This is a genomic window from Pseudomonas sp. EA_65y_Pfl2_P74, assembly GCF_963970575.1.
GTDB classification, from domain to species: Bacteria; Pseudomonadota; Gammaproteobacteria; order Pseudomonadales; family Pseudomonadaceae; genus Aquipseudomonas; species Aquipseudomonas baetica_A.
Genome location: NZ_CAXAOQ010000011.1, coordinates 1 through 115343 on the forward strand (window position 1 = coordinate 1; position 115343 = coordinate 115343).

At 57.9% G+C, this 115343-nt stretch carries 103 protein-coding genes, 2 tRNA genes, 1 pseudogene and 1 riboswitch (1 of these 107 running past the window's edge); of the genes and pseudogenes, 58 read left to right on the top strand and 48 right to left on the bottom strand.

What is annotated here, in order from left to right; genetic code table 11:
* On the top strand, window positions 1-186 hold a 186-nt coding region (locus tag AACY18_RS10765), incomplete at its 5' end, for a hypothetical protein (protein ID WP_339464840.1).
* A 113-nt stretch (window positions 187-299) separates the two neighbouring features.
* On the opposite strand, the gene AACY18_RS10770 is transcribed toward AACY18_RS10765, so the two are convergent.
* The 16 genes from AACY18_RS10770 to AACY18_RS10845 form a co-directional block, all read right to left on the bottom strand.
* Window positions 300-2141 (bottom strand): hypothetical protein, encoded by a 1842-nt coding sequence (locus AACY18_RS10770; RefSeq protein WP_339464841.1) that lies wholly within the window; start codon window positions 2139-2141, stop codon window positions 300-302.
* A 3-nt stretch (window positions 2142-2144) separates the two neighbouring features.
* Complete coding sequence (locus AACY18_RS10775; RefSeq protein ID WP_339464842.1) at window positions 2145-2549, bottom strand: hypothetical protein; 405 nt, start codon at window positions 2547-2549, stop codon at window positions 2145-2147.
* A 543-nt stretch (window positions 2550-3092) separates the two neighbouring features.
* Window positions 3093-6446 carry a hypothetical protein gene (locus AACY18_RS10780; RefSeq protein WP_339464844.1) on the bottom strand — a complete coding sequence of 1118 codons (3354 nt, stop codon included), beginning with the start codon at window positions 6444-6446 and terminating at the stop codon, window positions 3093-3095.
* Window positions 6443-7822, bottom strand: coding sequence for a tyrosine-type recombinase/integrase (locus AACY18_RS10785; protein WP_339464846.1), 1380 nt, complete (start codon window positions 7820-7822; stop codon window positions 6443-6445). Before AACY18_RS10785 ends, AACY18_RS10780 begins: the two co-directional genes overlap by 4 nt.
* Window positions 7823-8508: 686 nt before the next feature.
* A tRNA-Gly gene (locus AACY18_RS10790) sits at window positions 8509-8582 on the bottom strand.
* A gap of 254 nt (window positions 8583-8836) precedes the next feature.
* Window positions 8837-9721: an alpha/beta fold hydrolase gene (locus AACY18_RS10795; protein ID WP_339430718.1), complete on the bottom strand. Its 885-nt coding sequence runs from the start codon at window positions 9719-9721 to the stop codon at window positions 8837-8839.
* Between the two features lie 317 nt (window positions 9722-10038).
* The gene (locus tag AACY18_RS10800) at window positions 10039-10731 is read right to left on the bottom strand and encodes a pseudouridine synthase (protein ID WP_339430719.1); all 693 of its coding nucleotides are present in this window, start codon (window positions 10729-10731) and stop codon (window positions 10039-10041) included.
* Between the two features lie 33 nt (window positions 10732-10764).
* Window positions 10765-10995 (bottom strand): cysteine-rich CWC family protein, encoded by a 231-nt coding sequence (locus AACY18_RS10805; protein WP_339464848.1) that lies wholly within the window; start codon window positions 10993-10995, stop codon window positions 10765-10767.
* Window positions 10988-12475, bottom strand: a complete 1488-nt coding sequence (locus AACY18_RS10810) for a sensor domain-containing diguanylate cyclase (protein ID WP_339464850.1) — start codon at window positions 12473-12475, stop codon at window positions 10988-10990. Before AACY18_RS10810 ends, AACY18_RS10805 begins: the two co-directional genes overlap by 8 nt.
* 218 nt (window positions 12476-12693) lie before the next feature.
* Window positions 12694-14466, bottom strand: coding sequence for an allophanate hydrolase (gene atzF, locus AACY18_RS10815; RefSeq protein WP_339464851.1), 1773 nt, complete (start codon window positions 14464-14466; stop codon window positions 12694-12696).
* Window positions 14467-14490: 24 nt separating this feature from the next.
* Window positions 14491-18138, bottom strand: coding sequence for an urea carboxylase (uca, locus tag AACY18_RS10820; protein WP_339464852.1), 3648 nt, complete (start codon window positions 18136-18138; stop codon window positions 14491-14493).
* Between the two features lie 191 nt (window positions 18139-18329).
* Entirely contained in the window at window positions 18330-18983 is a 654-nt protein-coding gene (locus tag AACY18_RS10825; protein ID WP_339430724.1) for an urea amidolyase associated protein UAAP2, read from the bottom strand.
* Between the two features lie 11 nt (window positions 18984-18994).
* A complete protein-coding gene (locus tag AACY18_RS10830; protein WP_339430725.1) occupies window positions 18995-19720 on the bottom strand; it encodes an urea amidolyase associated protein UAAP1 in 726 nt (241 codons plus the stop codon).
* A gap of 13 nt (window positions 19721-19733) precedes the next feature.
* Complete coding sequence (locus AACY18_RS10835) at window positions 19734-20522, bottom strand: ABC transporter ATP-binding protein (protein WP_339464853.1); 789 nt, start codon at window positions 20520-20522, stop codon at window positions 19734-19736.
* Complete coding sequence (locus AACY18_RS10840) at window positions 20519-21334, bottom strand: ABC transporter permease (protein WP_339430727.1); 816 nt, start codon at window positions 21332-21334, stop codon at window positions 20519-20521. Before AACY18_RS10840 ends, AACY18_RS10835 begins: the two co-directional genes overlap by 4 nt.
* Before the next feature lie 18 nt (window positions 21335-21352).
* Window positions 21353-22420 carry a putative urea ABC transporter substrate-binding protein gene (locus tag AACY18_RS10845; protein WP_339464854.1) on the bottom strand — a complete coding sequence of 356 codons (1068 nt, stop codon included), beginning with the start codon at window positions 22418-22420 and terminating at the stop codon, window positions 21353-21355.
* Window positions 22421-22483: 63 nt separating this feature from the next.
* Window positions 22484-22584: riboswitch (guanidine-I (ykkC/yxkD leader) on the bottom strand.
* Window positions 22585-22867: 283 nt separating this feature from the next.
* Between AACY18_RS10845 and AACY18_RS10850 the strand changes: the two genes are divergently transcribed.
* Both AACY18_RS10850 and AACY18_RS10855 read left to right on the top strand, forming a co-directional pair.
* Window positions 22868-23131 (top strand): hypothetical protein, encoded by a 264-nt coding sequence (locus AACY18_RS10850; RefSeq protein WP_093438415.1) that lies wholly within the window; start codon window positions 22868-22870, stop codon window positions 23129-23131.
* A 180-nt stretch (window positions 23132-23311) separates the two neighbouring features.
* Window positions 23312-23719 carry a hypothetical protein gene (locus AACY18_RS10855; RefSeq protein ID WP_194933739.1) on the top strand — a complete coding sequence of 136 codons (408 nt, stop codon included), beginning with the start codon at window positions 23312-23314 and terminating at the stop codon, window positions 23717-23719.
* 126 nt (window positions 23720-23845) lie between these two features.
* On the opposite strand, the gene AACY18_RS10860 is transcribed toward AACY18_RS10855, so the two are convergent.
* A complete protein-coding gene (locus AACY18_RS10860) occupies window positions 23846-28972 on the bottom strand; it encodes an SET domain-containing protein-lysine N-methyltransferase (protein ID WP_339430729.1) in 5127 nt (1708 codons plus the stop codon).
* 387 nt (window positions 28973-29359) lie between these two features.
* Here AACY18_RS10860 and AACY18_RS10865 point away from each other — a divergent pair, with 387 nt between their 5' ends.
* From AACY18_RS10865 to AACY18_RS10875, 3 genes are read left to right on the top strand one after another with little or no spacing between them, the layout of a single operon-like run.
* The gene (locus AACY18_RS10865; protein WP_339464855.1) at window positions 29360-30604 is read left to right on the top strand and encodes a glycosyltransferase family 4 protein; all 1245 of its coding nucleotides are present in this window, start codon (window positions 29360-29362) and stop codon (window positions 30602-30604) included.
* A gap of 1 nt (window position 30605) precedes the next feature.
* Window positions 30606-31460 (top strand): hypothetical protein, encoded by an 855-nt coding sequence (locus AACY18_RS10870; protein ID WP_339430731.1) that lies wholly within the window; start codon window positions 30606-30608, stop codon window positions 31458-31460.
* A 2-nt stretch (window positions 31461-31462) separates the two neighbouring features.
* Window positions 31463-37024, top strand: a complete 5562-nt coding sequence (locus AACY18_RS10875) for a calcium-binding protein (RefSeq protein ID WP_339464856.1) — start codon at window positions 31463-31465, stop codon at window positions 37022-37024.
* 69 nt (window positions 37025-37093) lie between these two features.
* Here AACY18_RS10875 and AACY18_RS10880 read toward each other — a convergent pair whose 3' ends face one another.
* Window positions 37094-38206, bottom strand: a complete 1113-nt coding sequence (locus tag AACY18_RS10880) for an enoyl-CoA hydratase/isomerase family protein (RefSeq protein WP_339430735.1) — start codon at window positions 38204-38206, stop codon at window positions 37094-37096.
* Between the two features lie 132 nt (window positions 38207-38338).
* Between AACY18_RS10880 and ung the strand changes: the two genes are divergently transcribed.
* Window positions 38339-39031 (top strand): uracil-DNA glycosylase, encoded by a 693-nt coding sequence (gene ung, locus AACY18_RS10885; protein ID WP_339464857.1) that lies wholly within the window; start codon window positions 38339-38341, stop codon window positions 39029-39031.
* Window positions 39032-39054: 23 nt separating this feature from the next.
* Here ung and AACY18_RS10890 read toward each other — a convergent pair whose 3' ends face one another.
* From AACY18_RS10890 to AACY18_RS10910, 5 genes are read right to left on the bottom strand one after another with little or no spacing between them, the layout of a single operon-like run.
* Entirely contained in the window at window positions 39055-40086 is a 1032-nt protein-coding gene (locus tag AACY18_RS10890; protein ID WP_339464858.1) for an AbrB family transcriptional regulator, read from the bottom strand.
* Complete coding sequence (locus tag AACY18_RS10895; RefSeq protein WP_339430737.1) at window positions 40079-41593, bottom strand: tripartite tricarboxylate transporter permease; 1515 nt, start codon at window positions 41591-41593, stop codon at window positions 40079-40081. The genes AACY18_RS10890 and AACY18_RS10895 overlap by 8 nt, the downstream gene beginning before the upstream one ends.
* A gap of 1 nt (window position 41594) precedes the next feature.
* Complete coding sequence (locus AACY18_RS10900) at window positions 41595-42053, bottom strand: tripartite tricarboxylate transporter TctB family protein (RefSeq protein WP_339430738.1); 459 nt, start codon at window positions 42051-42053, stop codon at window positions 41595-41597.
* Window positions 42054-42112: 59 nt separating this feature from the next.
* On the bottom strand, window positions 42113-43090 hold the full coding sequence (locus AACY18_RS10905; protein ID WP_339430739.1) for a Bug family tripartite tricarboxylate transporter substrate binding protein: 978 nt from the start codon (window positions 43088-43090) through the stop codon (window positions 42113-42115).
* Between the two features lie 53 nt (window positions 43091-43143).
* A complete protein-coding gene (locus AACY18_RS10910) occupies window positions 43144-44436 on the bottom strand; it encodes an OprD family porin (RefSeq protein WP_339464859.1) in 1293 nt (430 codons plus the stop codon).
* A gap of 236 nt (window positions 44437-44672) precedes the next feature.
* Here AACY18_RS10910 and AACY18_RS10915 point away from each other — a divergent pair, with 236 nt between their 5' ends.
* Window positions 44673-45344 (top strand): response regulator, encoded by a 672-nt coding sequence (locus AACY18_RS10915; RefSeq protein ID WP_339430741.1) that lies wholly within the window; start codon window positions 44673-44675, stop codon window positions 45342-45344.
* Window positions 45337-46722 carry a sensor histidine kinase gene (locus tag AACY18_RS10920; RefSeq protein WP_339430742.1) on the top strand — a complete coding sequence of 462 codons (1386 nt, stop codon included), beginning with the start codon at window positions 45337-45339 and terminating at the stop codon, window positions 46720-46722. Before AACY18_RS10915 ends, AACY18_RS10920 begins: the two co-directional genes overlap by 8 nt.
* 91 nt (window positions 46723-46813) lie before the next feature.
* Here the strand turns inward: AACY18_RS10920 and AACY18_RS10925 are convergent, their stop codons facing one another.
* Together AACY18_RS10925 and ygfZ are read right to left on the bottom strand one after the other, a co-directional pair.
* Window positions 46814-47635 carry an HDOD domain-containing protein gene (locus tag AACY18_RS10925; protein WP_339430743.1) on the bottom strand — a complete coding sequence of 274 codons (822 nt, stop codon included), beginning with the start codon at window positions 47633-47635 and terminating at the stop codon, window positions 46814-46816.
* 34 nt (window positions 47636-47669) lie between these two features.
* Window positions 47670-48611, bottom strand: coding sequence for a CAF17-like 4Fe-4S cluster assembly/insertion protein YgfZ (ygfZ, locus tag AACY18_RS10930; RefSeq protein ID WP_339430744.1), 942 nt, complete (start codon window positions 48609-48611; stop codon window positions 47670-47672).
* A gap of 151 nt (window positions 48612-48762) precedes the next feature.
* On the opposite strand from ygfZ, the gene AACY18_RS10935 reads away from it, so the two are divergent.
* Both AACY18_RS10935 and AACY18_RS10940 read left to right on the top strand, forming a co-directional pair.
* Complete coding sequence (locus tag AACY18_RS10935) at window positions 48763-49017, top strand: FAD assembly factor SdhE (RefSeq protein ID WP_093438371.1); 255 nt, start codon at window positions 48763-48765, stop codon at window positions 49015-49017.
* On the top strand, window positions 49001-49453 hold the full coding sequence (locus tag AACY18_RS10940) for a protein YgfX (protein WP_339430745.1): 453 nt from the start codon (window positions 49001-49003) through the stop codon (window positions 49451-49453). Before AACY18_RS10935 ends, AACY18_RS10940 begins: the two co-directional genes overlap by 17 nt.
* On the opposite strand, the gene nadB is transcribed toward AACY18_RS10940, so the two are convergent.
* Window positions 49422-51038 (bottom strand): L-aspartate oxidase, encoded by a 1617-nt coding sequence (gene nadB / locus AACY18_RS10945; protein ID WP_339464860.1) that lies wholly within the window; start codon window positions 51036-51038, stop codon window positions 49422-49424. The two genes, AACY18_RS10940 and nadB, sit on opposite strands and share 32 nt — an antisense overlap.
* 557 nt (window positions 51039-51595) lie before the next feature.
* Between nadB and rpoE the strand changes: the two genes are divergently transcribed.
* From rpoE to AACY18_RS10960, 3 genes are read left to right on the top strand one after another with little or no spacing between them, the layout of a single operon-like run.
* Window positions 51596-52177, top strand: a complete 582-nt coding sequence (gene rpoE / locus AACY18_RS10950; protein ID WP_003172477.1) for an RNA polymerase sigma factor RpoE — start codon at window positions 51596-51598, stop codon at window positions 52175-52177.
* Between the two features lie 30 nt (window positions 52178-52207).
* A complete protein-coding gene (locus AACY18_RS10955) occupies window positions 52208-52795 on the top strand; it encodes a sigma-E factor negative regulatory protein (RefSeq protein ID WP_007911408.1) in 588 nt (195 codons plus the stop codon).
* 8 nt (window positions 52796-52803) lie between these two features.
* Window positions 52804-53769, top strand: a complete 966-nt coding sequence (locus tag AACY18_RS10960) for a MucB/RseB C-terminal domain-containing protein (protein ID WP_339430747.1) — start codon at window positions 52804-52806, stop codon at window positions 53767-53769.
* 29 nt (window positions 53770-53798) lie between these two features.
* Here the strand turns inward: AACY18_RS10960 and AACY18_RS10965 are convergent, their stop codons facing one another.
* Window positions 53799-53945, bottom strand: coding sequence for a hypothetical protein (locus AACY18_RS10965; RefSeq protein WP_221729411.1), 147 nt, complete (start codon window positions 53943-53945; stop codon window positions 53799-53801).
* 34 nt (window positions 53946-53979) lie between these two features.
* Between AACY18_RS10965 and AACY18_RS10970 the strand changes: the two genes are divergently transcribed.
* Window positions 53980-55410, top strand: coding sequence for a DegQ family serine endoprotease (locus AACY18_RS10970; protein WP_339464862.1), 1431 nt, complete (start codon window positions 53980-53982; stop codon window positions 55408-55410).
* 78 nt (window positions 55411-55488) lie between these two features.
* Here AACY18_RS10970 and AACY18_RS10975 read toward each other — a convergent pair whose 3' ends face one another.
* Window positions 55489-56922, bottom strand: a complete 1434-nt coding sequence (locus AACY18_RS10975) for a M48 family metalloprotease (RefSeq protein WP_339430749.1) — start codon at window positions 56920-56922, stop codon at window positions 55489-55491.
* Window positions 56923-57021: 99 nt separating this feature from the next.
* Here AACY18_RS10975 and AACY18_RS10980 point away from each other — a divergent pair, with 99 nt between their 5' ends.
* A complete protein-coding gene (locus AACY18_RS10980) occupies window positions 57022-57261 on the top strand; it encodes a sulfurtransferase TusA family protein (protein ID WP_221729408.1) in 240 nt (79 codons plus the stop codon).
* A 32-nt stretch (window positions 57262-57293) separates the two neighbouring features.
* Window positions 57294-58364 (top strand): AI-2E family transporter, encoded by a 1071-nt coding sequence (locus tag AACY18_RS10985; RefSeq protein WP_339430750.1) that lies wholly within the window; start codon window positions 57294-57296, stop codon window positions 58362-58364.
* A gap of 139 nt (window positions 58365-58503) precedes the next feature.
* Here AACY18_RS10985 and AACY18_RS10990 read toward each other — a convergent pair whose 3' ends face one another.
* Window positions 58504-58977: a peroxiredoxin gene (locus tag AACY18_RS10990; RefSeq protein ID WP_095119107.1), complete on the bottom strand. Its 474-nt coding sequence runs from the start codon at window positions 58975-58977 to the stop codon at window positions 58504-58506.
* A gap of 10 nt (window positions 58978-58987) precedes the next feature.
* Window positions 58988-59548: a glycine cleavage system protein R gene (locus AACY18_RS10995; protein WP_016984694.1), complete on the bottom strand. Its 561-nt coding sequence runs from the start codon at window positions 59546-59548 to the stop codon at window positions 58988-58990.
* A gap of 339 nt (window positions 59549-59887) precedes the next feature.
* On the opposite strand from AACY18_RS10995, the gene dapA reads away from it, so the two are divergent.
* The 6 genes from dapA to AACY18_RS11025 all read left to right on the top strand — a co-directional run bounded on the left by dapA (window position 59888) and on the right by AACY18_RS11025 (window position 64372).
* The gene (gene dapA, locus AACY18_RS11000) at window positions 59888-60766 is read left to right on the top strand and encodes a 4-hydroxy-tetrahydrodipicolinate synthase (protein ID WP_339430751.1); all 879 of its coding nucleotides are present in this window, start codon (window positions 59888-59890) and stop codon (window positions 60764-60766) included.
* A gap of 17 nt (window positions 60767-60783) precedes the next feature.
* Window positions 60784-61899, top strand: a complete 1116-nt coding sequence (bamC, locus tag AACY18_RS11005) for an outer membrane protein assembly factor BamC (RefSeq protein WP_339464863.1) — start codon at window positions 60784-60786, stop codon at window positions 61897-61899.
* Between the two features lie 4 nt (window positions 61900-61903).
* Complete coding sequence (locus tag AACY18_RS11010; RefSeq protein WP_339430753.1) at window positions 61904-62665, top strand: MBL fold metallo-hydrolase; 762 nt, start codon at window positions 61904-61906, stop codon at window positions 62663-62665.
* 28 nt (window positions 62666-62693) lie between these two features.
* Window positions 62694-63407 carry a phosphoribosylaminoimidazolesuccinocarboxamide synthase gene (purC, locus tag AACY18_RS11015; protein WP_122608857.1) on the top strand — a complete coding sequence of 238 codons (714 nt, stop codon included), beginning with the start codon at window positions 62694-62696 and terminating at the stop codon, window positions 63405-63407.
* Window positions 63408-63491: 84 nt separating this feature from the next.
* A tRNA-Ser gene (locus AACY18_RS11020) sits at window positions 63492-63581 on the top strand.
* A 245-nt stretch (window positions 63582-63826) separates the two neighbouring features.
* Window positions 63827-64372: a YfbU family protein gene (locus AACY18_RS11025; RefSeq protein ID WP_339464864.1), complete on the top strand. Its 546-nt coding sequence runs from the start codon at window positions 63827-63829 to the stop codon at window positions 64370-64372.
* 41 nt (window positions 64373-64413) lie between these two features.
* Here the strand turns inward: AACY18_RS11025 and AACY18_RS11030 are convergent.
* Window positions 64414-64824, bottom strand: a pseudogene (locus AACY18_RS11030) (tyrosine-type recombinase/integrase); the annotation flags it as partial.
* A gap of 80 nt (window positions 64825-64904) precedes the next feature.
* Here AACY18_RS11030 and AACY18_RS11035 point away from each other — a divergent pair.
* The 7 genes from AACY18_RS11035 to gmtX all read left to right on the top strand — a co-directional run bounded on the left by AACY18_RS11035 (window position 64905) and on the right by gmtX (window position 70235).
* A complete protein-coding gene (locus AACY18_RS11035) occupies window positions 64905-65954 on the top strand; it encodes a phage late control D family protein (RefSeq protein ID WP_339464865.1) in 1050 nt (349 codons plus the stop codon).
* 49 nt (window positions 65955-66003) lie between these two features.
* A complete protein-coding gene (locus AACY18_RS11040) occupies window positions 66004-66567 on the top strand; it encodes a glycoside hydrolase family 19 protein (protein WP_339434331.1) in 564 nt (187 codons plus the stop codon).
* Entirely contained in the window at window positions 66549-67091 is a 543-nt protein-coding gene (locus AACY18_RS11045; RefSeq protein ID WP_339434330.1) for a lysis system i-spanin subunit Rz, read from the top strand. Before AACY18_RS11040 ends, AACY18_RS11045 begins: the two co-directional genes overlap by 19 nt.
* A 608-nt stretch (window positions 67092-67699) precedes the next feature.
* A complete protein-coding gene (gene darA / locus AACY18_RS11050) occupies window positions 67700-68641 on the top strand; it encodes a 2-hexyl, 5-propylresorcinol biosynthesis aromatase DarA (RefSeq protein WP_339434329.1) in 942 nt (313 codons plus the stop codon).
* Window positions 68642-68648: 7 nt separating this feature from the next.
* Complete coding sequence (gene darB / locus AACY18_RS11055; RefSeq protein WP_339434328.1) at window positions 68649-69800, top strand: beta-ketoacyl synthase DarB; 1152 nt, start codon at window positions 68649-68651, stop codon at window positions 69798-69800.
* Window positions 69801-69886: 86 nt separating this feature from the next.
* Complete coding sequence (locus tag AACY18_RS11060) at window positions 69887-70009, top strand: hypothetical protein (RefSeq protein ID WP_339434327.1); 123 nt, start codon at window positions 69887-69889, stop codon at window positions 70007-70009.
* On the top strand, window positions 69963-70235 hold the full coding sequence (gene gmtX, locus AACY18_RS11065; protein ID WP_339464866.1) for a gamma-mobile-trio protein GmtX: 273 nt from the start codon (window positions 69963-69965) through the stop codon (window positions 70233-70235). The genes AACY18_RS11060 and gmtX overlap by 47 nt, the downstream gene beginning before the upstream one ends.
* 302 nt (window positions 70236-70537) lie before the next feature.
* Here gmtX and AACY18_RS11070 read toward each other — a convergent pair whose 3' ends face one another.
* Complete coding sequence (locus AACY18_RS11070) at window positions 70538-70744, bottom strand: hypothetical protein (RefSeq protein ID WP_339431019.1); 207 nt, start codon at window positions 70742-70744, stop codon at window positions 70538-70540.
* A 151-nt stretch (window positions 70745-70895) separates the two neighbouring features.
* Window positions 70896-71087 (bottom strand): YegP family protein, encoded by a 192-nt coding sequence (locus tag AACY18_RS11075; protein ID WP_221729401.1) that lies wholly within the window; start codon window positions 71085-71087, stop codon window positions 70896-70898.
* Between the two features lie 341 nt (window positions 71088-71428).
* Between AACY18_RS11075 and AACY18_RS11080 the strand changes: the two genes are divergently transcribed.
* From AACY18_RS11080 to AACY18_RS11090, 3 genes are all read left to right on the top strand, one after another.
* On the top strand, window positions 71429-72349 hold the full coding sequence (locus tag AACY18_RS11080) for a LysR family transcriptional regulator (protein ID WP_221729396.1): 921 nt from the start codon (window positions 71429-71431) through the stop codon (window positions 72347-72349).
* A 95-nt stretch (window positions 72350-72444) separates the two neighbouring features.
* On the top strand, window positions 72445-73653 hold the full coding sequence (locus AACY18_RS11085) for a low temperature requirement protein A (protein ID WP_339431021.1): 1209 nt from the start codon (window positions 72445-72447) through the stop codon (window positions 73651-73653).
* A 53-nt stretch (window positions 73654-73706) separates the two neighbouring features.
* Window positions 73707-74072, top strand: coding sequence for a 5-carboxymethyl-2-hydroxymuconate Delta-isomerase (locus AACY18_RS11090; protein WP_339431022.1), 366 nt, complete (start codon window positions 73707-73709; stop codon window positions 74070-74072).
* 3 nt (window positions 74073-74075) lie between these two features.
* Here AACY18_RS11090 and AACY18_RS11095 read toward each other — a convergent pair whose 3' ends face one another.
* Together AACY18_RS11095 and AACY18_RS11100 are read right to left on the bottom strand one after the other, a co-directional pair.
* Window positions 74076-75011 carry a LysR family transcriptional regulator gene (locus AACY18_RS11095; RefSeq protein WP_339464868.1) on the bottom strand — a complete coding sequence of 312 codons (936 nt, stop codon included), beginning with the start codon at window positions 75009-75011 and terminating at the stop codon, window positions 74076-74078.
* 197 nt (window positions 75012-75208) lie between these two features.
* Window positions 75209-76393: a cyanate transporter gene (locus AACY18_RS11100; RefSeq protein WP_339431266.1), complete on the bottom strand. Its 1185-nt coding sequence runs from the start codon at window positions 76391-76393 to the stop codon at window positions 75209-75211.
* A gap of 343 nt (window positions 76394-76736) precedes the next feature.
* Here AACY18_RS11100 and AACY18_RS11105 point away from each other — a divergent pair, with 343 nt between their 5' ends.
* From AACY18_RS11105 to AACY18_RS11120, 4 genes are all read left to right on the top strand, one after another.
* The gene (locus AACY18_RS11105) at window positions 76737-78386 is read left to right on the top strand and encodes a phosphoethanolamine transferase (protein WP_339431024.1); all 1650 of its coding nucleotides are present in this window, start codon (window positions 76737-76739) and stop codon (window positions 78384-78386) included.
* Between the two features lie 163 nt (window positions 78387-78549).
* Window positions 78550-79683 carry a ribonuclease D gene (rnd, locus tag AACY18_RS11110; RefSeq protein WP_221729391.1) on the top strand — a complete coding sequence of 378 codons (1134 nt, stop codon included), beginning with the start codon at window positions 78550-78552 and terminating at the stop codon, window positions 79681-79683.
* Entirely contained in the window at window positions 79680-79973 is a 294-nt protein-coding gene (locus AACY18_RS11115) for a YcgL domain-containing protein (protein WP_339431025.1), read from the top strand. Before rnd ends, AACY18_RS11115 begins: the two co-directional genes overlap by 4 nt.
* Before the next feature lie 105 nt (window positions 79974-80078).
* On the top strand, window positions 80079-81011 hold the full coding sequence (locus tag AACY18_RS11120; RefSeq protein WP_339464870.1) for a D-2-hydroxyacid dehydrogenase: 933 nt from the start codon (window positions 80079-80081) through the stop codon (window positions 81009-81011).
* 124 nt (window positions 81012-81135) lie between these two features.
* Here the strand turns inward: AACY18_RS11120 and AACY18_RS11125 are convergent, their stop codons facing one another.
* A complete protein-coding gene (locus AACY18_RS11125; protein ID WP_339431027.1) occupies window positions 81136-81729 on the bottom strand; it encodes a nitroreductase family protein in 594 nt (197 codons plus the stop codon).
* Window positions 81730-81892: 163 nt separating this feature from the next.
* On the opposite strand from AACY18_RS11125, the gene AACY18_RS11130 reads away from it, so the two are divergent.
* Both AACY18_RS11130 and AACY18_RS11135 read left to right on the top strand, forming a co-directional pair.
* Complete coding sequence (locus AACY18_RS11130) at window positions 81893-82342, top strand: YcgN family cysteine cluster protein (RefSeq protein ID WP_339431028.1); 450 nt, start codon at window positions 81893-81895, stop codon at window positions 82340-82342.
* 35 nt (window positions 82343-82377) lie between these two features.
* A complete protein-coding gene (locus AACY18_RS11135) occupies window positions 82378-83607 on the top strand; it encodes a hypothetical protein (RefSeq protein ID WP_339464871.1) in 1230 nt (409 codons plus the stop codon).
* 113 nt (window positions 83608-83720) lie between these two features.
* Here AACY18_RS11135 and AACY18_RS11140 read toward each other — a convergent pair whose 3' ends face one another.
* From AACY18_RS11140 to AACY18_RS11155, 4 genes are all read right to left on the bottom strand, one after another.
* Entirely contained in the window at window positions 83721-84098 is a 378-nt protein-coding gene (locus tag AACY18_RS11140; protein WP_339431030.1) for a YgaP family membrane protein, read from the bottom strand.
* An 81-nt stretch (window positions 84099-84179) separates the two neighbouring features.
* Entirely contained in the window at window positions 84180-84650 is a 471-nt protein-coding gene (locus tag AACY18_RS11145; RefSeq protein WP_339431031.1) for an RNA methyltransferase, read from the bottom strand.
* A 192-nt stretch (window positions 84651-84842) separates the two neighbouring features.
* Entirely contained in the window at window positions 84843-85214 is a 372-nt protein-coding gene (locus AACY18_RS11150; protein WP_007911336.1) for a YajD family HNH nuclease, read from the bottom strand.
* Between the two features lie 49 nt (window positions 85215-85263).
* Entirely contained in the window at window positions 85264-85950 is a 687-nt protein-coding gene (locus AACY18_RS11155; protein WP_339464873.1) for a spermidine synthase, read from the bottom strand.
* Window positions 85951-86028: 78 nt separating this feature from the next.
* Between AACY18_RS11155 and AACY18_RS11160 the strand changes: the two genes are divergently transcribed.
* Window positions 86029-86313: a hypothetical protein gene (locus tag AACY18_RS11160; RefSeq protein WP_339464874.1), complete on the top strand. Its 285-nt coding sequence runs from the start codon at window positions 86029-86031 to the stop codon at window positions 86311-86313.
* Here the strand turns inward: AACY18_RS11160 and AACY18_RS11165 are convergent.
* Window positions 86310-86783: a cyclic nucleotide-binding domain-containing protein gene (locus AACY18_RS11165; protein ID WP_339431034.1), complete on the bottom strand. Its 474-nt coding sequence runs from the start codon at window positions 86781-86783 to the stop codon at window positions 86310-86312. The genes AACY18_RS11160 and AACY18_RS11165 overlap by 4 nt on opposite strands.
* A gap of 136 nt (window positions 86784-86919) precedes the next feature.
* Window positions 86920-88974, bottom strand: coding sequence for a S9 family peptidase (locus AACY18_RS11170; protein ID WP_339464876.1), 2055 nt, complete (start codon window positions 88972-88974; stop codon window positions 86920-86922).
* A gap of 236 nt (window positions 88975-89210) precedes the next feature.
* On the opposite strand from AACY18_RS11170, the gene AACY18_RS11175 reads away from it, so the two are divergent.
* From AACY18_RS11175 to AACY18_RS11185, 3 genes are read left to right on the top strand one after another with little or no spacing between them, the layout of a single operon-like run.
* Window positions 89211-89717, top strand: coding sequence for an MFS transporter (locus tag AACY18_RS11175; RefSeq protein WP_339431036.1), 507 nt, complete (start codon window positions 89211-89213; stop codon window positions 89715-89717).
* A 15-nt stretch (window positions 89718-89732) separates the two neighbouring features.
* Window positions 89733-90509 (top strand): class II glutamine amidotransferase, encoded by a 777-nt coding sequence (locus tag AACY18_RS11180; protein ID WP_339431037.1) that lies wholly within the window; start codon window positions 89733-89735, stop codon window positions 90507-90509.
* A 12-nt stretch (window positions 90510-90521) separates the two neighbouring features.
* Window positions 90522-91064, top strand: coding sequence for a DUF2937 family protein (locus AACY18_RS11185; protein WP_339464877.1), 543 nt, complete (start codon window positions 90522-90524; stop codon window positions 91062-91064).
* A gap of 41 nt (window positions 91065-91105) precedes the next feature.
* Here the strand turns inward: AACY18_RS11185 and AACY18_RS11190 are convergent, their stop codons facing one another.
* Entirely contained in the window at window positions 91106-92020 is a 915-nt protein-coding gene (locus tag AACY18_RS11190; RefSeq protein WP_339464878.1) for a LysR family transcriptional regulator, read from the bottom strand.
* Between the two features lie 159 nt (window positions 92021-92179).
* Between AACY18_RS11190 and AACY18_RS11195 the strand changes: the two genes are divergently transcribed.
* From AACY18_RS11195 to AACY18_RS11215, 5 genes are all read left to right on the top strand, one after another.
* Window positions 92180-93478: an MFS transporter gene (locus AACY18_RS11195; protein WP_339431040.1), complete on the top strand. Its 1299-nt coding sequence runs from the start codon at window positions 92180-92182 to the stop codon at window positions 93476-93478.
* 76 nt (window positions 93479-93554) lie between these two features.
* Window positions 93555-94307: a 5-oxoprolinase subunit PxpA gene (locus AACY18_RS11200; protein ID WP_339431041.1), complete on the top strand. Its 753-nt coding sequence runs from the start codon at window positions 93555-93557 to the stop codon at window positions 94305-94307.
* Window positions 94304-95008, top strand: a complete 705-nt coding sequence (gene pxpB, locus AACY18_RS11205; RefSeq protein ID WP_339431042.1) for a 5-oxoprolinase subunit PxpB — start codon at window positions 94304-94306, stop codon at window positions 95006-95008. The genes AACY18_RS11200 and pxpB overlap by 4 nt, the downstream gene beginning before the upstream one ends.
* Window positions 95005-95922, top strand: a complete 918-nt coding sequence (locus AACY18_RS11210) for a 5-oxoprolinase subunit C family protein (RefSeq protein ID WP_339464880.1) — start codon at window positions 95005-95007, stop codon at window positions 95920-95922. Before pxpB ends, AACY18_RS11210 begins: the two co-directional genes overlap by 4 nt.
* 119 nt (window positions 95923-96041) lie before the next feature.
* Window positions 96042-96590 (top strand): hypothetical protein, encoded by a 549-nt coding sequence (locus tag AACY18_RS11215; protein ID WP_339464881.1) that lies wholly within the window; start codon window positions 96042-96044, stop codon window positions 96588-96590.
* A 69-nt stretch (window positions 96591-96659) separates the two neighbouring features.
* On the opposite strand, the gene AACY18_RS11220 is transcribed toward AACY18_RS11215, so the two are convergent.
* The 3 genes from AACY18_RS11220 to AACY18_RS11230 all read right to left on the bottom strand — a co-directional run bounded on the left by AACY18_RS11220 (window position 96660) and on the right by AACY18_RS11230 (window position 99993).
* The gene (locus tag AACY18_RS11220; RefSeq protein ID WP_339431045.1) at window positions 96660-97838 is read right to left on the bottom strand and encodes a vWA domain-containing protein; all 1179 of its coding nucleotides are present in this window, start codon (window positions 97836-97838) and stop codon (window positions 96660-96662) included.
* Between the two features lie 12 nt (window positions 97839-97850).
* Window positions 97851-98696 (bottom strand): AAA family ATPase, encoded by an 846-nt coding sequence (locus AACY18_RS11225; RefSeq protein ID WP_007911294.1) that lies wholly within the window; start codon window positions 98694-98696, stop codon window positions 97851-97853.
* Window positions 98697-98919: 223 nt separating this feature from the next.
* Entirely contained in the window at window positions 98920-99993 is a 1074-nt protein-coding gene (locus AACY18_RS11230; RefSeq protein WP_339431046.1) for a DUF748 domain-containing protein, read from the bottom strand.
* Between the two features lie 128 nt (window positions 99994-100121).
* Here AACY18_RS11230 and cysK point away from each other — a divergent pair, with 128 nt between their 5' ends.
* From cysK to AACY18_RS11250, 4 genes are all read left to right on the top strand, one after another.
* The gene (gene cysK, locus AACY18_RS11235) at window positions 100122-101096 is read left to right on the top strand and encodes a cysteine synthase A (protein WP_339431047.1); all 975 of its coding nucleotides are present in this window, start codon (window positions 100122-100124) and stop codon (window positions 101094-101096) included.
* A gap of 184 nt (window positions 101097-101280) precedes the next feature.
* On the top strand, window positions 101281-102219 hold the full coding sequence (locus AACY18_RS11240) for an aspartyl/asparaginyl beta-hydroxylase domain-containing protein (protein ID WP_339431048.1): 939 nt from the start codon (window positions 101281-101283) through the stop codon (window positions 102217-102219).
* A 269-nt stretch (window positions 102220-102488) separates the two neighbouring features.
* Window positions 102489-102653 (top strand): hypothetical protein, encoded by a 165-nt coding sequence (locus AACY18_RS11245; protein ID WP_339464883.1) that lies wholly within the window; start codon window positions 102489-102491, stop codon window positions 102651-102653.
* 93 nt (window positions 102654-102746) lie between these two features.
* Entirely contained in the window at window positions 102747-103610 is an 864-nt protein-coding gene (locus AACY18_RS11250; protein ID WP_339464884.1) for a DMT family transporter, read from the top strand.
* Window positions 103611-103668: 58 nt separating this feature from the next.
* Here AACY18_RS11250 and AACY18_RS11255 read toward each other — a convergent pair whose 3' ends face one another.
* Window positions 103669-104577 carry a DMT family transporter gene (locus AACY18_RS11255; RefSeq protein WP_339431051.1) on the bottom strand — a complete coding sequence of 303 codons (909 nt, stop codon included), beginning with the start codon at window positions 104575-104577 and terminating at the stop codon, window positions 103669-103671.
* Window positions 104578-104804: 227 nt separating this feature from the next.
* Here AACY18_RS11255 and aceK point away from each other — a divergent pair, with 227 nt between their 5' ends.
* The 5 genes from aceK to AACY18_RS11280 all read left to right on the top strand — a co-directional run bounded on the left by aceK (window position 104805) and on the right by AACY18_RS11280 (window position 113011).
* Window positions 104805-106526: a bifunctional isocitrate dehydrogenase kinase/phosphatase gene (gene aceK, locus AACY18_RS11260; RefSeq protein ID WP_339464885.1), complete on the top strand. Its 1722-nt coding sequence runs from the start codon at window positions 104805-104807 to the stop codon at window positions 106524-106526.
* A 135-nt stretch (window positions 106527-106661) separates the two neighbouring features.
* Window positions 106662-110573, top strand: coding sequence for an ATP-dependent RNA helicase HrpA (hrpA, locus tag AACY18_RS11265; RefSeq protein WP_339464886.1), 3912 nt, complete (start codon window positions 106662-106664; stop codon window positions 110571-110573).
* 328 nt (window positions 110574-110901) lie between these two features.
* Window positions 110902-112023, top strand: a complete 1122-nt coding sequence (locus AACY18_RS11270) for a beta-ketoacyl-ACP synthase III (protein ID WP_339464887.1) — start codon at window positions 110902-110904, stop codon at window positions 112021-112023.
* Window positions 112024-112169: 146 nt separating this feature from the next.
* Entirely contained in the window at window positions 112170-112781 is a 612-nt protein-coding gene (locus AACY18_RS11275) for an RNA polymerase sigma factor (RefSeq protein WP_221729362.1), read from the top strand.
* A complete protein-coding gene (locus AACY18_RS11280; protein WP_339431055.1) occupies window positions 112775-113011 on the top strand; it encodes an anti-sigma factor family protein in 237 nt (78 codons plus the stop codon). The genes AACY18_RS11275 and AACY18_RS11280 overlap by 7 nt, the downstream gene beginning before the upstream one ends.
* Before the next feature lie 132 nt (window positions 113012-113143).
* On the opposite strand, the gene AACY18_RS11285 is transcribed toward AACY18_RS11280, so the two are convergent.
* On the bottom strand, window positions 113144-114466 hold the full coding sequence (locus AACY18_RS11285; RefSeq protein WP_221729360.1) for a putative porin: 1323 nt from the start codon (window positions 114464-114466) through the stop codon (window positions 113144-113146).
* A gap of 281 nt (window positions 114467-114747) precedes the next feature.
* Between AACY18_RS11285 and AACY18_RS11290 the strand changes: the two genes are divergently transcribed.
* Window positions 114748-115343, top strand: the 5' portion of a protein-coding gene (locus tag AACY18_RS11290) for a GNAT family N-acetyltransferase (RefSeq protein ID WP_339464888.1). 529 nt of this gene lie beyond the right edge of the window; 596 of the gene's 1125 nt are visible here — the first part of the coding sequence; the start codon lies at window positions 114748-114750; its stop codon lies beyond the right edge, outside the window.

Below are 115343 nucleotides of genomic sequence, written 5' to 3' on the forward strand. Positions count from 1 at the left end.
GCCCGATGCGTCGTCAACCGGAACACTGCTGCTAAGCTTATCCACAATTGCTGTGGCAAAAATCAGCAATCCGTCCTGGGTCATTTTTCAATCGGCAGGGTGGGTCAGTTTTCAATCAGCGCCAACATGCCGACCAGTCGAAGCATGTTTTCCATCACTGCCGAAGGGGGAGAAACGAGTCTGTAATTTACCCTGAAGCTGGTCAAGCTGTAGCCCCAGATGATTAGTCTTTCAGGCGGGCCACATGATCATGGATTGACGAAGATACCGTCCCTTGCTGCCCAGATCGGGCCGCATTCCTACTCAACAGTTGGCGTGATCCGTTGCATAGAAACGCCCACTACTGAGGCCCCGGCTTCTGACAGGTCATGAGCGAAGGCTCCCACCAAATCTACACCGTACTCTTCGACCGCCCGAGCAAGCCCCGACACTCTAGCCACGCCGGCAATCACCATAGCGCGCCTTACGCCCGCGTGCAGTGCGTCATCGATAGTCATGGCGGCTCCAAGGGTGCATACAGACTCCCTCACCGTCTCCGTGTCGATCCGCCAGTGTCTACCCTGAGTCTCGACACGCAAGCCACGGTCATCAGTCGAGACCAACCTGGCATAGCTAACGCTTTTGGGAAGCGTCTGTTTGAGGAGCAGTCGATCTCCCTTAGAGTAGGTGTTCCACTGCGTTTCCAAGGCCACCGGCTTACCACGCTCGCGCACTAACTCGTTGATCACCTCACAGAGTTGGTAGCTGTCGCATATGGCGACAAGGTTGGGATCAGCCTGCAGTCCCGCGACAGCTTGATCCAGAGAAGATTGACCTGAAGGTAGGCTCGAGACAGCGCCAAGAGGCGGCTCAATGTGGTGACTGGGGAAGTAGCCTTGGAGCTGATTGACAATGCGGCTATTCAAGCTGCCGTCGACTGCAGTTTTTTGGTTGCACAGAAAGACGACCCGGTCACGGGGGGTGAAGTGGCCTAGTAGCAGGGATACTTCAACCGCGCTGTAACATTGAAAGTCCCAGACAATAAAGGTTCGGTACTCGCCTCGTTCGGCAGGTATAGATTCCCAATGTACCAGATGGGCTTCGGAGCCATACCGCCCAGCTAGACCCTGATGAACAATACCCGGTTCAGAGCCTCCTAGAATCTGCAGAATGGAAGAAAACTCGTCACAGAACGACGCAGCCGATTCGTTACCTGAGTAAGTAAATATGGAAAACCGCGAATTAATCGCGTCGCCAACAAGCTGGCCGTGGTCAGAGTCATTGAGGGCTCCGTATAAACTGGAATACCGGACGTAGGCATACTCGATCTCGCGGTCGGAGTATGTAGGAAAAAAGGCATGAGTTAGCTTCTGGAGTTGCGAGCGTATTGAACTCTGGATCAGGTGATGGCCCATGAGTTGAAAATTATCATGGTGTCCAACAACCAGATGCTTGTCCAGGCAATCAGGTAGCGCCGACCTGAGAGACGCCGGGAGATCTGAGGCATTCAAAACCGTTGCCCCCCGCTTGGCGTCGGTGAGCATCTTGGCGATTAGCTGATAACTGGGAGTGCTCGCGAGCTTGCTGGCGGTCGAGGAGTTATCCTGCAAATGTCTAATACCCAGGAATGGAAACGCTTTGGCGGGCGTCTCAAATAGTGCACGAGTGCCTTCGGGGCCATGGAGGTGGCATATATTAAGCGCCTGATAGTGACAAAAGCCGGATTCAAGCATGAAGGTGGCTGCATCGACGAGGCAAGATTGACGATGGAAATGATAGGCCAGCTGACTTGCATACGGCTCAGAGATGTACATGCACAGAGCTCTGTGATCCTGCTGTTCCAACGCCAATAGTGCGGCTGAGATACCCTGGGTACTCAAAGCCAGGAGCCTAACTTGCTCGCGCCTTGGTAAGTACAGTTCTGGCAAGTAGAAGTGGTGCTTGACCAGCAGGTGCCAATGAGCGGCTGAGGTCGACGTAGGCGTAAAATCTTTCCTTCCTTGAGAACGGCGCACGCTGTATGTTTTGCCTGGTAGGATTGCAGTCGTTGGTGCGCGTTCAAGCCTGAGAACCACGCGCCGTTGATTCCAAGGTAATACACCTTTGACGACTACAGTACCGTCAAGGCGGTGTATCACTTTAACGATCAAATACGTCGCCATTAGTTAGTCCACTATCAATCGCTGGTTGTAAAGATCCTTCCAGCGCGCTTGGCTTTTTAGTAGTTCCCTCTTGAGTTTTTCATTATCTGATAAAACCTTGTGGAGCGAAACGTTGAGTTTTCCAAGTTTTGGCGGTGTGGAGGATGACACGCAGTTTGACAACACCGAAGCATGAGTGTTTAGAAGACTAACAATCGCTCGCATATCATCATGTCCTCGACCTGGATAAAAACATTGGCGCGTACAACCCACCAGCACGGCTAGGGATGAAAGATTGACTTCGCCATGATGCAGCGTCAGGCTCTGGCCGCTGCGTAAAATATCAACTACGGCCTTCTGGAGCTTTATAGCCTTTGTGTTGCTAACTGGCATTTTCAATATTGTTTCGATAAGCGTTTTAACGTCCATTTTTCCACTCCAGGTAGACTTTGCAGTTATTGTTGGGTGTTACTAGCTCATCTTCCTCCGAAAATGTCTCTAGGTTATATAGAGCGCCGTCTTTGAATTGTAGATTTCTCTGGCATTTCAAGATGTCATCAATAAGCATGCAAAGGCTATCTAGGTCGAATAACCGTGGATCGGACTTTACGATTTTGGGTGCCACCAATCCTAGTTTGTTGTGCGGGCTTTTCAGCTCTTTTTCTAAAATGGATACCTTTCGTGTGAGCTCAATATTCCGAATCTTAAGCGCATCGACTGAAGGCTCGTCGGTTTCCTTTGTGGCTCTTGAAACTAAATCCTTAATATATTTGTTTAGTAGCTTTCGATGTTCGCTTGTAGGCTTTCGAAAGATAGACGGATCAATGTCCAACTGCCTGCCAACCTCTAGCGTTAGCCGGTTAATCGAGGGGAACGGCTTCCCCTTCTTAAGAAGTATTAAACAGCTCTCGATACTTCGGAGGGTGTTGGCAAGCTGGTTTGCCTGGTAGGCAGCGCAGTTTGGTTTCCGTTTCATTGAAGCTGGCTACCGATTGAGAGAGAGTTAGAGTCGATGCGTTCAGCAATGTCAGCCACGGACAGGTTCATAGTTCCCATGATCGAAAGGACTTGCCCAACATACTTGTCCCGGTCAGGGCCTTGAGCAATGGCCATCTTAAGTAAGTCGGGATTCTTTGCGATTTTTTCAATCATGTATGGGTAGTTATGTGAGGCGAATTGAGGGTAGTCCTGACTGTCAAGCAGCTGAGCTATCACTCGTTGTGCAGGATTATTCATATCAATCTCATGAGACTGGAAGTCTTTAAGATCTCGCATTCTGGTAATCAATCGCGGTTCAGAAGCGTCCTTGTCGAGGCGATCTTTTAAAGCCTGCCTCACCAAATGGTAACTCCCCAATTCAAGCTTCGCCACGGTCAGTTCGTGATGGATAGCCTCGATTTCATGTCTGTTGGCTTTGCTTGCCTTAAGGGTTTTTAATTTGCTCACAAGACTTTCCGATTCACCGGTCAGTTTTCTGATCAAACAGTTTATCGCCGGCAAGTGATCGATACCGAACACGGCAATCGGGCACAATCCACATACTCTTGATCGGCCAGTGAAGGCGATAAGGCATTTAGGGCAATTCCCGTTTTTAAGGCAAATACAGTTCGTATAAAAGCCTACATCCGGATTTTTGTCGGTAGCGATAATCTGCATACCGGTCTTTTCATGCTCGATAACTGCTGAGCTTACGCTAATGAAGTTTTGATCTTGGGATAGTTTGGTTCGGTTTGTACGCCAGCCGACACTAATAGCATTGGGCGTCATATAGGCGTTGCTTGCGGCAGGAGTCATTTGCGCCCAAGCGCTACGCATTATCAGTTTATTAGATTCTGATATCGCCTTAATCGACTCGGAGATATTCGGGACGGTGTAGTAATCTGTGGTGTGAGCGTTTTTATGGGCGACTTGCTGCTGAGCAACTCGAATGTCAAGGTGGCCATAAATCCGGGCGTGTGTGAGCCAGGTAGCTCTAAGTGAGTGTGGAGTATGGACAGACCTAATTTGCCCATGTTTGTTATACGTGACGAATTGGTGGTGGCGCTCTGAGGGGACTAGAGTGTTGTAAACGTCCTGTACACCATAAAGTAATAGCGCCCATTTTTCGGAGTAATTGGAGTCAGAAAAGGGAAGCCCATGACTATTCCAAGGGCTGCGGAATAGGGAGTAGATTTCTCCGTACTCTTTAGGGTCTGTAGGGTCATTTTCATAGTATGTCGGAGGGAGGGGGCGTTGGAACACCTCGCGCTGAAAATGTCGTTCGGCGATTAAGGCGTTCATGACGTCATCAGGAATTACGACTGGACGATCTTGGCCGTCTTTGTCTGTATTTACATAAAGAATGCAGGAGTTGAGTATTCGATGCTCAGGCTTGCTAAGTAAGTTGTCAAATGTATTAATATCGAGCCACTGGCAGTTTTGAAGGCGCAATCCACCATGTAGGGCAACGGAGAGCATCCTTGTAACGCTGATCCAAGGCATATAAACTTCGGTAGTAGCGGCTCCATACCGGCCCGGATACCAAGAGTAGACGTTAATGATACGCGTGAGTGAAATAACTAGCGCGTCATCTTCGTCGTCAGGATTGCTAATCTGGATGTCGTGGCTCAAACCAAGTTCATGTAGGTTGATCCACTCTGCTCGTCGGACTTCATCCAGTTGATTGCCTCTGAGTCTGCCCGTGAGGATCTGCTGTTGAAGAGATAGACCGATTTTATCAACGGCTTGGACGTATGCTTTAGCGATTACGGTTGAGTCAAGAGGAAGAACCACCTTGTCGGTACTTCCGCGTGCGCCGCTTCCAGAGCGATCAACCTTCAAGCTAACTGGATTATCAAATCCTGCCTCAACGGCAAACTCTACTCCGGCCTTTATGACTGCCTTGTCAACAATAATCACTTCGAAAAACTCGTGAATATTGGCTACGAATGCTGCCTTTGTTTTGGCGGAATATGTGGCGTCATAATACTGGCTCAGTGTACAAGGGACGGTGATCCCGTCGAGCTTTTTTCCTACCCCAAAAAGATTGGCTTCGAGATCCTCTTTGGATATCGTGTTATTCCAGAAAATCACTCTTTCAAATTCGGATGGTCGTTCGGGGAAACGAACAATCGAACGAGGATTCTCTTCAAACCACAGTGGGAGATAACAAAATACATAATCTAAAAGAAAATTGATCGCCTGTATTTTTTTGGAGCGGTAGCGGGTCGAGTGACTTTGTCGCTCAAGATATGCAAGGTAATAGTTTGCCGCTGCTAGCCAAAACCTCGAGAGGTTTTCGATGTTTATGTGCTCGCTACCAGGATAAAAATTGTTCTTTAGCCAAGAAAAATTTTTTGTGTCGCGTTCAGGTTTGGGTGCGAGTATTGAGCGTTGTTCAATGCTTAGCTCTGACTTATTGGCGAGCTGTTTGGCAATCTCGTTATCCCTAACCCGTTTTTTAAGCGCAGTCTTTTCTCTCGCCCAATTAGACTGGTAGTGTCGTCTGGCGCGCTCGCGCTGCTTTGGAGTCATCTCCAAGGCGTCCTCGAACGGAACTGCGAAATAATCCTTGAACTCTTCAATTGTCATCTTAAAGTCGTGGGCTGTAGACGACGAAGTGGATTTTGCCTGTAGATACTGGTGGTACTTCTCTAAATGATAGGCGTCTCCAGGAGATATGATATTAGGGTGCCTGGCGGCAAAAGTTTGGATCCATGGCAGATATCGGAAAACATTTGGGTCGTGCACCCTATTGTCGCAAACACTTGGTGCTGCTTCCCAAAGCTCTTCAAAGCTTACGTCCTCAGCCTTTAGCCAGCTAGTTCTGTATTGGAAAACTCTTGAAGCTCTGGTGGTCTCTGGAAAGCCCTCTGAGTGCTCATAGATAAAACCTTTGCTTAATGATTCAAGCAGAGGGAATTTCGACCAGACACCTTGGAGCTGGAATGTGTGAGGCAAGGTCGCTAGGCCTTTCGACCACAAGATGAAAAACATTGCCCGAAACGATACCCGTAATCCCATAGCGTCTTCTAAGAAGACTGGTAGGCATCCAGTTATCTTCTCATAAAGCGAACTCGCGATGGCATTGTCTTCTGTTTTGAGTAGTGCCAAGTCATACATTAGGTCAAGGTGAGTTCTGTTGATTTTTTTGAAGCCAGTTAAGCTTCTAAGAATGAAAAGCGAAAACCTGCTCCGATCCTGGCGACTAGAGCTGTCCAAGGCTTGGTCAACTTTATGGCCAAACTCCATTCGCATTTGTTTGCAAAGTTTTTTGAAGGCCTCTCGCACCTCTTTCTGGATGTTTACATTCGGTGCTAAGTTTACTTTTTCGGAGGTATTAATCATGCGGCAATTCGCTCCGAAAGGTCATAGGCAAGCTCTGCGTATACAGCGGATCTGATCTGGTCAATGTTAGGATTTCTACCCCACAAAGCTTTCATGCGTTCTGCTGACTCGATTTCGGCGATCACAGTCTCTTCGCTGAGTCGAGCGTACTTTTCCGTTGACCTGATGTCCTTGTGGCCCATCAAAAGCTTTATCTCGGATAAAGTAAGACCCATCTGATTACGACCGGGGATGTAAACAAAGTTTCTTGCCCATACCCCGTAAAAATGTCTCAGGCTGTGAGAGGTATAGGGCGCACCAGTCGCAGGAGACATAGTGCCGAGATCCACCTGCGCCTTCCTCAAGGCTCTATTCAGACTTCTGTTGAGCGAATTCATATTCCTCAAGAAAAGCAAGGGCTCCCCGTAAGTATGCTTTTCGTTCGAAACGAATAGATAGTCACTGTCTGTTGTTGGGCGGATATCAAGATAGTCGGCCAGGGCTTCAAAAAACATGTTTTTGAAAGGCTCGAACATGACAATGGACGCAAGTGTCCTGCCTTTGAATGGCAGCTTTCGCGCTGCTTTCTCCGCCGCAGGGTTGCGATGGTAGTTGGGATCTTCAATTTTGATTGTCCTCGCATCAATATCGATGTCTGACCTTCGGATCCCCCAAACTTCGGAGTGGCGCAATCCTCCTCCGGCAATCATGACAGCGGCGCATCGGCTTTCAGGATCTTCAATGTCATTGAGTAGTGTCAGAACATGTTCAGTGGGGAAGCTCCGACTTACCTGGGAGCCTTTGACCTTACCGCCAGGAATGCCACCTGGGGCGTAAGCGTGGGCATCCTTGGGGGTATTTCCGAACGTCAATGTATTGTTGTGAATGTTGTCCATTTCGGCTTTGGTACGCCGTCTGTCCTGCGTTTGGGGCAGGGACATGACATTGGAGAATGCGTCACTCTTGGTTAGGATCCGCATGAGGGATGCCAAGTCATTGAGCTTCATTTGGCTCGTGCGAAGGAAGTCATTGACCCCGGCCAAATATGTCTGGGCACTCCCAGATTTTACTGGCGTCTTTCCCAGGGCTTTAGCAGCTCGGCGTACGATGAAGTCAGTGCTGTTAATCCCTTTGGTCAAAAACTCCCAGTACAGGTTGATGGTCTTTTGGGCAACCTCGGGCGGCATGGGTGTGCCTCCCATCACACCTGTTTCGTAGCAGTAGTCGAAGAAATGCGCTACCGAGCTGCAATACTGGTAGGGCACTGACTCACCAAACGCATGGCCCACTTCTTTCGTTTTGTATCCCGCATACCTGTTGAAGGCGTCAATCGGACGCCCTGTGGCGGTCTCGAAGAGGCGAGGTGTATCCATCTGAATGAGATAAACATGCTTCACAGGCTTTTCCTTCTGGCCTGGGAGCCCCAAGCTGGCAGTCGAGCATCTGTCTTTAGGGATAGAGAAGACTGACAATTCTTGGTTAAAACTTTAATCATGTATTGACACTCTTTTCTAAATGGTGTAAAAAATCGTGCCGGATTTTACACATTTAGATTTCGCGTTGTGTAATTCCATTTCGAAATTAAAAGTCATCCATTGATGTTTTTCAGGAATATGGTGGGTGATTTGCCCTAGTCCGTTGCGTTCAGGGCGGATGCCTATTGACCTCTCAGGTTGCTCGGCGACAAGTCCGCACCATTCTTCGAGTCTCTTGTCCCATTCCTTCGCGCGACCAGCCAGGCACCCATCGCACATGCTGCAGTGCGAGAGCTGAGTTCGGCTTAGGGGCTCGCGGTGCGTCAGCAGAGGCTGTTTAAGTTTGTCGTAGCGGACGTTCTATGTGTGAGTCGCGACCGAATGCATTCCTGCTTGCCTTAGACCTTTTGAGCGCGTCTGACAGTTGATGACTGTTTGGCTTTGAAGCTCGGTTTTCTTTGTTCACAAACTGATGTGAGCGCAGGTGGTCGCTGATGTACGCGGAGAAAGAACTGCTTGATTGGAAGGCGGGTCTAGATGAGCGAGAGCGCTGATCGGAGAGGCTAGGGGCGGAGAGCCCGTATTTACTGGGGGGAGGAGCAATTTTATGGAGCGGGTAGAGGGAATCGAACCCTCAACTAAAGCTTGGGAAGCTTTCGTTTTACCACTAAACTATACCCGCGTTTTGCACGTTCCTTTGCTCACAAAACGACATGTCCTATAAGAACCCTCGTCGGAAGCTTGGGAAGCTACTGTTCTACCATTAAACTATACCCGCTCAGAGCGGCTGACTTTGTACCAGAGTCGCCAACGAATTTGAAGTTTTCTTTTGCGTGCGATGGCTTTAAATCGCTGAAAACGGTCAATCGCGGGCGAGCGCTGCGGGTAAGTAAACGAAAACCTCAACCCGGCAGGCTCGCTCGCGACGACGCTTTTTCAAATGGCCAGTGCATGGTGATCCTGAACAAACGAGTAACGCGTTCGGCTCGCCTGCGGTGCCGGTTTCAGAAAGCCGAGCAGGGCGTTCTGGCTATCTCGGCAGGCAGCCTTGTGCTCCATGTCGAGAAAGTGCCCGGTGGCCTGCAGCGTGGTGAAGGTGCTCTGAGCCACATGGTTGCCGAACAGGCGCGCATCGTCGGCGGCGGTGTACTCGTCCCATTCACCGTTGAGAAACAGCACCGGCACGTTGATTTTCTGCGCTGCATTCAAATAGCACAGACGATCACTGTGCAGCACGTCGCTGATGTGGAAGTGCATCTGCCCGTATTCGTGCTCGGCCAGGCTGCTGACGTGGCGGTAGTTGAAGCGCTTGAACAGCGACGGCAGGTGCTTGCCGATGGTGCTGTTGACCAGTTCACCGACCCGGTCGCCATCGCGTTGGCCGAGATAGTCGACGCCGCGCTCCAGGTAATCGAGCATGTGCGCGTTGATCACCGGAGAGAACGAGCTGATCACGGCTTTTTCGATGCGCCGAGGCTGGTGTGCGAGGGCAACCAGTGTGGCGGCGCCGCCCCAGGAAAACGACAGCACATGCTCAGCGCCGAAGTGGTCGATCAGTTCCAGCAGGATCTGCCCTTCGACTTCTTTCGTCAGATGTTTCTCGTGCAGGTTGTGGGCTTTTGACTTGCCCGCGTAGGGCTGGTCGTAGCAGACCACGTTGAATTGCGGGTGCAGGTTTTTCACAGTCTGTGCAAACGACGCAGTCGTGGCCATCGAGCCGTTGACCAGGATGATGGTCTTTTCTGCGGCGTCTGCGCGATAGAACTCCGTGTAAACCCGATACTGACCCTGTATATCCAGCACAGCGATTTCTGGCCTCATGTCATAAGACTCCTGGCAAGCAAGCGGGTATGCGCGCAAATAGAGATTGCACGAGCTTTGTGACAGGTAGGCATACGCCTGAAATTTGCTTGGCCCATGTCGATCCGGTACGGCAGGTCGACGGGTATTGTTATTGGCGGGCAGTCTGCCGGCTGAGGCGCAGCCCTGAGGGCTGTCTACCGGCAAAAAGTTTCTTAGAGGTATGTTGTGACTCGTCGGTCACATTTCGGCCGACGTCCTGATTCAAGCAGGGGGATCGGGATCGCGCAAGTGCCGTTGGTAAATTCTTTGACGACTTCTGCTGAGCGGTCGCGGCTTTAGAACAATTGAATCTCTTCGGTGCGCAAAGCGCGGTACTCGCCCGGTTTTAGCGCGTGATCGAGCAGCAACGGGCCGATGGAATCGCGGTGCAGGCGCAGGACTTTATTGTTGAAGTGACCAAACATGCGCTTCACCTGATGGTAGCGGCCCTCGACGATGCTCAAGCGCGCCGACCTTGGGCCGAGCAACTCCAGATGCGCCGGCTGCGTGGTCAGATCCTCGAAAGCAAAGTAGATCCCCTCGGCAAACGTGAGCGCATAGTGCGCGCCAATGTCCTGTTCGGTCTCCACGTAATAGACCTTCGGCAATTTGGTCTGCGGCTGGGTCAGGCGTCGCGACCAGGTGCCATCGTTGGTGATCAACATCAGCCCGGTGGTGTTGAAGTCCAGGCGTCCGGCGATGTGCAGGTCGTCTTTGTCCGGCTCATCGATCAGGTCGAGCACGGTCGGGTGTTGTGGGTCGCGGGTGGCGCTGACGCAACCTGCAGGTTTGTGCAGCATGAAGTAGCGCGCCGGTTTGCCGAGTTGCAGCACTTGGTCATCGACTTCGACGCGGCTGAACTCCAGTACATCGCTGTGGGGATCGATGACGACTTTTCCGTCAACCCGCACGCGCTTTTCCACCAGCAACAGGCGAACCTGCTGACGGTTGTAGCGGGGTAGATTGCTGAGGAAGCGGTCAACGCGCATGTTCAGGTTTCGCTGGGTGAAGGGGCGCGCATCTTACGGGATCGTCTGGCTGGCCGCTTGCAGTTGCGCCTGGACCTGCGCGCACCGTGGGCACAGGCAGGATGTGTCGCGCCGTTCGGGCGGCAATGCTTCGAGCACTGCCGGGTCGATGCTCACGCCGTAGCACCAGCAGGCGCGGTCGGCGGTGCGTGGGTCGGCCAGGCTGCAGTCGTTGCGGGTACCGCAGGCCGGGCAGAGGTCGGGTCTTGCATTGATGTCAGGCATAGGTCGAGTGGGGCATTTCCACGCAGGTGCGGTTGCGGCCGGTTTGCTTGGCCCGGTACATCGCATGATCGGCCCGGGACAGCAGGCTGTGCAAGGTGTCATCGCGTTGCAGGGTGGTGGCACCGATGCTCACCGTCAGATTTAGCGTATGGCCGTTGTAGGCATATTTGTGCTGTTCGACGTGCTGACGGATCTTCTCGGCAATGTTCTGACCGGTTTCGCCGTCGGTGTCCTTCAGCAAAACGATAAATTCCTCACCGCCCCAGCGGCAGACGATGTCGGCATGGCGCAGGCAACTCTGTAGATCCCGGGCGAAACCGATCAACACTTGATCGCCTGCCATGTGGCCGTAGGTGTCGTTCAGCACTTTGAAGTGATCGAGATCGAGCAGCAACGCGGTCAGCGGCTTGGTCTCGCGTTGCGCTTCGTGCAGGGCTTGCGCGGCCAGCAGATCAAAGCCGCGCCGGTTCGGCAGTTCGGTGAGGCTGTCGAGCGTGGCCTGGGCCTGGATTTTCGATTGAAACCGTTTGATCACACGGTTCAGCACTGCCAACACAATCAAGGTCACCAGCAGGCAAATCAGCAGATTGAGGTACAGCGACTGACGGATTTCACTCAGTGCACCGTCCTCGCGTTTATCAACGAACAGGTACCAGTTCAACTCCGGGATAAACCGCACGTTGAGGAAGTGCCCCTGGCCGTGGGCGGAGTATTCGTAGCTGCCGCTGTGGGGCTTGGGCAATTGGCTGACCAGGCTTTTCATGCTGTCGATTTCGCCGAGGCTCTGGCCAATGTGCGCGCCTTCAGGTCCGCCCTGGGCACCGGTCAATACCAGCCGGCCAAAGGTGTCGACGAAGTAAACACTGCGTTGATAGCGCTGTTGGTATTTGTCGATCAGCTTGATCACCGCGTCCACCGTCAGGCCGACACCCGCCGCGCCGATGAAGCGGTTGTGGTAGTCGTAGACCTTGTAGTTGATGAAGAACGTCAGGTTGTCCTTGTTGGCCAGATCCGGGTCGACATTGATCTCGTACGGGTCTTTCATGTCGCGCACGCGAAAGTACCAGGCGTCACGCGGCTCCTCGACCTTGACCTGCTTGAGCACGCCTTTGGCGTGGTAGTAGGTGAGGGTGCTGTTGGAGACGAAAAACGCGGTGTAGGCGCCGTAATGGGTCATGACTTCGTCGAGATAACGGGTCATCTGCTCGGGGTTCTGTTCGCCGTTTACCACCCAGTCGCGCATGAAGGTATCGCGGGACATCATCGAGGAAATCAGGATCGGCCTGACAAGGTCTTTCTGGATTTCCGAATACACGGTGTCGGACGTCAGCGGCAGTTCGGTGTTGACGATGTTGTCGCGGATCGACGTGCGCGAGGCGTAGTAGCTGAGCAACGAGGTGGCGAGGAAACCGGCGCCCAGCAGGGCGATCAGCGTCAACACCAGTGAACGTTGGGAGTACAGCGCAGAGCGATGCGGCATGGCAGATCCGTTGGCAGTGGCCCGATGGCAAACATTCTAACGGGACTGCGGGGCAAATATCTGCTCCATGTGCGGTGCGAATGGTCGTTCCTGTACTGGCCTGAAGTGGCGCCACCCCTTATCGGTGTGCGCCTGCTCGCGATGGGGCCGTGACATTCACCCATGGTGTGGCTCAAACACTGCTATCGCGAGCCGGCTCACGCCTGCCAAGGAGCGCCTCAGGCCAGGGTTTTCAGATAGGCCCGCCATCCGCCCAGATGGCTGATATCCACGGCGCCCTCCAAGCCATACGGCTCACAGATGAACCCGTTCTCCCAGCGCCCATCCGCCAGTTGCACCTTGCCCAGGCCGAGCGGGGCGGGAATACCGGTAAGGAAGGAGCCCAATTCGCTGCTCGGCAACTCCCAGACTTCCACCGCAATGGCCACGCCGCCATCCTTCACCCTGACCATGCCCGGGCGCTTCGTTGGGCCACCCGCCAGGGCGTGAAGTTGATAGTCCGGCGAGCTGAGCGTGGTTTCCAGCAAGCGCCCACCCCGTTGCGTGAGCTGCCCGTTCAACGGCAAACCATCCAGATGCGCGCCGCACACCACCACGCGCGCGCGGTCATTGCGCGCCACGTTCGCAGGTGATGGCTGCGCGCAATCTTGCTGGCGCTGCAGCGCATCCGCCACGCTCAACAGGTATTGATCGGTGAACGCCCGTCCGAACAGCGTCACGCCCCACGGCAAACCATTGGCCATGAACGCGCTTGGCACGGCGACGGCGGCGTAATCGAGCAGGTTCATGAAGTTGGTGTAGTAACCGAGTTCGGAATTGCGCAGCACCGGTTCGGCGTCCAATTGCGCCAGTGTCACGGGACGGCCGAGGGTCGGGGTCAGCACGCAGTCGAGGTTTTCGAGGGCCTGATCGCAACGCGCTTTCAGGGCTTGCAGCCGATATTGGGCGCGGAAGGTCTGCACGCCCGTCACCGCCGCAGCCTTGGCCAGCACGGCGCGGATCACCGGCAAGACCGCTTGGGGATTCTCTTCCATCAATTCGCCCGCCACGCTGTAGCGCTCGGCGACCCACGGCCCTTCGTACAGCAAGCGTGCGGCTTCCAGGAACGGCGACAAATCCAGCTCGACCGCTTCGCCACCCAGGGCCTGGAGCCGGTCGATGGCATCGCCGAACAGCAGCGGGCCTTCGACGCAGCCGAAAAACTCCAGATCCTGCGCACGCGGGACCCCGAAGCGAAACGGCTGTGGCGCACCGAATGCCGAGCCGTCATTCCACGCCGGATTAGGGCGGCTGTACTCATCCCGTGGATCGAGTTTTGCGGTCAGTGCCAACAACTGACTGGCCTCGCGCGCGGTCGCGGTAAACGTGGTGACGCAATCCAGCGTCCGGCACGCCGGCAGCACCCCGGCCGTGGAGATCAGCCCTTTGCTGGCTTTCAAACCGATCAGGTTGTTCAGGGCCGCCGGCACCCGCCCTGACCCTGCAGTGTCGGTGCCCAGGGCAAAACTCGCCACGCCCAACGCCACCGCCAGCGACGAACCGGCGCTGGAACCTCCGGACGGATATTGCGGCAACACGCTGTTCGGACATGCGCCGTAGGGTGAGCGGCTGCCATTGAGGCCAGTCGCAAACTGATCGAGGTTGGTCTTGCCCAGCGGCACCGCTCCCAGCGCAATCAACTGCTCGACGATGGTCGCCGAGCGCTGTGGCGTGTAAGCGAACGCCGGGCACGCGGCGGTGGTGGGGATACCCGCCAGATCGATGTTGTCCTTGATCGCAAACGGCACGCCGTACAGCGGCAGGCTGTCGATGTCGCGGCCGTCGAGGGCGGCGAGGTACGGCTCCAGTTCATCGACACTGACCAAGTGGATGAACAGGTGATAGTCGGGATTCAGCGCGGCGGCTTTTTCGCGCAGTGCAGGCAGCAATGTGCGGGGTGTTGTTTCGCCCTTGATATAGGCCTGGCGCAGAACATCGAGTTGCAGATTCATGAGTTGATCCTTTTACAAATGGGTTCAGTCGAGCTCCAGCACCACGACCCGTTGACCTGCGCGCACCGCCGAACCCGGCTGCACACGAATTTCGCGTACGACGCCAGCCATTGGCGCGAGCACAGGGATTTCCATCTTCATCGATTCGAGAATCACCAGCACATCACCCGTCGCGACGCGGCTGCCAGCCTCGACTTGCACTTGCCAGAGGTTGCCGGCGATATGGCTTTCGATGCTCTGCAGGCCGTGCGCCAACGGTGCGTCCTCGGTTGATGGCGGCGCCACCTCTTCGCTGTCGAAGTGCGCCTGACCACTGGCGATCCAGCGTTCGCGCTCGGCGTTGAACGCGCCTTGTTGTTGGCTGCGAAACGCACTGATGCTGTGCGCTTCGCGGCTCAGAAAATCCTGATACTCAGCGAGGTTGAGCTGGCTGTGCTCGATGTCCAGTTCAAAACGCCCGAGGGGGAAATCCCTGCGGATGCGCAGCAACGCTTCGGCGCTGACCGGGTAAAAACGAATCTGGTCGAAGAAACGCAGCAGCCACGGTTTGCCATCGAATGCCGCCACTTCGCGGTAGCGATTCCACATCTGTAACGTGCGCCCGACGAACTGATAACCGCCCGGGCCTTCCATGCCGTACACGCACAGGTAAGCGCCACCAATACCCACCGAGTTTTCGGCGGTCCAGGTGCGTGCCGGGTTGTATTTGGTGGTGACCAATCGATGGCGGGGGTCGAGCGGAGTGGCCACCGGCGCGCCGAGGTAGACGTCGCCAAGGCCCATCACCAGATAGCTCGCATCGAACACCGTGCGCTGTACTTCGTCGAGGTCCGGCAGGTCATTGATGCGGCGGATGAACTCCAGATTGCTCGGGCACCATGGGGCATCCTTGCGCACGGTGGTCATGTATTTCTCGATCGCCAACTGACAGGCCGGGTCGTCCCAGGACAGCGGTAAATGCACGATGCGCGACGGCACCTGCAAATCCTTGGCCGCGCACACCGCGTCCCACTCCCCGGCGACGATGCCGAGCAGGTCGGCGAGTGGCAATTGCTCGGGCTGGTAGTGAACTTGCAGCGAGCGAATGCCCGGCGTGAGGTCGATCACGCCGTGCAGGGATTTGCTTTCCAAAGCTTGCATCAGGGCGTGAGCGCGGAAGCGCAGGACCAGATCGAGTTCAGGCTCGCCGATTTCCAGCAACAGGTGAGTATCCCCACAGACTCGCGCAACAAGCCGCCGATCCCCCTGACCCAACTCCAACACCACGGGCGACACCAAACCCTGTGGGAGCGGGCTTGCTCGCGAAAGCGGTGTGTCAGGCACATCAATGTTGACGGACACGGCCTCTTCGCGAGCAAGCCCGCTCCCACCGTGAGAATCCCATTGCAGGGCGAGTTCGCGGGCGGTTTTGAGGTCCACCGGGATGAACTGGATTTTATCGCCAGCCTTGAGCTGCCCTAGCTGCCACAGATCGGCTTCGATCACCGTCACCGGGCACACAAACCCGCCGAGGCTCGGGCCGTCCGGGCCGAGGATCACCGGCATGTCACCGGTGAAGTCCACGGCGCCGATGGCGTAGGGATTGTCGTGAATGTTTGAGGGGTGCAACCCGGCCTCACCACCGTCGGCGCGCACCCATTCCGGTTTCGGGCCGATCAGGCGCACGCCGGTGCGGCTGGAGTTGAAGTGCACTTCCCACGGGCTCGCGAAGAAGGTGTCGATGGCGTGTTCGGTAAAGTATTCCGGTGCGCCGTGAGGGCCGTACATCACGCGAATCTGCCGCACGGCCGGCAACACGCTGATGTGCTGCGCCGCAAGTTGTTGACCGGCGCTGCGATCGGCCAGCGCCGGTATGTGCAACACGTCGCCAGTGCGCAGCGCACGACCGCCATGGCCGCCGAACTGGCCGAGGGTGAACGTGCTTTTGCTGCCCAGATAGTCCGGCACCTGCAAGCCGCCGCGCAGGCACAGATAACTGCGCGCCCCGGCGCCGTTGATACTGCCAAGGTTCAACGTCGCGCCCGCCGGGATCAGCAGCGCGGTGTTCATCGGCACGGTTTGACCCTCGCACGCCAAGGCAATCGGCGCCCCGGTCACCGCCACCACTGCCTCGCAGTTGAAGCGCAACATCGGCCCGCTCATGGTGATTTCCAGTGCCGCTGCGCCGTCGGCATTGCCAAGCAGGCGATTGCCCAGACGCAGCGCCCGGCTGTCCATTGGCCCCGAGGGCGGCACACCGACGGCCCAGTAACCGAGGCGACCGGGATAATCCTGCACGCTGGTTTGTGTGCCGGCGCTGAGCACCTCAAAGGTATTGGCGCGATAAACCAGGTTCTCCAGGCAACGGGTCCACGGCTCACCGCTGGCGAACGGGGTGTCGAGCAGAATCTGGCGCAGGTAATCGCGGTTGGTTTCCACGCCGTACAACTGGCTGTCACTGAGCGCCTGATGCAGTTCTGTGCGCGCTTGTTCACGGGTCGGTGCCCAGGCGATGACTTTGGCAATCATCGGGTCGAAGTATGGCGGGATCTCGCAGCCAGCCTCGACCCACGTGTCGATGCGCAACTGAATGCCGTTGGCCGGTGGGAATTCAACAGCCGTCAGCAGGCCCGGGCTTGGCTGAAAATCACGCCCCGGATCTTCGGCATACAAGCGCGCCTGAATGGCATGGCCGCCGGGTTTCAGGTCGCGGTACAACTCGGCGAGCGGCGCCAGCTCACCCGCGGCCAGTTCGACCATCCAACGCACCAGATCCACGCCCCAGACCTGTTCCGTGACGCCGTGCTCGACCTGCAAACGTGTGTTCACTTCAAGAAAATAGAAGCGCTGCGCCACGCTGTCGAAGACGAATTCAACGGTACCGGCGCTCCGGTAATTGACCGCTTTGGCCAGTTTGATCGCCGCTGCACACAGCTCATCGGCCATGCCGACTGGCAGGTTGGGCGCCGGGGTTTCTTCGAGGACTTTCTGGTTGCGCCGCTGCACTGAACAGTCGCGCACACCGAGGGCGATGACTTCGCCGCGACCATCGCCGAATACCTGCACTTCCAGATGCCGGGCGCGCTGAATGTATTTCTCGATGAACACCCCGGCGTCGCTGAAGTTGTTCTGGCCCAGACGCTTGACCGCTTCGAATGAGTCGCTCAATTCGCTGGCGCTGCGGCACACGCGCATGCCGATGCCACCGCCGCCAGCGGTGCTTTTGAGCATGACCGGGTAGCCGACGTGCTCGCCAGCGATCAGCGCCGCGTCGAGGCTGTCGAGCAGTTCGGTGCCTTCGAGCATGGGGACGCCGTGCTGTTTCGCCAAAGCGCGCGCGGTGTGCTTGAGGCCGAACACCCGCAGTTGCTCCGGCGTCGGGCCGATGAAGGCGATGCCTTGGGCTTGGCACGCTTCAGCGAAAGCGGCGTTTTCCGAGAGAAAACCGTAGCCGGGATGAATCGCCGTGGCGCCGCTTTCTTTGGCAATGGCGAGGATTTTATCGACCGCCAGATAAGTGCTGGCCGCTGCACCTTCGCCAAGGCTGTGGGCTTCATCGGCTTGCAGGATGTGCAGGCTGGCGGCATCGGCTTGGGCGTAAACGGCGACGCTTTTGACCTGCAACGGCGCGAGGGTGCGCAGAATGCGGCAGGCGATGGCGCCACGGTTGGCGATAAGGACTTTTTCGAACATGGCATAACCCCTGAAGGGGAAGCGGGCCGTCCCGCCGTTTTTCGACTGGCATCCGGGTCGTCCCGGATGAAACACACGTTCTCCCAATCAGTACAAAACCCTTGTGGGAGCGGGGCGTGCGGACGGTTTCAGGCACTGCCCGGATCGGGCCTGGCATAAGGCAAACAACCAGCGGCGCAAGCGGCGCAATTTCAGTTCCATACCAGCAGCTCCGCAGGGGTCGGGTTGTAGGCGTTGCACGGGTTGTTCAGTTGCGGGCAGTTGGAGATCAGCACGATCACGTCCATCTCGGCGCGCAGGTCGACGTATTTGCCCGGCGCGGAAATCCCGTCTTCGAAGGTCAGTCCACCGTCGGCAGTGACGGGGACGTTCATGAAGAAATTGATGTTCGGCCCGATGTCGCTTTTGCCCAGTCGCCCATCGTGCACGCAGGCGCGCAGGTAGTTGTCGCGGCAGCTGTGCATGTAGCGTTTTTCCAGGGCGTAGCGCACGGTGTTGCTCTCTTGCGCACACGCGCCGCCGAGGGTGTCGTGGCGTCCGCAGGTGTCGGCGACGAGGGTCAGCATCGGTTTGCCCAGATTGGAATAGAGCACGCTGCCGGTGCTCAGGTAGACGCTGTTCTGCCGACGCAAGGTGCGTTGCACGTCGTAGCGTTCTTTGGGGTTGGCGAGGCTGTAGAACAAGGTGTCGATCGCCTGGTTGCCTTCCAGATCAAGAATGCGCAGGGTCTGGCCGGCCTTGACCTCCATCAGCCAGGGTTCGCCGGCAGGGATGGTCGCGCGGTAGACCGCGGTGTCGGGTTGTCTGTTTTCGCAAACGTCAGCAGTAGCGATGGCAAATGACATGGCGGCGATCCTCAGGCGAACAAACGGTCAGTGTTGATAAATCCGCGCTCGTTTTCGGGGCGCGAGGTGCGGCAGTGTTCGGCGACGCTGGCGTCGGCGTTCATCCAGCTCAGCTTCAATGGTTTTGGCGCGTAGTCCGGCGCCGGGTCCATCGGGTGTTGCAGGGCGGTGAGCACCACCAGTGTGTCCATCGGTGCGTATAACTCGATGTAGTCGCCAGCCTTGGAGTGGTCTTCGACGAAATGCAAATGTCCCGCTTGATCGACGTTCACGCGGCTGAACAGGTTGAGGGTCATCAGCAGGTCGGACAGGCCCAGCCCCCACTTGCCCAGCTCCACCAACAGGTTGTCGGTGCCATTGCGAAAGAAGCCATTGCGCAGTTCCTGGTAGCGGCCCTGGCCGTACTTGTGCGCGACTTCTTCTGCGCAAAGCACACCGCCGAGGCTGTCGCTCCAGCCGCAAGTGTCGGCGGTGATGGCGGCCAGCACGCGGCCCATGTCCGAATACAGGCAGTGGCCGGTGGTGAGCTTGGCGGTGTGTTGGCATTTGAGGCTGTCGGGCAGGTTCAGCCGCTCGGTTTTTTCGTTGGCGTTGAGCAGGGTCAGGCTGACGTTGGCGCCACCGCGCAGATCGGTCAGGCGCAGCAATTGGCCACGCTTCAACACGAAGGAACGGTGACCGCCACCGGGCAGCATTTCTTCTGCGAACGGTGGGAACAGTTGGGTCGAATCAGTCATTGGAAAGTGCCTCTCAAGCAGTTCGAAGTGCGCCCGCCAGTGACGCCGGCAAGGCATCGACGGCGGCGCGTTGGGCGCGGCGGTCGCTGTTCAAAGGGATGTCATAGGTGATGCGTGCGCCATAGGCGCCGGGGGCGTGCGGGTCGAGTCGAACCTTGTCGAACACCAGCAGGCGAGTGCCGAGGCTGAAACCTTCGGACAGGTCATGGGTGACCATGAACACCGTCAACGGCGTCTCGCGCCACAGGTCCAGCAGCAGGGCATGCATGTCTTTGCGGATGCCTGGATCGAGTGCGCCGAACGGTTCGTCGAGCAGCAATACTCGCGGTTTCATGATCAGCGCCTGAGCAATCGCCAGCCGTTGCTGCATGCCACCGGACAGTTGCGCCGGATATTTGTCCAGCGCATGACCGAGGCCAACTTTGTGCAACAGCGCCGAAGCGTGTTCGCGTGCCTGGCGCCTGGCGCTGCCGAACAGACGCCCCAGCAACGGCGAGTGCGGTAGCTCAAGGCCGATGACGACGTTGTCCAGCACGCTCAGGTGCGGGAACACCGAGTAGCGCTGGAACACCACGCCACGGCTGGCATCGGGCTCGCTGGCCAGCGCTTGACCGTCGAGCAGAATCTCGCCGCGACTGGCGGTTTCCTGGCCGAGCAGCAAACGCAGGAAGGTCGATTTACCGCAACCGGACGCACCGACCAGCGTGCAGAACTCGCCCTCGTTGACGTTCAGGTTCAGGCCTTCGAGCACGACCTGATCGGCGTATTGCTGCCAGACGTTTTTCACACGGATGAAGCTCATTTGGCGGCCCCTTCGTACCAGGGAAATGCGCGCCGCGTCAGGTGTTTCAAACCCCAATCCATCAGCCAGGCGAGGAGGGTGATCCACACGACGTAAGGCAGGATGACGTCCATCGCCAGATAGCGGCGCACCAGAAAAATCCGGTAGCCGAGCCCGTCGGTGGAGGCGATCGCCTCGGCGGCAATCAGGAACAACCACGCTGAACCGAGCATCAGCCGCAGCGATATCAGCAAACGTGGCAGTAGTTGCGGCAGCACCACGCGCAGCATCAGCGTCCAGGTCGAGGCGCCGAGGGTCTGCGCCTTGATCAGCAACTCGACGGGGATTTCCCGGGCGCGCTGTTCCAGATCCCGAGCGAGTGCCGGTGTGATGCCGATCACGATCAGCATCACTTTGGACAATTCGCCCAAGCCGAAGACGATGAACAGAATCGGCAGGATCGCGAGCGGCGGCACCATCGACAGCACCGTCAGCAGCGGTGACAACGGCGCACCGAATAACGGTAAAGTCCCGGCAGCGATGCCCAGACACAGCCCGGCCAGCGCAGCGATACCGAGGCCGATGGCCAGGCGCCGCAGGCTCGAAGCGGTGTCCTGCCACAACAGGTAGTCACCGGTACGTTTGTCGGCATTGAAGGCCAGGCGTGTTACCGCGTCGCTCATTTGCACTGCGCTGGGCAGCAGTTTGTCGTTGGGGTTGTCTGCCAGTCGCTCGGCCGAACCCATGAAGTAGGCGAACAGCAACAACGCGAACGGCAGGATTACCAGCAACAAGCGGCTCGGACGATCCGGGTGGCGATTGATCAGGCGCATGGCCAAATCCTCCGTGGCTTACAGCTTGGCGTCGGCGGCCATCTGCACGTAGGTCGGATCGAAACGCAGCTTGAGGTTGCTGGTGTCGCCGCTGGTCACACCGTTGGCGAACGACATGCCGACGGCGCTGGTGTCTTTGGCGCCTTCACCGAGCAAACCGTGCTCGAACGAAAACTCAGCGACTTTGCGCATGGTTGCCGGCAGTTGTTTGCTGGTGGCGAAACTCAGTGCTTCGCTCGGGGTGGCGAACAGTTTGGTGGTGTCGAGTTGCGCCTGGAATCCGGCCAGATCCGTGCCCGAGGCCTTGGCCATGTGCTCCAGCGCAGTCTTGCTCGCGGCGTTTTTGGCGTTCATCAACTCGACCACTTCGAACCACGCGCCAGTCAGCGCTTTGCCCAGCGCCGGGTTGTCTTTGAGGGTGGCGCTGTTGACCACCATCATGTCCATGATCTCGCCGGGAATCTGACTGGAATTGAACACTTCGGTCACCCCCGGTTTGGCCTTGATGTCCGAGAGCATCGGGTTCCAGGTAGTGACGGCGTTGACCTGTTCGGTGTTGAAAGCGGCGGAGATATCGGCGTCGGAAGTGTTGACCACTTTCAGGTCTTTCTCGGTCAGGTCCACCGAGTCCAGCGCCCGCGCCAGCAGGTAGTGCGACACCGACAGTTCAACCAGATTGACTTCCATGCCCTTGAGGTCGGCGACTTTCCTGCCTTCACCCTTGAGCACGATACCGTCGTTGCCGTTGGAGAAGTCGCTGACGATCAGTGCGGTGCTGTCGACGCCGCCAGCGGCGGGAATGGTCAGTGCGTCCATGTTGGTCATGGTGCAGCCGTCGAACTGACCGGCGGTGTACTGGTTGATCGATTCGACATAGTCGTTGAGTTGCACGACGTCGATCTTGATCCCGTATTTCTTCGCCCACTTGTCGACAATGCCCTGGCTGCCGGCGTACTCCCATGGCATCCAGCCGGCATAGATTGTCCAACAGACGCTGAAATGGTCTTTCTGGGCGGCGGGGGATTGGGTGCTGACAAGCGCGGCGAAGACGGCGGCGAGCAGGGCGGGTAGGCGTAGTCGTGACATGGTGGATTCTCCAGTTGATCAAGGGCGGACAGGAAGGCAACGCGGCACCGCGAACGGTGGCTTGTCTCCCGGGCTTTTGTCCCGCCGTGTAACCTCAACTGGAGGTCGCCAACTCTCGGACCAGTCACTCGCAGATGCGAGCCGGAACCCTAGTCAGCCATTGCAAATTGTGGTGCCGCGAACCTGTGATGACTCCTGCACGGGTTTGCTAAAGCGAGACGCGTGCCAAGTCGCGTCAGGCGCTCTGGCACGGGCGCGCGGCTTACCTAGTGTTGGTGGCGAGGCTGCTGAGGCGCTTTGAGTTGGTGCGCGGCTGCACCGTGATGCAGCGTGTTTGCCGCTGATCCGATGATTTTGCGCTGTTGGCACTCGGTCTGGGTTTGCCAGTCAAAACAGATGTCAGCCGGTCTGTGCCGACTGCTGTCGCGGGTCTTTCAGGAGGCCGCCATGCTTATTCAAAAAACATTGCGAAGGGTGCTGCTGGGAGCGGTGCTCGGTTTGGGTCTGTCCGGTTGTTACTACTACGCCGGGCCCTACGATGCTTATCCGTCTACCTACTACTATCCCGGCTATTACTCACCTTATTCCTACGGTGGTTATTACGCTCCGCGCTACTACGGCGGCGCGCGTTATTACCACGGTGGCTACGGCTATCGAGGCGGTTACGGACGGGGTTATCACGGCGGCGGATATCACGGTGGCCACCATTAATCAGCGGCTGAATGACAGCGTTTTCCAAATGAACAGGATTTCATCAATCACTTGTTTCAACTTGTTGCAGGAACGCACCAGATGCCGAAAACGCTGTCTGATTTTTCGACAGTCACCGATTAAATGACTGTCGCCTGCCAGCGTCGCTGGTGTGGCCAACCCGCGGTCCAGGAGGCCGCCATGTATAGACGAATTCTTCTACTTGCTGCGATGATGTTTTCCGTTGCCGGTTGCGTCCCGTACTCCTACGCGGACTCGTATTACAGCTCAGAGGTCTACACATCACCCGCACCGGCCTACTACAACACGGGCGGCACGTATTACAACGGTGGCAGCACGTATTACGCGCAGCCTCGCTACTACCAGCCGGCCCCGCGGTATTACCAGCAACCGCGCTATTACCAATCGGCGCCGCGTTACTACCAGCCGGCTCCACGTTATTACGAAAGCCGTCGCTGGCACGACAACGATCGCGGGCGTTGGGATGGCCATCGTCGCGGCGGTTGGGATAACGATCACCGCGGTCGCGGTAACTATGACCGACACAGCGGGCGTGGTGACCATAACGGGCGTGGCAACCGATGGTAATCACCCGCCAACAAAAAGCGGCGCATAAAGCGCCGCTTTTTTGTGCCCGGAATATCGTCAGGATGCAGCCGCAACGGTAAACGCAGGATTAATGGCCATAGCAGGCTCGGCGCCGGAACTGAATACTCATCGACTAGGGTCCGGTTTAATCGCTATATCAGGCACTGGCTTATAGGAAAGGCCGTAATCAACCAGCAATTCTTCACCCTTCCTGATGTCATTCAGCGCCACGTAAAACGTCAGGTTTTTCCCCACTGCGATGGAAATGACGTTATTCGAGCGCCACGCCGGCCCACCGCCCAATTGCGAGGTATTGATCAGGCTCAGGTTGTTGCCCGTGTGCAGCGCACTCACCGAGCGATTGCCCGACCGTGTGCCGAACAAGTAGGTCAGTACAGCCCTTGAACCTTGTTTGCGTATTTCCTGAAACAACGACGCTTCTGATTCATGGAATTTGCCTGCGTACGGTCCTAGCACTTCAAATTTGGCAATATCGCGTCGTGCCCACACTGACGCGCCGCGATTGGGCCCACCGTCATCCAGTGCCGTGAACACTTCCAGAGTTTGATCAAACCGTGATTGATGCCGTCCTTCGGTACGCAACCAGTCTTTGATCGATTCCTTGATCTGGCTTGAAACGTTTTTTTTGCTTGCGTTATCGAGACCGTCAAGCAGGCCATTCCAGTGGGCGATACGGATGTCATCTATCGGCCCTTCGAGGGATAAAGTCCGGCTGATTGTCGGGTTTCGCGGGTCCTGCAGAATCGGCAGGTTGTTGTCGACCTGATGAGGCAACGACGAGGAGATCCCTGGTTCAACTTTGATAGCGACAGGCAAGATGTCCGAAGAGGGACCCGGAACTTCTGCGACACGGTCTGGCGTGTCGGCGGGTCTTTTCGGCGGCGGTGACTCCAGTGAGGCCGGCGCCGGACGCTTTTGTGGCGTACTCGTTTCAGCTTGTTGGCCTTCAAGGCGTGGCATGGAGCTTTGCCCCGAATGGCCTGCAACCTTGCGAATCATGGACTGCCCCCTTGGCCCAAGACTGCCATCGACCCGGACATAATTGTAAAAAGTGTTCGGATAAAGATGATGATGACCGGCAAATCCTTCGATGGTCATTGTGTCTCGCTCTTGCTGAGACATGTTTTGCCACGCAAGAACATGTGTTTCTTCCGGCTGGTTAAACGGTAAGTCGTCAGGACGGTCACGCACTAATACGCCAGTCGCGCTCAACTCGCCGTCGGGCTTCACGTAGTACTCGAATGTTTTCCGAGGCAGGTTGTTCTCTCGGGCAAACCCCTTGCGTGTGAGCCTCTGTCGCTCCGCTTGCGGTAATGCCTCCCAGTCCCGCAAATGTTCGGCAATGACCCTTTGCTTACGCACTCTCGAAGTCCGGCCTGTCAGTTGGGTGGACATTTCAGGAGGCAAGGCATTTTTGATACGGTGCAAGGCTGCGGTTCTGAGGGATCCATCGACTTTGACGTTCGCCTGCCATGTAGCAGGATTGAATGCGTGTTGACGGATGAATTCCTCTGCCGTGAGGGTGTTATCGCGCTGCCCGGAAAGCACCCACCACTGACGTAAATGTTCATCGGTCAAAGTCTTGTAGGTGCCACCGGCCGCTCGGTGCATCAAGGATTGTCCGGTTGGTTTCAGGCTTCCATCGGCATGTACATAGCCCGCAAAAGTCTCCGGGTGAAGAAAATGAAGACCGGAAAATCCTTGAGTTGTGATGGTGTCACGTTCTTGCTGGGTCAAGTTTTGCCAGGCACGGACATGCGTTTCGCTGGTCCTGTTGAAGGCTTTGTCTGTCGGACGGTCACGCACGAGTACGCCGGTTTCACTCAATTGGCCGTCAGGCTTCACGTAGTACTCAAATGTTTTTCGCGGCAGATTGTTCTGCAGCGCAAAGCCGTCACGCGTCAGCTTCTGCTGCTCTGCTTGAGGCAGCGCCTCCCATTGCCGCAGGTGCTCGGCAGTGACCCTTCGAGTCTTGCCCTTCGGAACCCGGCCGGGCCAGTCGATTTCCGGAACTCTCTGCGTATCAGGTTGCTGATCCGGGACAGGTTGATCGGTGTTTTTTTTCACCTTGTCCAGACGTTTGATCGCCTCCTCTGTCAGCGACCCATCCTGCCTGACATGTTTTCGCCATATGTTGGGGTTGAGCTGATGTTGATGCATGAACTGCGCTTCTGTCACCGTGTTGCCCGGTTGCCTGAAGAGCACATTCCACTGGTGTAAATGGTCATAACCGAATTTGTTATAGGCACCACCGGCCGCGCTGTGCAGCAGCGCTTCGCCGGCCGGCCCCAAGCGACCGTCGGCTCTTGCGTAACTTCTGAAGGTTGCCGGGTTGAAGTGATGCAGACCGGCAAATCCCCCCATGGTCATTTCGTCACGGGCTTTCTGCGTCATGTTCTGCCATTCACGGACATGCGCTACGTTCGGCAGATTGAAGGCTGTATCTGCGGGTCGGTCACGCACCAGCACGCCGGCAGCGCTCAATTCACCGCCAGGCTTGACGTAGTACTCAAATGTATTTCGCGGCAGTAGATACTGTCGGGCAAAGCCGCCGCGGGTAACTTGATGCTGTTGCGCCGGGGACAATGCTTCCCACATCCGTAAATGCAATGCACTAATCTCCCGTCCCCCCCCTTGCGCGCCCAGTCGTTGCCACTGGTCACCGCGGAGATGCTGGATCAGCAATTCGGTTTGCCGGTTGCGGTGATAGACCCGCGCCTGCACGACGCCATCTTCACTGCGAGTGACTTGCCTGACCTCGTACACCGCTGTTTTACCGCTGCTATCGGTATGGCGTATGTGGGAGAGATGCCCGTCGGCGGCAACATATATCCCTTGGCCGTTGCGCGAGAGCCCGGCAATGCTGGATTCGGGCACACTGAAGTGACTGAACAGAGCATGGCTCAGCTCGTGCAACTCATCGAGGTATGAAGTGACCACTTTACCGGCGACCGCCTGGGTGGTGACTGCAAACTCCTCGATCGGACTGCCGTAAGGTCGCATCGTGTCGGCATCAAATGAATACCATTGACCGTTCTTCAATACAGCTGCGCCTTCCACAGTCTGGCCGGCGACTTTTACGGTGCCCGTTGCCGCTGCGTCATACTGTTTGCTGACAGCTTTCAATACTTCGTAACTGTCGGCAGCGCCCCTGAGCCGGTTGACGGTTTTGGCGCCTTTGGACAGTAGATAAAGGCCACCGGTCCCCACCAGTCTGGCCAGATCACCCAAGCCGCCCACCGGGTTGAGCACATCGATTGTGGCGACGCCGATGACATGGACGGTCTTCAAGGCCTTGGCTCCAGTGGAGAGCGCAGTGCTGCCGATCCTGATCAGTTTTCCTGCAGTGGCGGCGCCCGCCGTGAGAAAACCGAATATATCCACGGTGAGATCAAACACCGCCGCGCCATAGTTGCCCTGCTGAAAATTGACAATGGCTGATCGGAAGGGGATCAGGTTCAACAAAAACTCACCCAGCGGTTTGGGCTGGTAATACTCGTCCATGGGTGTCTGCCCGCGGGCCAGCGCTCTGATTGCGGGATCATCCAGATCGAGATGTTGCACAAAGGCGTCGGCAATCGCACGGGACCGAGCGCTGCTGAAACTGTTAAAAAGTGATTCGCTCAACGCGCGCTCACGCCCCAGCTCACTTGCCGCCTCACGGGGGATAAGCTCTCTGGTCGTAAAATATTTGTTGGCTTCCCTTGATTCCCGGTGCTTTGCCCTGTGCAGGGCTGTTCGTTCAATCGTGTCTTTATTGATATTGATTTCATACGCCCGAAGGTTGCCGCTCAGCTCCGTTCTGATGAGCAGTCCGGGCTCGTTCGGGCAAGGAGTATGATTAAAGAAACCATCTGACACATATGAACCTTGTTGGAAGAAACTGATTTTTCCAAACTCGAAGTTCTTTTTGTCCTCCAGTGGGAGCAGGCAGATCATGTGCCTGACCGTTGTATTGACGGCGGCTTTTTTATCCTCGATGGCGCGCGTGAACTGCTGCTCGAAAGCTTCCCGCACTCCAAACGTCGGGTTGTTATTCAATGCCTCCAACGGGATGCGGGCATCAATGGATGCCAGCGGCCGCGGATTGGGCAAATCCATCATCGCGTAATCCTGTAGCGAATGAATGCCACTGAAACCCGACTGCCCACTCTCGCCGCGATACGTATCCGTGTGGAGTGCCTTGACCTCGAAAAGCGTGCCCAGATCGCCAAATCGCTCTATCAATACGGCCAGGGCAATGTCTTTTCGTGTCGGTAATTCTTTGTCCAGTATTCTGGCGGCAACAAGCCGCTCATCAAGCTCCTGGTTAAATGCCGCCCTTATCGTTTCAAGTTGTCCGGCGGGGTAGTTATCAGCGTGCCGTTTCAGAATGATTTGGTTGGCGACAGCCCAATCGAGTAATACGGCTGCCTGAATGCGTTGGCTGGATGCAGGGTCAACCAGGCGAGCACTTTCAGACTGACTCATGATCTGGGCAAACGACATGCCGGGGACTTTGCCCGGTGTTTGAGCCTCGATGGTCATTGCCGCAATGGTCAGGTTCGCCCATGCCAGACTGCCAACTTTTACATTCCCGGGTATGTCCTCAATCAGAAATTGCGGTGCCGACCTGCCCAGCAAAAGGTACGCACCGGCTTTCGCCAGGGCAGCGCTGGTTCTACCTTCCCGGCTCAAGTGATCAGCCAGGTTATCTGCGACTTCAGAGGCGCGCCGGCCCCAATGCTGATCACTGGCCAGATCAAAATCGGCAGTTTTGCGCCGATCAGGGGCAGTGATCGATTCGGGGTCCAGTTGCAGTGTGATGCCTGCCAGCAGGTAATCCATCGCACTGCTTTCGCTGTCGATACCCTGCATTCTTCGTTGCAGCGCATTGCCCATCAGTTGCCCTTGCGCGGAGCCGATCAGGATTTCGAGTATCCGGGCAGGATCGTTCGCGATGTTATCCGGGAGTGGGCAGCGATAACGCAGAAACTCCAGCGCACCACCCTGGGTCTGCATCACCAACGGCTGGTCGCCCAAGTGGTGCGCATGATTCATCGTAATCAGGCGCAAGCGCCGTTGTTCGTCTGGATTCAGTGGAATCGGCCAGGACAACGCCCCACCCCAATTGCCTAAGGGGGGCTCAATCGTGCTGTCAGTGACAGCCGGCAGCGCTTCGATGCCTTCAGGTTCATCGGGGGGGAGCGGTTGTGTCAGCGAAGGTGTGCGTTCTAGGGTGTTGCCCGTCATGAGACTGTCCATAGTCAAAGAGTCGTCCTTGGGAAAGCGCGGTTAGGCGCTTCCAGCGTTCACGAGTGTAAAAACACGCGGTGAACACATTCCATAAATCAAGTGCGAGTTCTTGTGTCCAGTTAAACGCCGTGTTGGCGGTCGGACAGGATGTAGATTTGCGTCCGGTCCGACCCTGCGTCTGGCTCAGTAACCCGTCAAATCCGCCAACGGATGCCGCCCCGCGTTACTACGCAACCGTCGAAAAGTCGTCCCGTTAGCCATCTCCTAGGGCATTCCCAGACGCTTCCTACAGTTTCATTTCCTTGTATTTGTTAGCGTTTGTTCCTGCCGATCGAGGTGAGCAATACTCAGTTCAACAGCGGCGAATAAAAGGACGATGCCGCTATGAAGCTTCTTGTAATTCACCAAAACTTTCCGGGCCAGTTCCGTCATGTGGTGCTGGCGGCGATTGACAGGCGTTATGAGGTTTTAGCGATAGGTCGGGATACGGCGCCGGGTATCGCAGGGGTGAAAATATATCGATACCGCGCTGCCAGCCGAGCGCCGAGCGGTATTCACCCCTACCTGACCCGTTACGAACAAGCGGTGACTGATGGACAGAAGGTTTTTGAAACTCTGAGCCGGCTGAAACATTCGGGTTATCGGCCGGACGTGATTCTCGCTCATCCCGGATGGGGGGAAACGCTCTTCGTCAAGGATGTCTATCCTGACGCGCCGCTTATTCACTATTGCGAATATTACTATCGGGCGCAGGGCGCAGATTCCGGGTTCGACCCTGAATTCCCGCGAGCAACAAGAGAGTCATCAAGGCTGCGAGTGCTCAATTCGCTGCATCTTTTGAATCTTGAGCAATGTGACATTGCCATTGCGCCCACGCGGTGGCAGCGCAGTCTGTTTCCGGCCGCTTATCAGTCGGCCATTCGGGTTATTCACGAGGGCGTCATTCAGAGTTCCTGTTTGGCGAAAGCTGGGGCCGTCAGGTTGCCCAATGGCGTCGAACTGAGAGCCGGGCAGCCGATCGTTACTTATGTCGCGAGGAATCTTGAGCCTTATCGCGGGTTTCACAGTTTTATGCGAGCGATCCCGCATATCCAGGCTGAGTGTCCCGGTGCGCAGATAATCATAGTGGGCGGTGATGACGTCAGTTACGGGGGTAAGCCGGTTGGCTATGCAAATTGGCGCAGCAGGATGGAGGCAGAGGTAAGTTTCGATCATTCCGCCGTTCATTTCACAGGGAAGCTTCCTTACCAGACTTACCGGGCAGTTCTGGACTGTTCAAAGGTTCATGTTTATTTGACGTATCCGTTTGTTATGTCGTGGTCGTTACTGGAGGCGATGGCGGCTGGGTGTGTGGTAGTAGCGTCGGATACGGCTCCGGTAAGGGAGGTGATCGTCGATGGTCACAATGGAATGCTGGTGGATTTCTTCGATCATCACGGTATCGCCAAACGTATTGCCAAGGTTCTTGATTCCGTTGATGAGTTCGACTGCCTGCGCCGCGCTGCGAAGTTGACGGCGAGCAGATTTGATGTGGCGTACGGCACGAAACATTACTTTGAGGTATTTGAAAACGCGATGTTCGGGCATCTCAAGAAACCGCCTGCTCGTCAGTTTGACAGGGAGATTTGAAATGCTCCGGATGTCGCACAAGCCATGGGTTAAATGGTTTAAGAGGTTGTTGAAATACGGCTTGTTTATTTATGCCTGTTATTGCGTGGTGAATTTTTATATCCGTGAAGAACAGGTCGCCGAGGCGATGGCAATCTATTACGCGGATCAGGAGGCCTGTCAAAAGAAGCTGGCGAGCATGAAGCAGGTGCCCATACTGGGCGGAAGCTATGTGGATAAGACTCTGGTCCCGGAGTTTTATGTGGGCATGCCTGAACTGGCGAATAAGAAAGCGTGTCTGGCCAATACGCTCAAGGGGCATTTCTGGTGGACCGGGACGGAGATACGGTCTTACCACGACCAGAGTGTAAAGCCGACTCCTGAAAGTTGGCGTCTTTATAAGCTGAACGCTGGGCTTTATACAAAAAAAGAAAACACTGAACCCCATGAACGGGGCTATCGGCACGTCAACTGGCCGGATGAGTTGATTGTGAAGTTGAAAAATTATCCTGGACTGGAACTTTGGCTGAATGCACCTCCGCCGCATTTCAAGAATGAGGCTTCCGTTCGAAAGTTTGTCATTGCTGACTGGCCGCGGCGTGATGGCACTCCTCGATTGATAAGCTGTAACGGCTTGATTCGCCCGGCTGCTGAGGAGGAACTGACTGACGAGAAATTGGCGAAACTCAGTAGAGCCGAATTGGAAAACCTGGATTTTGGGAGTTTGAACTTTTTTTGCACTGTGGAGTTACACAGCTTTGATTTTTCCGGAGGGCACGGTCGGGTAAGTCTCGGTCTATCGTCATTACGAGAGTCACCTGAGATGCTTAAGTTTCTCAGTAGCTATCTTTCACGCTCTGTTATTACAAGGAAGTAACGATGAGTTATGTTTTTAATGATCTGGAAAAAACAGAAATCTTAAATGCAGCAAATATTTGCAAGGGACTGATGTTCGATTCTGAAGATGTCGAATATCTTGCGCTGGAATTAACAGGGGCTAGCTGCGCTCCCCTGTATCAAAAGCTATTCGATATTATTGGCGGAAGAGTTTCTGAGGCTACCGCTGTCGATCAAGAAGCGGGAAAAGTTCTGAAAAGCGCCAGGCTCTGGCTTGCCGTGGCCATTGATGCCAACGGTGGAAACGGTGCCTACTCCGCCCTGATTCGCGGCTACACCTCGCGGCAAGGTGAACTGAGATTGAATAAAATCTTCAGTGAAAACCTGATGCAACTGTCATCGAATCAGGTCGCCGCCAATTTCATCAATACTTTGATCGACGGATCCCTCGCGGGTCGGCTGGCACCCTGGACGGTTCCATCCATCAGCCAGATTGCAGAGATTGATGCCAGTGCGATCGGCAAGGCACTGTTTAGTGAGGCTTGCGGAGAGAAGGATACAGCCGTGAGCCATAACGCCGGCTGGTCAGGGACAGTCGGATTCAGCCTGTTGGGTGGAGCGCCGCCCTATGAAACCTGGAGATTGATCTCTGCGGGTGATTCGCAAGGGGAAGATGGCGGCCCGCCGATTCAAGCAAAAGCCAACAGGCTCGATGACTATAAAAATATTCTGTTCGCCATCGATTCCTACAGTGTCGGCCTGCGAGCGGCGATCAGCAATTTCGGCGTCAATCCATTGCAAAGTCTGCTTTCCGTCGTGCCAGAGCAAATCAATATCGCGCTCGCCAGTGGCAGCCTCAATCCGCTGATTCAGCATGTCGTGAAAGGCACGCCGGTTTCCGTCGTGGTCGACCTGATATTGCGCTATGGCCAGAACGAATTTCTGGACATGTTCAAGCGCACCTACAACGGCGATTCAGCAGCGCCACCTACCACCGATGAAACCTTCGCCACCAACGCTTACGCATTCTTCTCGGCATTTTCACCAGAGCAGTCCCAAAGCATCGTCACCCGTTCGATAGGCGAATACGGAAACGCCAATTCATGGGCAAAACTGGCTGGCGAGTCGACACCCATCGGCCTGGCGTTGCGTAATTCCCTGAAGCAACTCAGTGAAATCGTCATCGAACGCGATGACGGTTACCCCGGACGCGGACTGGAACTCTACGATCCGCTGACCGGCGAAGGTTTCATCACTGCGCAATGGCTTGCCGATCGTGCGCAGATGTTGGCCCGGTTGATTGCCCGAACCCAGGGCTCGTTTGGAGAGCACTCGCTGCAGAAGTTTTCCTACTCCGATCTCGCCTCAGCCAAACAGGCGCCGATGACCACCGGTGTGTTGAATCCGCTGGTCATGTTCGGCGATGACGGTGCACGGTCTTTGGCAGGCGGTGCGAACACTGACCATCTGTATGGCGGCGCGGGCAATGACACGATCAACGGACTGGCAGGTCACGATGTCATCGAGGGTGGACGCGGCAACGACTTGCTTGGTGGAGGCGACGGCAATGATGCGTTGCACGGAATGGCCGGTGATGATGTTCTGGTCGGAGGAAAGGGTAACGACTCTTTGAGCGGTGGCGAAGGCAGCGACCGCTATGAGTTTTCCAGCGGTGATGGCATCGATGAGATCTTCGACGCCAACGCCAATGGGCAGCTGTGGATCAACGGCGCGCCGATTCCTTCACTCAAACGTCGCGCCCCTTTGAGCAATATCTGGTCGACCGAGGATCAGGCCATCACCCTGACCCTCATCGAAGAACTCACTGAACCCACCCTCAACATCAAATATGGCCTGAACGACCTCGTCGTTATCAAGAACTTCCGCCCCGGGATGCTTGGTATCCGACTTCCTGAACACCAAGACCATACGGTCTCTGCTCCCGATCTGGTTCTCCAGGGCGACTGGAAAGCGAAAGATATCGACCCCAATGTTCCCGGTGATCAGTTCTCATACGATGAGCTGGGCAACGCGTTGCTATTGGCCAACGTAAAACAGAGAAACAAGGCCGATGTGCTCTACGGCTCTGCAAAAGACGACGTCATTCTCGGACTTGGTGGATCAGACCGATTATTCGGCAAGGACGGAAACGATCAGTTGTTTGGGGATAAACAGACGACGCTCGAAAAAGCCATGGCCGCTGGTGACTCTAAAGGGAAAGCCGCTCGAGGCGATTGGCTTGACGGAGGCGCCGGCCACGATTTGCTCATCGGTACGGCATCCCAGGACGTGCTTCTGGGCGGTAACGATCGGGATACGCTGATTGGAGGTGCGGGAGATGACGTTTTATCAGGGGATGAAACGACCGGCGCGCTGGAGCAGAAATGGGGATTCAAACGCGTCGAAGTGCTTATAGACGGTGGTGTCACCAGTCACCGAACTGTCTTTTCACAGGCCTCCTTTAACAGTTCGACGCAGGGCGATAACGATGTTCTCTACGGCCAGGGCGGTCGCGATGTTCTCAATGGCGGATGGGGCGAGGATCTGCTTGATGGTGGAACAGAAGATGATCTTCTTGCAGGGGATGGGGGGGATGACACGCTGGCCGGAGGAAGCGGTAACGACACGATAATGGGAGACAACCTCGATTGGGGCGGGGGACTGCAAAGCAAACACCATGGTAACGATGTATTGGACGGTGGAAGTGGCGATGATTGGCTCGCTGGTAACGGTGGAAACGATGCGATTTATGGTGGTCCAGGCAATGACACTATCAAGGGCGATGACGATGTACTGAACGGCGTTGCTGGTGACGCTGCCCACTTTTTTGGAAGCGACCTGCTGGACGGTGGTGCAGGAGACGACACACTCTGGGGCGGTGGGGCGGATGATCTGCTGTTCGGAGGTGAGGGTAACGACGCGCTGGCCGGGGATTATGCTGAGCATCCAATTCGGTACCACGGTAATGATTTACTTGATGGTGGAGCGGGCGATGACACACTTCAGGGAATGGGGGGTTCCGATACCCTGATCGGTGGGGCAGGAGCTGACGCGCTGGATGGCGATGTGTCCAACCTGCAGTCAGGTGGAATCAACAATGATTACCTTCAAGGCGATGAAGGAAACGATACCCTTCTGGGCGGCTTGGGCGCCGACACGCTTTATGGCGGCGCTGATGATGACATTTTATCCGGCGACTACGCGCAGACAGCCGAAGCCGAACATGGCGCAGATTATCTGGACGGTGGTTCAGGCAACGATACCTTGCTCGGCGGTGGTGGCAACGACACGTTATTGGGCGGGGAGGGTGTAGACCACCTTCGTGGGGATTCCGGCAATAACGTTTTTGATGGCGGGCCCGGTAACGACGTGATGGAGGGCCATGACGGCGCTGATGTTTACTATTTCGGGGTGGGTGATGGTCTTGACGTTATCACCGATTCAGGTGGCAGCAATGTCATCAAGTTCGGTGCCGGGTTCTCTGCGGAAAGTTTGAAAGCCGACATTATTGATGTTTCCGTAGGCCGGGTATTGCGGCTGTTCAATGGTGAGGGGGACGCCATCCTTATCAGGAATTATGAAGAATGGAAGAATTCAACGTTCACGTTTAGCGATGGTGTCATTCTCGGCTATCAAGAGGTCATGAAAAAAACGCTGCCAGCTGTAGAGATCATCGAGCCGCCAGCAGGGGATGGAGTGCTGGCCAAAGAAGAAGATAAAGACATTATTGCAAACGAAGTACAGGTTGCTGTTCCGGACCAATCAGGGATCGTTGTTCCTGGCGAGGAACGAAGTAATGCCATTGATCATAATGTTGGCTGGACAGACAGGTTCCTGGCGGAGCTCAAAGCAAAGCGCTCCGCTAGCAGGCATGCAACAGGATTTACCTTGAGCAAACCAGGTGTCTGGGTTCGTAACCATATAACCACCAACGATACGGGTTATATCACCCACACTGATGTGATCGATGAAAGCATCGAAACGGGGGCATTGTCTGAAACGCCTCAATGGATGGGGTCTGCCACTGGCGATGCGGTATTTAGCGAAAGACAGTCAAGCTCTACATCCCGATCCAGTTTTCGAGAGGTAAAGAAAGAGGGCATTACGTCGCCGTTATTGCTGGAGCCACGTTATTTTCGATCTGGCACTGCCAGCGGTTTTTCATTCAAAGTCGGCGACGTAATTATTGCAGATAGAACAGATTCAGGTGCTATCGAAGGGTGGTACATCTATCCTGCTGAAAGTTTCACGGCGGGCGAAACTGTCCGCAAGGAATTTCGGCGGGATGTCACAACTGAAACGATCAAACATAAAGTTGTCCACGGCGACGATGTCGGTGGGCGAGTTAATGTCGAAGTCGGCAATCTTTTCCTGGGGGGTGCAGGCGATGACCTGATCGTCGCCTATTCTGGTGTTCTACTTGATTACGGCTATATTAATGAAAGGATACCGGGTGCCTTTCTGTCCGCCGGTGCAGGCAACGATACCCTCCTCGGTTCTGAAGGCGCTGATTATTTAGTGAGCGGCGCTGGGGATGACTACCTGTACGGTGAAAACGGTGCCGATACTTACATCGTGCAGGCGCATGCTGGCGCAACGACCATTATCGCGGATGTGCTGAATCCGGTTTTTATCCGACCTGAAGTAGGTGTTGCCGGATGGAAGGACGAGTATGGATTAGTCGATCAAGATACTGTCGTGCTTCCAGAAGACGCGACGCAGGAGAATTTGCAGCTCAGTTGGGGCGCAACACTCATTGAAACAGTGAATGTTGAGTTGGCACCTGATCCGCGTCGTAATGCCTATCGCCATCCGCCGCGCGCGCAAATGCTCTATTCGACACTCGATATTAAATGGGGTGGGTCGCAGAAAGTTCGCATTGTTCTACCCAATGCCGGAGATATCGAGGGTTCCGGCATTGAGATTATTAAATTTGCAGATGGCTCAAGCCTTACTCTCAAAGAACTGTTTGGCTCCAGTCAGCTGGGTCCTGCCCCGAATACTTATTACAATGGTCTCTTGGTCGATAATGCGGCCAGTGCCAAATCTATGAGAAATGGCCAAGCGCTCCCACTGGTGGGAAGTCACGGTAATGACACTCTAAGCGGCGCAGGTGAAATCAGAGGTATGCAGGGACATGATGCGCTGATGGGGAGTGTCGACGATGATGTACTGCTAGGCGGTCCCGGTAATGACACGTTGTCTGGTGGTGCTGGCAACGATCTCTACAAATACGATGGTCTTGGAAGAGACTTGATTAATAACACCGGGGGTGGGATCGATGGAATCGATTTTTCGGGTGTGGGTATACCTATTGAACAATTAAGGTTTCATCGCGATCAGGAAGATCTTGTCATAGTGGTCTGCTATGGCATGGGCCCCAAGGTTCGAGTGGCTAATCATTTTTCTGGAGGCGAAAGCGCGATTGGGTTCATAAGGGTTAGCGGCGAAGGAGAAATGGTTAAAGACTACCCCGCAGCGCAAATTGCCGAACGACTGCATCCTCTTCCGCCACTGCGTGATGTGGAGGATATTCTTGTAAAAGAAAATGAAGAGTCGCAACTCGCGTTGGCCGAGATAATCAAGTTCTACGAACTGAATTAACTGTAATAACGTCAGTTTGAGGGTGCCCGCGATCGAAGACAAAGGTGACCATCGCGGGCAATCAGTACTTCAATACTGCGTCAGATCCGCCAACGGATGTCGGCCCTCCCAAACCTTGTGAAAGTGCGCCTCGACCACTGCATCCGGCACGTGATTGACGTCCGGCCAATGCCAGTGCGGCTTCTGATCCTTGTCGATCAACCGTGCGCGGACCCCTTCACTGAACTCAGGATGCCGGCAGCAATTGAGGCTCAGGGTGTATTCCATCTGAAAGACTTCGGCGAGTGACATATAACGGGCGCGGATGATCTGTTCCCAGACCAGATGAGCGGTCACCGGCGAGCCTTCGCTCAGGGTCTTGGCAGCGCGGGCGAGTAACGGGTCGCTGCTGTCACGTTGCAGGCTGATGGCTTTCCACGCACAGGTGACGTCGCTGACGTCGAGCAGATCGTCGATTTGCTGACGACGCGGCAACCACTGCGCCTCTGGCAATTGGCCAACGGCTTCCTGCTGCAACGCTTTGAGCAGGCTGTTGAGTTGCATGTCGGTCTGTTCCTGCCAGTTCAATTGCAGCAGGCCTTCGATCAGTTCCGGTTGTTGTTCGTCGAGCATAAAACGGTCGGCCAAGCCCAGATCAATCGCATCGCGCCCGTTCAGGTGCGCGCCGGTCAGGCCGAGAAACAAGCCGAGCTTGCCCGGCAGCCTTGAGAGAAACCAACTGGCACCCACATCCGGATACAGACCAATGGTGATTTCCGGCATCGCCAAGCGGCTGCTCGGGGTGACGATCCGCGTGCTGGCGCCTTGCAACAAGCCCATGCCGCCGCCCAGCACGTAGCCGTGGCCCCAGCAGATCAGCGGTTTTGGATAAGTGTGCAGGCTGTAATCCAGGCGATATTCCGCGCTGAAGAACTGCGCGGCCAGCGGCGGCACTTCGCCGGGATGGGCGCGACAGGCTTCCACCAGGCTGCGCACTTCGCCGCCGGCGCAGAAGGCCTTGGCGCCGTTGCCGCGCAGCAGTACGCAGACGATTTGCGGATCCTTGGCCCAAACGTTCAGTTTGTCGCTCAAGGCGTTGATCATTGGCAGGGACAACGCGTTCAGCGATTTTTCAGCATCCAGGCTGGCGATACCGATGCGGGCGCCGTCGGTGCCGGTGAGTTCTTCGAAGTGCAGATTCATCGTGACCTCGATCGGGAATTGGAGCGTTCAGTATGATCGCTGTGGGGGAAAGTGCCGGATCTGCGTCAGATCAATTGACAAGCGTGGTCGGCTTTCCTAGGGTTCGCCCCATTGTTTTTGCCGGGTATGACCATGACTGCTGACGACCGTATCAAACTCGAACCGAGCTGGAAGGAGGCACTGCGTGCCGAATTCGACCAGCCTTACATGGCAGAGTTGCGTAACTTCCTGCAGCAGGAGCGGGCGGCCGGCAAGGAAATCTATCCGCCGGGGCCGCTGATTTTCAACGCGCTGAATTCGACGCCGCTGGATAAAGTCAAAGTGGTGATCCTCGGCCAGGACCCGTATCACGGCCCGGGCCAGGCCCATGGCCTGTGCTTCTCGGTGCAACCGGGTGTGCCGGCACCGCCGTCGCTGGTCAACATCTATAAAGAGTTGAAGCGCGACCTGAACATCGACATCCCCACCCATGGCTACTTGCAGAGCTGGGCCGATCAAGGCGTGTTGATGCTTAACACCACCATGACGGTGGAGCGTGCCACCGCCAACGCGCACAAGGACAAGGGCTGGCAGTTTTTCACTGATCGAATCATTGAGCTGGTCAGCGAGCAGCAGCCGCACCTAGTGTTCATGCTGTGGGGCGCCCATGCGCAGAGCAAGCAAAAGCTGATTGATGCGACCAAGCATCTGGTGCTGACGTCAGTGCATCCGTCACCGTTGTCGGCGTATCGTGGCTTTTTGGGTTGCGGGCACTTCAGTCGCACCAACAAGTTTCTGGAGCAGAACGGCGAGACGCCGATTGAGTGGCGGTTGCCGCCGGTTTGATGGGGCAACCCGGTCTTTCTGAATTATTCGGAATTGCGATTCCAGTATTTGAACAACGGCTCAGCCAGAAACAGCACAAACAACAACCGCATCACCTGCATCGCCGTCACCAGCGGCACCGACAGTTGCAGGGTCTGCGCCGTCAGACTCATTTCAGCGATACCGCCAGGCATCATGCCCAGGGTCAGCGAGCGTAGATCCAGATGGGTCAGTGTGCTCAAGCCCAGCGCCGCCAATGTGGCGATCAACATGGTCAACACCGTGCCGATCAACGTGCGGCCCATGAACGATGGCGCCCGCCGGAAGAATTGCCGGTTGAAGTGGCAGCCCAAACCGCTGCCGATCAGCCACTGGCCAATCTGACTGCCGCCATCGGGCAGACCGATGTGCAAGTCCCAGCCAATGCTGATCGACGCGCTCACCAGCAATGGCCCGAACAGCCAGGGATTGGGTTGACGCAGTCGCTCCCAGACCCAGGCGAGCAGGGCTCCCGCCGGAAACAGAAGCGCCAGCCAGCGCCAGTCGACGCTGCCTGCGTGAGAAACAGGCGTGCCATCGCCGAGCAAATACTTGAACGCCGCCGGCACACACAACACCACCACCAACACCCGCAAACTCTGCCCCGCCGCGACATGGCTGAGCATCGCGCCGTTGCGCGCGCCGAGGTTGACCATCTCACCCGAGCCGCCGGGCATGCTGGAAAAAAACGCGGTAGCTCGATCTTCGCCGGTACGGCGCATCAACCACACACCGACCACCGCCGACACACTGGTGACCAGCGCCCCGAAGAAGATCAAACCGAAATGACTCAGCACCTGTTCCATCACCACCGGGGTGAAGTGCAGGCCGATGCCGATTCCCACAATCCACTGGCCGCATTTACGCCCGCCAGGGATTTCGCTCAATTGCCAAGGAGTGAAGCAGCGCACGAGGATGATCGCCAGCAACGAGCCGACCATCCACGGCAGTGGCCAGCCGATCTGGCTGGCGATATAACCGCCAAGCAGACCGACCAGCGGCGTTCCCCACCCGGTCTTGAGCGACCGATCAGACACCGGCAATGGCGCGACGGGCAGCGGAACGTTTGCGCCAGATACGGATGATCGGCATCAAGAGCATGATCCCCGTCAACACCCAGCAACCGAGGGTGATCGGGCTCGACCAGAGGATTTCCAGTGCACCGTTGGAGATCGACAGGGCGCGGCGCAGGTTCTGCTCCATCAGTTCGCCGAGGATGAAGCCCAGCAGCAGCGGCGACAACGGGAAGTCCAGCTTGCGCAGGATGTAACCGAAGATACCAATGCCGATCATCAGGAACAGATCGAACGTGGTGGCATGCACCGCGTAAACGCCGATCCCGGTGATGATGGCGATGACCGGCACCAGTGCCCAGTTCGGCACGGCGAGGATGCGGGTGAACACGCGGATCATCGGGATGTTGAGAACCACCAGCATGACGTTGGCGATGAACAACGAGGCGATCAGACCCCAGACGATGTCCGGTTGTTGCTGGAATAGCAGTGGGCCCGGCGTGATGTTGTACAGCGATAGCGCACCGATCATCACCGCGGTGGTACCTGAACCTGGAACACCGAGGGTCAGCATCGGCACCAAGGCACCGCAAGCCGCGCCACCGATGGCGGTTTCCGGGGCTGCGAGGCCACGGGCATCGCCCTCACCAAATTTGCCTGTGGCGCCGGCAAGACGCTTCTCGGTCATGTAGGCCACGGCGCTGGCAAGCGTCGCACCGGCCCCCGGCAACACGCCCATGATGAAACCCAGCACGCCGCAACGCAGGTTCACCGTGAACACCGACGCCGCTTCCTTGAAGTTGAACATCATGCGCCCGGTGGCTTTTACCGCTTCCTGGCCGTGGTGGGTTTTTTCCAGCAGCAGGAGGATTTCGCTGATGGAGAACAGGCCCAGCACCAGCACGACGAACTGAATGCCGTCAGTCAGGTGAATGTTGTCACCGGTGAAGCGATACACGCCGCTGTTGGCGTCGATGCCGACGGTCGACAGGAACAGACCGATCAGCGCCGCAATAAAGGTTTTCAGCGGTCGATCACCGGCCATGCCGCCGAGACAGACAATCGCGAAGACCATCAACACGAAGTATTCCGCCGGACCAAAGGCAATCGCCCATTTCGCCAGCAGCGGGGCGAACAGCACCATGCCGCAAGTGGCGATGAGCGCGCCGATGAACGAACTCCACGCCGACAGCGACAACGCCACGCCAGCCAGACCCTTGCGGGCCATCGGGTAGCCGTCGAGGGTGGTCATTACGGTGGAGGCTTCGCCAGGAATGTTCAGCAGGATCGAACTGATTCGCCCGCCGTATTCGCAGCCCAGATAAACCGCCGCCAGCAGAATCAACGCCGATTCCGGCGGCAGGCCGAGGGCGAATGCGATCGGGATCAGCAGGGCCACGCCGTTGATCGGGCCCAGACCCGGCAGCAGGCCGACGACAGTACCGATCAAGGTGCCGCAGAGCGCGGTGACCAGGTTGTAGGGGGTCAGCGCGACGCCAAAGCCCTGACCCAAATAGCCAAGAGTATCCATATCAGTTCTCCAGAACGTCGAGCAGGCCGAGGGGCAGCGGAACGTCCATCACACGGTCGAACAGCAGGTAAAGACCGACGGCCATCAGGCTGATGATCACGATGCTTGGCAACCAGCGGCCGCCGTACAGGCGCGCCATCGGTATGCCCGTCAGGATGCTGGCGATGATGAAACCAAGGGGTTCGAAGGTGCCGGCGAACACCAGCAGCAGAATCACGCAAATACCGATCTTGGTCAGGGTTTCACGATCCAGCGGCGGCTCGTCATCTTTGCTTTTGATCGGTGCTGGACGAAACACCATGTACAGCAAGGCCAGGCCCATCAGACCGAGCATCAACAGAGGAAAGGCGCGAGGGCCAACCGGTTCGTAGGAAAAGGCTGCCTGATACGGCCAGGCCATCAGTGCCAGGCCGACGCAGGCCAGCAACAGCACCGAGGCGAAAATGCGTTGAATAAGCATGGGGAACTCCTGTGCTGCAGCCCCGGGCGAACGGGGCCACAGCCGCTAGACAGAGACGATCACTGAATCAGGCCGAACTCTTTGGCCAGCACTTTGTAGTCCGCGACCTGCTTCTTCACGTAGGTGTCCAGTTCCGGACCGGTCATGGCGAACGGGAACAGTTCACGCTGATCGCGCAGCTTGGCGAAGTCTTCGGAGGCCAGCAGTTTGTCGAATGCCGCTTTCCACCAGGCGTAGTCTTCATCGCTGACTTTTGGCCCGAGGTAGAAACCGCGTACCACCGGCCAGACGATGTCATAGCCTTGCTCTTTGGCCGTCGGGATGTCTTTCATTTCCGGCTGATCCAGACGCTTGTCGGCAAACACCGCCAGCAGACGCATGTCACCGCTCTGGATGTGCGGCATGGAGTCGGAGATGTCGGTGCTGCCGACCTGAATGTGCCCGCCAAGCAGGGCCGTGGCGATTTCGCCGCCGCCTTCGAGGGCGACGTAACGCAGGTCACGCGGGTTGATCCCGGCAGCCTTGGCGATCAGCGCTGTTTGCATCCAGTCCTGGCTGCCGACGGTGCCACCGGAACCGATGACCACTTTGCTCGGATCTTTCTTCAGCGCCTGAACGAGATCGTCGAGAGTCTTGTAGGGCGAATCGCTTTTCACGGCGATGGCGCCGTAGCTTGTACCGACGGCTGCCAGCCAGCGCACGTTGCTTTCATCGAAACGACCGAACTTGCCCTGAGCCAGGTTCAGCAGCGAACCGCTCGACCACGCCACCAGGGTGCCGGCGTCGGCGGGACGTTGAGCGACCACCGCGTTGTAGGCGACCGCGCCGACACCGCCGGGCATGTAGGTCACGCGCATCGGTTTGCTCAGCAGCTTCTCGTTGACCAGCGCACTTTGCGCCAGTTTGCAGGTCAGGTCGAAACCACCGCCAGGCGAAGCCGGGGCGATACATTCCGGACGTTTCGGTTCGGCCAAGAGCTGGCCGGCAAACAGGATGCAACTGGCGGCGAGAGCCACTTTACGCAGTGATAAGTTCATTTCAGTCTCCACGGACATTGTTGTTATTCGAGGTGTTGCTTACCCAAGGGCGGTTACCAAAGAGCAACGCTATAGCTCACCAGCAGACGCACTTCGTCCGCATCGCGAGCAGAATAGTTGGAACGGTAGGTTGCATTACGCAGGCGCACGGCAACGTCTTTCAGGGCGCCGCTTTGCACCACATATTTGATTTCGGTGTTGCGCTCCCACTCTTTGCCTTCATCACCGTTCTTGAGTTTGATGTTGTCGCCGCTCAAGTAGCGGGTCATGAAGCTCAGGCCAGGGATGCCGAGTTTGCCGAAGTCATAGTCGTAACGTGCTTGCCAGGAGCGCTCTTCGGCGCCGGCGAAATCGTTGATCTGCACGAAGTTGACCAGGTACGGGTCACTGCCATCGACATAGGGGAATGCACTGTCGCCGGACATGTGCTGATAACCGGCGGTGAACTTGTGGCCGCTCAAGGCATAGCTGACCAGACCGTTGAGCGAGCGGTTGTCGATCTCGCCGCCACGGGCTGCGCCTTGGTCATCACTGAGGGCAAAACGCAGGTCGGTCGCAAAAGTCCCCGGGCCCATCGACCGTGAGGCGACGAGGCCGAAAAAGTGCTGGTTGTAGACTTCGTCGAGTTGGGCGAAGTGGTAACTGCCAGTGATCTTGTCGGTGAACTTGTAGTCCACGCCGCCAAAATCGAAGTGCTTACCGGCGACGGCGCCAGCGAAGCGGCCGTTCTTGTTGTTGAGGGCGATGTCCTCGAAATCGGTGCTGTCGCGATCCTTGGCCTTCTCCAGACGGCCACCGGTGAAGGTCAGGTTCTTGAACTCTTTGGACGTCAGCAAGCCGCCTTCAAAGGTCTGCGGCAGGATGCGCCCGTCGTTCGCCTTGAGGATTGGCAGTTCGGGAATCAGGCTGCCGATTTTCAGTTCCGTGGCGGAGATCTTTACTTTGCCGGTCAGGCCGACTTTCGAGTATTCGTTCGCGGCGCGCCCATCGTCGTGGGTCGGCAGCAGGCCGCTGCCGGTGCGATCCGGACTCGAATCGAGTTTGACCCCGAGCATGCCCAGCGCATCGACACCGAACCCCACGGTGCCGTCGGTGTAACCCGATTGCAGATTGAGCATGAAACCCTGAGCCCATTCATCGCGTTTGGATTGCTGGGCGCTGGTGCCAGAGCGAAAGTCGCGGTTGAAATACATGTTGCGGGTTTCGAAGGTGGCGCTGCTGTCTTCGATGAAGTCGGCGTGGCTCAGCGGCGAAAAACCGGCGAGGGCGGCGGCACTGGCAAGGGCGGTATGGCTGAAACGGGAAGGACGAACAGGCGTGAGAGCCTTGGTCTGCAAGGACGGCATGCGGGGGTACTCCGTTTATTGTTCTTATTGGTCGAAAACGCTTCGTGGCGTTTTTCGTAACGCTGTGTGGCATCAGCGACGGCAGTCTGGACTGTCCGTGCATTGACTCTAACGGGCCAACCTTTCGCTAACCTTTCAAATGACTTTCACGGTTTTCGGGCTTCACAGCGGCAGAGGCGGCTGTAAACTCCGCGGCAAAGCGTGGCGTCGGCCACCCCTGAATGAGGTGAAAATCCATGCGTGTTCTGCTCGTCGAAGACCATCTGCAACTGGCCGAAAGTGTTGCTCAGGCGCTCAAGAGCACGGGTCTTACCGTGGATGTGTTGCACGATGGGGTGGCTGCCGACCTTGCGCTCGGCAGCGAGGAGTACGCGGTGGCGATCCTCGATGTCGGCCTGCCGCGCATGGACGGGTTTGAGGTGCTGGCGCGATTGCGCGCGCGCGGAAAGAATTTGCCGGTGTTGATGTTGACCGCACGCAGTGATGTGAAGGATCGCGTGCACGGCCTCAATCTTGGCGCTGACGACTACCTTGCCAAACCTTTCGAGTTGACCGAACTGGAAGCGCGGGTCAAGGCCCTGTTGCGCCGCACTGTGCTCGGCGGCGAGCGTCAGCAGCGTTGCGGTGTGCTGGCCTACGACCTCGACACCCGTCGTTTCACCCTCGGCGAGGAATTGCTGAGCCTGACGTCTCGCGAACAAGCGGTACTCGAAGCACTGATAGCAAGGCCGGGGAGGGTGATGAGCAAAGAGCAACTGGCGTCGCAGGTGTTTGGCCTTGATGAGGAGGCCAGCCCTGACGCGATCGAAATCTACGTGCATCGCTTGCGCAAGAAACTCGATGGCCAACCGGTGGCGATCGTAACCTTCCGTGGCCTCGGCTATCTGCTGGAAAGCCGCGATGCATAAGCCCAGCAGCTTGCGCTGGCGATTGCTGTGGAATCTGGCGATATTGCTGGTGGTGTTGATGCTTGCCAGTGGCTTGAGTGCTTACTGGAATGGCCGCGTCGCCGCCGACACTGCCTATGACCGAACCTTGCTGGCCTCGGCGCGAACCATCGCTGCCGGCTTGTCCCAGCGTGACGGCACCCTCAGTGCCGATGTGCCTTATGTGGCCCTCGATACGTTCGCCTACGACAGCGCCGGGCGGATCTATTACCAGGTCAACGACATTCATCAGAAGTTGATTTCCGGTTACGAAAACCTGCCAGGACCGCCGCCCGGCACGCCAAGAACCGACGATTATCCGGCGTTGGCGCGCTTCTACAACGCCACCTACCGGGGCCAGAACGTGCGCGTGGTCAGCCTGCTCAAAGCGGTGAGCGAGCCGAACATGAATGGCATGGCCGAAATCCGCGTCGCTGAAACCGATGAAGCTCGCGTCAGCATGGCACGCGGTCTGGCGGGCGATACGTTGCTGCGATTGGGCATGTTGGCGATTGGCGCGTTGCTGTTGGTCTGGTTCGCGGTCAGTGCAGCGTTGCGGCCATTGGAGCGGTTGCGCACGGCGGTGGAGGAGCGTCAGCCCGATGACTTGCGCCCGTTGCCATTGGTGGAAGTGCAGCACGAGTTTGGTCCGCTGGTACGCAGCCTCAACCATTTTACCGAGCGCCTGCGCGGCCAATTTGAACGTCAGGCGCAGTTCATCGCCGATGCGGCGCATGAATTGCGTACGCCATTGGCAGCGCTCAAGGCGCGGCTTGAGTTGGGTTTGCGATCAAGTGAACCCGAGACGTGGCGCAGCACTCTGGAATCCTGCGCGCAAAGCACCGATCGTCTGACCCATTTGGCTAATCAGTTGCTGTCGCTGGCCCGCGTCGAAAACGGCGCTCGGGCAATTGCCGAGGGCGGCGCGCAGTTGCTCGATCTGAGTCAATTGGCCCGTGAACTGGGCATGGCCATGGCGCCGCTGGCGCACGCGCGCGGTGTCGCCCTAGCGCTGGAGGCGGATGAGCCGGTGTGGTTGCGTGGCGAACCGACGCTGCTCAATGAGTTGCTGAGCAATCTGGTGGACAACGCATTGGCGCATACACCGTCGGGCGGCAATGTGATTCTGCGGGTCACGGCGCCGGCGGTGCTTGAGGTTGAAGATGACGGGCCGGGGATTCCGCTGGAGGAGCGTGATCGGGTGTTCGAGCGCTTCTATCGGCGTAATCAGCAGGTGGCGGGCTCGGGTTTGGGCTTGGCGATTGTCGGTGAGATTTGTCGGGCGCATCTGGCGCAGATCAGCCTGCACGATGGTGAGCAGGCGGGGTTGAAGGTGCGGGTGAGCTTTATCGCCGGGTGATTTGTATGGGGTGTGCAGGCCTCTTCGCGAGCAAGCTCGCACAGTGGGCGCGTAAACCTGTGGGCTTGCTCGCCAATGGCGTGGTTTCAGATCAGTAAAACATCGTCCGCGACTCTTCCAGGTCTGCGCACAACACTTTGTTCTCGGGATCGATCCCAAGCTTCCTGAACGCCGGGACAGTGAGCGGATCAATGCGTGCAAACGGATGATCGGTGTCCTTGTGGCAATACAGGCTCGCCACTTGCACCAGATCGACGTAATCGATTTCAGCCGAATCGCGTGTGAAATCCTGATAAAGCCCCGGCAATTTCACCAGTCGCTCGGGGAACTCCCAAACGCGCAGCAGTTTGTCACCGAGCAGCGGATGAATGTTGTCGATCACATGGTTGAGGCTGACCGGGTCCGACAGCAGTTCGTAGTGGTCTTCGGCGTAGGTCAGAATCGGCAGCACACCGATCTGATGCACCAACCCGCCCAATGCCGCCTGATCGGGCTTGAGCTGGGAGTAGCGGCGACACAGCGCATAACTGACCCCGGCGATTTCCAGGCTCTTGCGCCAGACGTCGCGCATTTTCTGTTCCACCACTTCGGAACTGGCGTGGAAAATCTGCTCCATCACCAGGCCGATCGCCAGATTGCTGCTGTAGTTGATGCCCAGTCGGGTGATGGCCGTGTGTAGGTCGGTGACTTCCTGCGCCGCGCGCAGCAGGGGGCTGTTGACCACTTTGATCAGGCGCGCCGAGAGCGCGGTGTCTCGGCCTATCACTTTGCTCAGGTCGCTGACGCTGATTTCCGGATCTTCAGCGGCCTTGCGAATTTGCAGGGCCACCTCCGGCAACGTGGGCAGAACCAGGTCATCGTTGTCGATGGCCTCAATCAAATCCTTTTGGACCTTATCCGCCAGTTCGCTCATTTAGACTCTCTAGGGTGTTGCACAAACGCTGCGATCAGCGCTGGATTTCGCGGTCGCGATCCAGTTCGTAGGGCAAATCGAGCAAGTGCAGTGTCTGGCCTTCAAGGCTGCCCAGATGCAGATTGCCCGCTTCGGCAGCTTCGGCCTGCAGCACCGCCAGTAGTTCAATGTTTTGTCCGGCGTGGGCGGCCAGTACGATTTCGCCGATCGAACTGTTGTGGCTCGGCGCGAACAGTTGCGTGCCGGGCTCCGGCAACTCACCCGCCTCCAGACTCACGCGATACAGGCGGCGCTTGAGTTTGCCCAGGTATTGCATGCGCGCGACGATTTCCTGGCCGGTGTAGCAACCCTTCTTGAAACTTACGCCGCCAACTGCTTGCAGGTTGAGCATCTGCGGGATGAACAGTTCGCGGGTGCTCGGCATGACCTGGCCGATACCGGCGCGGATCTGGCCCAGCAGCCAATGATTGAGTTCACCTTCAGGCAGGACCGCCGACAATTTGCTTTTGATCGCATCGGCTTGATCGGCCGGCACCCAAAGTTCGGCACGATCCGGCGAGACGCGAATCGCGACCAGACCTTCACTGCGCACGACGCTGTCGGTTTCCGCCGGCAAGTCCAGACCGAGGCTGGTCAAGGCGCTGTCACCATGCGACAGGCCGAAACGCACCCAAGCGGCGCTTTCATCAGTCAGTTTGGATTTGGAGAACACGGCGTATTTTTTCAGATCCGCCAGTTGCGGCTCCAGCAGCTCACTGGCCATGGCCAGCACCACGCCGTCACCTTCGAGCAGAATGCGGAAACTGGACTGCATCCGGCCTTTTTGTGTGCAGCGCGCACCCAGACTGGCCTTGGTGTCACTCAGGTAGTTGATGTTGCAGGTCAATTGGCCTTGCAGGAATTTTCCGGCATCCGCGCCGCGAACCGCGAGAACGCCTTCATGAGACAGGGTGCAGAAAAAAGCAGAATCGGCCATGGGTCTTCGCAGGGTAAAAAAGTCTGGGGCACATCATAAGGGGGCGTTGTTGAAATGGGTAGTTCATAAAGGATCGATGGTGCCCGACCAAAGCCGACTGTGCGAGCCGCGTGGGGGCTGTATACTTGCCGCCAAATTTGAGGAGGGCCCCATGGTCGAACAAGTTGAACTCAATCGCCTCTTTTGGCACAGCCGTCGCGGCATGCTTGAACTTGACGTGCTGCTGGTGCCGTTCGTGAAAGAGGTTTACGCAGACCTGAATCAGGTGGATCGCGATTTGTACGTGCGACTGCTGACGTGTGAGGATCAGGACATGTTCGGTTGGTTCATGGAGCGCAGCGAGTCCGAAGATCCGGAATTGCAACGCATGGTTCGCATGATCCTGGATCGTGTTCAGCCCAAGTAATACGTTCGAATGCCGCTGGCATGCCTCACGGCAGTTGCTGGCGGCGTATCTATTGGCCCAGGCATTCGCTTTGGGCTCGTTGTGCCTACTGTCTATTCCTCTCTGGGCGAGTCTGGTCGGTGCTTTCGGCTGCCTGGTTCACGGTTTCTGGGTATTGCCGCGGCAGATCCTGCTGAGTCATCCAAAAGCATTTTGTGGATTGCGTCGAGATGCCGATGGCTGGCAATTGTGGAATCAGGTCGAAGGCTGGCAAGCCGTGCAGTTGCGCCCCGACAGTCTGGCGCTGCCGTTGATCGTGGTGCTGCGCTTTCGTTTGCGCGGGGAGTGGCAGGTCAGGTCGATCTGTGTGCCTCGGGACTCGCAGACGGCGGATCTGCACCGACGTCTGCGAGTACGACTCAAGTTCAGCCGACGTAGGTGGGCGGCACCAGAATAGTGTCGAGCGCTTCGGGCAGCAGGTCAGGATAGTCGAGGGTGTAATGCAGGCCGCGACTTTCCTTGCGCTCCATGGCTGAGCAAATCATCAGCTCAGCAACCTGGGCGAGATTTCGCAGCTCAATCAGATCGCGACTGACTTTATAGTTGCTGTAGAACTCGTCGATCTCGTCCAGCAACAGGCGCACACGGTGCTGGGCCCGTTGCAGGCGCTTGTTGGTGCGCACGATACCGACGTAGTCCCACATGAAACGGCGCAGTTCATCCCAGTTGTGCGCAATGATTACGTCTTCGTCGGAATCAGTGACCTGGCTGGCGTCCCACGCGGGCAGGGCGCTTGGCGCTGTCACATCATCGAGTTGCGCCAGAATGTCTGCCGCCGCCGAGCGGGCGTAGACGAAACATTCCAGCAGCGAGTTGCTGGCCATGCGATTGGCGCCATGCAGGCCGGTGAAACTGGTTTCACCGATGGCATACAAACCCGGTACATCGGTGCGACCGTTTTGGTCGACCATGACTCCGCCGCAGGTGTAGTGCGCGGCGGGTACGACCGGGATCGGTTGTTGAGTGATGTCGATGCCGAAACCGAGACAGCGTTCATAAACCGTCGGGAAGTGACTTTTTATAAAGGCTTCAGGCTTGTGGCTGATGTCGAGATAGACACAATCCACACCCAGACGCTTCATTTCATGGTCGATGGCGCGTGCGACGATGTCTCGCGGTGCGAGTTCGGCGCGCTTGTCGAGGCGGTGCATGAAGCGATCGCCATTGGGCAGCTTCAAATGCGCGCCTTCGCCGCGCAACGCTTCAGTGATCAGGAAGCTTTTGGCTTGCGGGTGATACAGGCAGGTGGGGTGGAACTGATTGAATTCGAGATTTGCCACGCGGCAGCCCGAGCGCCAGGCCATGGCGATGCCATCACCACAGGCGCCGTCAGGGTTGCTGGTATAGAGGTAGACCTTGGCAGCCCCGCCGGAAGCCAGAATCACGAAACGCGCTCCATAGGTATCGACTTCACCTGTGGCGCGGTTCAACACGTAGGCGCCCAGACAGCGGTCGCCGTCCATGCCCAAGCGTCGTTCGGTAATCAGATCGACGGCAACCCGCTGCTCCAGCAGTTCGATGTTGGAGCGTTCTTTGGCTTGGGCCAGCAAGGTTTTGAATATCGCAGCGCCGGTGGCATCGGCCGCATGGATGATGCGCCGGTGACTATGGCCGCCTTCGCGGGTCAGGTGGAATTCAAAGCCGCCGTCTTCAGTGCCGGACTGTTCGTCGCGGGTGAACGGCACGCCTTGATCGATCAGCCACTGGATGGCTTCCCGGCTGTGCTCGACGGTGAAGCGCACGGCGTCTTCATGGCACAGACCGCCGCCGGCGTTCAGGGTGTCATCGACGTGGGATTCGACAGTGTCGGTGTCGTCCAGTACGGCGGCGACGCCACCCTGGGCCCAGAACGTCGAACCGTTGGCGAGATCGCCCTTGCTCAATACGGCAATGCGCAAATGGCCTGGAAGGGTCAGCGCAAGACTCAAACCGGCAGCACCGCTGCCAATGACCAGAACATCGTGTTGAAACTGTTGGCTCATTTCAGGATTCCGCTCAAAGCGACCCGGATCGGGGGTGGCGCAAGACAGCTGGATTGGCGAGTCAAGACAACCACACAGCCCACTAGTATATAGAGGGGTGGGGCGGCACAATAGCCGGGCCTATATGGCATTGTGAAACTACTGTGACGGAAAAAACCGTGTGTTTCGTCGGAAGATTTTCCATGAGTTTTGGGAAAAGACGACTGTATCGACGATGAAACAGACTTTTCCTTCCCGGGGTTGCCCAATGTGGAGTGGGTGCGTCTATAAATAATTGGAACTTTTGCCAAAGGCCCAAGATCAATAGACGGTGCCAGAAACAAGGGACAGTGTCGGCTTACGTGCGGAATCTGCGGTTGGGTTCCTGCCGGCGAAACCGATGACAAGATTATTCGCGCAGCCGGTTTATCCCGCGCTGCGTTTTTCGTGCGTGCCAAAACAGAGCCCGCAGGAAACTTGCTTGGAGGGGGAGAACTTTTGCGAAAAGCCCGAGTCTATGGTTGCAAGTCTGGTCATTTAGTTATGCAAGTCTCCTCCGGGCTTATCGAGGAGTGTTCATGCTAACCCAGGAAGAGGATCAGCAACTGGTCGAACGCGTTCAACGTGGCGACAAGCGAGCTTTCGATCTGCTGGTGCTGAAATATCAGCACAAAATTCTCGGGTTGATCGTGCGTTTTGTGCACGACACCCATGAAGCCCAGGACGTGGCTCAGGAAGCCTTTATCAAGGCGTATCGAGCACTTGGAAACTTTCGCGGCGACAGTGCGTTTTATACGTGGCTGTACCGTATTGCCATTAACACGGCGAAGAATTACCTGGTTTCCCGCGGCCGCCGGCCGCCGGATAGCGATGTAAGTTCCGAAGATGCAGAGTTCTACGACGGCGATCATGGCCTCAAGGATCTCGAATCACCAGAACGTGCACTGCTGCGGGATGAGATCGAAGGCACCGTCCATCGAACCATTCAGCAACTGCCAGAGGATTTGCGTACGGCTTTAACTTTACGTGAATTCGATGGTCTGAGTTACGAGGACATTGCGAGCGTCATGCAGTGTCCGGTGGGTACCGTGCGCTCTCGGATTTTCCGCGCCCGGGAGGCCATCGATAAAGCCCTGCAGCCGTTGTTGCAGGAAAACTGAGACAGCGGCGACAGCCAAGAGAGGAACGCCATGAGTCGTGAAGCCCTGCAGGAATCGCTGTCCGCAGTGATGGATAACGAAGCGGACGAATTGGAATTGCGTCGAGTGCTCAATGCACTGGACGACGTTGAAACCCGTGAGACCTGGGCTCGTTACCAGATCGCTCGGGCAGCCATGCACAAGGATTTGCTGCTTCCACGTCTGGATATCGCTGCGGCAGTGTCTGCTGCACTGGAAGACGAAACGGCTCCGGCCAAAGTATCCCGTAGCCCATGGCGCAACCTCGGCCGTCTGGCTGTTGCAGCCTCGGTAACTGTTGCCGTTCTGGCCGGTGTTCGTCTTTACAACCAGGACGAAATTGCAGGTGTTGAACTGGCACAGCAATCGAACCAGCCAACCCTGGCCACTCCACAAGTAAAAGGCCCGGCTGTTCTGGCAGGCTATAGTGAGAGTTCGGAAGCCACTGGCCCTATGGCCAACGGCGTACTGCAAGGTCAGCCGGGCTGGCACGATCAGCGTCTGCCGGGTTACTTGCGCCAACACGCTCAACAGGCAGCTCTGAAAGGTACTGAAAGCGCACTGCCATATGCACGTGCAGCGAGCCTGGAAAACCGTTAAGGAGGATCATGCGCGCCATACCTCTACTCTCGCTTCTGCTCAGTGGCTGGTTCATTGTTCCAGCCCACGCCGACGAGGCCCAGGACTGGTTGACCCGTCTGGGCCAGGCCGAACAGCAGCAGAGCTTTAAAGGCACATTCGTTTACGAGCGTAACGGTAGTTTTTCTACCCATAACATCTGGCATCGCGTCCAGAATGGCCAGGTTCGCGAGCGTTTACTTCAGCTCGACGGTTCTGCACAGGAAGTCGTGCGCATTGATGGACATACTCAATGCGTCAGCGGCACCCTGATTGCCGGGCTGGGGGATACTCCCAACTCCGCCGCTCGTTCTCTCGATCCGCAAAAGCTTAAGAACTGGTATGACCTTGCCGTCATTGGCAAATCGCGCGTGGCCGGGCGAGACGCAGTGATCGTATCGCTCACGCCTCGTGACCAGCATCGTTACGGGTTTGAGTTGCATCTGGACAAGCAGACCGGGCTGGCGCTCAAGTCATTGTTGCTCAATGACAAAGGGCAGTTGCTCGAACGCTTCCAGTTCACCAGTCTCGATACCGCCGATGTACCCTCTGATAAAGACCTGCTGGCCGACGCCGACTGCAAGCCCGTCAAGCTCGACAGCGACAAGGCTTCTGCCGTGAAAACGGCTCAGGTCTGGCATTCAGTGTGGTTGCCCCCGGGCTTCGAACTGACCAGCAGCGCTTCGCACAAAGATTCGGAAACAAAGGCGCAGGTCACCAGCCTGATGTATGACGATGGCTTGGCGCGCTTCTCGGTTTTCCTTGAGCCATTGAATGGCGCTACCGTTACGGATACTCGCACCCAACTGGGCCCGACTGTCGCCGTATCCCGTCGGTTGACCACGCCGGAAGGCGAGATCATGGTCACCGTGGTGGGTGAGATTCCAATCGGCACTGCCGAACGAATTGCGCTTTCGATGCGTAATACCGATGCCCCAGCAACCAGCAAGCAGTGAGCTGATTTCAGTCATTACCCTTTCTTCGTTCAGACGGAGATGAAATGTTTGTTGAGCATTTTCATTTGCAAATCACCCGGAAATTTTTTATAGGTCAGAGCCTCACGGCTCTGGCCTTGTTTGTTTTTCCTGGAAGAAAAATACCGGTGTGTGGTTTCCGGTGTTCCTTGTTCCATATCGCTTAAACCTGCTCGTCGTAACGGGAGCTGTATGTCGATACCTAGCTTGAAGTCTTATCTCTCCATTTTCGCCACCGTGCTGTTGCTCGGTCAGGCCGTACCTGCTGCGCAAGCAGCCGATCTGCCTGACTTTACGCAACTGGTCGAACAAGCTTCGCCGGCAGTGGTGAACATCAGTACCACGCAGAAATTGCCGGATCGCAAAGTGAACCAGCAGATGCCCGATCTCGAAGGCCTGCCACCGATGCTGCGCGAGTTCTTCGAACGCGGGATGCCGCCTCAGCAGCGTTCGCCTGGCGGCGGACGCCAGCGTGAAGCGCAATCGCTGGGTTCGGGGTTCATCATCTCTCCGGATGGCTACATCCTGACCAACAACCACGTGATTGCCGATGCTGACGAAATTCTCGTACGCCTGGCTGATCGCAGCGAAATGAAAGCCAAGCTGGTCGGCACTGATCCGCGCTCCGACGTGGCTTTGCTGAAAATCGAAGGCAAGGATCTGCCGGTGCTCAAGCTTGGCAAGTCCCAGGATCTGAAAGCTGGCCAATGGGTGGTGGCAATCGGATCGCCTTTCGGCTTTGACCATACGGTGACCCAAGGCATCGTCAGCGCCGTGGGTCGTAGTCTGCCGAACGAGAACTACGTGCCGTTCATTCAGACCGACGTGCCGATCAACCCGGGCAATTCCGGTGGCCCACTGTTCAACCTGAACGGTGAAGTGGTCGGGATCAACTCGCAGATCTACACCCGTTCCGGCGGCTTCATGGGTGTGTCGTTCGCGATCCCTATCGATGTGGCAATGGATGTGTCGAACCAGTTGAAGAGCGGTGGCAAGGTCAGCCGTGGCTGGCTGGGCGTGGTCATTCAAGAAGTGAACAAGGATCTGGCCGAGTCGTTTGGTCTTGATAAACCGGCCGGTGCGCTGGTTGCACAGATCCAGGATGATGGTCCGGCGGCCAAGGGCGGTCTGCAAGTGGGCGACGTGATCCTGAGCATGAATGGTCAACCGATTGTCATGTCCGCTGACCTGCCGCATCTGGTTGGTGCACTGAAAGCGGGTGCCAAGGCCAATCTGGAAGTGATCCGTGACGGGAAGCGCAAGAATGTCGAACTGACAGTCGGTGCCATTCCTGACGAAGACAAAGAACTGGATGTTCTGCCGAAGTCCGGAACCGAAACGAGCAGCAACCGCCTCGGTGTGTCGGTGGGCGAGCTGACTGCTGAGCAGAAGAAGGCGTACGACCTCAAAGGGGGTGTGGTCATCAAGGAAGTGCAGGACGGTCCTGCGGCGTTGATCGGTCTGCAACCAGGTGATGTCATCACCCACCTGAACAACCAGGCCATCGGCTCCACCAAGGGGTTCGCCGAGATCGCCAAGGCGCTGCCGAAGAATCGCTCGGTGTCGATGCGTGTTCTGCGCCAAGGTCGCGCGAGCTTCATTACCTTCAAACTGGCTGAATAAGCAGGCTGACGGTTAAAAAAAACCGCCTCGAAAGAGGCGGTTTTTTTATACCTGAAGCTTTTATATCGATGGTATGACTCAGCCCATCATGTCCTTGACCATGCGTTCCTGCTCCAACAACTCGCGTTGGCGTGCGTCAATGCGCGCGGACAGCGGGAAGTTGCTGCCCGCCTTGCGTTTGGCAAAATCGAGCTGCTGGATCGCCTGACGGTAATCGCCGACCAGCGCGAAGTACTCGGCGCGTGCTTGGTGCAGGCCGATGATATTGCCTGACAAACCACGGGTTTCGGCAACCTGATACCAGACGTCCGGATCATTCGGGCGTGATTTGAGCAAGCCTTCCAGCGCCTTTTCGGCATCGGCGGCGCGATTCTGTTTGAGCAGCAGGTCGACACGAACCTGGTTCAGCGGATAGTTGCCCGGATACTGCGTGAGCATGCGGTCAACCCGCGACTGTGCATCGGGCAGGCGATTGTTGGTGATGTCCAGGTCGACCTGAGCAAGGTTGTAGATGATCTCGTTTGGCGACTTGGCCAGCAATTGCTTGAGGTTCTCCCGGGCTTCATTCAACTGGCCACCCTTTATCTGCGCGATCGCCAGACCATAGCGCGCCACATCGTTTTTCGGGTTTTCGTCCAGTTGCGCGCGAAAGCGCTTGGCACCCAACCCCGGGGTTCCCTCGTAGATCAGTTGGACGCGGGCGCGAATCAACTGATAGCGCATGGAGTCTTCGATGCCGCCGGGCTTGGCCTGTTCGGCGCGGTTGCGGGTGTCGGCGATCCGCGATTCGGTAACCGGGTGAGTCAACAGGAATTCCGGTGGCTTGGCATCGAAACGATACTGGCGCATCAAGCGCTCGAACATGTTCGGCATCGAGCGCGGATCGTACCCGGCCTTCTCCAGATTGAGGATGCCGATACGGTCGGCTTCCTGTTCGTTCTGGCGGGAGAAGGTCCGTTGCGACTGAATCGCAGCAGCCTGAGTGCCCGCGATGGTTGCAATACCAGCGTCACCGCCACCGGCCGCGGCAATCACGATCCCGGCCAGCAGCGCGGCCATCATTGGCACTTGCATCCGCTGTGACGCCTCGACACCGCGGGCGAAGTGGCGTTGTGACAAGTGAGCCAGTTCGTGCGCCAGTACCGACGCGTATTCGCCCTCGGTCTGCGCATTGAGGAACAGTCCACCGTTGACCCCGACCACGCCGCCCGGTGCCGCAAAAGCGTTGAGCTGCGGGCTGTTGATCAGGATGAATTCAAGGCGCCGGTCAGTAACCTGGCTAGTCTCCACCAGCTTGTAAACGCTCGATTCGACGTAGTCCTTGAGCTGTGGATCGTTGAGTTGTGAAACCTGACTGCGCAACATGGCCAGCCAGGCGCGACCGAGCTGGTATTCCTGTTGTGGCGAGACAATGGCAGAGCTGGCGTCGCCGAGTGACGGCAGATCGTCGGCAAAGCCCGGTGAGGCGAGCAGGCAAGCGAGCGTCAGCAGGGTAGGGCGCAGAAAAGTCATGCACAAAGCCTTAGAAGACAAAGACCTTACTGTAGCCGGACACCAGGCCTGCGACCAGATATTCTAGGCCGCTCGACTGACCTGATCCGGAGTGAAGCAATGACTGACGCTGTAGCCCATGATGTGGAACTGGACGCCAGCGGCCTGAATTGTCCGTTGCCGTTGCTCAAGGCAAAAATGGAACTGAACAAGTTGTCCAGCGGTGCGGTGCTCAAGGTGATCGCCACGGATGCGGGCTCGCAGCGCGATTTCCGCACCTTTGCCAAATTGGCCGGTCATACGCTGCTGCGTGAAGAAGACGAATCGGGCGTCTATCGTTACTGGTTGAAAAAGGCCTGAACCTGACAGCGTAAAAGACCTAAGGATTATTGATGTTCAAAGTGTTACGCGACTGGATTCAGCGCTACTTCTCCGACGAAGAGGCTGTGGTGTTGGCGGTGCTGCTGGTGCTGGCCTTTACTGCGGTGCTCACCCTCGGCGGCATGCTTGCGCCTGTATTGGCGGGGATGGTGCTGGCGTATCTGATGCAGGGCCTGGTGGTCACGCTGGAGCGTCTGCGCATGCCGGGCGGTGCTGCGGTGGCGTTGGTGTTTGCGCTGTTCATGGGCGTCTTGATGCTCTTCATCGTCGTGGTGTTGCCGCTGCTGTGGCATCAGTTGATCACGCTGTTCAACGAGCTGCCGGGCATGCTTGCCAAATGGCAATCGCTGCTTTTGTTGCTGCCGGAGCGCTATCCGCATCTGGTGTCCGACGAGCAAGTGTTGCAGGCCATCGAAGTGGCGCGCGGCGAGATTGGCAAATTCGGCCAGTTGGCGCTGACGTTCTCGCTGTCGAGTTTGCCACTGTTGGTGAACATCATGATCTACCTGGTCTTGGTGCCGATCCTGGTGTTCTTCTTTCTCAAGGATCGGGCAATGATCGGCGAGTGGGTACGCGGCTATCTGCCCCGCGAACGGGCGCTGATCACCCGTGTCACGCAGGAGATGAACCGCCAGATCGCCAATTACATTCGCGGCAAAGTCATCGAGATTGTGATTTGCGGCGGCGTGACCTACATCGCTTTTGTCGCGCTGGGCCTCAACTATGCGGCGCTGCTGGCCTTGCTGGTCGGGGTTTCGGTGGTGGTGCCGTATGTCGGAGCGGTGGTGGTGACGGTGCCCGTGCTGCTGATTGCGTTGTTCCAGTGGGGCTGGAGCGATCAGTTCATCTATTTGATGGCTGCTTACGGGATCATCCAGACACTGGACGGCAATGTGCTGGTGCCGTTGCTGTTTTCCGAGGCGGTCAATCTGCACCCGGTGGCAATCATTTGCGCGGTGCTTTTGTTTGGCGGGTTGTGGGGGTTTTGGGGCGTGTTCTTTGCGATTCCCCTGGCGACGCTGTTCAAGGCAGTGCTGGATGCGTGGCCGCGCAAGGAGCCGGCGGTGGCGCCATTGCTTTAGTGGCTGATCCGTATTGTTCGGTGCGGCTTGAGGCCCATTCGCGAGCAAGCCCGCTCCCACATAGGAACCGTGGCGTTCACAGATCCAGTGTGGGAGCGGGCTTGCTTGCGAAGGCGTCAGTGAAAACGACGCAACAACATCAGGCCTTGTTCAGATCCTGAGCCGCCGCCAGCACCGCATCCACATGCCCCGGTACTTTCACGCCGCGCCATTCCTGACGCAGTACACCGTCCTTGTCAATGAGGAACGTGCTGCGATCAACGCCCAGGTATTCCTTACCGTACAGCTTCTTCAGCTTGATCACGTCGAACAGTTGGCAGACGGCTTCGTCCTTGTCGCTGATCAGCTCGAACGGAAATTCCTGCTTGCACTTGAAGTTCTCGTGGGACTTCAGGCTGTCGCGGGAAATGCCGAAGATTTCCGTGTTGGCAGCCTTGAATGCCGCGTACTGATCTCGAAAGCCCTGGCCTTCGGTGGTGCAGCCCGGGGTGCTGTCCTTCGGATAGAAGTAGATCACCACTTGCTTGCCCTTCAGGGCAGAGAGGCTGACGGTTTGCCCGCTGGTGGCAGGTGCTTCGAAATCCGCTACCGGTTGGTCGATGACAACGGCCATGAAAGCTTCCTTACATTGGGTTTTGTGGGCGCCAAGGCTCGATCAGCGCGTCGAGGTTCATCGCGTCGGCGAAATCCAGGAACTGGTCACGCAGCCAACTGATCTGGGTGCCGGCCGGCAGGGTTACGGTGAATGTCGCGTTGAGCATGGTGCCGCCCGTCTGTGGCGCCTGATACGTGTCGCACGTCAGGTTTTCCAGTTCGACGTTGTGATCCATGAAGAACTGGCACAACTCATTGATGATGTCCGGGCGATACGCCGAGCTGACGTAAGCCACATACGGCAGTGCCTGCGGGCGATTTTCCAGCGCCGCGCTACGCACCACGTTGACGGTGAAAGCGTGCTTCTTGGCGAGGCCCGACAGGCTGCCTTCCAGACGCGCGAGGGCGTCCCAACTGCCAGAGATCTCAAGGATCAGCGCGCTGCACTCGCCGTGGCGGGTCAGGCGTGAAGTAACCACGGCGCAGCGATTTTCATGGCTGGCGCGGCACAGGACGTTAGTCAGCTCCATGGGGTTGGCGCCGAGGGCACTGATGACAAGGAATTGTTCGCGAACTGTGGGGGTGGACATGCAGCATTCCTAAAGCGATGAGCGGTCGGTAGGTTTACGGTCGTTGGCCGTCGGGAATTGCCTGTGTGCCCATTCAGGCTGTCCGTTCAAAAAGCCCCGGCAAAGCACTCGCGGCTCGCTCCACTATAGCGGGAGCGCGTCGATGCGACGCAGGAACGGGGTTTGGGAGGCCGAAAAGGGAGGCTGTAACCCGGCGTACAAGCTGATCTGTACCGATCAAAGTCTGAAGGGTAGCGAAAAGCGGCGCCAAGGGGAATGGCGGCAGCGCAGTACTTCGCTTGTGCAAGCATCTTGGCGCCAGTACCATTACCGCTCTCTTTTTCCGGCAGGAGCGGTTTCATGATTGCGGGCAGTATGGTGGCACTGGTCACTCCCATGGATGCACAAGGGCGTCTGGACTGGGACAGCCTCAGCAAACTCGTGGACTTCCACCTCAAGAACGGCACCCATGCCATTGTCGCGGTCGGTACTACCGGCGAGTCGGCAACCCTTGATGTAGAAGAACACATCGCCGTGATCAAAGCCGTGGTCAAACAGGTTGCCGGCCGCATTCCGGTCATCGCCGGTACCGGCGCCAACTCGACCCGTGAAGCCGTCGAACTGACCCGCAACGCCAAAGCCGCCGGCGCCGATGCCTGCCTGCTTGTAGTCCCGTACTACAACAAGCCGACTCAGGAAGGTCTGTACCAGCACTTCAAGCACATCGCTGAAGCGGTCGACATCCCGCAGATTCTCTACAACGTGCCTGGCCGCACGTCTTGCGACATGCAGGCCGAGACCGTGATTCGCCTGTCCACCGTGCCTAACATCATCGGCATCAAGGAAGCCACCGGCGACCTGACGCGTGCCAAAGCGATCATTGATGGCGTGAGCAAGGACTTCATCGTGCTGTCGGGCGATGATCCGACCGCGGTCGAGCTGATCCTGCTGGGTGGCAAAGGCAATATCTCTGTTACCGCCAATGTCGCTCCACGCGAAATGGCGGATCTGTGCGAGGCCGCGCTCAAAGGCGACGCCGATACCGCACGGGCCATCAACGAAAAACTGATGCCTCTGCACAAAGACCTGTTCATCGAAGCCAACCCGATTCCGGTGAAGTGGGCTTTGGTTGAAATGGGCCTGATGCACGAAGGCATCCGCCTGCCGCTGACGTGGCTGAGCGCACCTTGTCATGAAACGCTTCGCACGGCCCTGCGCCAGTGCAGCGTCCTGGTTTAATTGAGGAAGTACAACGCATGAAGCGAATGGCCGGACTTTCCGCACTTGCCTTGATTATCTCCAGCACCAGCGGCTGCGGATGGGTCTGGGGGCCGGAAGGTTATTTCCGCGACCGTGGTAGCGATTACCTGCAAGCGCAACAGACTGCACCGATGCAACTGCCATCGGATGTCAGCACCTCCAAACGTCTGGATCCGCTGCTGCCGATCCCGCGAAACGTCGCTGACGATACCGCCAAGGGTGAGTACGTTGTTCCGCGTCCTCAGCCGTTGTCAGCCATCGCCGATGCCAGCGATTACTCGCTGCAGAAAAGCGGCGATTCGCGTTGGGTCATGGGGCAGCATCCACCGGCCGAAGTCTGGCCAGTGGCCGTGCAGTTCTTCGAGGACAACGGTTTCCGTCTGGATGAACAGCGCCCGCAAACGGGCGAATTCACCACCACCTGGCAGCACTCCGATGAACTGTCCGCTGCCATGGCCAAGCGCCTGAGCGCAGCGGGCGTCGGCGCCGACAGCGAAACCCGCGTCCGTGTGCGTGTCGAGCCGGGTGTGCAGCGCAATACCAGTGAAATCTATGTGGTCAGTGCCGAGCGGCCTGCCGGCAGTACTGCAGACGTAGCCTTCACCAATCGTTCGGTCAACACTGGCCTGGACGCAGCGCTGGTCGACGACATGCTCGCGAGCATGAGCCGTACTGCCGAAAAGGGCGGTTCGGTGTCGATGCTCGCTTCGCGTGATTTCGATACGCCAAGCCGCGTCAGCCTCAGCGAAGATGGCAGCGGTAACCCGGTGTTGAACGTCGGTACCGATCTGAACCGTGCATGGGCCAGCGTTGGCCGTGCGCTGGAGCAGGGCGAATGGCGTGTTGAAGACATCAACCGCAGCCTGGGCCTGTACTACATTAACCTGGCCGAAAAAGCCGAGAAGAAAGACGACAAGCCTGGTTTCTTCAGCAGCCTGTTTGGCAGTGCGCCGAGCAAGGAAGAAATTGAAGCCCGTGCCGAGCGTTATCAGGTTCGCCTGAGCAAGGTTGGCGAGAACATCCAGGTCACCGTCGAGAAAAACATCAACACCGTCGCACCGGCTGACGTAGCGCGCAAAGTGTTGAGCGTGATTCAGGACAATCTGGGCTGATCACATGCGTTTTGCCGTTCTCGGCAGCGGTAGCCAAGGGAACGGCACGCTGATCGCCAGTGCTGATACGTATGTGCTGGTGGATTGTGGTTTTTCCCTGCGGGAAACCGAAAAACGCCTGTTGCGCCTGGGTGTGAACCCGGCGCAACTGAGCGCGATACTCGTAACCCACGAACATGCCGACCACGTGCATGGCGTGGGTTTGCTGTCTCGGCGCTACAATCTACCGGTCTACCTCAGTCGCGGCACACTGCGCGGGATGCGCAAACCGATTGAACCCGCAGGCTTTCTGGCCGGCGGCGAGCAACTGCAGATCGGTGCACTGAACATCGGGGTCATTGCCGTGGCCCATGATGCGCAGGAACCGACCCAGTATGTCTTCAGTGATTACGAGCAGCGGCGCTTCGGCCTGCTGACCGACCTGGGTTCCTACTGCGAGCGGGTGCTTGACGGTTATCGGGATCTCGATGCGTTGATGATCGAGTCCAATCATTGTCGCGATATGCTGGCTCGTGGTCACTACCCGTACTTTCTCAAGCAACGGGTGGGCGGCGAGCTGGGACATTTGAACAACCACCAGGCGGCATTCCTGGTGTCCGAGTTGGGCTGGCAGGGTTTGCAACACCTGGTTCTGGCCCATCTGAGCAGCAAGAACAATTTGCCGCAGCTGGCCCGGCAATGTTTTGTCGACACCCTCGGGTGCGACCCGGACTGGCTGCAACTGGCCGATCAAGATTCAGGGCTCGACTGGCGCCACATCGCCTAGCCCACCTACTTAGCAAGCGGAGCCCATCATGGAAAAACGTGAAGAACTCTACCGCGGCAAAGCCAAATCGGTTTACAAGACCGACGACGCTGACCGCTTGATCCTGCTGTTTCGCAACGACACCTCGGCGTTCGACGGCAAGCGTATCGAGCAGCTCGACCGCAAAGGCATGGTGAACAACAAGTTCAACGCCTTCATCATGCAAAAGCTCGAAGCGGCCGGCGTACCGACCCAATTCGACAAACTGCTGGGCGACAACGAATGCCTGGTGAAAAAGCTCGACATGATCCCGGTCGAGTGCGTCGTGCGTAACTACGCCGCCGGTAGCCTGGTCAAGCGCTTGGGCGTCGAAGAGGGCCTGAAGCTCAACCCTTACACCTTCGAACTGTTCCTGAAGGACGACGCCAAGGGCGACCCGTTCATCAACGAATCCCATGTTGTCGCATTCGGCTGGGGCACCGCCGAGCAACTGGTTCGCATGAAAGAACTGTCGCTCAAGGTCAACGAAGTGCTGACCAAGCTGTTTGACGACGCCGGCCTGCTGCTGGTCGACTTCAAGCTTGAATTCGGCGTGTTCAGCGACGGCTCCATCGTCCTGGGTGACGAGTTCAGCCCGGACGGCTGCCGTCTGTGGGACAAGGACACCAAGAAGAAGATGGACAAAGACCGCTTCCGCCAAGGCCTCGGTGACGTCATCGAAGCCTACGAAGAAGTCGCCAATCGTCTGGGCGTACCGCTTTAATCGACGCAAGCATCTGATAGCACGGAAAAAATTTCGCTTGGGGGGTTCGCAACCAGCGAAAGTGTTGTTATGATGCGCGCCGTTGGAGAGATGCCAGAGTGGCCGAATGGGACGGATTCGAAATCCGTTGTACCTTCACCGGTACCTAGGGTTCGAATCCCTATCTCTCCGCCATTATTGAACAAGACGAAGCCCCCGTAATCATTGATGATTACGGGGGCTTTTTCGTTTCAGGTCGATTGTTTAGGGCATATTTAGGGCATTTATTCTGTCTCACGGACCTGCCTAGGCCGTTCTATGCTGTACTAATTTCCCCATCTGAGATTTCTCCCTCTCAGTTTCGTCTAGCATGATGGCGGGCTGGCATCGTTGTGCCGGACTCGGACGTTTTTCACTGGACTGAAATCCGGAGAAAGGAAATGCCAACCGTAATCGAAAAACTGACCATCGCAATGCTCTGCGATCTTCATAAGAAGCTTGGGGTTGAAAGCCGGTACGACTTAGACTTGGTAACTCAAGCAGTCGGCGAAGATGATTTGTGGATTTTGAGGTGGGCATATAACGATTTCAATGAAATCGATAATCCTGAAGAAGTAGTTTTTGTAGGTGATGTTTTCGACATGTTCTCTTTTATTGGGAGGGGATATGCTGCGCTCTCACAAGATGACAAGACGAGGGTAGATCAATCGAGTGACCACGTAGCCGCCTGGCTTACCTTCTCTGGATATGATGGTAACAACGAAAGCCGGTACCGGGGCATCGCTCACACTTTGGTGAATCGTTTGAATCGCTTCACTGAGTTCAAAGATGTTGCGAACAACAACTCTCATTGCCCTATGGTTAACACCTATGCGCGTATGTATGCCGCATTTGAGCTGATTCGAAAAAACGTGATCATGCGTGAAATGACGGCAGATGAAATCATTCAAGTAGTCAGCGAGGCCGTTCATCCAGACAATCGCTAACCGCCGTCTTCCCTGCTTGGGGAGGTATTCCTCCCCAGGTATTAGTTTTCGCGAAACCCCAGCATTTTCGACACGATACCGGCTATGCTCTTGGTGTCCTTAGGTATCCATCTACCGTAATGCTTTCTCACCATTGTTGTGTCGGCGTGCCCTAGCTGTCTGGCCACCCATTCGACGGGCACATAGCTCGATAGCATCTGGCTGGCGAACGTGTGGCGGCACTGGTTGGCGCCTCGATGGCGCACTTCTGCCTTTTTCAGATGAGCTGTGAACCAATTGCTCAGGGTTTTGCCGCTCCACAACGACCCGCTGGTAGAGCTGCGGAAAAGAAACCTGACTTTCATCTTCTTTGACGTGATGTTGTCGCGCTGGATAACGGTGATCTCTTCGACTGGTGATTCCCTGGCCGCAGCAACGATGTCTCGCATCAGTTCCAGTGCAGGGTCTATCAGCTAGGCGAGCCGTTGCGTTACGCGTAACGGTGCATTCTTCTCTGACCCGCCTTGTGCTGGCTTTTTTTTGGGCAAAATCCATGACCCCGATGTTTCGAATCGTCGCCGATGGTGCCGACGTCACGGCCAAGATCAACGATCGGCTGTTGTTGCTGCGCACCTCGGACAAGCCCGGCATGGAGTCCGACGAGTTTGAGTTGCGTATTGATGACCGGGATGGACAAGTGCAGTTGCCTCGGCGGGGCAGTTCGATCGAGGTCTATTTAGGCTATGCCGAAACCGCTTTAGCCCGCATGGGACGTTACACGGTGGACACCGTCGAAGTGTCGGGGCCGCCGGATACGATCGTGATCAAAGGCAAGGCCAGCGACATGCGTGGCAGCGGCAAGATCATCCGTAGCGGAAGCTGGAAGGACGTGCCGCTGTGGAAGATCGTGGCCGACATTGCCGCGCGCAATGGCTGGCAGCCGGTGTGCCCGGTGTCGACCAAAGTGGCGCGAGTGGATCAACTCAACGAGTCCGATTTTAATTTCATCACCCGGCTGGCCAAGCAATACGACTGCACGGCCAAGGTGGCCGATGGCAAGCTGTTGGTGATGCCACGTCAAGGCGGACAGTCCGCAAGCGGCAAAGCGTTCGGCGCGGTCACGCTGACACGCAGCGACCTCAGCCGCTGGCAATTCAGTCTCGGCGATCGCAGCTCGCACAAGGCGGTTGCGACCAAGCACCAAGACAAGAAAGACGGAAAGCTGGCCATCGTCACCATCGACAACGACGACGCGCCGGATGGCCTGCCGGCGGTGCATACCGACCGGCATATTTACCCGAATAAGACCGCTGCCCAAGCGGCCGCGAAAGCGCGTCTGGCGGCGTTCAACCGCTCGACCGCCGACGTGCGTTTTGAGATGCCTGGGCGCACGGACATTTTCGCCGAGCGGCCCATTCTCGCCCAGGGCTTCAAGGTCGGGCTTGATGGCGAGTACCTGGCGGATTCGGTCGAGCAAGTGTTCACCCAGTCTGGCTGGTCCACCACGGTCGAATGCAATGCCGGCAAAGCCGGTAAATCCAAGGGCAAGAAAAAGAAAGGGCCGAAACCACCCCTCAAGGTTGTGAACATCGAGAAACAGTAGCCGCATCCCATCGCCGCCTGAGAGCGGTTTTTTTACGTCTGGAGTTTGTATGTCCATCACTGAACAACAGCTGCAAAGCATCATGCCCAACGCCCGCCGCCAAGCGGGCGTTTTTGTATCCGCCCTAAACACAGCCATGGCGCATCGGCAGATCAACACGCCGAAACGCCAAGCCGCGTTTCTGGCGCAAGTCGGTCACGAGTCGGGTCAGCTGCAGTACGTCCGGGAGCTGGGCGGCGATCAGTACCTGAGCAAATACGACACCGGCAACCTGGCTGCGAAACTGGGCAACACCCCGGCAGCGGATGGTGATGGCCAGCGCTATCGCGGTCGCGGTCTGATCCAGGTCACCGGTCACGACAACTACCTGCGCTGCAGCTTGGCGCTGTTCGGTGACGAGCGATTGCTGCGCACGCCTGAACTGCTGGAGCTGCCGCAGTGGGCCGCCGAGTCGGCAGCATGGTTCTGGTCAGTGAATGGGCTGAACGCGCTGGCCGATCAAAACGAATTCAACACGATCACCCGCAGAATCAACGGCGGTCTCAATGGCCTGCAGGATCGGTTGGAGTTGTGGGGGCGGGCGAGGGCAGTGCTATGCGTCTCGGCGAACTGATCCCGGCGCCGTATCGGCTGCTGGCAAAAGGCGTACTGCTGGTCATCTTGGTCGGTGGTTCTGTGGCCATTACCTGGCAAGTACAGGATTGGCGCTACGGCAAACAGCTCGCAGAGCAGGCCCGCCTCCACGCCGAAACCCTCAATCAACAGGCCCTAGACTCGGCCGCACAGCAGCGTGCCGAACAAGACAAACGTCTCGCGCTCGAGCAGCGCCTGGCTACCAGTGAACAAACCCATTACCGAGCCTTGAGCGATGTCCAACGTGATCAAGGTCGCCTGCGCGACCGCCTTGCCACTGCTGATCTGCGCTTGTCAGTCCTACTCGACGCCACCTCCGGCGCCGGCAACAGATCGGTGTCAGCCACCACCGCCACCGGCGGCGTGGATCATGGCCCCACAAGAGCCGAACTTGACCCAGCGCATGCTCAACGAATTATCGGCGTCACCGATGACGGCGACCGGGGGCTGATTGCCCTCGCGGCGTGTCAGGCATACGCCAAAGAAGTCTCAACACTGAAGTGAAAAAGAGCGGCTGATCCGGATGCATCAACATCCGGTCCAGCCGCCGTCCCTATCCAGTTCGAAGATCGGCTGCTGTCGATTTAACAGAAATTTCGGTTACGCAAAATCCGGGACACCTGCAGAACATGGGAGTTACACCACGTCCTGGCCCAACAGCGCCATCGTGTATTCGCGCCACTGAATCGAGGGCACGCGATAAAATTCGCCGCACTTATTTGACAGGCCACAATAAGTATCTAGAGTTCGTCTGTGAAGAACTGGAAGGAATCCAGTCTGCCCGAGCTAGAATCAGGAGTTGCATGATGTACAAGATCACGGATGAGCCGCAGTTGAACCGCGCAAAAGCCTACCAGAACAATCCCGCCCACTCGTATATCGACTTTCGCCAGACAGCCTCCGCGGCTATCTGCAAGTTGGCGCCCCTCTTCTATTGCGTACGCCACTAGCGACGTACTGCATTCGCTCGTCCCGAATAAAAATTAGACGTTAAAAACTTGGTGTGCCATTACCCCAACAAGCTATCCGGGGTGGAGCATCACGCTCTACAGAACTGCCACTCGAATCTCTGGCGTGTTTGTGTAGTTGAAAAGCAAAAGGTCCCTGCACTTATGAAACATGTTCTTGTGATTCGTTATTCGCAAAGCGGTCAGTTGAGCGAAGTGGTCGAAAGTCTAATTTCGCCTCTACGTTCGACACAGGAGGTTAAGGTACATGAAGTGGTGCTCAAGCCCCGGGTTGCCTATCCGTTTCCTTGGCCTGTGGGCAAATTTTTCGACGTGTTTCCCGAGACCGTGCAACTCAGCCCGCCGGCCATCGAACCGGTGTATACGAATCACACTCAGCCCTTCGACTTGGTGATCCTAGCGTATCAGGTCTGGTATCTGTCGCCATCACCGCTGATCACCGCATTTCTCAAGAGCGCGGAAGGCAAGCGTCTGCTGGCCGGGCGCCCGGTGGTCACGGTGATCGCCTGCCGCAACATGTGGCTGATGGCCCAGGAGGCGGTCAAGCGTCTACTGGATGAGGCCGGCGCGCAGTTGCGCGACAACGTGGTGCTAACCGACCGGGCCAATACCTTCGCCACACTGATTACCACACCGCGCTGGATGTTCACCGGCAACCGCGAGTCATTCCTCGGCCTGCCCAAGGCCGGGATTAGCGCCCAGGATGTCCAAGGCGCTGCACGTTTCGGGCGGGCATTGAATGCCGCCCTGTATGCCAATAAAGAGAAAGCCGAAGGGCCGATGCTGGCTGGACTGGGGGCGGCGACCGTCAATCCTGGGCTGATACTCAGCGAGCGAGCGGCTTATAGAGGCTTCAAGTTCTGGTCGGGAATAATTTGCCGTTTCGGCAAGTATGGACAATGGCTACGGCGACTCTTGCTGTGCTTATTCATCGTCTATCTATTGTTGGTCATCATGACCGTCCTGCCTATTTCACTTGTGTTACGCCGCTTGCTTCATCCATTTATCCGGACGCGCCTCAATGAGTTGCAGCGTTATTACGAACAGCCGTCCGGTTCGCAACTAAATTTTGAATCTAAAGAGTGAAATAATCATGAGTAATTCGTTTGTCTATATTACGAAAACATCCACGTATATGCCGGGAGAGGCGGTCGATAACGATACGATGGAGAACATTCTCGGGTATGTGGGCGGGCGACCTTCACGGTCTCGGCAGGTGGTGTTGCGTAATAACGGAATCAAGCAACGCTATTATGTGCTGGATCCGGAAACTGGTGTTCCCCGTTTCACTAACGCGCAAATAACCGCCGAGGCGATCAAGGGCCTGGTGGGCGACGATTTTGCCCTGGACTCCATGGAATGCCTGTCCACCGGCACCACCTTGCCGGACCAACTGATGCCCAACCATGGCGTGATGGTGCATGGCGAGCTGGGCAACAAACCTTGTGAGGTGGTGTCCACCGCCGGCATCTGCCTGGCTGGCCTCACCGCGCTGAAATATGCCTACCTGTCGGTGCTTGCGGGAGCCAGCCGCAAGGCAGTGGCCACAGCTTCGGAGGTGGTTTCGCCGGTGCTGCATGCGCGCAATTTCGATGCGGAAAACGAGGCGCTGGTGGCGCAGATGGCGGCCCGCCCAGAAATCGCCTTCGATAAAGACTTCCTGCGCTGGATGCTATCCGACGGGGCCGGGGCCTTCCTGCTCGAGAACCAACCACGGGCCGGCAGCCTGTCGTTACGTATCGACTGGATAGACATCTTTTCCTACGCCAACGAATTACCAACCTGCATGTACGCGGGTGCGGAAAAGGCCGAGGACGACAGCTTGACCGGCTGGATGCGGCTGCCCTCTGAGCAATGGGCATCGCGCTCGATTTTCGCAATCAAGCAGGACGTGCGGCTGCTGAACGAGAACGTGGTGAAGTACACCCTCGGCAAGCCGCTCAAGGAGGTGATGATCAAGTACAACCTGTCGCCCGAGGCCATCGACTGGTTCCTGCCGCACATGTCATCGGAATACTTCCGCAAACCGATTGTCGAGTGCATGGAAAACACCGAATTGGCGATTCCCCAAGAGCGCTGGTTCACCAACCTGTCTCATCGTGGCAACACCGGCTCGGCGTCGATCTACATCATGATCCACGAGCTGCTTGAGTCCGGACGCCTGCACAAAGGGCAGCGCGTGCTGTGTTTCGTCCCGGAAAGCGGGCGCTTCTCCGGTGGTTTCATGCATCTGACGGCGGTCTGATACGCCTCGCCATGGCGCAAGAGCCCAGTGGTCGGCACGGGCCGGCCACTGTTTCGTGGTACGCATCCAACCGCAAGGGAATGAACATGGAAACGTTCGAACAACATGTGAAAAAAGTGGTGGCGACCGAGCTGGACGTCAACCAAGCAGACCTCACAAATTATGCCCACGCCTCACAATGCCCTGTCCGCGCAACTGCCTCATTCTGAGCGCGAAGCCTTACACAAGGCCATATCGCCGAACTACTTGAAAGATCGCGGCCTGCGGGAAGGCAGCTATGGCGAAATCGTCAACGAGCGCGGTCGGACAGTGTTCGAGGTGGGCTTTACCCGTGCGATTCGCAAAGGCTGGCTGGTGATCGCCCATCTCAAGGCAGGCACTGCGCGACAACTAGGACTGGCCCCATCCTCTGTAATTCCAGAAATCGGGAGCTGACGTGGAACAGTGCGTTGCCCTGAGCCGTAGATGAATGGGGCGAATCCGATGGTTTTTTCTTCTGGGGTTTCGGTCATTTTGCGTCTCCGTACATAGAGACGTGTGATGAGAGAAGGCTTGTATCGCGGTGCAGGCGAAGCGGGCTTAACAGGTTACTTGTTTGTATCGTTCAACTCCCTCGATTCCGGAGCTGCCGCATTCTGCCCGCGAGTTACTTCACCGAACATGGAAAGGCCTCACAGGATCAAACCTGTGGGGCCTTTTCATTTTTGCAGGAGCTACCGCTCCCCGCACTCAGCCACTCACGACAGCGAGTGCCCTAGCTCCTGTTTGATCAGCTCATAAACTTCCTTGTGCGTTGAGTTATGCAGCGTGTTGTCCTGGCATGCCGAAGCCAGGAAGGTTTTGACTTCTTCTTTGGCGTGCGGGTAGAGGCTGGCGACGTAGTCGGCCTCATGTTCTTGGGTGCAGTTGAAGTACTTGTCGTCTTTCGCTTTGTCTCTAGCCATTGTGCGGCTCCTTTTGGGTTCAAATGATGTGGAGAAACAGGGCCGGATGGCCCCATACGTCACTGAGCGTAGGGACGTAAAGACGGCCCGCCAGTCGTTCGAACAAAAAAGGAAAAGGTTGTAGGACGCAGTCGCTCATTCACTCTCGCGGTTAAATCTCCTTCACCGGCGTCTCCCCCGTTGCTCCTTTGATCAACTCGATCACATGCAAACAATCGGCCTTGTTCACATAAGACTCACCACTGGCGATGGTCTCGTGATTGCCTGCGCGCAGCCTCCAGCGCCATTGCCCTTTGCCGGTGCTCGGGGTGCCTTTGGATTGTCTGTAAATCTCGAAATACATTCAGTTCGCTCCATGCGATTTATTTGTGCGACAGCCTTTTTGACGCATGGTCGCAAGCCTAGCGCAGACGGGTTTTTTGGCTATCGGACATTTGTTTCCAATCGTTCGCGGATGTTTCTGAAGGGGGCATGTTTAGTACGTTGAGAATGGTCGCTTGGCGAAGAGCTGCAATGTGTATTTGAACGACGTTCCCGTCCACGACATACGGGACTGAACGGTGACGCACAGGTCATGGGCTGAGGGTGAAAACACAGAAGGTCCAGTGAGGTCGGCAAAGGTTGATGGACGCCGAGCCCCAGGCCTTTCTACACTGCCCGTATTCCGGGGAGCGGGGGCAGTGAATGAATCGCAATGAACTACGCAAGGCAGACATCAACCTGATGGTGGTCTTCGAAACCTTGATGCTCGAGCGCAACGTGACCCGGGCGGCGGAGAAGCTGTTTCTCGGTCAGCCGACCATCAGTTCGGCGCTCAACCGTTTGCGCACGATGCTCAACGATCCGTTGTTCATTCGTGTCGGGCACCGCATGGAGCCGACAGCCCGCGCTGAAGATATCTTTCGTCACCTCAAACCGGCGCTGGATTCGTTGTCAGTGGCATTGAGCCTGACCCGTGATTTCGATCCTGCGGTCAGTACCATGACGTTCCGAATCGGCCTGTCTGATGACGTCGAGTTCGGCCTGTTGCCGCCGGCGTTGCGTGCTTTGCGTCAGGAAGCACCGAACGTGGTGTTCGTGGTGCAACACGTCGACTATTGGCGAATCCCCGATCTGCTGGCCGCCGGCGATATCACGGTCGGTATCAGTCAGACCCGTGGCCTGCCGGCCAACGCCAAACGCAAACTGCTGCGGCACATTCAACCGAGCATCCTGCGTGCCGACGCCTGCGATACGCCGCTGACCCTCGATGAATATTGCGCACGTCCCCACGTCCTGGTGTCCCACACCGCCAACGTCAGTGGTTTCGCCGACGAGTGGCTGGCAGAGCTTGGCCGTACCCGTCAGGTGGTGCTGTCGGTGCCGCAATACAGCGCGCTGCCGGCACTGTTGGCCGGCACGGACCTTATTGCCAGCCTGCCGGATTACGCCGCCGCCGCCATGGCCACCTCCGGGTTGCTGTTCAAGGAACCGTTCCCGTTCAAGACGCCGACACTCGACCTGTCGATGGTCTGGCTCAGCCACGTCGACAGCGACCCGGCAGAGCGCTGGTTGCGTTCGCGGCTCGAAGCCTTGATGAGCGAGCGCCCCCCGACACCGCTCTAAAACGCGCGACACGACCCTGACGGGCGTTGTTCAACTTGCCGGGAGGAAGTCTGCCTGCTTTGCTGTGACGTATGAATCCGGCGGAGAACTGTGCCATGAGCATCACCCGTACGTTGCTGCGTGGGCGCGGCAGTCTCGACAGTGGCAAGGTTGGCATGGTCGAGCTGTTTTTCGATCTGGTGTTCGTGTTCGCCGTAACCCAGTTGTCGCATTCCCTGCTCGCCCATTTGTCGATTCTCGGCGCGGTGCAGGTAGCGTTGTTGATGGTCGCGGTGTGGTGGGTGTGGATCTTCACGTCCTGGATCACCAATTGGCTCGACCCGGAAAAACTGCCGATCCGCCTCGGGTTGTTTGGCCTGATGATTGCCGGTTTGTTGCTCTCATCGGCCATTCCCAAGGCATTCACCGAACGCGGTTTGATGTTCGCCGCAGCGTTTGTGTTCATGCAGGTCGGGCGCACGCTGTTTGCCATTTGGGCGGTGCGCGGCGAATCGCTGAGCATGACCCGCAACTTTCAGCGCATCCTCGTCTGGCTGATGCTGTCCGGGGTTTTCTGGATGGCCGGGGCGTTTGTCGAGGCAGAGCAACGCCTGTGGTGCTGGTCGGCGGCTTTGTTGATCGAGCTGATTTCGCCGTCGCTATATTTCTGGGTGCCGGGCCTTGGGCGTTCGTCGCTGAGCGACTGGAACGTCGAAGGCAATCACATGGCCGAGCGCTGTGGCTTGTTTGTGATCATTGCCCTGGGTGAGTCGTTGCTGGTGACCGGTGCGACGTTTGCCGAATTACCGCTGAGTGCGGGCGGATTGCTCGCCTTTCTCGTCTCTGTGCTGGGCAGTATCGCCATGTGGTGGGTGTATTTCGACAGCGGCGCCGAACGCGCGCACCATCGCATCGCTCATTCCACTGATCCTGGGCGCCAGGCGCGGATCGCTTACACCTATCTGCATGTGCTGATCGTTGCCGGGGTGATCGTCAGTGCCGTGGCCGATGAGCTGGTGCTGGTGCACCCGGATCACGCCAGCGACGCCGGTATCCTCGCGATCATTGCCGGACCGTGGTTGTTTCTGCTCGGCAATGCGCTGTTCAAATGGGTCATGGCCGACCGGTTGCTGCCCCCTTTGTCGCATCTGGCCGGGCTGGTTCTGCTGATGCTGTCCTTCCCATTGGCGTTGAATCACTGGTTTTCAGCGTTGCAACTGGGCGCGCTGACCACGACGATCGTGATCGTGGTCGCTGCCTGGGAAACCTTGGCGCTACGTCAGACATCGTCACCCGTGGTGTCAGAAAAAGCCTCAAGGGAGTAGGGCGCAGCTGTGTTATATGTACGGCCTTTCTGCCGCCCGACTGGAGTACCCCGATGCCACACCTGCACATGGAATACACCGCCAACCTGCCGCAACTGAACGCTGACGTCGCTTTGATCCGGCTCAACAACACCTTGGTGGGTTCCGGTCAGTTCGCGGCGGAGTTCGATATCAAGAGCCGTGCGGTGAAAGTGGAAACCTTCAAGGTTGGCACCGCCATGGGCGAGCGTGCTTTCGTGCATGTGAAGCTGGCCCTGCTCAGCGGCCGTTCGCCGGAGATCAAGAAACAGCTTTCGCAAAGCCTGCTGACGGTGTTGCAAGAACTTTGCGAATGGCCTGCCGACATTGAGGTGCAGTTGTGCGTTGAACTGCTCGATATCGACCGTGATTCCTACAGTAAAACCGCTATTGGCATGTAAGCGTCAGGCCGCTTCCAGCTCACTGCACACCTGGATTATCTGCTCGCGGAGCCAGACGTTGGCGCTGTCCTGATCGACGTTCTGGCTCCACTGCATGTCGAGCGTGAACCCCGGCAAGCCGTTGGGCGCCTCGCAGTGGTTAAACACGGCTTCGTTGGTCAGTAAACGCTGAATACGCCGGGGCAGAGTGAGGATGAAGTCGGTGCCGGTGATCAATTTCAACGCAGCACTGTAGCTGTTCGAGCGCGCCACAATCTGGCGTTTCTGTGCCTGTCGCGCGAGCCAGCCGTCGACCATGTTGGTGGTGGAGGTCCAGGGTGTGGGGAACACATGCCGGCGTTCGGTGAAGGCCTGCAAGCTCAGGCGCGGTTCCAGTGGTGTGGCGCGCTTGTCGAAGACGCAGACCAAATCATCTTCCAGCAGCATCCGAGACTTCAGGTCAGCGTGGTTGCGGTGGAAGTTGGGGCCGAAGCTGATCACAAGATCGAGGCTGCCGTCGCGCAGCTCATACGCTGGCACATCGGTTTCAAACTTGTGCATGTTGACCATCACCGGCAAATCATTGAAGTCGAAGCGTTTCAATAAACGCGGCAGGATCAGTTGTTCGAAGTATTCCGGGGCACAGATGTTGAAGGTGACCGCTTGCTGGGTTGGATCGAACACCGGGGCGCCGGCGTGGCACAGATTGATGCTCTCGAGAATCTTCTGTACATGGCCGTACATGGTGCAGGCCTTGTAGGTCGGACGCATGCCGGTGCGTGTGTTGATGAACAGTTCGTCTTCGAAACTGGTGCGCAGTTTTTTCAGGCAATAACTGACGGTGGACTGGCTGACAAACAGTGTTTCCGATACATCGGTGACGCTGTTCTGCTCATACACGGCGATAAACACCATGAGATCCTGCATGTCGAGCTTTCGAAGCAAGTTACTGTTCAGCATCCGTTCTATCTCGCTGTGCTCCTTGCGCTGAATCCGCGCAAACGTGTGCGAACGATCCTAGCGGAACGATGGTGCCAGGAGAAAGCCCTGTAGGATATTTCGCGGACAGTTGTGGGACAGAAAGTTTTAGCAACACGACGTCGCCCGACAAAGCGCTAAAACATGGCCAGAAGCCTTCAGTTACTGCGGGTTTGCGGTCAGCGGACATGTCGTTGGTAATGCCGGGGATCGAAACGCAACACCATCAGCAGCATGACGACCATCATGGCCGTCAGCGTCCCCCAGGCCCATTCGAAGCTGCCCAGTTGATCGCGGACCATCCCGGCCAGTAATGGTGAGAGGCCGGCAATCAGATAACCAATGCCTTGCACGAAGGCGGTGAGGCCGCCGGCGCGCTTCGGGTTGTCGAGGTGGTCGAGGGCGACGATCAGGCTCATCGGAAACAACCCGCCGATGCCCAGGCCCAACAGGCACGGCCACAGCAGGCTGAGGTGTTGCGGGCTGAGGATCAGCCCGCAGAAGCCGGCGATGATCAGGCCGAGCAGTGCCATCAGTACCCCGCGCCGATCACGGCTGCGATTGGCGATAGCCGGGACTATGAGTCCGGAAATGACCTCCATGGCGGTCAGAAAACCTAACAACAGCCCTGCGTTTTGTTCGCTCCAGCCTTTTTCCACGTAGTACGGCGCCAGCCAAGCGAGCACACAGGTGTAGGACGCTGTTCCCAGACCGAAGAAGATTGCGAGTAACCAGGCGCGAGCATTGGAGAAAAACGCTTCTTTCCTCGCCGCCCCCGTCAGGGTGTTTGGCAGTGACCTGCGTTGCGACCACCAGAACACGAACGCCAGCAGCGCCAGCGCCGCCCAAATGGCCAAGCCCAGGCGCCAGCTACCGGTTTGTACCCTCACCAGTGGCGCGAATGAGGCCGCAATCGCCGCGCCGCCCATGATCGAGGTGACATACAAGCCCATGCACAGCGCCACGTTGTCGGCGAAGCGCGATTTGATCAGCGCCGGCATCAACGCCTGAATCAACGCGATGCCGATGCCCGCCAACATGGCGCTGACAATCAGTTCGCCAGCCGAGTCGATAAACAGCCGTGACAGCGTCGCCAGAGCAATGATCAGCAGCGACAACAGCACCGTACGCTGTTCACCCAGGCGCTGACTGATACCGATGCCGAAAAACATCGCCAAGCCCATGGCCGTCACCGGCAACATGGTCAGCAACGATGCAAGGCTGAAACTCAACGGGATGTCGCCGCGAATCGCCGAAAGCAGTGGCCCGACGGCTGCCATCGATGGTCGCAGATTGAGAGCGACCAGAATGATCGCGAGCATTAGCCCGACGGCGGGGCGGGAGGTGGTGCGGATGTGTTCCATCGTCAGGCCTTTGATATCAGGGCTGAGGATTAGGCGCGTGGCCACTCGGTGCGGGCAAACCAGAAAATCCGCTGCAGTATTTAAATATTCGATAACCGCGAATCCCCCTCCGTGGGCGCGGGCATGCTCGCTTGCACAGGGATGGGGGGCAGGCCAAAAACTGAAGCAAGCCTGAAACACTCTCAAATACTTTTCGGATTTCGACTTATTACCAAGCCCTAACTAATCGTTGGCGACTTTTTCACGAAAAATTGATGGATGCCTGTCTACAGTTTTGCAGGCCTTGGTTAATGAATTTTTCACAACTAACCGGGGCTCTTCTTTTCAGGAATAACCCACCACTATGTTGAAGTTGAATTCCGTGCGCCCGGAGTGGGTGACGTTGATTGCCAGTGCCTTTCTGTTGATCGGTTTCAATTTTGTGCTCTGGCAGCACCTGGTCGAGATCACTGCCGCAGATGGCAACGGCGTTGCCATGCGCGTGGCTTTTGGCGTGATGATCCTTGCCGCGTTCAACATCGTGCTGACCTTTCTTGCCTTTCGTCCGCTGCTCAAGCCGATTCTGACACTGATGTTCTTGATCAGTGCCGGTGTGGCTTATTTCATGAGTCAGTATGGCGTCATGATTGATGCGGGTATGCTTCGTAACTTCGCCGAAACCAATGCCACGGAAGTTCGTGATCTGCTGTCGTTGAAGTTGTTTGCTTACTTGTTGTTTCTTGGTGTGTTGCCTTCCTGGTTGTTGTGGAAAGTGCCGGTCAACTATCGTCGCTGGCATCGCGAGTTGTTCAGCAAAGTTGTTGTCAGTTTCGTATCGGCTGCCGTGATCGGTGGGGTTGCACTGGCCAACTATCAGGGGTTGTCCTCGCTGTTTCGCAATCATCATGAATTGCACTTGATGCTGGTGCCGAGCAACTACATTGGCGCGACGGCCGGTTACCTGCGTGAACAGGTGGCGTCGGCGCATCAGCCGTTCGTCAAGATCGGCGAGGACGCCCAACGCAATCCGGACTTGAAAGTACAGCCACGCAAATCCCTGACCGTGCTGGTCGTGGGGGAAAGTGCCCGGGCGCAGAACTTCGGCATCCTGGGTTATAACCGTGACACCACGCCAAAACTGGACAAGGAAGCCGGGCTGATCGCGTTCACCGACGTACATTCCTGCGGCACTGAAACGGCGGTCTCGGTGCCGTGCATGTTTTCCAACATGGACCGCAAGGATTACGACGCCAGCAAGGCCAAGAACGAAGAGGGCCTGCTCGACGTGCTCAAGCGTGCCGGTATCGATGTGATCTGGCGCGATAACCAGTCTGGCTGCAAAGGCACTTGCGATCGGGTCACGCTGCAGGATGTCAGTAACCTCAAAGACCCGGCGCTGTGCGCCAACAGCGAATGCCGTGATGAAATCCTGCTGCAAGGTCTGCAAGGCTTTATCGACCATCTGGACAAGGACACTGTGCTTGTCTTGCACCAGATGGGCAGTCATGGCCCGGAATACTTCAAGCGCTATCCGAAGGAATACGAACACTTCACACCCGTCTGTGAAAGTAACGCGCTGAACAATTGCAGCCGAGAAAGTATCGTCAATGGTTACGACAACACGCTGGTTTACACCGACCATGTGTTGTCGAGCCTGATCGATGTACTGCGCGCCAATCAGGACAAGGTTGATACCGCCATGTTGTACCTGTCGGATCACGGCGAGTCATTGGGCGAATACAATTTGTTCCTGCACGGTACGCCTTACATGCTGGCGCCGGAGCAACAGAAACATGTGGCGATGCTGGCGTGGTTCTCTGACAGTTATCAGAAGGCTTATTCGGTCGATACTCACTGCCTGCAAATGAACCGAGACAAACCGTTGAGTCAGGACAACCTGTTTCACTCGATGCTCGGCTTGCTTGAAGTACGCAGCAAGGTTTATCAGCCGGGCCTGGACATGTTTGCCGGTTGCCGTGGCGCAGGGATTGATGGCGTGTTGGCCAAGGACTGAGCAGTTTCGGGCCCGTTGTCCTGATACGACGGGCCTGCCTGTTTGCCCTATCAGACTATTCTTGCTGTTTGGCAGGACATTTCGTTACAGCTCTTGTCCTTCGCAGGCGCGTAAATCGCCAGTGGCGATATATACTGCGCGCCATTCTTCAAGGGAGAGCCGTGTGGCCATCGATATTCACTGGATTCGCGACAACGAAAGCCTCGCGCAATTTTGCGCCGAGTGGCAGCAACTGCCTTTCGTGGCCCTCGACACCGAATTCATGCGGGTCGACACCTTCTACCCGATTGCCGGCCTGTTGCAGGTGGGTGACGGCAAGCGCGCCTACCTGATTGACCCGTTGACCATCAACGCCTGGCAACCGCTGGCCGCGTTACTGGAAAATCCGGCGGTACTCAAGGTTCTGCACGCGTGCAGCGAAGACCTCGAAGTCCTGTTGCGCCTGACCGGCAGCATGCCGGCGCCGCTGTTCGATACCCAACTGGCCGCGGCTTACTTGAACCTCGGTTTCTCGATGGGCTACTCGCGGCTCGTGCAGGCCGTGCTCGGCATCGAACTGCCCAAAGGCGAAACCCGCTCCGATTGGTTGCAGCGACCGTTGTCCGAGACACAAATCAGCTATGCCGCCGAAGATGCCGTGCATCTGGCGGAGGTATTCGTACAGCTGCGTCCGAAACTGTCTGACGACAAATTCAACTGGGTTCTGGAGGACGGCGCCGAGCTGGTTGCCAACCTGCGTCGGGAAACCGACCCATACGAGGTGTATCGCGAGGCCAAACTGGCGTGGAAACTGTCCCGCGCACAACTGGCCGTGCTGCGTGAACTGTGTGCCTGGCGCGAGCGCGAAGCCCGCGCCCGAGACCTGCCGCGCAACCGCGTTGTGCGTGAGCATTCGCTGTGGCCGCTGGCCCGTACGCAACCGGACTCTTTGAGTGCGCTGGGCAAGATCGAAGACATGCACCCGCGTACCGTGCGTCAGGACGGCGAATTTCTACTTGATCTGATCAAGCGCTCTGGCAGTGTGGGCCCCGATCAATGGCCGCCTGCGGTGCCGGAACCGTTGCCGATCGAAGCGGCTACGTTGATCAAGCAATTGCGCGCGCTCGGTCAGGCCGAAGCCGAACGGCTGAACATCGCGCCAGAACTGATGCTGCGCAAGAAAACCCTCGAAGCACTGCTCAAGAGCGGTTTCCCCGAGGGTCCTTACCAATTACCTGAGTCGCTGCGTGGCTGGCGCCGCGAACTCATGGGTCAGAAGCTGCTCGACAGCCTGGCCACCGCCGGAGAACAGCCTTGAAACGTATTTGTTCCATTTACCAAAGCTCCAAGCGCAGCGGCATGTACCTTTATGTGCTCAAAAGCGATGCACTTGAACAAGTGCCCGAAGCGCTGATGCTGGCCTTCGGCAAAGCCAGACATGCTTTCGATCTGGTGCTGTCGCCCGAGCGAAAACTGGCCAGTGAAGACATCGTTGTGGTCCTGGAAAACCTCGAAAAGCAGGGCTATCACCTGCAAATGCCGCCGGCTGAGGATGAGTACATCGAACATTTGCCTGAAGAGTTGCTGCGACGCAACGACCCGATCTGATTGGCGGGGCCCTGTTCTGGGCCTCTGGTAACCCTGGAACTGTTTTTACCGCGATGACCGCCCGAAATACGGCGGTTGTCTGCACGGTTTGCGAAAGGTTTGAAGATGCGCGTTCTGATTGCTGAACACGACCACGCGATATACGCCCGGCTGCTGCGTCAGGCAGCGCCGGAGCTCGAAGTACTGACCAGCGGCGACTCCGCTGAACTGGCTCGTCAGGCCACCGATTGTCCGGTTTGGCTGGGGCAGCCGGATCTGCTGGCGACCCTGTTGCGTCAGGGCCATCAACCCCAATGGCTGCAATCGACCTGGGCCGGTATCACGCCACTGCTGGCTGATGGCTTGCGCCGTGATTACCGCCTGACCCGCGCGGTGGGGATTTTTGGTCAGGTGATGGCCGAATACGTACTGACTTACATGCTCGGCCACGAACGCGAAGTGTTGGCACGTCTGGTCAGCCAGGTCGAGCGCAAGTGGGACAACCGCACGGGCCAGAGTCTGGTCGGACGCAAGGTGCTGATCGTCGGCACCGGCGACATCGGCCTGAGCGTGGCGCAGTTCCTGCGGCCGTTTGGCGTCGAGTTGTACGGTATTGCCAGCAGCGCCCGAGAGCAGGCACCGTTTGTCGAAGTGGGCTCGATGGCCGATTTGCCACGTCTGGTGGGCGAAGTGGATTACGTGGTCAACCTGTTGCCCAACACCGAACACACCCACGATGTCTACGACGCGGCGCTGTTCAAGCAATTCAAATCGACCGGGTTGTTCATCAATGCCGGGCGCGGTGTCGCGGTGGTCGATGCGGATCTGGTGGAGGCCCTGAAGGACGGGCATCTGGCGGGCGCGGTGATCGACGTCTGCCGGCAGGAGCCGTTGCCGCAACGTCATCCATTCTGGACGGCGTGGGGCTTGTTGCTGACCGGCCACAGCTCGGCGCCGACGTCACCTGCGTTGATGGTGCAGTTGTTTGTCGACAACCTGCGGGCGTATCAGGCCGGTGAGGCGTTGCGCGGGGAAGTGGATTTCAGCCGCGGTTATTGAGTTTTCCCGATCCAATAGTGGGAGCGGGCTTGCTCGCGAAAGCGGTGTGTCAGTCATCAGAAACGTTGACTGACACACCCTCTTCGTGAGCTGGCCTGCTCCAACTGTTTTTTTGTGGTGTGGCTTAGAGGGTGAAGTCGCCTTCAGCCGCCAGTTCGCTCAGCGGACGACGGGGGCTAGGCTCCTCGCGTGCTTGCAGGTAATCGGCCAGGGTCGCCTTGTCCCCCAGCTTGCCCACCGCCACGGCGGCGTGCAGTGCGTAACCTTCTGGAATGTTCAGCTCCTGGCGGGTCAGTTCCTGATCAAAACCGGCCATGCCATGGGTGTGCCAACCGCTGATGCTCGCTTGCAGCGCCAGATGGCCCCACGCCGAGCCCGTATCGAAGGTGCTCCACAGCGCAGGGGTTTCTTCAGTGGCGCCCGGTACGGCGAAGGTGGTTTTGGACATGACGATCACCAGCGCCGAGGCATGTTGCGCCCAACTGCGGTTGAATTCGTTGAGCAGGCCCAGATACCGCTCCCAGTTCGGCGTATCGCGACGCGCATAGAGAAAACGCCATGGCTGCGAGTTGTAGGCCGACGGCGCCCAGCGTGCGGCTTCGAAAAAGCTCAGCAGGGTTTCTTCCGGGATCGCTTCGCCGGTAAAGGCGCGGGGCGACCAGCGATCGGTGAATTGCGGGTGAATGGCGTAATCGGCAACGCGAGGGTTGGCACTCATCAAGAAATTCCTGGACACGTTTTTAAAAGAAGCGAGGCAAAACCCTACTGGGCGGCGCTTGGGCTGACAAGCGCGTTTTACCGACAGTCGCCAGCGCTTGGCCCGCAAGCCCGCTGGCACTAGACTGGCGGCCTTTTCACCACCTGATGTTGATGCTTGAGCCATGGCCGCCAAAGTCGAACCGTTCTGGAAACGCAAAACCCTCGATCAACTGGATCACGAGGAATGGGAATCGCTGTGCGACGGCTGTGGCCTGTGCTGCCTGCAAAAGCTTGAGGATGAGGAAGACAACAGCGTCTATTACACGCGCATCGCCTGCAAACTGCTGGATCTGAAAACCTGCCAGTGCAGCGATTATCCGAATCGCATCAAGTTTGTCCCGGACTGCATCCAGCTCACGCCGGGGCAGGCCGAAGCGTTCAAATGGTTGCCGCCGACCTGCGGATATCGGCTGGTCAGCGAGGGCAAGGATCTGCCGTTATGGCATCACCTGGTGTGCGGTGATCGCGAGGCAGTGCACCACGAGCGGATTTCCCAATCCGGGCGCATGCTCGCCGAAGGCAGCGTGCCGGAAGACGACTGGGAAGATCACCTGATTTTCCGGGCCGGCTAAGCGCCCACGGATTCAAGTTTCAACAAGGAGTGTGTATGGCTGTGGGATTGCGGCGGGCGTTGATCGCCGGGCTGCTGGCGCTGAGTGCGCCGGTGTGGGCGGCGAAGAAAGTCGACCTGGATTATCACGTGCGCTTGTTGCCCAAAAGCGATCAGGCTGAAGTGCGTTTGACCCTGGCCAAGGGCGCCGTTGTGCGCAGCCTCGATTTTGACCTCGGCGATGGCAGCCATTACAGCGACTTCAAGGCCGATGGCCAATGGCAACTGACGCCGGGCAAGCAGGCGCGCGGTGTCTGGCGTCCGGCGAGCGAAAAGGCCAGCCTGACCTATCGCGTGCGCATCAGCCACGGTCACAGGAACGGCAGCTTCGACACGCGCATGACGTCAACGTGGGCATTGATGCGCGGTGACGATTTGGTGCCGACGGCCAAGCTGGATCAACAGGACGGCACCGAACTGGTTTCGCGACTTCAATTTGAGTTGCCCGACGGCTGGAAAAGCATCGAAACCGCGTGGCCACGCATCGGCAAAAACAAATTCCGCATCGACAATCCCTCACGCTTGTTCGACCGCCCGACCGGTTGGATGCTGGCCGGCCACCTCGGCAGCCGTCGCACCCGGTTAGGTGAAACCGAAGTCACCGTGGCCTCGCCGCAAGGGCAGGGGGTGCGCCGCATGGACGTGCTGACGTTGTTGACGTTTGTCTGGCCGCAGGTGCAGGCGCTGTATCCGCGTCATCCGGCCAAGCTGTTGATCGTCGGCGCCAGCGACCCGATGTGGCGCGGCAGCCTGGGCGCGCACGAGTCGATCTATCTCAACACGCGTTTGCCGTTGGTCAGCGAGAGTGGCAGCAGCGCGCTGGTGCGTGAGTTGGCTCAGGTGTTCGCTCGGATCAATGACGAGCAGCGCAGCGACTGGATCAGCGAAGGGTTTGCCGAGTTTTACGCGATCGAACTGGTGCGCCGTGCTGGCGGCATGAGCGATGAGCGCTATCAGAGTTTGCAGGCGAAATTGGCCAGGGATGGCGCAAAGGTCACGACGCTGCGCGGCGAACAGATCAGCCCGGCGCAGGTTTCAAGGGCAGTGGTGATGTTGCAGGAGCTCGATGGCGAGATTCGCTTGAAGACGCGCAACAAGCGTTCGCTGGATGAAGTGTTGCGGGGCGCGATGCATCTGGGGACGGTGAGTACCCAGGAGTTTGTGCAACTGGCCGAGCGTGTTCTGGGCGAGTCTTCCAAAGTTCTTGATACCGCGTTGCTTCAGTAATACCGCCTTCACGAGCAAGCCCGCTCGCACATTGGTTTTGTGTTCGACGCAGATCAAATGTGGGCGCGGGCTTGCTCGCGAGGAGGCCATCAGCCTCACAACAAATTAAGGATTCAAACCCCGGCTTTCGGCGATTTCACCGACTCATTGCCAGTCACCGTCGCCGTGCTGGTCGCGGCCTCGGCATTGGCCTTCAGCTTGCTCAATTCGTCCCCGGCACGCTCGATCCTGGCCCGCACGTTATTGATGTCCTGACGGCTTTTCTCGTACAGGCTTTTCACCGAACTGTGCCCGGTAATCCCCCGAGCCATGGCCACACCGCCGATCGCTACTTGAATCAAACCGAAAACGCCGCCACGGCGCAGGCCTTTGCCGACCATGATCACGCCGCCGGCCAGCGAGCCGATACGCTCCCAGCCTTCGACGTTCTGTTCGGAACGGCTCTGAAACGGGGTGGATTCGATACGTTCGACGCGTTTGAGCTCGGTCATGATCTTTCTCCAGGCATTGGGTAGTGGATAAACAAGCTGACTGCGCGGGCGGACAGCTTGTTCCATCGGATAGGCGACGTTTTAGCGGAATTTGGGCCCGGAGCGGGTGTTCAGGCCCTTGGCCATGCGGTCGTAGAGCACGACGTTGACCGTGGCAGCGAGGTTCATGCAACCGGTGGTCGGGATGTACACGACGTCTTCGCACCAGTCGCGGATCTCTTTATCCAGCGAGCCGTCTTCAGGGCCGAAGATGTAAAGCGCGCGATCCGGATGGGTGTATTCCGGCAGCGGGCGAGCGCCGTCGACCAGTTCCACGGCGACGGGCACGCAGTTGAGCGGCAGGATTTTTTTCAGATCATCGATGCCGATCAACGGGATGTCGTAGTGCACGCGTTTGGTGTCGGTGACGAAGTCGGCGGCGCGATCATAACGCTTGCCGGTGTAGAACACGGTCGACACGCCATAACAGCCCGCGGCGCGCATCACCGAACCGACGTTCTCCGGTGATTTGGGGTTGTACAAACCAATGCAGCTGTAACGTTTGTCTGCCACGAGCGGGGAGCCTTCGGGAAAAAGAGGGCGATTATACGGGGATTGGGTGGTTGTGGTCAGGTCATGGATTGGCGGTACCTGGGCGGGCGCCTTCGCGAGCAAACGCGCTCCCGCATTGGATCGACGTCGTACACAAAACCAATGTGGGAGCGGGCTTGCTCGCGAAGAGGCCATTCAGGCCAATGAAGATCTTTAGTCTTCTTTTTTCATCAACCCGGCCAGGGCGGCAAACGGGTTATGCGTCGCTTTGGCAATCTTCGGCGTGCTCAGCGAGCCTTCGCTGAAATATTGCTGGTCGGTGTAACGCGAGTGTTCGTTGTCGTGGCAGTACAGGCACAGCAACTCCCAGTTCGAACCGTCCTGCGGGTTGTTGTCGTGGTTGTGGTCGCGATGATGCACGGTCAGTTCGCTCAGACGCTTGCCGGAAAACTCACGGGTGCAGCGACCGCAGACGTGCGGGTACATTTTCAGGGCCTTGTCGCGGTAGCCCATTTCCTTGTCGCGCTGGTTGTCGGCGAGGATGCGATCCAGCTTCGACGTGTTGGTTGGAGTGGACGAACTCATGGGTTCACCTTTGTAGAAAGACGGATGACGGTTATGTTCGCAGTTTAGCTCAGCCCTTGAGCTTCTCGGCAATCCAGATCGTATGGCGGGTGCCCTTGTTGCCGTGGGCGAAGACCTGCACTTCTTCGGCCTTGAAACCGGCCTTCTTCAATTTGTCGGAAAACTGCCGGTCGGCGCTGGCCGACCACACCGCCAGCACGCCTTTGGGGCGCAGGGCCTTGGCGCACGCATTGAGCCCGGCGGCGGAGTACAGCCAACTGTTGGCCTTCTGCGTCAAGCCTTCGGGGCCGTTGTCGACGTCTAGCATGATCGCGTCGAAGCCATTGGGTTCGCTTTGCAGCACCTTGGCGACATCGTCCTGACGGATCACTGTGCGCGGGTCGAGCAGGGGACGGCCGGATTTTTCACCGAGCGGCCCACGATTCCATTCGACCACGCCCGGTACCAGTTCAGCGACCACCACTTCAGCGCTCTTGCCCAAGTGCTTGAGCGCCGAGGCGAGGGTGAAACCCATGCCCAGCCCGCCGATCAGCACCCGCGAATCCGGTCGGCCGGCGACCTTGCAGCAAGGGATCTCGGCCAGCGCATCTTCTGAACCGTGCATGCGCGTGTTCATCAATTGCCCGCCATCGCCGCCCTGAATCTTGATGACGAAATCCTCGCCATATTCGAACAGGCACAGGGCACCGCCGTTTTCAGGGATCGGCGTGGTGTCGAGCAGAACGAAACGTTTCATGGAAATCTCTACAAGGGGGAAGGCAAGCAGGCCCGTTGGGAGTAGCCTGAGCGCAGACTAAGGCCAACGGAGCCCTTGATGAAGCGCACCATTCTAACGGTCATTGCCCTGGCCGCGCTCTCGATTAGTGCCGTGCAGGCGCAGCAGACCATTGCGGTTAGCCCAATGGCACAACCGGGTTCGCCCGGCACCGCAACGCCAACACCCTATCCGCAGATCACGCCGATCAACATCCCCAAGTCTGGCGCCGGCAGTGGCAGCCCGCCGCTGGTGCCGATCGAAATGCCAAGTCCGCCGAGCAAGGATCAAGCGGTGCCGGGCATTGAACCGACCGGCACCAAAGCCAAATCTCCCGGCGGTTAGACCTGTTGCGCCGCCAGTTGACCGTCGGCCATGCGCAGGCGTTTGGAGAGGGAGACAGCGAGGGCGCGGATGATCTTGGCGGCGATTTTCGGCGCATCGTTGAGCATTTTCTCCAGCGAGTCTTTGCCCAGGTTGAGCAACTGACAGTTGCTCGCCGCGATGCAGGTCGCCGAGCGCCGTTCGCCGTCGAGCACAGCCATTTCGCCGAATGCCCGGCCGCTGCGCAGGGTGGCCATGGTGATGGTCTGGCCGTCGGGGCCGGTTTTCTGCACGGCCACCTGGCCGGTGTGGAGGATGCACATGAAGCTGCCAGCATCGCCCTCGCGGAAGATGGCTTCGCCCTCGGCCACCGTGCTGATGCTGAAGTAGCCGGAGGCGGCGGCGAAGTCTGCCAGTTGCAACTGATCGAACAGACCGCAGTCCATCAGCCAGTCGCGGATTTCGTTGTTCAGTAAAGTCGGTTCTGACATGTCTTGGCGATCTTTTTGTTTTCACATGGGCTCGGCGTTACACGAACCCTGTGGGGGCGGGCCAGCCCCCACAGGGTTTTGTGTGTTATCGACAGCCGGGGTCTGTAGTTAAGACCCAAGTGACCGACGGAGTTCCTCAGGCCAGCCCCAAAACCTTGAAGACAAATGCATATTCGAGTGCTACGTCACGTAATCCCTGGTAACGCCCGCTCATGCCACCGTGCCCGGCGCCCAACTCTGTCTTTAGCAGCAGCGGGTTGTTGTCGGTTTTGGTCGCGCGCAGCTTCGCCACCCACTTGGCCGCTTCCCAGTACTGCACGCGGCTGTCGTTGTAGCCGGCGATCACCAGCGTCGCCGGGTAGTCCTGCGCGGCGACGTTTTCGTACGGTGCGTAAGCCTTGATGCGTTCATAGACGTCCGGCTCTTCGGGGTTGCCCCACTCGTCGTATTCGGTGACGGTCAGCGGCAGATCCGGGTCGAGCATGGTATTGAGCACGTCGACGAACGGTACCTCGGCAATTGCCACGCCGAACAGATCCGGACGCTGGTTGAGCACGGCGCCAATCAACAGGCCACCGGCGCTGCCACCGCTGATCGCCAGTTTTTGCGCCGTGGTGATGCCGTTGAGAATCAGGAACTCGGCGCAAGCAATGAAATCACTGAAAGTGTTGTGTTTGTGTTCTTGCTTACCGGCGCGATACCAGGCTTCGCCCAGCTCACCGCCGCCGCGCACATGGGCGATGGCGAAGGCCATGCCGCGATCGAGCAGGCTCAGGCGTGCATGGGAAAACCACGGGTCGAGGCTTGAACCGTATGCGCCGTAACCGTACAGGTACAGCGGCACCGGTTTGCCTACCATTTCGCGTTTCATCACCAGACTGATCGGCACTTGCGTACCGTCCGGCGCGTTCGCCCACAAACGCTGACTGACGTAGGCGTCGGCGTCGAAATGGCCGAGCACCGGGGTTTCTTTCAGCACGGTTTGCTCGCCGGTCGCGAGGATCAGTTGGCGCACTTGGGCCGGACGGTTCAACGCCTCGTAACGCAGGCGAATCCGGTCACTTTCAAACTCCAGGCTGTTTTGCACATAGAGGCTGTAGGCCGCGTCCGGCAATTGCACGCGATAAGGCGCCAGCCCCTGTGGGTGAACTTCGATGATCGGCAAGCCGCCTTCGCGCAGGCTCAGGGTCATGGCTTGGGTGTTGAGGCTCACGTCGTCGAGCATCACGCTGTCGCTGTGAGGGATCAGGTTCTGCCAGTCGGCCTCCGTTGGTGCGACGCCGGTGTCCGGCGCCTGATACAAGGCGTAGTTGATGCCGTCGCGGTTGGTGCGGATAAACCATGTCCGCTCGCCATCGAGCAGGCCGTGATCGACATCGTATTCGTGATCCTCGACCCGTGGCGCCAGGCAAGTGAAGGGCAGATGCGGCTGATTGGCGTCCAGCGCCCAGACTTCGCTGGTGGTCTTGCTGCCCAGCGACAGCAGCAATTGCTGTTCGGAGCTGGAGCGATAGCAATGCAGGAAGAAACGTCCGTCTGCTTCGTTGAACACCTCTTCGGCAGCGGTGCCGTCGAGGCGGTAACGGAACAATTTGTGTGGGCGGTGAGTGTCGTCCAGCACGCCGAAGAACAAGGTCAGGCTGTCGTTGGCCCAGGTCATGCTGCCGTCGCAATCCTCGAAGGCCAGTTCGCTGACCTTGTCGTTGGCCAACTCCTTGACGAACAGCGTGTAAACCTCCTCGCCCGAGGCGTCGACGCTGTAGGCCAGACGCTGGTGATCGGGGCTGATGCTGAACGCGCCAAGCGAAAAGAACCCGCCATTGGCAAGCACGTTCGGGTCGAGCAGCAGTTGCTCGCGGCTTTCGTCTAGGGTCAGGCTGTCGTCGGCAGGACGCGGGCAGCGGTAGTGCCGGGCGTATTCGTCACCGGCGGTGGTGCGTGTGTAATACAGATACGGCCCCCATGGCGAGGGCAGGGACAGGTCGGTTTCGAGGATCCGGCCCTTGATCTCTTCGAACAGGGTTTCGCGCAGTGGCGCCTGATCGGCGGTTTGCGTCTCTTGCCAGGCGTTTTCGGCCTTGAGGTAGTCGAGCACCGCGTCGGTGTCGCGCTCCTGCAGCCAGGCATACGGGTCGGCGCCGGCGGCCTTGTGGGCAATCGGGGCACTGATGGCGTTGGCGGATTCGGGCATGAATGGCTCTCGGACAATGTACGGAATGAGGTTTTGCGCAGCGCATGAAGCCAATGCAGAACCTGTGGGAGCGGGCTTGCTCGCGAAGGCGTTCTGCCAGATCACACCTGTTTGACTGACCCGCCGCTTTCGCGAGCAAGCTCGCTCCCACAATGTTTGCGGCTGGCCGTCTGGCATTGGGACAAGCCTGAAGCGCGAAAAGTCGTTACTATAAGCGCCTCTTTGCCTGCCTTGCCATGGACACCATGACCGAGAACGACTATCTGATCGCCTGGGGCCTCTACGCCTTTGCCGCTGTAGGCTGCCTGTTGGTATGGATGCGCCTGACCCGCTGGATGTGGCGCTGGCTGCGCGAGCCGCTGCGTGTCTTGATGGCGGTGCTGTTGTTCAGTCCGACCATCATTGACCCGGTGAAGGAAAAGGTCGCTCCGGCCATTGCCATCACCACGCTGGATCTGGCATTCAAGGTCGGCAACAACGCCTGGCGGGCGATTTCCGACCTGTTCATGTACGGCATGATCGCCTTTGGCATTTACCTGGTTTTCGTGCTGATCCGCTTTCCGGTCGAGCGTGCTTCACGCGCTCGCCGCGAACAGGCTGAAGCCACCAAAGCCGCCAACGCTGCGGCCCGCGCGGATGACCGCGACGATGATCAACCGTTCGGCGGTGCCGGTGATGATCGCTACGGCCGTGCGCCAGTGCCGAGCAATCCGCAGCGCATGCGGGTCGAGCCGCGTCTGTAACCCGAGAGCCCGCACATGTGTGAATTACTGGGCATGAGTGCCAACGTGCCGACCGATATCGTGTTCAGCTTCACCGGGCTGATGCAGCGCGGCGGTCGCACGGGCCCGCACCGTGACGGTTGGGGCATCGCGTTCTATGAAGGCCGTGGCTTGCGTCTGTTCCAGGACCCGGCCGCCAGTTGCGAGTCGGAAGTGGCCAATCTGGTGCAGCGTTATCCGATCAAGAGCGAAGTGGTCATCGGCCATATTCGTCAGGCCAATGTCGGCAAGGTCTGCCTGTCCAATACCCATCCGTTCGTCCGTGAACTGTGGGGACGCAACTGGTGCTTTGCGCACAACGGTCAACTCGCCGATTTCACCCCGATCAACAGTTTCTACCGCCCGGTCGGCGATACCGACAGCGAAGCGGCATTCTGTGATTTGCTCAACCGCGTGCGTGCAGCGTTTCCGGAACCGGTCGATATAGAAGTGCTGTTGCCCGACCTGGTCGCCGCGTGCGCCGACTACCGCAGCAAAGGCGTGTTCAACTGCCTGCTCAGCGATGGTGACTGGCTGTTCTGCTATTGCTCGACCAAACTGGCACAGATCACCCGGCGCGCACCGTTCGGCCCGGCGCGATTGAAGGATGTCGATGTGATCGTCGATTTCCAGGCCGAAACCACGCCCAACGACGTGGTCACGGTGATTGCCACCGAGCCTTTGACCGAAAATGAAAACTGGACCCGCTACGAACCGGGCCAATGGAGCCTGTGGCGACGCGGCGAATGCGTAAGCCAGGGCACTACCGAATAAGGATTGCACCCCATGTTGCTCAGTTATCTACGGCTGGTGTTGTTTGCGGCGGGCCTGTTGATTGGTGTCCAGGTGCCTGGGTTCATCAACGATTACGCGAAACGGGTCGAGGCGCATCTGATCGAGGCGCAGACCGGCCTGCGCGGTTTCCAGGGCACGGCCGAGCAATTCTTCAAGGGCGACTTGCAGGCGCTGGTCGCTCATTACCGCGCCAGTGACGACCCGGTGTTTCGCAGCGATGCCGACAGCCTGAGCACGTTGCTCAATCGTCAACTGGCGCTGGATAAACAGTTCCAGGCGATGCAGGGGCCTTGGTACATCCGCTTCCTGCAAGTGGTGCTGGCTGCCGATCCGGATATTCGCAAGGAAACCTGGAACGGCTACAGCTATCAGATTCTGCTGACCCCGCAAGCGATGATCTGGGGCATGAGCGGGGCGTTGCTGTTGTCGTTCGGCATTGAATGCCTGTTCCGTCTGATCGACTGGGTGGTGCTCGGTGGCAAGCGCCTGCGCCAGAGCCGGCCTATCGAAGACCGCGATGTGCGCGGGTTGTAAGGGTTCAGTCGCTGTGGCGAGGGGATAAATCCCCTCGCTGCTCAGTCAGTCAATGTGATGTAGCGCTCGCCCATCTCGCGCGCATACCCTGCCAGCACCTGCTGACACAACGACACAATCTCCTCGACCCAATCCACGCCCACCCGCCACGACACCACCACCTGCAAGTTCGATGGCCGTTGGTCGATGGCGAGCAAGGTCAATTCCCCCCGCATCAATTCTTCGGCCACCAACACCGGCGGCAGCGCGCCAATGCCGAATCCATCGCGCAACAAACGCGTGATCGCCGACACCGAATTCACACAGTTCAAGCGTGGCGTCAGCACGCCGTTGGCCTGCATCAACGCCAGAACGTCCTGATGTGGCCGGGAGTTTTTCGAGTAGGTGATGATCCGTTCCTGGGCCAGATCCGCAAGGCTTGAGAAGTCGCGGTTGTAGATCGAATGGCTCGCCACGATCCAGCCCAGCGGATGGCTGGCCAGCTCCAGACTGCGCACGCTTTCATGACGCACCAGGTCGGTTTGCAGGATCAGATCGAGAAAGCCTTTTTGCAGCTGATCGCAGAGGTTGAGCGACGTATCGGCCACCAGCTCGATTTCCACCCGTGGATACAGGTCGGTCATGTGCGCCACCAGGGGGCTGAGCCATGTGTGGATGACCGTGTCCATCACGCCAATGCGCACCCGGCCGACCTGGCTCGAACGGGTTTCGATCGATTGCTTGAGCGCGCTCATGGTGTCGAGCATCTGCTCGGCATATTCGAGCACTTTCAGGCCTTCGGGCGTCAGGCTGACCCCGCGTGAATCGCGCAGAAACAGCTTCGCCCCCAACTCGTTTTCAAGCACCGCAATGCGGCTGGAAATCGACGCCTGAGTGGTGAAAAGCTTGTCGGCGGTCAGGCGAAAACTCTTCAGTCGGGCGACCCAGACAAAGGTCTCGAGAAACTTCAGATTCATGGGCAAGGCTCGGGTGACAAATTTTTCTTATGCCTAAGGCGGGTTTTTATTCGTTGGACGCAGCAGGGCCATGGGACGAAAAATCGGCGCATCCGGTTCCCACGATAGGCGTCGTCGGGGCTTCGAACAAGACCAATAAAAAACCTGCGGAGATTGGCCATGAGTGCTCCCGATACCCTTCCCGACACACTCGATACACCCACGGCAACGGCGCGTCCGGGCCCGTTCGACTGGTATCGCAACATCAACAAACAGGAGCGTCGCACGTTCTGGAGCTGCAAGATCGGCTACGGTCTGGACGGCATGGACACGCAGATGCTCAGCTTTGTCGTGCCGACGCTGATTGCGATGTGGGGCATCACCACCGGCGAAGCCGGGCTGATTCACACCAGCACGCTGATCGCCTCGGCCATCGGCGGTTGGGTCGCCGGGATTCTTTCCGACCGCATCGGGCGCGTGCGCACGTTGCAACTGACGGTGCTGTGGTTCGCCTTCTTTACCTTCCTCTGCGGCTTCGCTCAGAACTACGAGCAATTGCTCATTGCCCGCACCCTGATGGGTTTTGGATTCGGTGGCGAGTGGACCGCCGGTGCCGTGTTGATCGGCGAGGTGATCCGCGCCAAGGATCGCGGCAAAGCAGTGGGCATGGTGCAATCCGGTTGGGCATTGGGGTGGGGGCTGACGGCGATTCTGTATGCGCTGCTGTTTTCGATACTGCCACCGGAAGACGCCTGGCGGGCGCTGTTCATCCTCGGCATCGTCCCGGCGATTTTTGTGATCTTCGTTCGGCGCTTGGTCAAGGATCCGGAGATCTATCGCCAGGCCAAGGCTGCACAAACCCCGGAAAACCCGGCGAAGTTCTACGAGATTTTCGCGCCAGGCATGCTGTTCACCACGATTCGCGCCTCACTGCTGACCACCGGTGCGCTGGGTGGGTACTACGCGATCACGTCCTGGTTGCCGACCTTTCTCAAAAATGAACGCGGTTTGAGCGTGCTCGGCACCGGTGGTTATCTGGCGATGGTGATCGTCGGCTCGTATGTCGGTTACGTGATCAGCGCCTATCTGACCGACCTGTTGGGCCGTAAAAAGAACTTCGTTCTGTTCGCCGTCGGCTCTTTCACCATCGTTCTGCTCTATACGCAGATGCCGGTGAGCAATGGTGTGATGCTGTGGCTGGGCTTCCCGCTGGGCTTCTTTGCCTCGGGGATTTTCAGCGGCATGGGCGCGTTTCTCACTGAGCTGTTTCCAACGCGGATTCGCGGTTCCGGCCAGGGCTTTTGCTACAACATCGGCCGGGCGCTGGCGGCATTGTTTCCATTGCTGATCGGTCTGCTCAGCCAGAAAGTGCCATTGAGCATGGGCATCGGTGCCTTCGCTGCAGTGTCCTACGGCGTGGTGATTCTTGCTGCATTGAGCTTGCCGGAGACTCGCGGCAAGCAACTCGATGCGCAGTAACTGATAACCTGCGGGGACAGCCCAATCGGCAAATGTCCTACGGATAAAAAGACAAGAAGCTACAGGAGTGTTCACCGTGAGCCGCCTGCTATTGAATTGCGACATTGGCGAGAGTTTCGGCAACTGGACCATGGGTCTGGACGCCGAGGTCATGCCCTTCATCGACTGCGCCAACGTGGCCTGCGGCTTTCATGCCGGCGACCCGAGCATCATGCGCAAAACCGTTAGCCTGGCGCTGAGCCACGGCGTGCAGGTCGGTGCGCACCCGGCCTATCAGGATCTGGTCGGGTTCGGCCGGCGCTCCATGGTGTATTCCGTTCAGGAACTGCAAGACATCCTGCATTACCAGATCGGCGCCCTCGACGGCATTTGCAAGGCGCAGGGCGGTCGGGTCAGTTACGTCAAACCGCACGGCGCGATGTACAACGACATGATGGCCAACCCGGCACAGTTGCGCGCAGTGATTCAGGCGGTTGCCGCTTACGACCCGACGTTGCCATTGATGTTGATGGCCTCCCGTGACAACTCGGCAGCGCAGCAGCTCGGGGACGAATACGGCGTGACCCTGTGGTTCGAAGCCTTCGCCGACCGCGCCTACGACAGCGCCGGCAAACTGGTCTCGCGGCAATTGCCGGGTGCGGTGCATCACGCTGCGCACACAATCATTGAACAAGCCCTGACCATTGCCAGCGGGGGCCCCCTCACTGCGAGCGACGGTAGCGCGTTGTACCTGCACGCCAACACCCTGTGTGTGCATGGCGATAACGCCAGCTCGGTGGCTGCCGTGCAACGCATCCGCGAGGCCTTGAACCAGCAGAGCGCGTCATGAACCCAAGGATTGAAGTCGTGGCGCTGGATTGTCTGATGCTGCGTCTGTTCGATGACATCGCCGAGGCCAACATGCCGTGGATGCTCGCCGCCAGTGAGCGCTTGCGTGCGGGCTTCGGCCCGCAACTGATCGATCTGGTGCCGTCCTACACCACACTGATGGTGCATTACGATCTGTTGGCCCTGAGTCCTAATCAGGCTCGGGCATTGATTGCCGAGGCGTTGATCGACCTCTCGCCGAATGTGCGAACCGACGGCCAGAGCCATGTGCTGCCGGTCTGGTACGACTTGAGCGTCGGGCCGGAACTGAGCTTGCTCGCTGAGCGAAGCGGGCTGGCGGTGGAGGAGGTGATCCGTCGTCACAGTGCCCGGGAATACCAGGTGTTCGCCCTTGGGTTTGCACCGGGGTTTGCCTTCATGGGCCTGGTCGAAGACATTCTGGCCGCACCACGCCTGAACACCCCGCGCAAGAAAGTCGCCGCCGGCAGCGTCGGCATCGCCGAGCGCCAGACGGCCGCGTATCCGGTGGTGTCCCCCGGCGGCTGGAACCTGATCGGCCGCACCCCGGCGACACTGTTCGACCGTCATCGCGACGGGTACAGCCTGATGCAGCCCGGTGACACCGTGCGTTTCGAAGCGGTGAGCCGTGCCGAGTTCATCCGTCTGGGTGGTGATGACACCCCGCAGGAGGCACTGGCATGAGCCAACTGACGATTGAAGCCAGTACGCCGTTATGTCTGTTGCAGGACGCTGGGCGTTTTGGTGTGCGACATCTGGGCGTCACTCAGGGCGGCGCGACGGACTGGCGCTCGATGAACTGGGCCAATTGGCTGCTGGGCAATGATCTGGACATGCCGGTGATCGAAATTACCCTCGGCGGATTTACCGTGCAGGCAGCAGAAGATTGCCTGCTGGCGCTGGCGGGGGCTGATCTGGGCGCGAACATCGATGGCCAGTCGTTGGCGCCGTGGCGCAGTTTCAAATTGCACAAAGGACAGACGTTGCAGTTCACCCGGCCGCTGCTCGGGGCTCGGGCTTATCTGGCGGCCCCCGGTGGATTTGATGCGCCCAGGGTTCTTGGCAGCCATTGCACGGTTGTGCGCGAGGGACTTGGCGGTCTTGATGGCATGGGCCTGCCGTTGGCCAAAGGGGCGACGCTGAGCTATCAGGGGCAAACCTTTCTGGTTCGGGAGGTGCCACTGGAGCATCGACCGGATCTGCGGCTGAATGCGCCGCTTGATCTGGTGCTGGGTGCGCAGATCGGTCAATTCAGCGGGCAGAGTCTGTTTGATGTGTTCAACAGTGACTGGACACTGGACAGTCGCGCCGATCGCATGGGCATTCGTTTGCTGGGCACGGCGTTGCAGTATCAGGGCTTGCCGATGATTTCCGAGGGCATTCCTCTTGGCGCGGTGCAGGTGCCGCCCGACGGGCAGCCCATCGTGTTGCTCAATGATCGACAGACCATCGGTGGCTATCCCCGGTTGGGAGCGTTGACGCCCTTGGCGTTGGCGAGCCTGGCGCAGTGTCTGCCGGGGGCGAAGGTGAGATTGCGGCCTGTGATGCAAGAAAATGGCTGGAAAAAACACATCGACTATCTGAAGTCCTACTTGTGAAATTGGCTGTTTCAGACTGAGTTGCGAGATGCTTCCTTTCTTTCTAAGTACATTGCCCTACAGCACTTCCCTGGAGCGTGTGGAACTATTTAGCCTTATCTCAAACAAGGAAGTTACAGATGCGTTATATGAAAGTCGTTGCTCAAGAGGGGGCCGAAGGTGGCGTCAGTGTCGGAAGCCGTATTGTCGGTTTTTATGATCGCGCCGAAGTTGACGCTGTTTATGAGGTGAAGATAAATCGCTTTGGCAATGTGCAGAGGCTCAGTGCTGACAGCATCCATTGCGAAGAACTGGTGGGTCGAATCGAACGATTCATGTCGAGTGCCAGCCTCGATATAAAGCGTATGTTTGACTGGAACCATCGCGGCGATCAGAACGGCAAATCCATGGAGCTTGTTGCCGAGGGGCACGCCACGGACGGTATCGCAACAAAGGTGAAGTTCCGCTTTTTGACAGAAGACGGTCAAGTCAACAACGAAGTGTTCCTCAGTCCGCAAACCGATGCCGCGAGGGCGAGGAGTGCAGAGCTGGAAATTCGCGGGACCGAAGCCATTACGCCGGGCAAAAAAAGGCGCAGCAAGAAAAAACCGGGTGCTGTACTCCCAGAGGTACAAGACACTCGATTTATGAACAGGCTATGCAAAGCCTATATCGCGTTGAACTGGTAAAGAGTCTTCGCCAAATGCCCTGAAAGGCGACAGTGTTGAGGCTGTTGCCTTTCAGGGCATCGAGTATTTTTACTTGGACAGAAACCGCATGCCTTCTTCCAGGCCGCGCAACGTCAGCGGATACATCTGATCTTCGATCAAGTCGCGCACTATGTTGGTCGACGAGGTATAGCCCCACGTATCTTTCGGGTACGGGTTGATCCAGATGAGTTTCTTGTACTTCTCCATGAAGCGCTGCATCCACAGATAACCCGGCTCTTCGTTCCAGTGCTCGACGCTGCCGCCGGCCTGGGTGATTTCATAAGGCGCCATGGCCGCGTCGCCGATGAAGATCACTTTGTAGTCGGCGCCGTACTTGTGCAGCAGGTCCTGAGTGGCGAAACGCTCGGACGTGCGGCGCATGTTGTTTTTCCACACCGATTCATAAATGAAGTTGTGGAAATAGAAGTACTCAAGATGTTTGAACTCGGTCTTGCAGGCCGAGAACAGCTCCTCGCAGGTTTTCACATGGGCATCCATCGAGCCGCCGATGTCGAACAGCAGCAACAGTTTCACGGTGTTGCGCCGTTCCGGGCGCATCTGGATGTTCAGCAGGCCGGCGTCCTTGGCGGTGTGATCGATGGTGCCGTCGATGTCCAGCTCTTCCGCCGCACCCTGACGGGCGAATTTACGCAGGCGGCGCAGGGCGACCTTGATGTTGCGCGTGCCCAGCTCCACGGAATCGTCGAGGTTCTTGTACTCGCGCTGATCCCAGACCTTTACCGCTTTGCCCTGGCGTTTGCCGGCATCGCCAACGCGAATGCCTTCCGGGTTGAAGCCGCCGGAGCCAAACGGGCTGGTGCCGCCGGTGCCGATCCATTTGTTACCGCCGGCATGGCGCTCCTTCTGTTCTTCCAGGCGCTTTTTGAACTCTTCGATCAGCTTGTCCAGGCCGCCAAGTGACTGAATCTGCGCGCGCTCTTCGTCGCTCAGCGAACGTTCGAACTCCTTGCGCAGCCAATCTTCGGGAATCAGCGCCTGCAAGTGATCGTCGAGTTTTTCCAGGCCATTGAAGTAGGCGCCGAACGCACGGTCGAACTTGTCGAAATGCCGTTCGTCCTTCACCAGAATCGCCCGGGACAAGTAATAGAACTCGTCCATGTCGGCGAAGGTCACGCGCTGTTTCAGCGCGTTGATCAGATCGAGCAGTTCGCGCACCGATACCGGCACTTTGGCTGCACGCATTTCATTGAACAGGTTGAGCAGCATGGCATCAGCCTCTTAGCGGGTGCCGCGACGGCTCATGAACGCCAGACGCTCAAGCAATTGCACGTCCTGTTCGTTCTTCACCAACGCACCGGCCAGCGGCGGAATCGCTTTGGTCGGATCGCGTTCGCGCAGTACCGCTTCACCGATGTTGTCGGCCATCAACAACTTCAGCCAGTCGACCAGTTCCGAGGTCGACGGCTTCTTCTTCAGGCCCGGAACCTTGCGCACGTCGAAGAACACGTCCAGCGCTTCGCTGACCAGATCCTTCTTGATGTCCGGATAATGCACGTCGACGATTTTCTGCAGGGTGGTGCGGTCGGGGAAGGCGATGTAGTGGAAGAAGCAGCGGCGCAGGAAGGCGTCCGGCAGTTCTTTCTCGTTGTTGGAGGTAATGATGATGATCGGGCGTTTTTTGGCCTTGATGGTTTCGTCGATCTCGTAAACGTAGAACTCCATCTTGTCGAGTTCTTGCAGCAAGTCGTTGGGGAACTCGATGTCGGCCTTGTCGATTTCGTCGATCAACAGAATGACCCGCTCTTCGGACTCGAATGCCTCCCAGAGTTTGCCTTTCTTCAGGTAGTTGCGAACATCGTGGACTTTTTCGTTGCCCAGTTGCGAGTCGCGCAGACGGCTGACCGCGTCGTACTCGTAGAGGCCCTGATGGGCCTTGGTGGTGGACTTGATGTGCCAGGTGATCAACTTGGCGCCGAACGACTCGGCCAGTTGCTCGGCGAGCATGGTCTTGCCGGTGCCCGGTTCACCCTTGACCAGCAGCGGCCGCTCCAGGGTGATGGCGGCGTTGACCGCCAGCTTCAGGTCATCGGTGGCGACGTAGGCCTGGGTGCCTTCGAACTTCATCTGCTAATCCTCGAACGGTAACGCCGACCTGAACGGGCAGGGCGGGGGCGAAATAATCGGATGCCCGACTATAACGCGCCCCCCGGTCGACTGTGAACGCAGACGGGTTATTCAGTCTCTGAATGGAGCGTCACATGCTGACTGGGTTTTGGTCTCGGGCCAGACAAACACCCCTGTGGCGAGGGGATTCGTCCCCGATGGCTGCGAAGCTGCCCCAAACACACTAACCCGCATCCGGCTTGGGTCGCTCATACCGCGCGTTGAACGCCTGGATGAATCCATTGCGTAAAATCTGCAAGAACGCTTCGAACGCGTTGATATCTTGCTGATGGACGTTACCGCTGAGTTCGACTTTGGTGGCGAACTGATTCTTGCCCTGGTTTTTAAGCACGGTTTCAGTGCCGCCGACCAGTGCCTCCCAGACCGAACGAAAGATACTTTTGTTCTTGTTTTCCACGTCCTGCTGCCAGTTGAACACTTCGACATCGCGCAGCAGCGGCTTGATGTAACCGGTAAGTTTGGCGTTTTCGGCTTTGGCCTCAATCACCACATCACCATGGCCGGCGTTGAAGTCGAACTTGCCATAGGCCGAGGCAAAGTCGTTCATGCGCTTGAGTTCGATATCACGGGCGCGCAGGCGGAACTCAAAGTCTTCGAAGTTGCTCAGTGGATCGAAGGTCGCGGTGGTTTCCAGAGGCGCGTGGCCTAACAACAGCGCTTTGCCCTCGAAGCGTGCGTTGCGTTTACCTGCGGTGTCGACCACGTTTGTCAGGTTGTAGAGGCTGGCATCGACATTTGTCGCATTCATGTTCACCGGTGGTTTGGAATTGAAGTTGCGGAAATTGATCCGCCCGTCGCTGATCCGCACTTCGTTAAGCGTAATCGGCAGGAGTTTGCCCAGTTGCTCACGCCAGTCGGTGCCTTTACCGGTCTGGGAGTCCTGTTTATTGCCTCCATCGACGAAGTTCACTTCGGGTTTGATGAATTGCACCTCGGCCACCACGGCATGGTCGTACCACAGCGAGTGCCAACTCACGGAAAGATCGATCAGCGGTGCATTGACTAACGGGACTGGCACCTTGCCGTCGACCTTGACGATCTTCAGGCCGTTGATTTTGTAAGCGCCACGCCACAGTGCCAGATCCACATCGGTGATCTGGCCGCGATAGTCGCCCATGTCCGCCAGTTTGCCGTTCAGGTAGTCACGCACCAGGTAGGGCAGGGCGATGTGCAGTGCGATCAGCAGCACGACAATCGTGGCGAGAGTCCATAACGGCCAGCTATAACGACGCTTCATGGCGACATTTCCTAAACGATATAAAGCGATGGACTGTCATGCGCCGCAGACGTTCGACCCGACTGGACTGTGATGGGTAACAGGCATACCTTTGAGCGCTGAATTCAATGCTGCATAAGGACCCAGCCATGAGCCGTATTTACGCTGACAACGCCCATTCCATCGGCAACACGCCGCTGGTGCAGATCAATCGCATTGCGCCGCGTGGGGTGACCATCCTGGCCAAGATCGAGGGGCGCAACCCCGGTTATTCGGTCAAGTGCCGGATCGGTGCCAACATGATCTGGGACGCCGAAAGCAGCGGCAAACTCAAGCCGGGCATGACCGTCGTCGAGCCGACTTCGGGTAATACGGGCATTGGCCTGGCCTTCGTGGCGGCCGCTCGTGGTTACAAATTGATGCTGACCATGCCGGCATCGATGAGCATTGAGCGTCGCAAAGTCCTCAAGGCCCTTGGCGCCGAACTGGTGTTGACCGAGCCCGCCAAGGGCATGAAAGGCGCCATTGAAAAAGCGGCAGAAATTGTTGCCAGTGATTGCGGCAAATACTTCATGCCGGCGCAGTTCGATAACCCGGCCAACCCGGCTATCCACGAAAAAACCACGGGGCCGGAAATCTGGAATGACACCGACGGTGCGGTCGATGTGCTGGTGGCCGGGGTCGGTACCGGCGGAACCATCACCGGTGTTTCGCGGTATATCAAGAATACCCAACGCAAACCGATTCTATCGGTGGCCGTGGAGCCTATGGCATCGCCGGTGATCACCCAGGCGCTGGCCGGCGAAGAGATCAAGCCGAGCCCGCACAAGATTCAGGGTATCGGTGCCGGGTTCGTGCCGAAAAACCTCGATTTGACGATGGTTGACCGGGTCGAGCAAGTCACCGACGAAGCGTCGAAAGCCATGGCGCTGCGTCTGATGCAGGAAGAAGGCATCCTGTGCGGCATTTCCTGCGGTGCGGCGATGGCCGTGGCCGTGCGATTGGCCGAGACCCCCGAGATGCAGGGCAAGACCATCGTGGTGATTTTGCCGGACTCGGGTGAGCGTTATCTGTCGAGCATGCTGTTCAGTGATCTGTTCACTGAGCAGGAGAACCAGCAGTAAGCGGATTGATTCAGATCAGCCAGGATTCAAGGGCGTTATGTTATTGAAGGCTTTGTTGCGCAAGGCTTGACACTGAATCTTGGGTTGGATGGGTTTTTCCCTTGGCCAGTAGTGTTTATCATGGCCGGCTGCCATGCCGGGTACGTGGCATGGCGTAGCGTTGTCTTTTTCCTGGGAGTTGTTGATGACCTTTTCGTTTACCGCCAAGGCTTTGGTGTTGCTGCTGTTTGTGGGCAGTACGCTCTATGTGCATTTGCGCGGCAAGGCGCGTTTGCCGGTACTGCGTCAGTTCGTCAACCACTCGGCGCTGTTCGCCCCGTATAACGCCCTGATGTACCTGTTCTCCGGCGTGCCGTCCAAGCCCTATCTGGATCGCAGCAAATTCCCGGAACTGGATGTGCTGCGCGATAACTGGGAAACCATCCGCGACGAGGCCATGCACCTGTTTGACGAGGGCTACATTCGCGCTGCCGAGAAGAACAACGACGCCGGTTTTGGCTCGTTCTTCAAGAAGGGCTGGAAGCGTTTCTACCTCAAGTGGTACGACAAACCGCTGCCATCTGCCGAAACCCTGTGCCCGAAAACCGTGGCGCTGGTCAGTGCCATCCCCAACGTCAAAGGCGCCATGTTTGCGCTGCTGCCGGGCGGCAGCCATTTGAACCCGCACCGCGACCCGTTTGCCGGTTCTCTGCGTTATCACCTCGGCTTGTCGACACCGAACTCCGACGATTGCCGGATCTTTGTCGACGGTCAGGTCTATGCATGGCGTGACGGTGAAGACGTGATGTTCGACGAGACCTACGTGCACTGGGTCAAGAACGAAACCGACAAGACCCGCGTGATCCTGTTCTGCGACATCGAGCGACCGTTGAGCAATCGCCTGATGACCCGCATCAACCGCTTTATCAGTGGGTGGCTGGGCCGTGCGACTGCGCCGCAGAACCTCGACGACGAACGCGTTGGCGGCATCAACCAGGCTTACGCCTGGAGCAAGAACTTCAGCGACAGGTTCAGCGGTGTGGTCAAGCAGTGGAAGCGCCGCAATCCGAAAGCCTACCGCGTGATGCGCCCGATCCTGGCGGTGGTGGTGTTGACGTTACTCGGGTATTGGCTGTTTGGTTGAGGCCGAACCCGAAACGAAGAACCGCTCCTTGTGAGCGGTTTTTTTTATCTCGGAATACAGGCAAACAGGACAGTCGGCAAGGAGGCTTGGTTCGTCTTCGATACTCGTCGATATGGCTTGCGAGCCATGTCTGGCCGAAGCAATGCCCTTGAATCTGTCGCTACCGACACGCAGCCAAAATCATTGCAATCCATGTCCCGCGCTGGTTATAGTCGGCCATCGTGAGCCCAACGACTCACCCAGCCACCCTCAAACAAAGATCTGCCCAAATGCCTGCATCCCTCATCAACGCGGTAGTCGATTCAGCGCTCAACGCTGGCGTCGTGCCGTGCGGGAATCAGCAGACCAAGCAGATCAGTCATTACTCTCCACCTGTCAGTAGCACGCCGGTGTGCGCAGTCGTAGCACCGCCGGGCGTTGGCGTTTCGGGCTGATCAGCATTCTCTGCTGACCCTTGCGCCCGCCAGAAAACTACTGAATTTCAGCCTCGGCTGAGTTGGCTATTTGCCTGACTACAGGTGGTATTCATGTTTGTCCTTTCGAAAAAAACCGCGCTTGCGGCGATGTCCACGAGCCTGTTCGTGTTGTTGTGGAGCAGCGGCGCGATCTTCTCCAAATGGGGCCTGGCCCACGCTTCACCGTTTGCGTTCCTGCTGATTCGCTTTGCCATTGCTTTGGGCGGGTTGGTGCTGCTGATTCCGTTGCTCAAGCTGAAACGGCCCAAGGGCGGCAAGCCGATGCTGTTTGCGATTGCCACAGGCGTGGTGTTGCTGGGGGCTTATCAGATCTTCTATCTGCTGGCCTTGAACACCAAAGTAACCCCGGGCGTGATGGCAACCATCATGGGCGTGCAGCCGATTCTCACCGTTGTCTTGATGGAGCGGCAGCGCTCGGCAAGCCGGCTGTTCGGTCTGGCGCTGGGGTTGGCCGGTCTGATAATGGTGGTTTATCAGGGGATGGGTTTGGCCGGGATGTCCTGGGCGGGAATGCTGTTTGGCCTGCTGGCGCTGGCGAGCATGACCCTGGGTTCGATCATGCAGAAACGCATCACCGACAACCCCCTGGGCACATTGCCGGTGCAGTACCTGGCCGGGCTGTTGTTGTGTGGGGTTTTCGTGCCGTTCCAGCCGTTTCATTTTGAACACAGCGCAGGTTTTATCGTGCCGGTGTTGTGGATGGGCCTGGTGGTGTCGGTGCTGGCGACACTGTTGCTGTATCGCCTGATCGCCCGGGGCAATCTGGTGAATGTCACCAGTTTGTTCTACCTGGTACCGGCAGTGACGGCGGTGATGGATTATTTGATCTTCGGCAATCGCCTGGCCGCGCTGAGTGTGCTGGGGATGCTGTTGATCATCGTTGGCCTGGCGTTTGTGTTCCGTAAAACCGCATAAAACCTTGCGTAAAAAAAGGCCCGGGAGATGATGCCCGGGCCTTTTTGCATCTGCTGAATTACTGCGCGGCGGCTCGGGCAGATTTGACCACCGCCGGCTTTAGCACCAACCACAACGCCAGTGCAATCAACACCCCGCCATAGATGTGCGCCATCGACAGCGGCTCATCGAGAAACAACGCGCCCCACAACACGCCGAACGGCGGGATCATGAAGGTCACGGTCATCGACTTGACCGGGCCGATGGAACTCAGCAGACGGAAGTAAATGATGTAGGCAAATGCGGTGCAGCCCAGGCCCAGGCCCAGCAGCGACAGCCACACGCTCCAGCCGCCCCAATTTGCCGGTGGTGCGGTGATCACGCTGTAGCCGAACAGTGGCAGCAGGAACAGCGTCGCGCCGAGCATGCTGCCCAGGGCCGAGAGGCGACTGTCCAGTCCACCTGCCTGATCCAGCCAGCGTCGCGCGAGAAATCCTGCAAAACCGTAACACGTGGTCGCGAGCAGGCAGGCAATGGCGCCCATCAGCAATTGCAGGTCAAACGCCACGGGGCCGGCACGGGTCAGCACGCCGACGCCGAACAGTCCGAGGAATACCCCGCCAAGTTTGGCCACGGTGAGTTTTTCACTGAAGAACAGTCCGCCGATCAGCACGCCCATCAAGGGGGTGGTGGCGTTGAAAATCGCTGAATAGCCGGCCGGCAATACTTGGGCCGCGACCGAATACAGGGTGGCCGGGATGCCCGAGTTGATCACGCCCAGCAGCATCACGGTTTTCAGTTTGCCTTTGAAATCCCAGCGCACGCGCATCAACCCCAGGATCACCACCAGACCGACAGCGGCAATCGATACCCGCAAAAACCCGGTCGGCACCGTACCGACCACTGGCGCGATGATGCGCATGAACAGGAAGCTCGCGCCCCAGATAGCAGCGAGCGACAGCATGCGGAAAATATCGACGGGGCTCACGGTGACACTCCTTCCTTTATCGGGACGAGAGTGTTGCCGAGCGCCCTGACGATGGCAACCGCTATTGGGGCATTTAACTTTGGTCCGACCGGTTCAATGTTGACGCCGGCAACGAATAATTCCTGTCATGTGCAACCACGACGCGGTTTTGGCACAAATTGCACTTCACCTGCGGCCGGTTCCGTGGCTAAGCTCAGGCATTCCGAATGCACGCAGAGGTCTCATCTATGCCGCAGCAATGGCCAGCCCCCGACATCGCCCGCATGATCCTCGATGGCTTTGACGATTACCGCGAGCATTTCCGTCGGATCACTGACGGCGCCCGGGAGCGCTTCGAGCAGGCGCGCTGGCAGGAGATCCAGACGGCCTCGGCGGCGCGGATCAACCTCTACGAAGACAAGGTCGGCGAAACCATCGCCCGGCTGCGTGAACATTTCGACGACGAAGCACTGATGGACGTCAATGGCTGGCCACTGGTGAAAAGCGCCTACATCCGCGTCATCGATTTGCGCTTCGACGATGAGCTGTCCGAGACCTGGTACAACTCGATTTTCTGCGGGCTGTTCAGCCATGACCTGATCAGCGACGGCTGCATGTTCATCCACACCACCCGGCCGAGCCTGCGCCGAGCACGCGCCGCGCAAACCCGCACCTACAAGCCGCAAGGTCAGTTGTCCGGGATGCTGGCGAGTATCTTTGCCGACTACCGTTTCGGTGAGGATTACGCCGATTTGCCCGGTGACCTGCACCGCCTCGAAGCGCAATTGCGCGAGAACCTGCCGGACTGGGTCTGCAAGGATCCGGAACTGAGCGTCGAACTGTTTTCTTCGGTTCTGTATCGCAACAAGGGCGCGTATCTGGTCGGGCGCATCTACACCCGCGACGAGCAATGGCCGCTGGTGATTCCGCTGCTGCACCGCGAAGGGCGTGGGGTTCAGATCGATGCGCTGATCACCGATGAAGCCGATGTGTCGATCATCTTCTCCTTCACCCGTTCGTATTTCATGGTCGACGTACCGGTGCCGGCGGAGTTCATCGGCTTTCTGCGGCGCATTTTGCCGGGCAAGCACATCGCCGAGTTGTACACCTCGATCGGTTTCTACAAGCACGGCAAGTCCGAGTTCTATCGCGCGCTGATCAATCACCTGGCCAGCACCGACGATCAGTTCATCATGGCCCCGGGTGTGCGCGGCATGGTGATGAGCGTCTTCACGCTGCCGGGTTTCAACACCGTGTTCAAAATCATCAAGGACCGTTTCTCACCGTCGAAAAACGTCGACCGCGCCACGGTCATCGAGAAATACCGCTTGGTGAAAAGTGTCGACAGGGTTGGGCGCATGGCCGATACCCAGGAGTTTGCCGATTTTCGTTTTCCGCTGAGCAAGTTCGACCCCGCGTGCCTTGAAGAATTGCTGGAAGTGGCGCCGTCCACGGTGTCGGTGGAAGGCGATACTGTGCTGATCCGCCACTGCTGGACTGAACGGCGCATGACCCCGCTCAACCTGTACCTGGAGAACGCCAACGAAGCGCAGGTGCGTGAGGCACTGGAGGATTACGGCTTGGCGATCAAGCAATTGGCGGCGGCGAATATCTTTCCCGGCGACATGCTGCTCAAGAACTTCGGCGTCACCCGTCACGGGCGGGTGGTGTTCTATGACTACGACGAAATCTGCTTCCTGACCGAAGCCAACTTCCGCCACATCCCGACCCCGCGCACGCCAGAGGATGAAATGGCTTCAGAGCCGTGGTACTCGATCGGGCCGCTGGATGTGTTTCCCGAAGAGTTTCCGCCGTTCCTGTTCGCCGATGCCGGTCAACGCAAGTTGTTTGATCAGTTGCATGGCGAGTTGTACAACGCCGATTACTGGAAGAGCCTGCAGGAGGCGATTCGGGCAGGGAAGGTCATCGACGTCTTCCCGTACCGGCGCAAGGGCCTGGATAACGAATAACAGCAGCGACGAGCGGCAAGTGACAAGCTTCAGGCCAGCAGTTGATTCAACTTGCGGCGTGTAGCTTGCCGCTTGTAGCTGCTTTTCTGCGACAATCGCCACCCTGCGCCACTAGACGACTGAATTGCGTACCCGATGACCGAAGAATCGCCCTCCACCGACAAACTGCTGAAAAACCTCGACCACGCCATGCTCGCCGACCGCCACCGGCTGCGGCGGCAGTTGCTTGAGCTGCGCAAAAAGCCAGACGAGGCCAAGCTGGCCCAGTGGGTGGCGCGCATGCAGGCGTCCTGTGATCAAGTGCTGGCGCGCAAGGCCAGCCTGCCGGTGATTCGTTACGACGACAGCCTGCCGATTGCGGCCAAGCGTGACGAGATCAAAAAGGCGCTGGAAAAGCATCAGGTGCTGATCATCGCGGGCGAAACCGGCTCGGGCAAAACCACGCAGTTGCCAAAAATCTGTCTGGAAATCGGTCGCGGCCAACACGGTTTGATCGGCCACACCCAGCCACGGCGGATCGCTGCCCGCAGTGTTGCCAGTCGCGTCGCAGAAGAACTCGCGACGCCGCTCGGGTCGCTGGTGGGCTACCAGGTACGCTTCGAAGATCAGAGCGATTCCAACACCCTGATCAAACTGATGACCGACGGCATCCTGCTGGCGGAAACCCAGAACGACCGCTATCTGGAACGCTACGACACGATCATTGTCGACGAAGCTCACGAACGCAGCCTCAACATCGACTTCCTGCTCGGTTATCTGAAAACCCTGCTGCCGCGCCGTCCCGACCTGAAGGTCATCATCACCTCGGCCACCATAGACCTGGAGCGTTTCTCCAAGCATTTCGATGACGCACCAATTGTCGAGGTCTCCGGCCGCACCTTCCCGGTGGACACCTGGTATCGCCCATTGACCCTGGAGCAGGACGAGGAGGGCAACCGCGTTGAGGACGACCTGACCGTCGATCAGGCAATCCTCGCCACCCTCGACGAAATTGCCGCCTACGAGCGCAGCGAACGTCGCAGCCCAGGCGATGTGCTGGTGTTCCTGCCCGGTGAGCGCGAAATTCGCGATGCCGCCGACATGCTGCGCAAGGCCCAACTCAAACACACCGAGATTCTGCCGCTGTACGCGCGCCTGTCGCCGGCCGAGCAGCAGCGGATTTTCCAGTCGCACCCCGGCCGTCGCGTCGTGCTGGCGACCAACGTCGCTGAAACCTCGCTGACCGTGCCGGGCATCCGCTACGTGATCGACAGCGGCACTGCGCGCATCAGCCGCTACAGCTACCGCGCCAAGGTTCAGCGTTTGCCGATCGAAGCGATTTCCCAGGCCAGCGCCAACCAGCGTAAGGGCCGCTGCGGCCGGGTCGAGCCGGGCATTTGCATACGTTTGTACAGCGAAGAAGATTTCCTCGGTCGCCCGGAATTCACTGACCCGGAGATTCTGCGCACCAACCTCGCGGCGGTGATCTTGCAGATGCTGCATCTGCGCCTCGGCGAAATCACTGCGTTCCCGTTCATCGAGCCGCCGGACGGCAAGGCGATCAGCGACGGTTTCAACCTGCTGCAAGAACTCTCGGCGGTGGATCGCAACAGTCAGTTGACCCCGCTCGGCCGTCAGTTGGCGCGCCTGCCAGTCGACCCGCGCATGGGCCGCATGCTGCTTGAAGCGGCGAAACTGGGCAGCTTGCAGGAAGTGCTGATCGTCGCCAGTGCCATGTCGATTCAGGACCCGCGCGAGCGTCCGCCGGAGCGCCAGCAAGCGGCGGATCAGGCTCACGCGCAATGGAAGGATGTCGATTCCGACTTCGCCGGCCTGGTCAATCTGTGGCGTGGTTTTGAAGAACAGCGCCAGGCGCTGACCGCCAGCCCGTTGCGCAATTGGTGCCGCAAGAACTTCCTCAACTATTTACGTCTGCGCGAGTGGCGTGATTCCCATCGCCAGTTGAGCCTGATCTGCCGCGACATGCAGTTGAGCCTCAATAAAGAACCAGCCGATTACCCGAAACTGCACAAAGCGGTGCTCGTCGGTTTGCTCAGCCAGATCGGCCAGAAAACCGAGGACGGCGATTACCTCGGCGCCCGTCAGCGACGTTTCTGGATTCACCCGTCGTCGGGCATCGGCAAGAAGCGTCCGCAATGGCTGATGACCGCCGAACTGGTAGAGACCACCAAGCTCTATGCGCGCATGGTCGCCAAGATCGACGCCGACTGGATCGAGCCGCTGGCCGGGCATCTGATCAAGAAAAATCACTTCGAACCGCACTGGGAGAAGAAGCGCGGCCAGGTCGTGGCCTTCGAGCAGATCACCCTGTTCGGGCTGATTGTGGTCGGGCGCCGACCGGTTCATTACGGCCCGGTTGACCCCGTGGTTTCGCGTGAGCTGTTTATCCGCGAAGGTCTGGTGCGGGGCGAGATTCAGTCCAGAGCCAAGTGCCTGAGCGCCAACAAACAACTGCTCGAACAGCTCGATGAACTGGAAGCCAAGGCCCGTCGCCGCGACATTCTGGCCGACGAAGAAACCCTGTACGCCTTCTACGATGCGCGGCTGCCGGCGGAGATTCACCAGAGCGCGACGTTCGACAGTTGGTACCGGATCAACAGCCAGAAAGACCCGCAACTGCTGATCATGCGCGAAGAAGACGTGCTGGCCCGCGAGGCCAGTGAAGTCACCGCGCTGCATTACCCCGATACCTTGCACATCGGTGATCTGGAACTGACGCTCAGTTATCACTTCGAACCCAATCACCCCCGTGACGGCGTGACCCTGCGGGTGCCGGCGCCGTTGCTGCCGATGCTGCCGCCGGAGCGTCTGGAATGGCTGGTGCCGGGGCTGATCGAGGCCAAGTGCATCGCTCTGGTGCGCAATCTGCCCAAAGCGTTGCGCAAGAACTTCGTGCCGGTGCCGGACTTCATCAAGGCTGCGCTGCAACGCATGACCTTCGCCGAGGGCTCGCTGCCCCAGGCGTTGGGGCGCGAGTTGTTGCGCATGACCGGTGCGCGGGTCAGCGATGAGGCGTGGGCGGAAGCGGCGCAGCAGGTCGAAGGGCATCTGCGCATGAACCTGGAAATCGTCGACGGCCAAGGCAAATTCCTTGGCGAAGGACGGGATCTGGCCGAACTGACTGCGCGTTTCGCCGAAGCCAGTCAGGCCGCACTGGCCGTGCCGCAGAGTGCCAAGAGTCAGCAGCCGGTGGAGGCGAAAGTCTTCGCGCCGGTGGCAGCAAAAACTCAGCAGAAAATTGCCGGGCTGTCGATGACGGTCTACCCAGCGCTGGTGGAAGAGGGCGGCACGGTCAAGGAAGGGCGGTTCTCGACCCCGGCCGAAGCCGAGTTCCAGCATCGTCGTGCGTTGCAGCGCTTGCTCATGCAGCAACTGGCCGAACCGGCCAAATTCCTGCGTGGCAAGTTGCCGGGGCAGACCGAACTGGGCTTGCTCTACCGTGAACTGGGCCGGGTCGATGCGCTGGTCGAAGACATTCTGCTGGCCAGTCTCGACAGTTGCATTCTCGACGGCGAAGACCCGTTGCCGCGTGACGGTGCAGGGTTGGCGGCGCTGGCCGAACGCAAGCGTGGCAGTTGGACCGAACACGCCGAGCGCGTGGCGCGGCTGACGCTGGAGATTCTGAAGATCTGGCATGGCCTGCAAAAGCGCTTCAAGGGCAAGATCGATCTGGCCCAAGCCGTGGCGTTGAATGACATCAAGCAACAGATCAGTCATCTGGTTTACCCGGGGTTCGTGCGGGAAACGCCGATGCAATGGCTCAAGGAGCTGCCGCGTTATCTGAAAGCCGTCGAGCAGCGTTTTGAAAAACTGGGCGCGCAACTGCAGAAGGATCGGGTCTGGAGCGGTGAACTGGCCGGTTTGTGGGCCCAATACCAGGCCCGCGCCGCCAAGCATGCCCAGGAAGGCAAACGCGATCCACAGCTTGAGTTGTATCGCTGGTGGCTGGAGGAATATCGGGTTTCGCTGTTCGCCCAGCAGTTGGGAACGAAAGTGCCGATTTCCGATAAGCGCCTGAATAAACAATGGACCCAGGTCGAACCCTAGATCTATCGACGTGCACAGTCCCCCTGTGGGAGCGGGCTTGCTCGTGAAGGCGTAGTGTCAGATAACTGATTCGGTGACTGACACACCGCCTTCGCGAGCAAGCCCCCCGCCTTGGGATTTGCGTTGTGCTTGAGAAAGGGGCCAAAACCTTGGGTTTATGGCAAACTTCGCGACCATAAATGCCTGTTTCGCGACCCAGAGCCTTCGGCGTGGTCACGCAACGGAATAAAACGATGCCAGGTTTGCGTCCCCCGGATGGGAATAGACCCTTTGTGTGTTGGTACGACGGTTCCAGCACTTTCTGCCTGAACAGATTAGAGAAACGACCATGCATAACGTCGTCATCAGCGGCACCGGCCTGTACACCCCGGCCAACAGCATCTCCAACGAAGAGCTGGTGCAGTCTTTCAATACCTACGTCGCGCAATTCAACGCGGACAACGCAGACGCCATCGCCAGCGGCGACATCCAGGCCCTGACGGAATCCAGCGCCGCCTTCATCGAAAAAGCCTCGGGCATCAAGAGCCGCTTTGTCATGGACAAAGAAGGCATTCTTGATCCGCAGCGCATGGCCCCGCGTCTGCCGGAGCGTTCCAACGAGGAATGGTCGGTACTTTGCCAAATGGCCATCGGTGCTGCCGAACAAGCCTTGCAACGCGCCGGCAAAACCGCCGCTGACATCGACGGCGTGATCGTCGCCTGCTCCAACTTGCAGCGTGCTTACCCGGCCATCGCCATCGAAGTCCAGGAAGCCCTGGGCATTCAGGGGTTCGGTTTCGACATGAACGTGGCCTGTTCCTCGGCCACCTTCGGCATTCAGGCAGCCGCCAACAGCGTGCAACTGGGCCAGGCCCGGGCGATCCTGATGGTCAACCCGGAAGTCTGCACCGGTCACCTGAACTTCCGTGACCGCGACAGCCACTTCATCTTCGGCGACGCCGCCACGGCCGTGATCATCGAGCGCGCCGATCTGGCTACGTCCAAATACCAGTTCGACGTGGTCAGCACCAAACTGCTGACCAAGTTCTCCAACAACATCCGCAACAACTTCGGCTTTCTCAACCGCGCAGCGCAAGAGGGCGTCGGTACTCGCGACAAGCTGTTCGTGCAGGAAGGCCGCAAGGTGTTCAAGGATGTTTGCCCGATGGTGGCTGAACTGGTCGGTGCGCATCTGGAAGAGAACCAGCTCAATGTCGGCGATGTGAAGCGTTTCTGGCTGCACCAGGCCAACCTCAGCATGAACCATCTGATCGTACGCAAACTGCTGGGCCGCGAGGCCACCGAAGAGGAAGCCCCGGTGATCCTCGACACTTACGCCAACACCAGCTCTGCCGGTTCCGTGATTGCTTTCCACAAGTATCAGGATGATCTGGCTGCCGGTTCGCTGGCGGTATTGAGTTCGTTCGGTGCGGGTTACTCGATCGGTAGCGTGATTCTGCGCAAGCGTTGAAAGTGGTTTAATTTCCGCTTAATCACGCTGACCTTTCCTACATCCGAGTCGGTTGAAACGCTGTAGTTTTCGGAAATGGCGGCAGGAGACGCTTCAGGCGAATCCTGCCGCTATCATTTTCGAAGTCGGAACAAGGGGATTGATGGATGGCGGTTGACGACACCCAACTGCTCGCGCGTTTGCTGGCAGGCGAGCAACAGGCTTTCAAGGAACTGGTCACGACTTATCAAAGCGCCATGCGCGCCGTCGCTTATGCGATTGTCGGCCAGCGTCACGTCGAAGAAGTGGTGCAGGATGCATGGCTGTCGGTAGTGCGCCATATCGGCAGTTTCGAAGGCCGCTCCAGTCTCAAGACCTGGTTGCTGACCATCACCGCCAACTCGGCCAAGAGTCGCTACAAGCAGAATCGCCGCGAAGTGTTGATGGATGACTTGCCGTCACCCCACGGCACCATTGATGATGACCGCTTTTCCCCCGGCGATGGCCACTGGCTGATCGCACCGTTCGCCTGGCACCAGGACACGCCTGAAGCGCTGCTCACCGAAAGCGAGTTGCGTGAGTGCCTCGAACACACACTGCTCAACCTGTCGGAACTGCAAAGCAGCGTTTTGTTGTTGCGCGAACGCCAAGGCCTTGAGCTCGAAGAGATCTGTAATCTTCTGGAGATATCGCTCTCCAATGTCCGTGTGCTGCTGCATCGTGCGCGGCTGAAAGTCTTCGCGACAGTGGAGCATTTTGAGGAGACCGGGGAATGCTGACCTGTAAGGAACAAGTGGCGCGCTCCAGCGATTATCTCGATGGCCAGCTGAGCTTTCGCGAAAAACTGATGGTGCGTCATCACCTGATGTTCTGCCCCAATTGCCGGCGCTTTATACGCCAGATGCGATTGATGCAGGCGACGCTGAAGGCGATGCCGGAGAAACCTGAAGAGGGGGTGGATGCGTTGGCCGAGCGGTTGGCGGCGCGGCTTCGGGAAGACAGCCCCTAGGGGGAGAAGCAGACTGACGCGCCTGCGGCACACGGATGATGGGGATCGCCGTAGCCGCGCCAGACTGTTGAAGCATCTCAAGCGCTGCACCCGGATGAGAAGCGCATCGCCTGAGATCTGTTGCTCTGTTGCTTAGAACTTCGCTTCTGCGTCCAGTTGCAGAATGTTGGTGTCGGCGTCGCGCTGAGTGCGGCTGGAGTAGTCAGCCTTGGTCAGGAAGTACGTGGCGCCGAGGGCGAAATTCTTGTCGATGTCGTAGCCGACTTTGAACTTGTGCCCACGCGAACCGGTGGTGCCGTTGGCGAAGTCGGAATCGGTGAAGGCGCCGACCACAGCATTGCGCTGCACGTCACGATAGTTGTAGTCGAGGTTCAGACCGAAGACTTTCGACTTGGCGCCGAGCAACCAGGCGGTGTCCTGATCGGTCACGGCATCGTTGTTCTTCACATACTGACCGTAGAACGACAGCGGCATTGGCAGACCGCCGATGTCGATCTGGCTGAAACCCTCGTACAGACGGAATTCGTTGTTGGCCGAGTTGCCATTGACGGCCAGTGCGCACGGTGTGGAAGAGCCCGTGCAACGGCTGTCCTGATCGTTCTGGTAGGCGTAGACGCTGCCGCCAACGGTCAGTTTCAGGTTGTCGGTGATGGCGATGCGGCTACCCAACTGGCCGGAGGTCAGGCGCAGGTCGTGACGGAATTGCACGCCTTCGCCGTCGACGTTGTCCTTGAGGTTGTAGTTGCCCAGGCTGCCGAACAGTTCGGCACTGCTGCCCAGTGGGTACTTGTAAGTGACGGCCAGACCTTCCGGGTTGATGTCGCCGTCCCAGATCACGTCGCCCATGCTCACCCACGGTTGCAGCATCTTGCCGCCGATCACATGCAGGTTCTTGATCGCATCAGGGTGGTAGTCGATGTAGCCCAGGTCCAGCCAGATCTGCTTCTTGTCGAAGTAGTTGTCCTGGTCCTGGTTGGTCGAACGAGCATCGTCGCCGCCGCCGGTGGCGATACGGATGCCGGTGTCCACTTGCGGGTTGATCTCGGTGTAGGCACCCAGACGTGCACGGATGCGCTGACGATCCTTTTCGCGGCCGCCGTTGTTGGCTTCGCCGTCGATCTTGACGGTCTCCTGGCGGATGCGCACGTCACCCTTGAACTGGGTCTTGGCAGCCCAGGCCAGTTTCTGGTCGAAGACGCTTTGTTCGTTGGTCTTCTTCGCGACAGCCGCGACTTGTTCATTGGTCTCTTGCTGCGCCTGCTGGGCGATTTGCTGAGCCTTCTGATCCTTGGCCAGTTCAGTTTGCAGTTCTACATACTGCGCCTGGGAAATCGAACCGTTAGCCTTGAGCATGTCGAGCAGTTTGGCGTCGACTGCAGCACTGGCCGGAACGCTCATGGCCAGTAACAGGCCACCGCACAGGGCCGCCGCAGTTTTCGTGGAAGCAAGACGCATAGCAATCTCCGAAGATGAGTGGGATGGCTGAACCATCCTGGGCACAACCGACGGTTGAAGGTCGGAAAACAGTGTCCGGGTAGAACCCGGCGCTCTAAAAACAGGCGCCAGTATCGCGATGGTTTATGACAGGGCAGTGGCACGGTGATGGCAGGTTGATGACGGTACGCGTTGGTCGTGAACCATTGATCTAGAGCGCTGTCGCCCGATGACGGGTGTGCAATGCGGCGCAATCGGCGATACTCGCCGAGCGCTGAAACCCCGAAGTGGAGAGCTCTTTGATGCCGTTGCACTGCCTGCAGAACCTGTCAGAAATCGCCCCGGCCACTTGGGATGAATTGGTGCCGGACAATCAGCCGTTTCTGCGTCATGCTTTTCTCAGTGCGCTGGAGGACAGCGGCAGCGTCGGCCCTCACACCGGTTGGCAGCCGGAGCATTTACTGCACATCGAAGATGGTCGGCTGATCGCCGCCTTGCCGGGTTACCGCAAGTGGCACTCCTACGGCGAGTATGTGTTCGACCATGGCTGGGCAGATGCCTGCGCCCGAGCCGGAATCGATTACTACCCCAAACTGTTGACGGCTGTGCCGTTCAGTCCAGTCAGCGGCCCTCGGTTGCTGGCGGCCAAGGTCGAAGACGGTTTTGAGCTGCTCAAGAGCCTGCCGGGTTATCTGGAAATCGAAGGGCTGTCCGGCGCGCACATCAATTTCACCGATCCGTTCACCGACGCCGCCATGGCCGAGCAGCCGGGCTGGTTGCAGCGCATCGGCTGTCAGTATCACTGGCACAATCGAGGCTATCGCGACTTTCAGGATTTTCTCGACGTGCTCAGTTCGCGCAAGCGCAAACAGATGCGCAAGGAGCGCGAGCAGGTGGC

Coding starts and splice junctions, on each gene's coding strand:
- uca (WP_339464852.1), bottom strand. CDS start 18,138: ATGTTCGAAAAAGTCCTTATCGCCAACCGTGGCGCCATCGCCTGCCGC.
- purC (WP_122608857.1), top strand. CDS start 62,694: ATGGAAAAACGTGAAGAACTCTACCGCGGCAAAGCCAAATCGGTTTAC.
- AACY18_RS11125 (WP_339431027.1), bottom strand. CDS start 81,729: ATGAGTGCCAACCCTCGCGTTGCCGATTACGCCATTCACCCGCAATTC.
- AACY18_RS11010 (WP_339430753.1), top strand. CDS start 61,904: ATGCGTTTTGCCGTTCTCGGCAGCGGTAGCCAAGGGAACGGCACGCTG.
- AACY18_RS10985 (WP_339430750.1), top strand. CDS start 57,294: ATGTTCAAAGTGTTACGCGACTGGATTCAGCGCTACTTCTCCGACGAA.
- AACY18_RS11280 (WP_339431055.1), top strand. CDS start 112,775: ATGCTGACCTGTAAGGAACAAGTGGCGCGCTCCAGCGATTATCTCGAT.
- AACY18_RS10910 (WP_339464859.1), bottom strand. CDS start 44,436: ATGCCGTCCTTGCAGACCAAGGCTCTCACGCCTGTTCGTCCTTCCCGT.
- ung (WP_339464857.1), top strand. CDS start 38,339: ATGACTGCTGACGACCGTATCAAACTCGAACCGAGCTGGAAGGAGGCA.
- AACY18_RS11135 (WP_339464871.1), top strand. CDS start 82,378: ATGGCTGTGGGATTGCGGCGGGCGTTGATCGCCGGGCTGCTGGCGCTG.
- darB (WP_339434328.1), top strand. CDS start 68,649: ATGAGTAATTCGTTTGTCTATATTACGAAAACATCCACGTATATGCCG.
- AACY18_RS10925 (WP_339430743.1), bottom strand. CDS start 47,635: ATGAGCGAACTGGCGGATAAGGTCCAAAAGGATTTGATTGAGGCCATC.
- aceK (WP_339464885.1), top strand. CDS start 104,805: ATGCCGCAGCAATGGCCAGCCCCCGACATCGCCCGCATGATCCTCGAT.
- nadB (WP_339464860.1), bottom strand. CDS start 51,038: ATGAGCCAACAGTTTCAACACGATGTTCTGGTCATTGGCAGCGGTGCT.
- AACY18_RS10965 (WP_221729411.1), bottom strand. CDS start 53,945: ATGGAACAAGGAACACCGGAAACCACACACCGGTATTTTTCTTCCAGG.
- AACY18_RS10915 (WP_339430741.1), top strand. CDS start 44,673: ATGCGTGTTCTGCTCGTCGAAGACCATCTGCAACTGGCCGAAAGTGTT.
- AACY18_RS11040 (WP_339434331.1), top strand. CDS start 66,004: ATGTCCATCACTGAACAACAGCTGCAAAGCATCATGCCCAACGCCCGC.
- AACY18_RS11075 (WP_221729401.1), bottom strand. CDS start 71,087: ATGTATTTCGAGATTTACAGACAATCCAAAGGCACCCCGAGCACCGGC.
- AACY18_RS11170 (WP_339464876.1), bottom strand. CDS start 88,974: ATGCCCGAATCCGCCAACGCCATCAGTGCCCCGATTGCCCACAAGGCC.
- AACY18_RS11150 (WP_007911336.1), bottom strand. CDS start 85,214: ATGAGTTCGTCCACTCCAACCAACACGTCGAAGCTGGATCGCATCCTC.
- AACY18_RS11270 (WP_339464887.1), top strand. CDS start 110,902: ATGCATAACGTCGTCATCAGCGGCACCGGCCTGTACACCCCGGCCAAC.
- AACY18_RS11045 (WP_339434330.1), top strand. CDS start 66,549: ATGCGTCTCGGCGAACTGATCCCGGCGCCGTATCGGCTGCTGGCAAAA.
- AACY18_RS10845 (WP_339464854.1), bottom strand. CDS start 22,420: ATGTCACGACTACGCCTACCCGCCCTGCTCGCCGCCGTCTTCGCCGCG.
- rpoE (WP_003172477.1), top strand. CDS start 51,596: ATGCTAACCCAGGAAGAGGATCAGCAACTGGTCGAACGCGTTCAACGT.
- AACY18_RS11090 (WP_339431022.1), top strand. CDS start 73,707: ATGCCACACCTGCACATGGAATACACCGCCAACCTGCCGCAACTGAAC.
- AACY18_RS10900 (WP_339430738.1), bottom strand. CDS start 42,053: ATGCTTATTCAACGCATTTTCGCCTCGGTGCTGTTGCTGGCCTGCGTC.
- hrpA (WP_339464886.1), top strand. CDS start 106,662: ATGACCGAAGAATCGCCCTCCACCGACAAACTGCTGAAAAACCTCGAC.
- AACY18_RS11160 (WP_339464874.1), top strand. CDS start 86,029: ATGAAGCGCACCATTCTAACGGTCATTGCCCTGGCCGCGCTCTCGATT.
- AACY18_RS10880 (WP_339430735.1), bottom strand. CDS start 38,206: ATGAATCTGCACTTCGAAGAACTCACCGGCACCGACGGCGCCCGCATC.
- AACY18_RS10775 (WP_339464842.1), bottom strand. CDS start 2,549: ATGGACGTTAAAACGCTTATCGAAACAATATTGAAAATGCCAGTTAGC.
- AACY18_RS10835 (WP_339464853.1), bottom strand. CDS start 20,522: ATGAGCTTCATCCGTGTGAAAAACGTCTGGCAGCAATACGCCGATCAG.
- AACY18_RS11230 (WP_339431046.1), bottom strand. CDS start 99,993: ATGAAGCGTCGTTATAGCTGGCCGTTATGGACTCTCGCCACGATTGTC.
- gmtX (WP_339464866.1), top strand. CDS start 69,963: ATGCCCACGCCTCACAATGCCCTGTCCGCGCAACTGCCTCATTCTGAG.
- AACY18_RS11095 (WP_339464868.1), bottom strand. CDS start 75,011: ATGCTGAACAGTAACTTGCTTCGAAAGCTCGACATGCAGGATCTCATG.
- AACY18_RS11060 (WP_339434327.1), top strand. CDS start 69,887: ATGGAAACGTTCGAACAACATGTGAAAAAAGTGGTGGCGACCGAGCTG.
- AACY18_RS10810 (WP_339464850.1), bottom strand. CDS start 12,475: ATGCCGCATCGCTCTGCGCTGTACTCCCAACGTTCACTGGTGTTGACG.
- AACY18_RS10800 (WP_339430719.1), bottom strand. CDS start 10,731: ATGCGCGTTGACCGCTTCCTCAGCAATCTACCCCGCTACAACCGTCAG.
- pxpB (WP_339431042.1), top strand. CDS start 94,304: ATGAACCCAAGGATTGAAGTCGTGGCGCTGGATTGTCTGATGCTGCGT.
- AACY18_RS11215 (WP_339464881.1), top strand. CDS start 96,042: ATGCGTTATATGAAAGTCGTTGCTCAAGAGGGGGCCGAAGGTGGCGTC.
- AACY18_RS11105 (WP_339431024.1), top strand. CDS start 76,737: ATGTTGAAGTTGAATTCCGTGCGCCCGGAGTGGGTGACGTTGATTGCC.
- AACY18_RS10860 (WP_339430729.1), bottom strand. CDS start 28,972: ATGACGGGCAACACCCTAGAACGCACACCTTCGCTGACACAACCGCTC.
- AACY18_RS10840 (WP_339430727.1), bottom strand. CDS start 21,334: ATGCGCCTGATCAATCGCCACCCGGATCGTCCGAGCCGCTTGTTGCTG.
- AACY18_RS11225 (WP_007911294.1), bottom strand. CDS start 98,696: ATGAAGTTCGAAGGCACCCAGGCCTACGTCGCCACCGATGACCTGAAG.
- AACY18_RS10875 (WP_339464856.1), top strand. CDS start 31,463: ATGAGTTATGTTTTTAATGATCTGGAAAAAACAGAAATCTTAAATGCA.
- dapA (WP_339430751.1), top strand. CDS start 59,888: ATGATTGCGGGCAGTATGGTGGCACTGGTCACTCCCATGGATGCACAA.
- AACY18_RS10895 (WP_339430737.1), bottom strand. CDS start 41,593: ATGGATACTCTTGGCTATTTGGGTCAGGGCTTTGGCGTCGCGCTGACC.
- AACY18_RS11130 (WP_339431028.1), top strand. CDS start 81,893: ATGGCCGCCAAAGTCGAACCGTTCTGGAAACGCAAAACCCTCGATCAA.
- AACY18_RS11240 (WP_339431048.1), top strand. CDS start 101,281: ATGACCTTTTCGTTTACCGCCAAGGCTTTGGTGTTGCTGCTGTTTGTG.
- AACY18_RS10975 (WP_339430749.1), bottom strand. CDS start 56,922: ATGACTTTTCTGCGCCCTACCCTGCTGACGCTCGCTTGCCTGCTCGCC.
- atzF (WP_339464851.1), bottom strand. CDS start 14,466: ATGAATCTGCAACTCGATGTTCTGCGCCAGGCCTATATCAAGGGCGAA.
- AACY18_RS11175 (WP_339431036.1), top strand. CDS start 89,211: ATGGACACCATGACCGAGAACGACTATCTGATCGCCTGGGGCCTCTAC.
- AACY18_RS11140 (WP_339431030.1), bottom strand. CDS start 84,098: ATGACCGAGCTCAAACGCGTCGAACGTATCGAATCCACCCCGTTTCAG.
- AACY18_RS11195 (WP_339431040.1), top strand. CDS start 92,180: ATGAGTGCTCCCGATACCCTTCCCGACACACTCGATACACCCACGGCA.
- AACY18_RS10865 (WP_339464855.1), top strand. CDS start 29,360: ATGAAGCTTCTTGTAATTCACCAAAACTTTCCGGGCCAGTTCCGTCAT.
- AACY18_RS11190 (WP_339464878.1), bottom strand. CDS start 92,020: ATGAATCTGAAGTTTCTCGAGACCTTTGTCTGGGTCGCCCGACTGAAG.
- AACY18_RS11035 (WP_339464865.1), top strand. CDS start 64,905: ATGACCCCGATGTTTCGAATCGTCGCCGATGGTGCCGACGTCACGGCC.
- AACY18_RS11285 (WP_221729360.1), bottom strand. CDS start 114,466: ATGCGTCTTGCTTCCACGAAAACTGCGGCGGCCCTGTGCGGTGGCCTG.
- AACY18_RS11245 (WP_339464883.1), top strand. CDS start 102,489: ATGCCTGCATCCCTCATCAACGCGGTAGTCGATTCAGCGCTCAACGCT.
- AACY18_RS10995 (WP_016984694.1), bottom strand. CDS start 59,548: ATGTCCACCCCCACAGTTCGCGAACAATTCCTTGTCATCAGTGCCCTC.
- AACY18_RS10780 (WP_339464844.1), bottom strand. CDS start 6,446: ATGATTAATACCTCCGAAAAAGTAAACTTAGCACCGAATGTAAACATC.
- AACY18_RS11165 (WP_339431034.1), bottom strand. CDS start 86,783: ATGTCAGAACCGACTTTACTGAACAACGAAATCCGCGACTGGCTGATG.
- AACY18_RS10905 (WP_339430739.1), bottom strand. CDS start 43,090: ATGAACTTATCACTGCGTAAAGTGGCTCTCGCCGCCAGTTGCATCCTG.
- AACY18_RS10825 (WP_339430724.1), bottom strand. CDS start 18,983: ATGTCATTTGCCATCGCTACTGCTGACGTTTGCGAAAACAGACAACCC.
- AACY18_RS11275 (WP_221729362.1), top strand. CDS start 112,170: ATGGCGGTTGACGACACCCAACTGCTCGCGCGTTTGCTGGCAGGCGAG.
- AACY18_RS11070 (WP_339431019.1), bottom strand. CDS start 70,744: ATGGCTAGAGACAAAGCGAAAGACGACAAGTACTTCAACTGCACCCAA.
- AACY18_RS10920 (WP_339430742.1), top strand. CDS start 45,337: ATGCATAAGCCCAGCAGCTTGCGCTGGCGATTGCTGTGGAATCTGGCG.
- AACY18_RS10805 (WP_339464848.1), bottom strand. CDS start 10,995: ATGCCTGACATCAATGCAAGACCCGACCTCTGCCCGGCCTGCGGTACC.
- ygfZ (WP_339430744.1), bottom strand. CDS start 48,611: ATGGCCGATTCTGCTTTTTTCTGCACCCTGTCTCATGAAGGCGTTCTC.
- bamC (WP_339464863.1), top strand. CDS start 60,784: ATGAAGCGAATGGCCGGACTTTCCGCACTTGCCTTGATTATCTCCAGC.
- AACY18_RS11085 (WP_339431021.1), top strand. CDS start 72,445: ATGAGCATCACCCGTACGTTGCTGCGTGGGCGCGGCAGTCTCGACAGT.
- AACY18_RS11080 (WP_221729396.1), top strand. CDS start 71,429: ATGAATCGCAATGAACTACGCAAGGCAGACATCAACCTGATGGTGGTC.
- AACY18_RS11210 (WP_339464880.1), top strand. CDS start 95,005: ATGAGCCAACTGACGATTGAAGCCAGTACGCCGTTATGTCTGTTGCAG.
- AACY18_RS10795 (WP_339430718.1), bottom strand. CDS start 9,721: ATGAGGCCAGAAATCGCTGTGCTGGATATACAGGGTCAGTATCGGGTT.
- AACY18_RS10935 (WP_093438371.1), top strand. CDS start 48,763: ATGGTCGAACAAGTTGAACTCAATCGCCTCTTTTGGCACAGCCGTCGC.
- AACY18_RS10850 (WP_093438415.1), top strand. CDS start 22,868: ATGCTTATTCAAAAAACATTGCGAAGGGTGCTGCTGGGAGCGGTGCTC.
- darA (WP_339434329.1), top strand. CDS start 67,700: ATGAAACATGTTCTTGTGATTCGTTATTCGCAAAGCGGTCAGTTGAGC.
- AACY18_RS10960 (WP_339430747.1), top strand. CDS start 52,804: ATGCGCGCCATACCTCTACTCTCGCTTCTGCTCAGTGGCTGGTTCATT.
- AACY18_RS10990 (WP_095119107.1), bottom strand. CDS start 58,977: ATGGCCGTTGTCATCGACCAACCGGTAGCGGATTTCGAAGCACCTGCC.
- AACY18_RS11120 (WP_339464870.1), top strand. CDS start 80,079: ATGCGCGTTCTGATTGCTGAACACGACCACGCGATATACGCCCGGCTG.
- AACY18_RS11185 (WP_339464877.1), top strand. CDS start 90,522: ATGTTGCTCAGTTATCTACGGCTGGTGTTGTTTGCGGCGGGCCTGTTG.
- AACY18_RS10870 (WP_339430731.1), top strand. CDS start 30,606: ATGCTCCGGATGTCGCACAAGCCATGGGTTAAATGGTTTAAGAGGTTG.
- AACY18_RS10855 (WP_194933739.1), top strand. CDS start 23,312: ATGTATAGACGAATTCTTCTACTTGCTGCGATGATGTTTTCCGTTGCC.
- AACY18_RS11250 (WP_339464884.1), top strand. CDS start 102,747: ATGTTTGTCCTTTCGAAAAAAACCGCGCTTGCGGCGATGTCCACGAGC.
- AACY18_RS11180 (WP_339431037.1), top strand. CDS start 89,733: ATGTGTGAATTACTGGGCATGAGTGCCAACGTGCCGACCGATATCGTG.
- AACY18_RS10830 (WP_339430725.1), bottom strand. CDS start 19,720: ATGACTGATTCGACCCAACTGTTCCCACCGTTCGCAGAAGAAATGCTG.
- AACY18_RS11155 (WP_339464873.1), bottom strand. CDS start 85,950: ATGAAACGTTTCGTTCTGCTCGACACCACGCCGATCCCTGAAAACGGC.
- AACY18_RS10970 (WP_339464862.1), top strand. CDS start 53,980: ATGTCGATACCTAGCTTGAAGTCTTATCTCTCCATTTTCGCCACCGTG.
- AACY18_RS11100 (WP_339431266.1), bottom strand. CDS start 76,393: ATGGAACACATCCGCACCACCTCCCGCCCCGCCGTCGGGCTAATGCTC.
- AACY18_RS10980 (WP_221729408.1), top strand. CDS start 57,022: ATGACTGACGCTGTAGCCCATGATGTGGAACTGGACGCCAGCGGCCTG.
- cysK (WP_339431047.1), top strand. CDS start 100,122: ATGAGCCGTATTTACGCTGACAACGCCCATTCCATCGGCAACACGCCG.
- AACY18_RS10770 (WP_339464841.1), bottom strand. CDS start 2,141: ATGGCGACGTATTTGATCGTTAAAGTGATACACCGCCTTGACGGTACT.
- AACY18_RS11220 (WP_339431045.1), bottom strand. CDS start 97,838: ATGCTGCTCAACCTGTTCAATGAAATGCGTGCAGCCAAAGTGCCGGTA.
- AACY18_RS11025 (WP_339464864.1), top strand. CDS start 63,827: ATGCCAACCGTAATCGAAAAACTGACCATCGCAATGCTCTGCGATCTT.
- AACY18_RS10955 (WP_007911408.1), top strand. CDS start 52,208: ATGAGTCGTGAAGCCCTGCAGGAATCGCTGTCCGCAGTGATGGATAAC.